Source organism: Kitasatospora sp. NPDC001119 (assembly GCF_053598475.1).
Genome location: NZ_JBSFKI010000021.1, coordinates 1 through 115,343, shown reverse-complemented (window position 1 = coordinate 115,343; position 115,343 = coordinate 1). Strand labels below are relative to the sequence as shown.

Here is a 115,343-nt window from a genome sequence, read left to right as displayed (position 1 = left end):
GCAGACGCTGTCGGCCGCGGCCCGGCTGTTCAGGCGGGAGCCCTTGACCGGCTGGCTGAGGGCGACGGTGCCCTGCGCCCAGCCGTTGTAGAAGCCGAGGCTGATCCCGGACGGGGCCGGGCTGCCGTCGACGTTGAGGCAGAGCACGGGCAGCGAGACGGACGGCGCGGTGTCGCCGTTGTAGGCGTTGCTCGGGCTGCCGCCGGGGCCGCCGACCTGGACGGTGCCGTCGGGGCCGTTGGAGACGACGGACCAGGTCATCCCGAGGTGGGTGGCCGGCCCGGTGGTGGCGGAGGCCGGGGCGGCGGTGAGCGGGATCAGGGCGGCGGCGGCGACGGCGGTCGCGGTGGCGACGGCCTTCTTCAGACGGTTCATCGACTGCTCCTGGGTTCGGGGTCCTCACTGGGCGACCGGCTCGTTTCGGCCGGTGCACAAGAAACTTCTCAACCGAACGCACACAACTGGCATGATCTGATCATCAGTTCGTCACGACTCGCGCCCGTCCTCCACGGCGGCCGGTCCGGTCCGGCCCCGCGGGCCCCAGGGAGGGACGTTGGAGTTCAGGATCCTCGGCTCGCTGGAGGTGTGGACCGGCGACGGCCGACGCATCCCCTCCGAAGGCTCCCGGCAGGAGCGGCTGCTCGCCACCCTGCTGCTCAACGCGGACTCCTCCGTACCGGTCGCCCGCCTGGTGGACACCGTCTGGGACGAGCGGCCGCCGGCCACCGCCACCCGCCAGGTCCGCAACCTCGCCGGGGTGCTGCGGCGCCGCTTCGCCGAGGCCGACCCGGACGCGCCGCCCGTCCTGCTCACCGACGGCCGCGGCTACCGCATCACGCTCACCGGCCACCGCCTGGACGCCCGTGACTTCACCGACCGGCTCGCCCTCGCCCGCGCCGAAGCCGCCGCCGGGCGGGCCCCGGAGGCCGTCGACGGGCTCCGCTCCGCACTCGCCCTGTGGCGCGGACCGGCCCTCGACGGACTCGCCGTGGACGCGGACGCCCCGGGCGCCGTCGCCCTGGACGAACTGCGGCTGACCGCCTGGGAGGAGTGCCTCGACCTGGAACTCGCACTCGGCCGGCACCGAACGGCCGTCCCCGAACTCACCGCGCTGGTCGCCGACCACCCGCTGCGGGAACGGTTCACCGGACAGCTGATGCGCGCCCTGCACGGCTCCGGACGCACCCCCGAGGGGCTCGCCGCCTACCGCCGGTTCGCGGAACGGCTGGCCGACGAACTCGGGCTCGACCCCGGTCCCGAGCTGCGGGCGCTGCACCTGGAGCTGCTGGCCACCGAACCGGTGCCCGCCGCCCCGGCCCGGGCCGATGAACCACCCGCGCCGGCGCCACCCGCGCAGGTGCAGGCGCCGCCCGCCCAACTCCCGCCCGCCCTGGCCACCTTCGTCGGACGCGACACCGAACTGCGGGCCCTGGACGCGCTGCTCACCGACCCGGCGGACCAGGGGGCCGGGCCGGCCGCCGCCGCGTGCGCGGTCTGCGCCGTCTCCGGACCGGCCGGGGTCGGCAAGACCACCCTCGCCGTCGACTGGGCCCACCGGGTCCGCGACCGCTTCCCGGACGGCCAGCTCTACGCCGACCTGCACGGCTACTCCGTCGACGCGCCGCTCGCCCCGCGCACCGTCCTGGCCCGCTTCCTGCGCGCCCTCGGCGTGCCCGGCGACCGGATCCCCGCGGCGGCGGACGAGGCGGCCGCGCTCTACCGCTCCCGGCTGGCCGACCGGCGGCTGCTCGTGATCCTCGACAACGCCCGCGACGCCGAGCAGGTCCGCCCGCTGCTGCCCGGCGCCCCGGGCTGCCGCACGGTGGTCACCAGCCGCACCCGGCTCGACGGACTGACCGTCCGCAACGGCGCCCGGCCGCTGGTGCTCGACGTCCTGCCCGCCCGCCAGGCCCTCGAACTGCTGGCCCGCATGGTCGGCGAGCACCGCACCCGCGCCGAGCCGCGCGCCGCCGCCGAACTCGCCGACGCCTGCGGCCGGCTGCCCCTCGCCCTGGCCGTCACCGCCAGCCGCCTGGCCGCCAGCCCGGACCGCAGCCTCACCGACCACGCCGCCGAACTCCTCGACACGGAGCACCGGTTGAGCGCCCTCCAGATCGAGGGCGACGACACCTCGGCGGTCCGCGCCGCCTTCGACCTCTCCTACCGCTCACTGCCCGGCGAGGCCCGCGACCTGCTCCGGCTGCTCGCCCTCGTCCCGGCCGTCGGCATCGGCGCCGACGCGGCCGCCGCCCTGGCCGGCGCCCCGCCCGCCGCCGTCCGGCCCGTCCTCGACCGGCTGGCCGCCGCCCACCTGCTCACCCCCGAGGACCGCGACCGCTACCGGCTCAACGACCTCCTGCGCCTCTACGCCGCCGAACGCTGCTCCGTGGAGACCAGCGCCGCCGAACGCCGCGCCGCCCTGGTCCGCCTCGGCTCCTGGTACCTCCACCGCGGCCACTCCCCCGCCTTCCTCCCCACCCACCCCGCCGCCGACCACCCGGCCCGCCTGTACGGCCTCCACCTCGACGAGTGGGTCGAGGTGGACCGCCTGGCCGCCGCGGCCGCCGCAGCAGCCGACCCCCCGCCGGGCGGCTAGAGCCAGCCGCGGCGGGCGGTCTTGAGGCCGGCTTCGAAGCGGCTGGCCGCGTCGAGGCGTTCCATCAGGACGGCCATCTGGCGGCGGACGGTGCGTACCGAGACGCCGAGGCGTTTGGCCGCCGCGTCGTCCGTGAGGCCGGTGGACAGCAGGCGCAGGAGTTCGCGCTCGCCGGTGGTCAGGGTCAGCGGCGGCGCGCCGTCGGGGTCGTCGGTGATCGGGACGGCGGTCTCCCAGGTCTGTTCGAACAGGGCGACCAGGGAGGCGACGATGCCCGGCTCCCGGGTGCACAGGGCGCCGGCCCGGGTGTTCTCCGGGTCGATCGGCAGCACGGCGGTGCTGCGGTCGAAGACCAGCATCCGGGGTGGCAGCACCGGTGCGGTGCGCACCTCGCCGCCGAGGCCGGACATCCAGCGGGCGTAGTCGAGGGTCTCCGGGGCGTCGTGGATGCTCTCCTGGTAGATGGTGCGCAGGCTGACGCCGCGTCGCAGGGCGTCCTCGTCGAGCGGCCGGGAGGCGGCCAGGCTGGCCGCGGACTGGGCGCCGCCGGGCATCACCGCCAGGACCTCGGTGGTCAGCCGGGCGGTCAGCACCTCCAGCTTGTCCTGGATGGCGTCGAGGCCGAGCAGCCGTTCGTGGTCGCCCACCGGGGTGTCGGTCCGCACCTTGGCGTACTCCCCCAGGGCCCGCGCGACGGCGGCCTTGGAGGCGGCCAACTCCTGCTGCCGACGGGCGAGTTCCTCCTCCTGGCGGCGCAGCAGGATCTCCAGGCCGCGCTCCGGGCTGACCGGCCGCAGGGTGCCGGGCCGCTCGCGGGAGGTCCGCAGCAGGGTGAGGTCGGCGAGCCGGTCGAGGGCCGCGCGCACGGCGGCCTCGGGGAGGCCGAGCCGGTCGCAGAGTTCCGCGACCCCGCCTTCCGGGTCGGCGAGCATTCCTCGGTAGACGGCTTCCGCGGTGGCGTCCAACCCCAGCAGTTCCAGCACTTCTCGACCCCTGATCCCCGTGGACGATTCCGTATGCCCGGTCGGCCCGGGCCGATCTTTCCCCCGGCCGGAACCCCTCGCAAGGGCATGATCCGGTCAACGGCCCCCGCCGCTGCCGCCCTTCGCGGTTTTGCAGCATGCTGCCTGTCCTGTTCCTGCCCGCCGAATTCCCTTCCCGTGGCGGCCCGCGGACCGGGAGGATTCGCCGTGCGCGCATTCCCCGAATTCCCCGGACACCCAGAACTGCGTTATCCCCCAACGAAGTTCCCGCACAGAACAGGAATCCGCCGTGGCCGTCCGTCCACTCGCCGCCGTCCTCCTGACCCTCGCCCTCGCCGGCTCCGCCGCACCGGCCTTCGCCGCCGGTACGACCGCCACCGACGCCCCGTCCGCCACCCAGGGGCCGGGTGGCGGGATCGGCTGGGACAACCCCTCCGCCCGGTCGATCGGCTGGGACGCCCCGCCCGCCGACGACGCCGTCACGCAGGCCTGACCTGCGGTGTTCGCAGTCCAGCTGACCGTGCCGACCGGTGCCGCTGCCCCCTCGGGAGAGGCGGCGGCCGCGGAGGCCCAGGCCGCGCTGTGGGCGTGCGCCGCCCCGGACGACGGCCTGGAGCACGTGCGCGCCCGCGCCGTGCCCGAGGGCGTCGGCCTGGTGCTCTACGTCCGCGCCGCCGACGAGGCGGCGGCCCGGTCGAGGGCGCGGAACCTGCTGGCCAGGGCCCTGCCGGCGGCCGTCCGGCTCCCGTCCGGCCGCCGCTGAAGAACGCGCCGGGACGCGCCGGGACGCGCTGAAACGCACCGAGCCCCGCTGCGGCCCGCGCCGTACCCGAGGGCGTCGGCCACCCGCCGTCGCGCCCGGGCGCTTTCCCGCCTTCCAAGCAGCTTTCGACCGGTTCCTCCCGCCCGGGAGATTGGCCGGTTCTTTGCTGTCGCTTTACCCCGTCATGGCTGACGCACCATCAGCACGTCGGCCGTCCCCCCGTTTTCCGACCACCTTTCCTTCCCGTACGGACCAGTCGAGGAGTTCCATGTCACGCCCCACGGGCGGATCACCGCGGCAGCGGGCCGAAGCCGGCTCGCCGCCCCCCTCCGCACCTCGCCGCGGCAACGGCGTACTGCGCCACACCGCCGTCGCCCTGGCGGTGGTGCTCTCGGTCGAGGCCGCCGCCGTCATCATGACGACCGGTCAGGCCGTCGCCGTCACCACGGAGCAGTCCCCGAAGCCCGCCAAGGCCCTGGGCCCGGCCGAGGCCAAGGACATCGCGACCGCCCACCTCAAGGCCCGGTTGGAGAACCGCCGGATCGAGGTGGTGGACGAGCGCACCGAGTCGACCACCAGCTGGATCAACCCGGACGGCACCACCACGCTGGACCTCGCCTCCGGCCCGGTCCGCTACAAGGACAAGTCCGGCAGGCTCCAGCCGATCGACGTCGACCTGGCGCGGCAGTCGGACGGCAGTGTCAAGGCCAAGGGGCACCCGCTCAACCTCTCGCTGGCCGGCGCCACCCCGCCCGCCGCCGCGTCGGCGTTCAAGGCCGCCGGTGCCCCGGCCGGCGCCCAGCAGGCCCCGGCCACGCCGCTGGTCTCGCTGGACAACGGCAACGGCACCGCGATGTCGCTCTCCTGGCGCGGCGCCCTGCCCGCTCCCACCGTGGACGGCGCCAGGGCCCGGTACGCGGACGCGCTCACCGCCACCGACCTGGTCATCGAGTCCACCCGGACCGGCTTCGAGCAGTTCCTGGAGCTCAAGGACCGCTCGGCGGTGGCCGCCAACGGCAGCGTGACGCTCACCCTGGACGCGGCCGGCCTCCAGGCCCGGCAGAACCCGGACGACTCGGTCTCCTTCCTCGACCCGAAGACCGGCGAGGAGAAGGGCCAACTGCCCGCCCCGGTGATGTGGGACGCGCAGGTCGACGAGCGCAGCGGCGACCACACCCGCACCGCTCCGGTCGCGCTGAAGGTCGTCCAGAACGGGAACGCGATCGACCTGACGCTGACCCCGGACGCCGCGTTCCTGAACGACCCGAAGACGAAGTACCCGGTGACCATCGACCCGGCGGTCAACATCGGCGTCGGCTTCGACACCTTCGTCCAGCAGGGCTACGCCACCGACGTCTCCTCGCAGACCGAGCTGAAGCTGGGCAACAACGGCTCCGGCCAGGTGGCGCGTTCGTTCCTGCAGTTCCCGATGGCGAAGATCAGCGGGAAGCAGATCACCGGCGGCAAGCTCAACCTGTGGAACTTCCACAGCTGGTCCTGCACCGCGAAGAGCTGGGAGGTCTGGGACACCGGCACGGCCACCACGGCCACCCGCTGGACGGCCCAGCCCGGCTGGAACAAGAAGTGGGCGACGTCCACCGCGACCAAGGGCTACTCCAGCTCCTGCAACGACGGCTGGGTGAACCAGGACATCACCGCGCTGGTCAAGGCCTGGGCCGCCAACGGCAACACCAACAACACCCTGGGCATCCGGGCCACCGACGAGTCCGACCCGTACGGCTGGAAGAAGTTCAACTCCGGCAACGCGACGTCCAACACGCCGTACCTGTCGGTCACGTACAACACCCCGCCGGGCGTCTCCACGCTGGTCTCCCCGGCCGACGCCGCGCTGACCAACGACGCCACGCCGACGCTGTCCGCCAAGGCGACCGACCCCGACGGCGGCAACATCGCCCTGGACTTCGAGGTCTGGGCGTCCAACGGCACGGCCGCGCTGCAGTCCGGGCGCACCGCCATGGCGGCCTCCGGCTCGACGTTCACCTGGGCCCCGGGCACCAAGCTGGCGCCGGGCGCCTACAAGTGGCGCTCGCGCTCCTGGGACGGCACCGCCAACAGCGCCTGGTCGGGCTTCCGCTCCTTCACCGTGGACACCACGGCGCCGGGCGCGACCAGCGTCTCCTCCGGGGACTTCCCGGCCGGCCAGTGGGCGGGCACCCCGGACGCCAACGGCAGCTACAGCGGCACCTTCACCTTCACCCCGCCGACCAGCGACGTGAAGGACATCCAGTACCGGCTGGACGGCGGGGCCTGGGTCACCGCGGCCACCACCGGCGCCCCGGTCAGCGCCAAGCTCACCTTCAAGGCGGGCTCCCACACCGTCACCGCGCACACCCGGGACGCCGCGGGCAACATCTCCGCCGACAGGACGTACGCCTTCTACGCCGGCAAGGGCTCCGCCCTGGTCGCGCCGGGAGCGGGCGAGCGCCCGGCCCGCCGCACCTCGCTGCAGGCCGAGGGCAACAGCACCTACACCGGGGTGCGCTACCAGTACCGGCGCGGTGAGACGGACGCCTGGAAGGACGTCCCGGTCGCCAACGTCGCCACCACCGACGGCAAGCCGGTGACGGCCTGGCCGTTCACCGCCCCCGGCGGCAAGCCGGCCGCGCTGACCTGGAACATCACCGACACCCTGGCCGAGAACGGCCCGGTCGACGTCCGCGCGGTGTTCACCGACGGCACCGCCACCGACGCCACCGAGCCGAACACCGTCACGGTGGACCGCAACGCGGGCACCGCGCCGGAGACCAAGGTCGGCCCGGGCGAGGTGAACACCCTCACCGGTGACCTCACCCTCTCCGAGAGCGACGCCGAGGCCTTCGGCCTGCACGCCGAGCGCTCCTTCTCCTCCCGCCGGCCCGCCAACGGCTCGGCCCAGGAGGGCCAGGCGGCGATCTTCGGCCCGCAGTGGAGCTCCGGCACCACCGCCGAGCTCACCGACGCCGCCTACTCCTACGTCCGCCAGACCTCGGCGACCTCCCTCTCGGTGGTCTCCGCGGACGGCTCCGAGACCGGCTTCACCGCCACCGGCGCCGGCGGCTGGAAGCCCGAGCCCGGTGCCGAGAACCTCACCCTGACCGGTGCGCTCACCGGCTCCTTCACCCTGAAGGACACCGACGGCACCACCGTCACCTTCGCCAAGGTCGACCCGGCCGCCACCACCTGGCAGGCCTCCGGCTCCTCGCTGCCCAGCGACAACTCCACCACCTCGGTGGTCTCGGAGAAGGTCGTCTCCGGCGGCAAGACCCTGGCCCGCCCGAAGTACGTGGTCGCGCCGTCCTCGGCGACCGCCTCCGCCGACTGCGCCGCCGTGCCGTCCACGGCCGGCTGCCGGGTGCTGGAGTACGTCTACGCCGACACCACCACCGCCACCGCGTCCGCCCTGGGCGACACGGCCGGCCAGGTGAAGCAGATCCGCCTGTGGTCCACCGACCCCGGCGCCGCCACCGCCACCCCCGTCGCCGTCTCGCAGTACGCGTACGACGCCCAGGGCCGGCTGCGCGAGGTCTGGGACCCGCGGATCAGCCCGGCGCTGAAGACCGCGTACGGCTACGACGCGGCCGGCCGGGTCACCACCGTGACCGAGCCCGGCGAGCTGCCGTGGACCCTGGAGTACGGCAAGGCCGGCAACGCCGCCACCGCCGGCGACGGCATGCTGCTCGCCGCCTCCCGGCCCACCCTCAAGCAGGGCAGCAAGGACGTCACCGACGGCACCGCCACCACCTCGGTCGTCTACGACGTCCCGCTGAGCGGCGCCAACGCGCCGTACCCGCTGGCGCCGTCCGACGTCGCGGCCTGGGGCCAGAGCGACGCCCCGACCGACGCCACCGCCGTCCTGCCGCCCGACGCCGTCCCGGCCACCCACGACGGCAAGGCGCTCGGCACCGCCGGCTACAACCGCGCCTCGGTGACGTACACCAACGCCTCCGGCCGCGAGGTCAACACCGCCACCCCCGGCGGCGGCATCACCACCACCGAGTACAACGCCTACGGCAGCCCGGTGCGGACCCTCTCCGCGGAGAACCGCGTCCTCGCCCTGGCCACCACCGGCAACGACCTGAACAAGCTGCGCGCCCTCGGCATCGCCGGCCGCTCGACGGCCGACCGCGCCCAGGTGCTCTCCTCGACCTCGGTCCACTCGGCCGACGGCAAGCGCCTGCTGGAGCAGTACGACCCGCTGCAGCTGGTCACCCTGGAGCACGGCGTGGCCGCCTCCGGCAGCTCCCCGGCGCTCGCCGCCGGCGACGAGGTCCCGGCCCGCGCCCACACCGTCAACGGCTACGACGAGGGCCGCCCGGCGAACGCCGCGGTCAGCGACATGACCACCTCGGTGACGGTCGGCGCCCGGATCGACGGCTACGCCGCCGACGCCGACACGCGGACCACCGCCACCGGCTACGACTGGGCCCAGGGCCTGCCCACCTCGGCTGTCCAGGACCCGGCCGGCCTGAAGATCACCACCAGCACCGGCTACGACGCCAGCGGCCGGGTGACCTCGCAGAGCCGCCCGAACTCCACCGGCTCCGACGCGGCCACCACCGTCACCACCTACTACACCGGCACCGGGACCGGCGCCTGCGCCGGCCACCCCGAGTGGGCCGACCTGGTCTGCTCGATCGCCCCGGCCGCGCAGATCGCCGGCGGCGGCGCCAACCCGCCGCAGCTGCCGACGAAGACCTTCCAGTACGACCGCTGGGGCAACGTCACGGTCCAGACCGAGACCGCCAACGGCGTCACCCGCACCACCACCCGCGGCTACGACACGGCCGGGCGCGCCGTGAAGACCTCGATCAGCGGCGGCACCGGCACCGCGGTCGCCGACACGGTGTTCGGCTACGACCCCGCCAACGGCGAGCTGACCACCACCAGCAACGGCAAGGCCACCGTCACCCAGGGCTACGACCGGCTCGGCCGCCAGGTCTCCTACGACGACGGCGCCGGCAACGTCACCACCACCGAGTACGACAAGCTCGACCGCCCGGTGAAGAAGTCCGACTCGGTGCCGTCCACCGTGACCTACGGCTACGACACCGCCAAGGACCCGCGCGGCCTGCCCACCTCCCTGACCGACTCGGTGGCCGGCACCTTCACCGCCTCCTACGACGTCGAGGGCCGGCTGGTCTCCCAGACCATGCCCGGCGGCAACACCCTGACCAGCAGCTACGACAGCCAGGGCGTCCAGACCGGCAAGACCTACACCAACCAGGCGGGCACCGTCCTGCTGGCCGACACCGCCGACTTCACCGTCCACGGACAGCAGGCCGGCCGTACCCAGAGCGACGGCAACAGCACCACCAGCGGCTACACCTACGACGCCACCGGCCGCCTCACCAAGGCCGCCGACAGCACCGGCCTGGCCTGCTCCACCCGGACCTACGCGTTCGACAGGAGCAGCAACCGGACCAACCGCACCAGCGTCACCGACGACTGCGACCCGGCCACCGCGGACACCGTCACCCAGGCCGAGACCCACGGCTACGACACCGCCGACCGCCTCACCAACGCCGGCTACGTGTACGACGCCTTCGGCCGCACTACCGCCCTGCCCAAGGGCACCCAGGTCGGCTACCACACCAACGACCTGGTCCGCACCGAGACCCTCGGCGACACCCGCAAGACCTGGGACCTGGACGCCGCCGGCCGCCTGGCGCTCTCCACCACGGAGACCAAGGGCACCGACGGCACCTGGACCGTCACCGCGCAGGACACCAAGCACTTCGACGGCGGCACCGACAGCCCGACCTGGTCCAAGGACGCGGCCGGCAAGCTGACCCGCAACGTCCTGGACCTGACCGGCCGGCTCACGGCCGCCACCGGCACCGACGGCGGCGCGGTCCTGCTGCTGACCAACCTGCACGGCGACGTGTCCGTCCAGATGTCCCCCGACGGCACCGAGGACCTCGCGGTCTACCACTACGACGAGTACGGCAACGTCGTCGACGCCACCGGCTCGGCCGCGTACGGCTGGCTCGGCGGGGCGCAGCGCGAGGCCGACAGCGTCTCCGGCCTCACCCTGATGGGCGTGCGCCTGTACGACCCGACCACCGGCCGATTCCTGCAGACCGACCCGGTCCTGGAGGGCTCGCCGAACGCCTACGGCTACCCGGTCGACCCGATCACCATGGACGACCTGACGGGCATGTCCTGGAAGAAGAAGTGGGTCGCCAACTTCAGCCGGGCCGAGGGCAACACCATCGGCGGTCTGCTGGTCGTCTCCAGCAAGATCTCCAAGGGCATCTCCGGGATCCTGAAGAAGCTCCCGCACATCGCCGCCCGGGCCGCCGGCTGGGTCCTGTGGGCGCTGTCCTACCTGATGAAGAGCATCGGCAAGAAGTTCCTCAAGGCCGCCAACAAGCGGGGCAGCCACGGGGTCCGGTTCACCTTCGGCATCTGGCACTCCAGCCACTGGTACGTGCCGGACTACCCGACCTACCGGGTGGACCCGCGCTACTGAGAGCGGGGACGGCACCCGAGAGGGGGGACGGCACCACGCTGACGCTCCACTGACGCAAGGCAGGATGCACGACAGGTGAGGCCGGGCCCGGGGGTGCTCCCCCGGGCCCGGCCGCTTGCGCGCGCCGATGATCATCCCGGCGTAGGCTCTCGGCTGATCACAGGGGCACAGGAGAGGGAGACATGGGCCAGAAGATCATCCGGTTCTCGGACCTGACCGGCAAGCACGCGGAGAGCGACGCGGACCTGGTGCGGGTGGTGGTGCTCCGGCACCCCGACCTGACGGACGGTCCGGTCGAGATCGACGCGCTGGCCGGGGAGTTGGGCGGCGTGCGGGAGCTGGCGCTCGACCTGGTCACCGTCGAGCTGCACCACCCGGACCGGGCGGAGCCGCAGACGGTGGTGATGGAGGCGGCGACCTTCGACCGGCTGGCCTCGGCCGCGCCGATGGCCGAGGTGCTGCGCGGCGCCCGCCCGGCCGCCCGGACGGCCGCGCGCGAGGCGGCGCCCACCGCCGTGCGGGAGGCCGCGACCACCACCGTGCGCGGGGCGGCGCCCGCCGCCGGCCGGGAGCGGGTCGACCACGCCGGCCTGGAGCACGCCGGACGGCCGCACCAGGGCCGCACCACCGAGGCGGAGAAGCAGGTCGTCCAGGAGCACCTGGAGGAGATCAACGAGCGGCTCGCCGCCGAGGGCGTGCGCACGATCGACCCGGCGAACGTCGAGCACGTCACCCAGTACCGGCTGGACACCCTGGCCCGGGAGACCGGTGTGATGTTCGGCTGAGCCACCCGGGTCGCGCCGCCCGGCACTCCGGTTGCGCCGCCCGCCGGGGGGAGCTCGGCGGGGGCGGCCCGGCCCGTCGGCCGGAACGCCCCCCGGAACGCCGTACCGTCCCGGAACGCCCTACCGCCCCGGGCCGCGCTGCCGCCGGGCGGGTGACCGCCGAGCAGGTGAACCGCCGCGACCGGCCCTCGTGTCGCCGACCGGTGCGCCGGGGCGATCGGCTGGACTGCCCGCTATGCGACTTCCATTCCGGACCGGGCGGATCGCCTCGGTCCTGGCGCTGGTGGCCGGCTCGCTGCTGAGCAGCAGCGTGCTGGCCCCACCGGCCCAGGCCGCGATCTCCTTCACCAAGAGCGTCGACAAGGCGACCGTCTCCCCGGGGGAGAACGTCACCTACACGCTGCGCTACACCTGCTCCATCACCGAGTGCACGGGCGGGAACATCCTCGACACCCTGCCGTCGAACATGCAGTTCCTCGGCTGGACGCCGGACCCGTCCTCGGTCGACGTGGCCGCCTCCACCGTGCCCGCCGCGGGCGCGATGGGCGGCACGATGGACATCAGGCTGAAGGACCTCAGTCCGGGCACCACCGCCACCATCACGGTGACGATGAAGTACCCGAACTTCACCACCCCGAACGGCGCCACCTCGACCAACTCGGCCACCATGTCGGCCACCGGCGAGACCTCGCAGACCGCCACCGCGAACACCACGGCCCAGGTACAGCCGCAGTACACGGTGACCAAGGGCATCCAGACCTCCAGCAGCGACAACCGCACCGTCACCTACCAGTTCACCCCCTGCGCCACCGACAACGTGCCCAACGTCGACCTGGACAGCAGCCGGCTGCTGGACACCCTGCCGCCCGGCGCGGTGGTGGACACCGGCCGCTCGCCGGGCTGGACGCAGGTGCCGCCCGGCCCGAACACCTGGGGCTACGACATCGGCCCGTTCGTCTCCGGCAACGGGCGCGGCGGCTGCCGCAACCCGGGCGTCCTGGTGGTCAACTACCCGGCGGCCTCCTTCCCGGACGGGACCACCTCCGAGAACACCGTCGACCTGCTCGGCGCGCCGCTCACCGAGGCCGAACGGCAGCTGGACACCTCGTCCGTCACCACCAACACGTTCCAACCCCCGGTGACCGGCGTGGTGGTGACCGCCAGCAAGGTCTGGCGCGACACCACCACCAACGGCGACCTCAACTCCTTCAGCCTGTCCGCCACCAACACCGCGGGCCCGGCCACCAGCCTCACCATCACCGACCCCGGGGCCGGCAGCACCGACGGCGTCTACAACTGGATCTTCCCGCAGTCCCTCCAGCTGGAGCCGTGGAACCCCACCAGCATCCAACTGACCCTGCAGTACCGCCTCAACGGCGACCCCACCTGGCACACCTTCACCCCGGGCACGCCGTTCAACGGCTCCACCGCACGGCGGCTCACCTTCGCCCAGGGCGCGGGCGACCCGGCCAACGACGTGCTCGGCATCCCCGCCGGGCAGTGGCTGGACGGCCTCAAGCTCACCTGGAACGGCCCGATCCCCACCGGCTGGAGCCCCGGCAACGCGGTGCAGCTGGTCACCCAGGTCGCCACCCCCGGCCACGACGGGCGCCCCGCCCCCGAGCCGCTGACCAACTGCGTGGACACCAGCGCCACCGACGGCACCACCACCGCCAACGCCAACGCCTGCGCCCGGACCACCATCACCCAGGCCACCAACCTCGGCGCCGCCAAGACCACCGTGGCCGGCGAGCTGTCCGCCCCCGGCGGCAAGGCCACCTTCCAGGTCATCCCGTACAACCGCAGCGCCCACGACCTGGACCGCCCGCTCGTCCTGTACGACCTGCTGCCCGCCGGCGTCGTCTACATCGACGGCTCGGCCCGGCCCGACCCCGACTACCCCGACGCCAAGGCCCCCTCGTCGATCACCGTGACCCCGGGCCCGGACGGGCGCCAGCTCGTCAAGATGGAATGGCCGGCCGGCGCCCCCGACTCGACGTACCTGCACGACGCCATGGCCTACCGGATGCTCTTCGACGTCCAGGTCGCCGACAGCATCCGCTCCGGCACGCTGACCAACGACGTCTACGTCACCGTCGACCAGCCCACCCACCCGGTCGCCTGCATGTACTCCGGCTCCGACAGCGGCAGCACCCCCGACGTACTCGACCTCAACGGCAACGGCGACACCACCGAGCTGATGTGCCACGCCTCCTCGCAGATCCAGGTCGACGTGCCGGCGGTGCTGCGCTCCTACAAGGAGGTCAAGGGGGACCTCGACGCCGACTACATGACCATCGGCACCGCCACCCCCGGCGGCCAGACGTCCTGGCGGATGACCGTCCGCAACGACTCCCCGGACCCGGTCACCGACTTCATCGCCTACGACAAGCTCCCCACCCCCGGCGACAACTACGTGCTCACCCAGGACGCCCCGCGCGGCAGCGCCTGGACCCCGTCGCTCAGCCAGCCGATCACCAGCAACGACCCGACCGTGGTGATCGAGTACGCCACCGACCCCAACCCCTGCGTGAACCCGCTGCTGGTCGACCGCACCGGCTGCAACAGCGCCGCGGTCTGGAGCACCACCTTCCCCGGGCCGGGAACGGCCACCTGGTTCCGCCTCAGCCGCCCCGGCGCCCTGGCCTCCGGCGAGTCCTTCACCCTGACCTGGCCGATGGTCGCCTCCTACGACGCGCCGGAGGGCGAGTACGCCTGGAACAGCTTCGCGTACACCGCCACCGACGCCTCCGGCCGCCAGCTGCTGCCGGCCGAGCCCGCCAAGGTCGGCGTCGCGGTCAAGCGCGTCGCCCCCTCCAACAACGCGCTGGGCGACTTCGTCTGGCACGACCGGGACGGCTCCGGGATCCAGAAGCCCGGTGACGAGGGCATCCCCGGGGTCACCGTGCACCTGCTGGACGGCAACGGGCAGCCCGTACGGGACAAGGACGGCAAGCCGGTCACCACGGTGACCGACGCCACCGGGCACTACCTGTTCGACAACCTGCCGGACGGCAGCTACGCGGTGCAGTTCGACCTGACCACCCTGCCCAAGGGCGCCACCGTCACCAAGCAGCACGCCGGCACCGACCCGAGCAAGGACTCGGACGGCGACCCGACCACCGGCATCACCCAGACCGTCACCCTCAGCGGCGGGCAGCGCGACCTCGACCTCGACCTGGGCGTGATCCTCCAGACCAGCTCGCCGTCGCCCTCGCCCTCGCCGAGCCCGTCGCCGTCCCCCTCCCCGTCGCCGAGCCCGAGTCCGTCGCCGTCCCCGTCCAACTCCCCGTCCCCGTCCCCGTCGCCGTCACCGACGTCCTCGCCGAGCGCGACGGCCACCGCGACCCCCACCCACTCCCACACCCCGAGCGCGTCGGAGAGCGGCGAGCTGCCGCACACCGGCGGCTCCTCCTCCGACACCCTGGTCGCGGCGCTCGGAGCCATCGCCCTCCTCGGCGGCGGCGTCCTCTGCTTCGTCGCCTACCGCCGCCCGGGCCGCCACAGCTGACGCCCGCCTGACACCGACCTGACGCCAGTGGCGCCGCCCCACCCGGGGCGGCGCCACTGGCGCGTTCGGGGCCGGGGCTCCTAGTCCAGCTGGGACAGCACGTCGGTGATCAGCCTGGTGGCGAAGTCCTCGCCGTTGCCCGAGATCCGGTTGATGTACTCCGCGAGCAGGACCACCATGGCCTCCAACGGGTTCATCTCCTCCTTCGTCCACGGTCCGTACTGGGCGCGCCAGAGGTTGGGGCTCAGGCCCGTACCGGCGGCGATGAGCAGGCCGGCCATGATGGGGATGACCTCGGGGCTGAAGGTCCTCGGCATCATCCGCATGGTGGCCACCAGGCTGGGGACCGCGTGCTCGATCACGTCCTCCTCCTGCTTCTCGAAGGCCGTGCGCAGCCAGTTCATGTACATGTAGACGAGCGTGCAGGCGCCTTCCACCAGCGCCTCGGCCTCGCCGGGGCCGAAGGACCCGGTGAGCTGGTCGACCAGCCGCTGGTGCTCGGGGTCCGTCCCGGACTTGCCGTCGTAGATGGACTTGAGCCGGGAGTCGATCACCATGAGCGCCGCGCTCACATCGCCGACGGGAGCGTACTTGGGGTCGCAGGACGACACGGGACTCCTCCTAGAGCGGCCACGGCCGGTACGGCCGGTCGGTTCGTAGGGTAGGCGAGCGATCGGACCGGGTCCGACGGCTCCGGCCGCAGGCACCCCGCGATGCCGGGTACGGAGGGCCGGGGCGGACCGGCCGGGGCGGTCCGGTGGTGGTGGGACGGGCCTTCCCGTCACCCGGCGGCGGCGGCTCACACGTCAGGGCGAGGTACCGGAAGCCGGGTTGACCGCGGCGGGCGGCGGGCGGCCGGCCCCTGCTCCGGGCCGGCCGCCCTGCCTCCCGTCAGACGGCCGACGCGGCGGACCGGGCGTTGCGGCGGCGGACGTAGACGGTGGCCAGGACACCGGCGAGCACCGCCCCGCCGCTCATCCCCGCGACGGACGGGTTGATCATCGGCACGGCGGCGGCGGGCTCGGCGCCGCCGCACCGGGCGTGCCCGATGACCAGGTTGGCGCCGTTCAGCGACGGCAGCAGGGTGAGGTGGACGGCGTTGACGGTGAGGACGCCGTTGGCGTCGGTGGTCTGCTCGTTGAGGACGATCGAACCGACCAGCGGGATGCTGACCCTGGTGTTGGCGGGGGCGTTGGCCTGGAGGTTGGTCGGGATGCCGGCGACGCTGATCGACCCGCCCGCGATCAGGCCGCTGCCGGTGGCCCCGGCGGGGGTGGCGGTGCAGGTCGAGTCGACGCCGGTCAGGGAGACCGAGGCGACACCGAGGTCGAGCCCGAGCCTGTCGACCGTCGCAGAGGCCGAGGCGGTGCCGTCGACCGGGTTCCCGGCGGTGTTCGCGGTGAGCACGGAGGTGGTGGCGACCGGCCCGACGGTGAGGCCGACCAGGGTCCGGGTGCCGCCGGACGGGTACGTCGACTCGGGCGACGGCGCGACGGCGACCATCCCGCCCAACGCCTCCGTGGAGACGACGTAGGCGTCGGCCGCCGGGGCGGGCAGCGCGGCGTACGCCGGGGACGCCACGGACAGGGCGCCGACGGCGAGGGCGGTTCCGGCGAGGACACGGTTGCGGGTACGAGTGCGCACGGGTGGGCCTTTCGGACGGGGGCACGGCGGACGGAGGTGTCCGCCGTACGGAGGGGGCAGGAAGGGGGGGTGCGTCGACTCCGCCGACCGGCCGCGGTGTTCGGTGCGGCCGCGGCCTCACCGGCCGGGGAGAAGTCTCGGCCGCTCAGGCGGTGGCGATCTCCTGGGCGGCGGGCGCGGGGGCCTGACCCGGCGGCGGCTCGGCCGTACGGGCCGTCTTCTGCCAGGAGCCCTTGCCCCGCACGATCCGCCAGAAGGCGCGGACCGCGACGAGGTAGGTGGTCGCGGCGTAGACCGCGAGCGCCAGGCCGTAGCCGAGCGCGGCCCGGCGGCTGATCCCCGGTTCGCCGCGGCGCCGGTACAGCGGCCCCCAGAGGGCGAACTCGGCGACCCCGACGACCAGGTAGAGCGCGATCAGCACGGCGCCGCCCTGGCGGAGGAAGGCGAGCACGAACTCGGGGTAGAAGACCGCGTTGTAGCCGAAGGCGGCGATCGGCACCGCGTAGACCACCAGGCCGACGACCTGGAGCCAGGGCTGGACCATGAAGTAGAGGACTTCCAGGAAGCCCGCCGTGGTGAACTCCCGGGAGCTCCAGACCCGGCGCAGGTACGGCGCGCACTGCATCGAGCCCTGCGCCCAGCGGACCCGCTGGGTGATCAACTGCCTTACGTTCCACAGGGCTTCCTGGTCCACCCAGGCGGTCGTGGTGTAGCCGTTGCGCCAGCCGGCCAGCATCATCCGCAGCCCGAGCTCGAAGTCCTCCAGCAGCGCCCGACCCCACGGCCCGCCGCTGCCGCCCCGGTCGATCGAGCGCAGCGCGCTGAGCCGGTTGGCCTGGCCGTTGCCGCCCACGTTGACGGTCCGGGTGAGCCGGCGGGTGATCTGGATGGCGGAGATCGGCCCGCGGAACTCGATGTCCTGGAGCCGGGCCAGCAGCCGGGCGAAGCGGTTGGCCAGGCGCCCCCGGTGGGGCAGCGGCACGGCCACGTCGCGGTTGGACATCCGGACCTCGACCTGGACGGCGCCGATGGCCGGGTCACCGAAGCAGGACGCTCCGGCGAAGGTGTCCAGCATGCCCGGGGAGGGCCGCCCGTCGGCGTCCAGGACGATCAGGACGACCCGGTCGGCGTCGGCGCCCTCCGGCAGCCGGGCTTCGAGCGCCCGGTAGGCGGCGTTCAGGGCGTCGCCCTTGCCGGTGCGCGCCCGCGGCAGCCGCCGGTCCACCAGGTGGACGGGCCGTCCCTCGGCCGCCCGGGCCCGTACCGCCTCGGCGGTCCGGTCCTCGCAGTGGTCGTCGACGACCCAGACCCGCGCCCGGGGGAAGTGCTCGGCGAGGTAGTCCAGGGTGGTGCCGATCACGGCCTCCTCGTCCCGGCAGGGTATGAGGAAGTGCCAGTCGAACCGGTCCGGGTCGCCCGGGGCGTCCGGGCGGACCCGCAGGAAGTTGCGCACGATCACCGTGACGTAGGCGAGGAAGCCGATCCCCAGCACGAAGGAGAGGGAGACGGACAGGTCGAGCAGGGTCACGGCGCATCGGCCTCCGCGTCGCGGGTGGACGTTCGGGTGATCAGGAGGAGGAAGAGCAGCAGCGCGATCAGGCCGGCGGCCATCATCAGCACCGAGCCGAACAGGACGTGCGTCCAGCCGAACCCCTCGTCGCCGTACCGGTACTGCATGGCGACGATCAGCGTCAGCCGGCCCAGGTTGGCGGCGAGGACCAGCGCGGCCGCCAGGACGAAACCCAGCAGGACCCGGGCTGGCCCGCGGGTGCCGAACAGCAGCAGGACTCCGGCCAGCAGGGCCAGCGGGGCGATCAGCAGCGCGCTGCCGCACCCGGTGGTGAGGGCGATCCCGCGCCCGAACCCGCTCGCGTCGCCGGCGTACAGCACCGGCGCGTCGGGGGCGGCGAGCAGCAGGGTCCGCAGGCCGAGCCCGTGCGAGACCACCCACCGCGCACCGGCCAACTCCTGGAACCGGTAGGCGCGTTCACCGGCGACCAGGGCCCCGCCCAGGCCCAGCAGCAGCGGTCCGGCCACCCCGGCGAGCACCCGGCCCGACAGCGGGGCGCGGCCGGGCCGCGACAGCGGCGGGCGGGCCGGCCCCGGTGGCCGGGCGGGTTGTGGGTACACGTCTGCGGTCACGGGGACACCCCTTGGGAGGAAGGCGGGTTGGCGGCGGGCGGCGCAGTGCGGTCCGGCGGGCTAGCGGCCGTCGCGCTTCCGGTCGGTCCGCTCAGCCCGGTCGGTCCGGTCAGTCCGATCGGCCCGCTCAGCCCGGTCGGCGGCCAGTCGGCTGCGCCGCAGCAGTGCGACTCCCACCAGCACCAGGGCGGTGCCGGCCGCGGCCGCGAAGCCGAGGCCGGGCGAGCCGGTCGAGGCCAGTACGCCGCCGCCGGCCGCCGTCGGGGGGAGTCCGCCGCCTATGGGTCCGTACATGGTGGTTCCTCTCGTGAGGTCGGGTCGTGATGTCCGAGTCATCCCGATCTTTGCGATCTGGAGCCGTATGTTGCTGGGCCGATCGGATGATCGGATAGGTGCGCCGCGCCCATTCGGGTGGAAATCACCCGTTTGCCGCAACCGGCCGCGCGGGGGCATCGGCGAACCGGTATCCGTGGGCGAGACCGGCCGCCAAGTGGGCCCGGTACGGCGGGTCTTGATGCACCGGCACACGAACCACCGCCGGGCCCGTTCCGCTCCCGAGGCGGCCTCGGGTGGACCCCGGACGGCCTCCTGTCGGCCAAGTGGGTGACATTGTTCCCACCTATGGATCTTTCTGACGAATCCCCCCATATCGTCTGCTGATACTTCACCACCCCACCCCCTCGCCCCCTTCGGAGCGCCATGTCCTCGACCGACGTCGCCCTGGTCCTCGGAACCCGACCGGAGATCGTCAAACTCGCCGGAGTGGCCCGCCTCCTCGGCCCGCGGGCCCGCATCGTCTGGAGCGGCCAGCACTGGGACCCGGCCCTCACCACCACGTTCTTCGCCCAGTACGGCCTCCCCCGCCCGCACCACCTGCTGAAGGGCGTCGGCGGCGAACCGCGCGGACGCCAAATAGGCCGGATGGTCAGCGCGTTGAGCGACCACCTCGCGGCCCGCCCGCCGGCCGCCGTCCTCGTCCAGGGCGACACCAACACCGCCGCCGCCGGCGCCCTCGCGGCGCACTGCGCGGGCATACCCGTCGTCCACGTCGAAGCCGGACTGCGCTCCTTCGACCCCGGCATGCCCGAGGAGGCCAACCGCCGCCTGATCGCCCCGCTCGCCGACCTGCACTGCGCGCCCACCGCGACGGCGGCGGCGCACCTGCTGCGCGAGGGGATCGAAGCCGACCGGGTGGTGATCACCGGCAACACCGTCGTCGAGGCGACCCTGGCGACCCTGCCCGCCGACGCCGAGGCCCACCGCATCGTCGCCGAACACGCCGTCACCCCCGGCGGCTACGTGCTCGCCACCATCCACCGCCCCGAGAACACCGACGACGCCGCGCGGCTCGCCCAGATCCTCGACCAGCTCGCCGCCCTGGACCTGCCGGTCCTGCTGCCGCTGCACCCCCGGACCAGGGCCGCCGTCGAGGCCTTCGGCCTGCGCGGCCCGGTCGCACGGCTGCGCCGGATCGAACCGCTGGACCACGCCGGGTTCCTCGCCCTGGCCCGGCACTGCCGGCTGCTGGTGTCGGACTCCGGCGGGGTCCAGGAGGAGTGCACGGTGCTCAAGCGCCCGCTCGTGGTGGTGCGCAACTCCACCGAGCGCCCCGAGGCCGTCCGGGCCGGCTTCGCCCGGCTCGCCCGCCCGGGCCACGAACTCGCCCGCGCCCTGCGGGAGTTGCTCGCCGACGAGGCCGTCGGTGAACGGCTGGCGCAGCTCCCCTCGCCCTACGGCGACGGGCGGGCGAGCGCCGAGATCGTCGCCGCCGTCCGCAGCCGCTACCTCGCCCCCGAGCCGCGCACCGAACAGCACACCGACCAGCGCCCGGAGCCCGACCGCACACCGGTCGCGGCCGCCGCCACCGGCGTCGGCGGACACCGCTGAGCGAGGGCGAACAGCCGCCGCCTCCAGGACCCGCCCGCAAACTGCCAGGCACGAAGGTGGCGGGTCGGACCCGTCGACCCCGCCCACCCCGGCTGGCAGGGTCGGAAGCAGCCCGCAACCGGCGGGATCGACCGCACCCGGGGGGCTCCCATGACGACGACATCCGACGGCCGGCCGGCCACCGGAGCGGGCGCGTCCAGGTGCCGGCCGCGGACCGCGGGCTGAGGCGGGCACCATGGACGACCGCTACGAGCGCCACTGCTTCGCCGACCCGCTGTTCTACGACGACCCCGCCCGCGCCGAGCACGCCGACGACCGCTTCGCCGCCGCCACCGCCCCGCTGCCGCCGGGCTGGGAGCGCCACGAGCACGGCCCCTGGATCAGCCTGCGGCCGCCGCACGCCCGACTCCCCGAGCAGGGCTGGAAGGTGCACGTCTCGGCCACCCCGGACGAGGCGGAGCAGGTCGTCGAGCAGGTCCTGGCGTACTGCCTGGAGCACGGGCTGACCTGGAAGTTCCTGCGCGGCCGGGCCACCGTGCTCGCCCTGAACAGCAAGTACGCCGACCGCCGCGCCAGCGGCAAGCTGATCACGCTCTACCCGGAGGACGACACCCGGCTGGCCCGGGTGCTGGACGACCTGTCCACCCTGCTGAAGGGCGTCCCCGGCCCCTACGTCCTGAGCGACCTGCGCTACCGGGAGGGCCCGCTCTACCTGCGCTACGGCTCCTTCGTCGAACGCCACTGCACCGACGAGCGGGGCCGGCGCGTCCCGGCGATGCGCGGCCCGGACGGCGCACTGGTGCCCGACACCCGGGGCACCGTCTTCACCGTGCCGGACTGGGCGCCGGTGCCGGAGCTCGTCTCCGCCCAGCTCGCCGCCGACGCCGCGCGTGAGGCCGAGGCCCCGGCCGACTTCCCGTTCGAGGTCGTCAAGGCGCTGCACTTCTCCAACGGCGGCGGGATCTACCTGGCCACCGACCGGCGCGACGGCCGCCAGGTGGTGCTGCGCGAGGCCCGCCCGCACGCCGGGCTCGACTACGCCGGCCGGGACGCGGTGCAGCGGCTGCTGAGCGAGCGCCGGGTGCTGGAGGCGCTGGCCGGGGTGGACTTCGTGCCCGCCCTGTACGAGTACCGGCAGGTCTGGGAGCACCACTACCTGGTCGAGGAGTACATCGAGGGGGAGCGGCTGGAGGACGTCTTCACCCGCACCTGCCCGCTCACCCACCCCGACCCGGACGAGGCCGAGCTGGCCGCGTACACCGACTGGGCGCTCGACGTGCTCGACCAGGTCGGCGGCATGCTGGCGGCGCTGCACGAGCGCGGGCTGGTCTTCGGCGACCTGCACCCCAACAACGTGATGGTCCGGCCGGACGGGCGCTGCGCGCTGGTCGACTTCGAGATCGCCTTCCCCGCCGACGACCCCGCCGCTCCCCCGCTGGGCGCGCCCGGCTTCGTCTCGCCGAAGGCCCGGCGCGGAACCGCCGTGGACGCGTACGCGCTGGCCGCGCTGCGGCTCTACCTCTTCCTCCCGCTGAACATCCAGCTCGGGCTGGACTCGGGCAAGGCCGAGCTGGCCGGCCGGGAGATCTCCCGCCGCTACCCCGTGCCCGCCGGGTTCGGGGCCGGGGTGGCCGAGGCGCTGCACCGGGCGGCCGGCGGGAAGCTGCCGGCGGGCGCCACCGAACGCGCTCCGGGGACCGCCGACGGCGCCGCGGGGCCGGCTCGTCCGGCCTGGCCCCAGGAGCCCTCGGCGGACACCGAGGCCTGGCACCCGGTGCTGGACTCGCTGGCCGCGGGCATCCTGGCGATGGCCACCCCGGACCGGACGGACCGCCTCTTCCCCGGCGACGTCGAACAGTTCGGCCCGGGCCACGGCGGCCTGGGACTGTCCTACGGCGCGGCCGGCGTCCTGTACGCGCTCCGGGCCTGCGGCCGCCCCGCCCCGCCCGAGCACACCGACTGGCTGGTGGCCCGCGCGAACGCCGCGGCCGACCTGCCGCCCGGCCTGTACGACGGGCTGACCGGCATCGCCTGGACGCTGGCCCGGCTCGGGGCGACCCGGGAGGCCGACGCGCTGGTCGAGCGGCTGCTCGCCACCGAGGCCCCGGCCGATCCGGGGCTCGGCTCCGGACGGGCCGGCATCGCGCTCGGCCTGCTCGACCTGGCCGACGTGCTCGGCCGCGAGCGGCTCGCCGAACGGGCCCTGGCCCTCGGCCACGAGCTGGCCCGGGACGAACCCGCACCCCGGCTGCGCGGCCTGCTGGACGGCTGGAGCGGGCAGGCCGCACTGTTCCTGCGGCTGTACGGGCACACCGGCGAGCGGCGCTGGCTGACGGCGGCCGAGGCGGCGCTCGGCCGCGAACTGGACGAGGCGGACGTCACCGACGGGATGCTCTTCCTGGTCGAGGACCGCCATCGCCGCAAGCTCCCGTACCTGGCCGCGGGCGGCGTGGGCACCGCCCGGCTGATCTCCGAGCTGGCGCGGCACAGCGGGGCGGACCGACCCGACGGCGCGGGCCGGCTGCCCGGCCGGTTCGCCCAGGCGACCGCCGCCGCCGACCGCGCCTGCCTCCCCGACCTGATCGCGGCGGCCGGCCTGTTCGAGGGCCGGGCCGGCCTGGTACTGCACCTGCTGCGCGGCGGACGCCGGGCCGAGGCCGACCGCCACCTGCGGCTGCTGGAGTGGCACGTGATGAACCATCGCGGCCACCTCGCCTTCCCGGGCCGGCGCTCGATGCGCCTGTCGGCGGACCTGGCCACCGGCGCCGCCGGAGTCCTGGTCGCGCTGCACGAGGCCGTCCTCGGCCCGGTGCCGCTGCCCGGCATCACCGACTTCCCCGGTCCTGAGGCTTCGCGGCCCTGAGGCTTCGAGGCCCCTGGGACCCGGGGGACCACCACGGCCGCCACCCGGTGGCCGACACCACCACGGAAAGGAACGACCATGACCCAGATCCTGGCCCTCCAGGGGCTCCAGAGCGAGACCGGCACCGGCGCCGTCGAGCCCAACAGCCACTGGAGCAGCTTCGCCCACTACCGCGCCGAGGCGCCCGTCGCCGAGGAGGCCGGTCTCTGATGTCGACGATCCTCTCCCTCCAGGCGCTCGAGGCCGCCCAGGACGACGCGGCCGTCCCGTTCAGCCACTGGAGCACCGACCTGCACCTGCCGTTCGGCGCCCCGGTCGAGGCGGCGGAGTAATCCTCCGACCGACGACGCGCAGGCCCGCCGGGACCACCCGGCGGGCCTCCGTCCGTCGTACCCGGGCCCTCGTCGGCCGTGCCCGGACCTCCGTCCGCCGTCCCCGGCCGGGTGGGGCCGGCCTCAGCAGGGCCCGGTGGCGTCCGCCGGGACGGTGAGCCCGGCCCGCTCGGCCAACGCCCCGGCCTGGAACCGGCTCTGCGCACCCAGACGCGCCAGCAGCTCGGCGATGTGGCGCCGGCAGGTGCGGGTCGACATGCCCAGCCGCCGGGCGATCGTGTCGTCCTTCTCCCCGGCGGCGAGCAGCACCGCGATCACGTCCTCGACCTCGCGGGACACCGTACGGGCAGCCCTCGGCGCGGTGTCGTACGGGACCGCCTGGCTCCACTCGTGCTCGAAGAGCCCGACGAAGTACGCCACCAGGGACGGCTCCCGGACCAGCAGCGCCGCTCCGGTGGCGAGCCGGGCCGGCACGAAGGCCGTGGTCCGGTCCACCACGACCAGCCGGGCCGGCACCTCGGCGCGGGTCCGGACCTCCGCCCCCGCGGCGATGACCAGCTCCGCGTAGGAACGGGTGGGCGGGTCGAACCGGGCCGGGTGCTGGTACAGGCTCCGCAGCCGGACGCCCCGCCCCAGCGCGGCCAGGTCCCGGGGCAGCGCCTCCGTCAGGTCCGCCTGCGGGTGCCCGCCGCCCGGCTGGACGGTCAGCACCTCCTCCTTGGCGGCGCCCACCACGGAGCCGAGCGCCGAACCGGCCGCGTGGGCGTCCTCCAGCAGGCGGACCGAGCCGTCCACGCCGCCGCCCTGCGCCCGGTACACCGGCTCCAGCGAGGCCACCTCGGCGCGCAGCCCGGCCAGCGCGGCCTGACGGCGGCCCAGCTCGGCCTCCGCGATGCGCAGCCGCGCCTCCTCCCGTCCGGTCAGCCGGGCGGCGGCCGCCTCCGGGCCGACCGCCGCGAAGCAGCCCGGCCCGGCTCCCGGCCGCCGCACCAGCAGGCACAGCGCCGCCAGCCGGTCGACGGCCGCCCGGCAGCGCGCCTCGCCGAGCCCGAGGTCGGCGGAGATCCGCGCCAGGTCGGCGGGCTCGACCCGCCGGTGCCGCACCGCCCACTCGTAGACCAGCCGCGTCTCGCGATCGAGCAGGGCCTCCCGCCCCGACGACCGGACCGCGTCCGTTTTCACCGGATTCATCCACCCCTCCTCAGTCGGCCAACAACTTCCTGGCCCCCTCGCCCCCTGGCGGCCGCCGCGACCGTTGACGACGATCGAACAACCGTTTCCGGGGCCGACCGACCGCCGGACGCGACCGTCGACCGTCGGCCGCCACCAGCTGTCAAGAGGGCTGTCATGAGAGAACGTGGAACCGTCCACATCGCGTTCACCCCACGCGCACCAGGAGCCCCACTGGGCTCCGTCCCGACCCCCACCACCCCCGCCGCCGGGCCGGGCGACGGCACCGTCGCCTTCTACGCCTGGGCCGTCCGCCAGGACCGGCCCGCACCGGTCCGGCCCGTGACCGGGCAGTCGTGGCGGGCCGAGCAGTCGTGGACGGCCGCGCAGGCGGTCCACGGGCGGCCGGAGACCGGCGCACCCGCCGTACGGCCGGAGGAGGTGCCGCCGGACCACGGCGCCGTACACGCGATCGTCGGCGACCGGCTGCTGCGGGCCCGCCGGGAGGTCGTCCTCTGCTGCCCCGGCGGCGACCCGACGGCGGCGGCGCTGGCCGACCTGGTCGTGGCCGAACTGCCGCGCACCGACCCCGCGCTGCGGGTCCGGATCGTCCACCAGCACCCCGCGCGCTTCCACCTGCCCACCCAGCGCCAGGCCCGGGCCGCGGAACGGGCCGGCGCCGAGGTGCGGACCACCGGGGAGAGCTGCGGCCCGCTGCTGGTCGTCGACCGGGAGAGCGCCTTCCTGCCGGAGCGGGGACGGACCGACGGGCTCGTCCTGGTGGACCAGCCGTCGGTGGTGGCCCACCTGGCCGACTCCTTCGAGACGCTCTGGCACCAGGGCGAGGCCTTCCGCAGCGGCCCGGCCGTCGCCCGCGCCGTCTCGGACGAGCTCCGGACGACGATCCTGCGGCTGCTCGCCGACGGCCTGAAGGACGAGGTCATCGCCCGCCGGCTCGGGCTCTCGCTGCGCAACTGCCGACGGCACATCGCCGGCCTCTACAGCTCCCTGGGCGCGGACAGCCGCTTCCAGGCGGGCGTGCTGGCGGAGCGTCACGGCCTCACCGGGACGGCGGCGGCCGCCGCCGTCGCCACCGGAGGCCGCTGACGGCCGGCCCGGGTACGACGGCGACACGCCCGGCGTCACACCGCCGTCACGTTCACCACGGATACTCGGACGGGCCCACCGCCCGCGCCCCGTACGACGGAGGACCCGCCTGTGACCGCCGGCCCCGACCGCCCCACGTTCCTGCTGGTCCACGGCGCCTGGCACGGCGCCTGGTGCTGGGACCCCCTGCGCGCCGCCCTCGCCTCCGACGGCTGGCACTCCCACGCCGTGGACCTGCCCAGCTCCGCCGCCCACCCCGACGGCGCCCGGTCGGCGGGCCTGCTGGAGGACGCCGCCGTGATCCGCGACCACCTGCGGCGGATCGACGGCCCGGTGGTGACGGTCGCCCACTCCTACGGCGGCGCCCCCGCCACCGAGGCCGTCGCGGGCGCCGCCAACGTGGTGCGGGCGGTGTACGTCTCCGCCTTCCAACTGGACGTGGGCGAGAGCGCGTTCTCCTTCCTGGGGATTCCCTCACCGGAGGACGACACGGGCCACACCCCGCCGGACGTCGCCCACGCCCGCCAGGAGTACTACGCCGACGTGCCCGCCGACGTCGCCGACCGCGCGGTGGCCCGACTGAGCCCGCAGAGCGTCCGGTCCTTCACCGAGCCGGTGACCACGGCGGGCTGGCGCACGGTGCCCTCCAGCTACGTCGTCTGCGACCAGGACCAGGCCCTCGACCTGTCCCAGCAGCACCGGCTCGCGGCCCGCGCCGACACCGTCCACCGGCTGCCGAGCAGCCACTCCCCGTTCCTGTCCATGCCCGGGGAGCTCGCCGCCCTGCTGGCGCGGATCGCCGACTCCGACGCACCCTCGGCCTGACGTCAATCCCCTTGTCAGCAAGGGGTGTTGGCGGACATGCCAGGGTGGTCCGGCGCGTGCCGGACCACCCTGCCACGGCCCTCGCCGCGCCGGTCAGCCGGCCTCGGTGCGCGGCTCCAGCCGGGTACCCGTCCGGAGGGTGATCGACATCAGGTCGCTGGGGGCGTCGAGTTCCAACCGGTGCCAGCGGCCCCGGGGCACGATCGCGGCGGTGCCCGCCGTCAGCCGTACCACCGACTCGGCCTCGCCGGGCTCACCGGGCTCGACCGGGCGGAGGAAGAGCCGGACGCCGCCGGCCAGGCAGCAGACCGCCTCCTCGGCCTCGGGGTGCATCTCCCAGTGGTCGGCGTGGACCTCGGTGTCGCTCTCCACGTGGAAGGTCGCGATCTGCCAGGCCCCGGCGTCGCCGCCGGTCATCCGCCGCCCGGTGGCCCGGACGTCGCCGTCGGGGTGGATGTGCAGGGCCGAGGAGAACAGGTCCACGGCCTCGATCGGCGTGGTCGTCATGAGCGGGTTCCTTCCAGTCGGTTCTCGGCGCGGTTCCGTGCGGAGCTTTCTGCGGGGCTCTCCGCTACGAGGGTGAGCGGGTCGGGGAGGCCCGGCGCCTCCGGCCGCCGCCGGGGCAGCACGGCGACCGCCACCACCGCGGCGAGGACGAAGAGCCCGGCGGTGACGGCCAGTCCGGTGGCGTAGCCGTCGTTGAGGGCGGCCGGGTCGGTGGCGCCGCCGGTGCGGTGCGCGGCGACGGTGGCCAGGGCGGCCAGGCCGACGCAGCCGCCGAGCTGGCGCGAGCTGTTGAGCAGGCCGGAGGCCATCCCGGCCTCGCGGGCGGCCACACCGGTGGTCCCGGCGGCGGCGACCGGGGCCAGGACCAGTCCGGTGCCGACGCTGGTGACCAGCGACGGGCCGAGGACGTCGGTGAGGAAGCCGCCGTCCGGGCTGATCAGCGCGAACCAGGCCAGGCCCGCGGCGGCCAGCACGGCCCCGGGCACCAGGGCGGCCCGCGGAGTGCGGCGCGCGACGACGCGGGTGGCGAGCACGGTGCCCGCGACCAGTCCGGCCGAGAAGGGCAGGAAGGCGAGGCCGGTGGCGGCGGCGCCCAGGCCCAGGACCTGCTGGAGGTAGAGCGAGACGAAGTAGAAGGCGGTGAACTGCCCGGCGGCGGCCAGGAACACCAGCACGTTGGCACCGGCCACCCAGCGGTTGCGCAGCAGGCCGAGGCGGAGCAGCGGCGCGGCGGTCCTGGCCTCGGTGACGGCGAAGGCGGCCAACAGGGCGCCGGCGGCGGCGAGCGTCCCCAGGGTGGCCGGGGAGCCCCACCCCCGGACGTCGGTGCGGACCACGCCGAACACCAGCAGCCCGATGCCGGCGGTCGCGAGGACGGCGCCGAGCACGTCCGGCCGCTCCCGCCGTACGGGCTTCACGGGCTCTCCGGGCCGCGCCTCGGCGGGCAGCAGGGCGAGCGCCGTCGCCACGACGGGCAGGTTGACCAGCATGACCCAGCGCCAGCTCGCGTACTCGGTCAGCAGCCCGCCCGCCAGCACCCCCAGGGCGCCGCCGGCGGCGTTCGTCGCGCTCCACACGCCGAGCGCGCGCACCCGCCCGGGCCCTTCGGTGAACGTGGTGGTGAGCATCGCGAGCGCGGCCGGGGCGGCCGCCGCGGCGCCCACGCCCTGCCCGGCGCGGGCGGCGACCAGCTGCCAGGGCTCCTGGGCCAGCCCGCCGCCGAGCGAGCAGAGGCCGAAGACGGCCAGGCCGAGCAGGAGCAGCCGGCGCCGTCCGTACAGGTCGCTCGCGCGGCCGCCGAGCAGCAGGAGCCCGCCGAAGGTGAGCGCGTAGACGTGCACGACCCAGGAGAGGTCGAGCGGGGCGAATCCCAGGTCGGTCCGGATCGCGGGCAGGGCGACGTTGACCACCGACATGTCCAGGGCGAAGACGAACTGGGCGACGGCCACCGCCGCCAGCACCCGGCCGGGGCGTCCCCGTGAGTTTTTGTACATGTATAGAAAGTAACCCTGGGCGATCCCCACTGTCGAGTCCCGGGTGATGATGGGGGCATGCAGCAGCCCTCCACCCCGCCGCCCGCCACCCCCCAGTCGGCCGGAGCGCGGCCCGCCGCGGCGCAGCCCGCCGCGCGGCGCAAGGCCACCGGTCGGCCTCCCCGGATCTCCCGGGAGGAGGTCGTCACGGCGGCCCGCCGGATCGTGGACGAGGAGGGCGTCGAGCGGCTGACCATGCGCCGCCTGGCCGCCGAGGTCGGCAGCACGCCGATGGCGCTCTACCACCACGTCCGCGACAAGGAGGAGCTGCTCGTCCTGCTGCTGGACGACTACGCCGCGCGGACACTGCGACCGACCTCGCTCCCGGCCGAGCCGCGCGCACGGGTCGTCGCCGCGGCGGCCGCCATCCACGAGGCGCTCGCCGCCTGCCCGTGGATCGTGGAGGTGCTGACCGGGGACAGCCTGATGTCCGCCCACTCGCTCTGGTTCGTCGAGCAGATCGTCGACGGCCTGGTGGCCTGCGGCCTGTCCCCGGAACGGGCCGTCCAGGGCTACCGCGCCATCTGGTACTACACGGCCGGCGAGATCATGGTCCGCACGTCGACGGCCCGCCGACAGCCCGCCGACGACCGCCCGACCCACCGTCAGCAGGTCTTCGCCGACCTCGACCCGGAGCAACTCCCCCGCCTGGCCGGGCTCGCGGACCGCTGGGCGCCGCTCACCGCCCAGGACACCTACCGGGACGGCCTCGACGCCCTGGTGGACGGCCTGCTCGCGGCCCGCTGAGCGGCCGCTACCCGGTTACCCCCTGACCGGCGCCCCGGCTACTTCCCGACCAGGACCCGGCCCAGGATGCCGCTGACCACGCGGGGCGCCAGCCGCCGGGCGGTCCAGATCGCATGGGTGCCACGCCCGGGGAAGGCCCACAGTCGCCCCCGCGCGAGGGCGCGGTCCATCGAGTCCAGCACCTCCTCCGGGCTCAACCCCCGGCGCTGACCGATCAGTTCGGGGGTGTCCGTCCGAAGGCGCGCCAGCATCGGCGTCTCCACCGCGGGCGGGCAGACGCACACGACCTGGATCCGGTCCTTCCGGTGCTCGGCCGCGACGGTCTCGGCGAGGAAGTGGACCGCCGCCTTGGCCGCACCGTACGCCCCGCCCATCGGCGCCGGGACCCAGCCGGCGATGGACCCGAAGAGCACGACCTGACCCCCGCCCCGCGCCGCCATCACCGGCACCACCGCCCGGACCGTACGGAGCGTGCCGCCGTACACGACGTCCGTCAGGCGCAGGGTGTCCGCCGGGTCCCGATCGAGCAGCCGACCCATCACGCCGACGGCCGCGCAGTGCACCAGCCGACGGGGCGGGCCCAGTTCGCGGCCGACGTCACGGACCACGGCGGAGACCGCCGCGTAGTCCGTGACGTCGCAGACGTACGGGCGCACCCCCGGGGCCTGCTCCACCAACGCGTCCAGACCGGCCGCGTCGACGTCGACCGCCGCGACAGCCCAGCCCGCCCGGGCCAGCCGCAGCGCCGCCGCCCGGCCGATCCCGCTCGCGGCACCGGTGACGATCGCCACCTCACCCGGTACGGACGTCATCTGCCACGCTCCCACGGCTGCGAGAAGTACCGGACACGCCCCCGGCGCCGGAGGCCCAGCCTCCCGCACCGGCCATGCCTACCCAGCCGAGGGCACCCCGACTCTCACCCGGCCGGACGACCTCCGACCTCAGCCGTTGACGTCAGCCGTTGACCTCGGCAGTCGACCCCGGCCATCGACCTCAACCGTTGCCGAAGAATCCGAGCGCCCCCGCCCCGCACACCCCGCCGACCCCCATGAACACCGGGGTCAGCACCTTGATCTCCACCCAGCTGCCGGCCCGGAACCGCATGCCCTTCGGCGGCCCGATCGGGTACCAGCGCCGGCGCCCGATCGGGATCGGCCACAGCACCGGGCAGCCCGAGACGGTCAGCGCGTCGCCCAGGCAGTGCACCAGCGCGCCGAGCGCGATCGGCAGCCCGATCCAGAGGTACTGCTGCCCGGGCTCCTCGAACAGCCACTGCGAGCCGTTGCCGGGCTTGTCGAGGACCTCCGCGAGCATCCACGCGCTGGTCGCCCCCAGCAGCCACACCAGGACGTCGCTGGAGACCCGGGCGTGCCGCCACAGCAGCCCCTCGATCGCCAGCACCATGTGCACGAACAGCACCACCAGCACGCCCCAGCGGCCGCCGTACACGGCCACCGCCGCCGCGCCCGCCCCGCACAGCACCGCCCAGAGCCAGGTGTGCGTCAGCGTCCGGTGGCCGCCCGAGCGCCGCGGGTCGCCCTTGCCGCGGGTGGCCTTGTACACCGCGTACGAGAGGTTGTCGATCACCTCGCAGAGCGCCCGGGACACCGGCCCGAACGCCCTGGATATCGTCGCCGCCTTGTGGTCCAGGTCGGGCGCCAGGGCCGCGCCCGCACAGATCAGCGCCCCCGCGAGCAGGACCGGCCAGGGCATCGGCTCCCCCATCCCGGCCGCCGCCGCGCCCACCCCCAGCCAAGCGGCCGCACCCGACAGCGAATGCGCCGGTCCCATCATGTCCGTACACCACCGATCCTCGTCAGTTCCGTCCTCACCGCGAGGACCTGAGTTCACGGCAGCCTATCCGTCCAAGATCACCGGGCCCGCGCCCGTCCCGTGCGCCCCCGCCCCGGCGCGAGCCCTCCAGCCCGCGCCGGTCAGGCCAGGGCCTTCTCCAGCGCGGCGAGGTAACTGCGCATCAGGTGGTCGCGGATGCCCTCGCCGTCCGGGGAGAACGCCGCGGCACCCAGGCCCTTGGCCCGGTCGGTCAGCGCGGAGACCAGCGGGACCTTCTCCTGGACGCGGCCCGCGGAGTCGATGTGGCGCAGCGCCTCGACGTGGGTGAAGGCGGGCTCCGGGGGCAGCTCGGGGACGATGTCGTTGCCGTGCACGAAGCGGTAGGTGCGCCCGCGCAGGCCCTTGTCGTACGCGGCGGCGAGCAGCCGGTCGCAGGTCCGGGGCTGGCCGTAGGTGTAGACGCCGTCGGCCGCCAGGCTCGGCTCCTCCAGGTCGAGCCGGGCGGCGGCGAGCATGGCGAGGGCGCCGCCGAGGCTGTGGCCGGTGAACCACACGGTCTGGTCGCCGGTCCGCAGGTCGGAGAGGGCCTTGGCGACGTCCGGGTAGACGGATTCGAGGGCCTCGGCGAAGCCGTAGTGGACGTAGCCCGTCCGGGCGGGGCCCGGCCAGGGCGGGGTGGTGGAGTCGGTGAGCCAGTCGCGGATCTGCGCGGGCTCGGTGCCGCGGAACGCGGTGACGATCATGTTGTCGCCGGCCATGGTGTAGGCCTGGGTGTCCTGCAGCGGGAACGGCGGGGTGAAGCGCGTCTGGTGGTGGCGCACGGTGTCGAAGCCCCAGGCGCGGGCCTGCTCCTCGATCGCGGCCTCGTCCTGGTAGGCGAGTTCGGCGGCCTTGGCCAGCCAGTACGCGTGCGGGAGGCTGTAGCCGGTGGCGTGCTGGTCGAAGTCGGTGGGGACGGCCATGGGGGCGACTCCTGTCGGGTCGACGGAAGGGACGGCGGGCCTGTCCCAGGGCCCGGCCGGCGCCCTCCACCGGGCGCGCACCGTAACGCCCTGGCGACCACGGGTGACGCTACCGCCCGCGCGGTTCGTGGGCGACCGGGCACACCGCCACCCGCCTTCCCTCCCCGGGCGCCCACCAGCGGTGACGCCCTCCCGTCCGACCCCCGTCAGCTCGCGGGCCGGGCGGCCCCGGCCAGGGTGGTGTCCAGCCAGTCGAAGGCCACCTGGTGGAGGCGGAACATGGCGCCCATGTGGCAGTGCTCGCCCGCGCCCTCGGCCTCGGGCAGGGTGACGAGCGTGTGCGGGCAGGTCAGCGCGGCCTGGACCTGCTGGGGCTGGCCGCGGAAGAACTGGTCGTTCTCGGCGTCCAGGACGAGGGTGGGGCAGTCGATGAGCCGGGCGACGCCGTCGAGGGTGTAGTCGGCGGTACGGCGGATGTAGTCCGCCACCGACGCGGCGCCGAACGTCCACACCCCGTTGCGCAGTGCCCAGCGCACCTGGGTGCTCACCTGCATGAACAGGCCCATGACGGGCTCCACGAGGTCGTCCCGGCCGGCCTCGATCCACTCGCGCAGGAACGGCGGCAGGAACCGGTCGTGGGCCTCCCGGTAGTTGTAGACGCCGTCGTCCAACACCAGGGCGGCCAGGCGGTGTTCGTGGGCGGCGGCGCGGGCGGCCAGGTAGCCGCCGAGGCTGTACCCGAACAGCACCAGCCCGTCGGCGGCGATCTCGGGGCGGGTCAGCGCGTAGTCGACCACCGGGGTCACCACGGCCTCCCAGTCCGGCCGGAAGACCAGCTGCTGCTCGCGCAGCACCGCGCCCTGGCCCGGCCCGTCGTAGGCGAGGACGTTGTAGCCGCGGCGCAACACGGCCGCGGCGACGGCGAAGTACGCCTCCTCCAGCGTCGAGTCGAAGCCGCTGGTGAACAGGACGGTTGGGCGCCGGGCGCCGGAGTCGTCGACGAGGAACAGGTAGCCGGGCAGGTGCGTGCCCTCGTAGGGAATGGCCACGGCCTCGACGGGGGTGTCCATCAGGGCCGCCGCGGCGGCGAAGGTCTCCCGGGAGAGGGCGGACAGGCCCTTGGCCTCGGGGTCGTTCGCGGGGTCGTCGCGGCGGTAGAACTCGGCGGTGCGGTAGTAGTTCGACGCGCGCAGCAGGGCCTCGCGGGCGCTGACCCGGTGCCCGGCCGCCAGGGCACGGCTGCCGATGCCGTGGACGCGCTCCGCGGTGGCCTTCCACTCGCGCAGCCAGGCCTCCTCGTCACCCTCGCCGATGTTCCGGGCGGTGGCCACGACCTCGCCCAGGTCGGCGCCGCCGTAGTCGGCGAATCCGGCCGCCCGGAGCGTCTCGAAGGAGAAGGACTCGTCCTCGAAGAGGAATCGCATGGTGCACTCCCGGGGTCTTGGCGAGACGAAACCGTTCCGTCTCGCCTATGACGCTAGCCCCCACCCAGTCGAGACGCAAGCGTTCCGCCTGATGTAGGTTCGGGGCATGCCCAGCACCCCCGCGCCCCGGCCGGCCCGCGCGACCACCGACACCTCCGCGGCCCCCGACGCCGCCACGCCCCCCGCACGCCGGACGCCCGGCGGGCCGGTGCTCCAGGACTCCGTGACCGAGGCGATCGCGGCCGCCTTCTTCGAGGAACTGGCGGCCGTCGGCTACGCCCGGCTCTCCCTGGAGACGGTCGCCAAGCGGGCCGGTGCGGGCAAGGCCGCCATCTACCGCCGCTGGCCGTCCAAGCTCGACATGACCGTCGCCCTGATCCGCGCCGTGGCCGTGGACGCCTCCGAGATCAAGGACACCGGCACCCTGCGCGGCGACGTCCTCGCCTTCCTCACCGCGACCGCGGACGCGCTGCGCCACCCGCTCCCGGCGAAGATCATCCCCGACCTGCTCGCCGAAGCCGTCCGCACCCCCGAACTCGCACAGGTACTGCTGACCGCCGTCCGCGACCCCCGCCGCAGCAAGGCCACCGACCTACTGGAACGAGCGGTCGACCGCGGCGAACTCCCCGCCGACCTCGACCGCGAACTCGCCCTCGACCTCCTCGCCGGCCCGCTGTACTGGCGCCTCGCCGTCGTCCACACAGCAACCGCCCCCGACTACCTCGACCGCCTCACCGACAAGCTCCTCGCCGCCTTCGCCGCCTGACGGCCGATACACCGTCGAGGCGCTCGCACACCAGACCCGCTCCGGCCCCCGAACCACCAGCGGCCATGGCGGCCCCCCTGCCCCCACGACCCGCCACAGCCGCCGTCAGCCCGTCTCCGCCCGCCGCGCGATCCGTTCCCGCGCCGCGACCGCCCGCGCATCCTCGTACCCGTCCAGCAGTGCGAGCGCCTCCGTCCGGTGCCGCCGGGCGGCCTCCGGCTCCTCCGCAGACACCGTCGCCGCCAGGGCGTCGAGGGCGAGCGCCTCGTGCCAGCGGTCGCCGAGTTCGTGGTGGGCGGTGGCGGCCCGGCGGAGGAAGGCGGCGGCCTCGGCGTGACGACCGAGGCCGCGGTAGGTCTCGCCCGCGCCGTACCAGGCGAGGGCCTCGCGGCTGCGGTCGCCGAGGCGGCGGTGGAGGACGGCGGCGCGCTGGTAGGAGTCGAGGGCGTCGGCGGATTGGCCGTCGGCCCGCTGGGCGTCGCCGAGGGTGAGGAGCCAGAAGCCCTCCAGGCGGTGGTCACGGAGGTTCAGGGCGATGTCGAGTGCCGCGTGCGCCGAGGCGAGTGCGCCGGCCTGGTCGCCGCCCTCGCGTCGGATGTCGCTCAGCAGGCGCAGGGCGTTTCCCTCTCCCCGCTGGTTCTTCAGCGCGCGGTGGGCGGCCAGCGCCTGACCGACGGCGGCCGCGGCCTCGGGGAGGCGTCCGGCGCGGTAGTGGGTGCTGGCGAGGTTGGCGAGCGAGGTGGCCTCCCACTGGGCCTCGCCCAACGGCCGGAAGGCGGCGAGGGCCTGCTCGAAGTACTGTGCGGCGCCGTCCAGTTGCCGGCCGTGCAGGTGGACGAGTCCCAGCAGGTTGAGCGAGTGCGCCTCGTCGAGCACGTCGCCGCGTTCGCGCCAGAGCGCCAGGGCTCTGCGGTGGCACTCCAGGCTGTCGCCGAGGGAATTGACCCGGGTGTGCCCCATGCCGAGGTCGGTGAGCAGCAGGGCGCGGGCCGCGGTGTCGTCCAGGCGTTCGGCGGCCGCCAGTCCGAGCCGGCCCGCCGGGAGCCAGTCCGCCCCGGGGGCGGAGGGTGCCTGGGCGTTCCAGAGGACGGCGGCCAGCTGCCAGGTCCGCCGGTCCTCGCCCGCGGCGGAGGCGGCGTGGACGGTCTGGAGGAGGTTGACACGTTCGCGCTCGGCCCAGTCCACGGCGGCGTTGTAGTCGGCGAAGGCCGCCGGCCGGACTCCGTCGGACACCGGGTCGAGCGGTAGCCGGGCCTCGGCCGGCCGCAGCCACCGCTGGGCGGCGTCGGCGGTGTGCAGGTACCAGTCGAGCACCCGGCGCAGGGCCGACTGGCGCTGTGCGGGGGTCTCTTCGTGCTGGGCCTGGTCGGTGGCGTAGGCGCGCAGGAGGTCGTGGAACTGGTAGCGGTCGGGCGCGCTCTGCTCGACGAGGTGGGCGCCGACGAGGGAGTCGAGGAGTTGCCGGGTCCGGCTGGGGGTGAGGTGGGCGAGGGCGGCCGCGGCGTGGAGCCCGAAGTCGGGGCCGGGGTGGAGGCCGAGGAGCCGGAACAGGCGGGCGACCGGGTCGGGCAGGGCCCGGTAGGACCAGGCGAAGACCGTACGGACGGCGTCGGCGTCCTCGTCGTCGCCCACGCTGAGGGCGTCCCAGAGCGCGGACTCGTCACGGAGGTCGTTGATCAGGTCGTCCAGACCCATGTGCGGCAGGCTGGCGGCGCGTTCGGCCGCGATGCGCAGGGCCAGCGGTAGTTGGGCACAGAGACGGGCGAGTTCGGTGAGCTTCGCCGGGTCGTCCTCGGACCGGTGCCCGGCCGTGACGGCCCGCAGCAGGGCGACGGCCTCGGCCTCGGGCAGGGTCCGCAGGGTGAGCCGGCGGGCGCCGTCGCGTACGGCGAGGCCGGACAGCCGGCTGCGGCTGGTGACCACGACGAGGCTTCCGGCACTGCCGGGCAGGAGCGGCCGGACCTGCTGCGCACTGGCGGCGTTGTCGAGGACCACCAGGACGCGGCGCTCGGCGAGGAGCGAGCGGTAGAGGGCGGCCGCCGCGTCGGGATCGGGCGGGACGGCCTGAACGGCGACGCCGAGGGAGGTCAGGAAGCGGTGGAGGGCCTCCTGGGCGGTGACGGGCCGACCCGGATCGTAGCCGCGGAGGTTGACGTACAACTGGCCGTCGGGGAAGCGGTGCCGGGCCTGGTGGGCCCAGTGCAAGGCGAGCGAGGTCTTCCCCGCGCCGGCGGTTCCGGCGATGACGACGACGGCAGCGGCGGCGTCGGGGTTCGGGTGATCGCCCGCCAAGGCGTCGTTCAACTGCTGGAGTTCGACCGTACGGTTGACGAAGCCGCGTACGTCTGCGGGTAGTTGGCGCGGAGTCGGGGTGCTGTTCGGCCGGTCGGGTCCGCCGTGGAAGTGGATGCCTCCGCTGACGTCCCTGGCCTGGACCACGTCCTGGGCGGAGGACCCGGACACGGTGGAGCGCGTGCTTCCGGGGTCGCCGGTGGACCCGACGTGCTCGTCTGCCACTGCGCTCCGTTTCCTATGCGGGTGGGAGGAGGTGTGCGGCTTCACGTTCGAAGTACGCCAGAACGTCCTCGCCCACCCGGTGGAGATCCGCGAGATATCCCTCCCACCGGAGGACGAGATCGGGATCGGTGTGCCTGATCGCACCGGCCGGAATTCCCGCCTCCGAATACCGCACCTGATAGAGCGTACGGCCGCCGAGAACGACGATTTCCGGCAGCTGTCCGAATTCCTCGGAATCGGCCAGTTCCACGGCGTCGACCATACGGACGCGCTCCCCGCATTCGGCTCGGATCCGCAGCGAGTGCAGCTGCCAGCGCAGGTAGTCCGTCCACGGCCGCTCGACCACCCGCACCCGGTGGAAGAAGGACCGCCGCGCCGCGTCCTCCCGCCCGATCGCGAGCAGCGCCGGGCGCCGGTCCTCCAGAAGTCGCAGCGCCTCGCCCCAGTCGCCGCGCCGGGCGGCCTCCCAGCTCGGACTGCCCTGCTCCTCGAAGTACTGGCGTCGCTCCAACTTCCACGAGTCCCGGCCGCGGATCAGCGCGTCCCGCTCGCGGAAGTCACGCTTGTAGTCGTCCCGGGCGAGGAGCTCGCCCCATTCGGGCCGCAGCTCGGGGGCGTTCCGATCAGGCATCCGGGATGTCCGCCTTCACCGTGCTCACCATGAGGCCGGGGATGACGACGAGCCGCTCACCCGGGCCCAGGACGACGCCTTCGGGGAGCCGCCCGCGGTAGTCCTCCGTGAGGTCGCGACCGATGACGGCGACATCGCCGTTCGAGAGCTGCCAGATGTCCGGGCATTCGTCCTTTCCGTCGGACGATTCCAGTTCTTTGGCGGATTTCCCGAGGCGTTTCTGCAACGAAGCGGAAGGGTCGGCTTCCCATCGGCGAGCCATGCCTGCCCCCCATTGGTATTGCTCTCGGCGCGGAACCATGGTTGCCGCATCTTACACCTGACGGGGAGCCAGGAGAATGTTCAGTACATTCGCCATGTACTCCTAAATGATCACCATCGCGGGCACATCGGTCCCCTGTGCGACAGAGACTCCGGGCACGTGGGCGTCGCACGCCACCTCAGGGCGTGCGCGTCCCGTCGAGGTAGGCGAGGACGGCGAGGACGCGGCGGTTGTCGTCGTCGGAGGCGCCGAGGTTGAGCTTGGCGAAGATGTTGGAGGTGTGCTTGCTGACGGCGCCCTCGCTGAAGTGCAGCCGTTGGGCGATGGCGGCGTTGGAGCGGCCTTCGGCCATCATGGCGAGGACGTCGCGTTCGCGCGGGGTGAGGAGGGCGAGGGGCTGGTCGTCGGCGTTGCGGGCGAGGAGGCGGGAGATGACCTGGGGGTCCATCACGGTGCCGCCGGCGGCGACGGTGTGGACGGCGTCGACGAACTGGTCGGCCTTGGAGACGCGGTCCTTGAGGAGGTAGCCGACGCCACCGGTGCCGTCGGCGATCAGCTCCCGGGCGTAGAGCTGTTCGACGTGCTGGGAGAGCACGAGGACCGGCAGGCCGGGCCGTACGCGGCGGGCGGCGAGCGCGACCTGGAGGCCCTCGTCGGTGTACGTGGGGGGCAGGCGGACGTCGACCACCGCGATGTCGGGGCGGTGTTCGGCGATGGCGGCGGCCAGTTCGGGGCCGCTCTCCACCGCTGCGACGATCTCGTGCCCGTGGGCACTGAGCAGCAGGGAGAGGCCGTCCCTCAGCAGGACGAGGTCCTCGGCGAGGACAACACGCACGGTAGCTCCATGATCAGCCTGGTCGGACCCCCCGGGGGGCTGGTCAGCGTGAGCGTACCGTCGAACGCGGCCAGTCTGCGCCGGATGCCCCGCAGGCCGCTGCCCCCGTCGGGGTCGGCGCCGCCGCGGCCGTCGTCGGTGACTTCGGCGCGGAGCAGTCCGGCGGCGTGGGTGAGGTGCACGGTGGCGTGCCGGGCTTCGCCGTGCTTGACGGCGTTGGTGAGCGCCTCGCTGACGGCGAAGTAGACCGCCGACTCCACCGGCGCCTCGGCCCGTCCGGGCAGTTCGGCCCGGACCTCGACCTTCAGCGGGACGTCCAGCGCCAGCGCCCGTACGCCTTCGACGAGGCCGCGTTCGGCGAGCACCGGCGGGTGGATGCCGCGGACCAGGTCGCGCAGTTCCTGGAGCGCCTGGGTGACGTTCTCCTGGGCGTCCGTCGCCACCTGCTTCGCCTGGCCCGGGTCGCGGTCGACCAGTGCCGCGACCGCGCCGAGGCGCAGGCTCACCGCGACCAGTCGGGCCTGCGCGCCGTCGTGCAGGTCCCGTTCGATCCGGCGCAGTTCGGCGGCCTGGGCCTCGGTGGCGTCCAGCCGGATCTCGGTGAGCTGCTCGACCCGCCGGGCGAGCCGGGAGCGTTCGGTGGGGCCGAGCAGGGCGCGGGTCCACCGGCCGTGCAGGCGCAGCGCGGGCCGGGCGAGGGCGAGTCCGGCGGCGATCGACACCGGGCCGAGGAGGCCGAGGAGCAGCGCGACCGGGCCGCCGAACGGCAGGTCGTACGGCAACGGCGCCTGGACCACCCCGTACAGGCCGGCGCCGACCAGCAGCACGGGCAGGGCCGCGATGCCGCCGCCGACCAGCGGGTCGGCGAGCACCCAGAGGACGTCGCGCCAGGTCGCCGGGTCGGTCCAGAGCCAGCGGACGTCGAGGGACATGCCGGCGAACCAGCGGTTCCGGTGGTAGTCGTGGCCGGTCCAGTACCAGCCGTGGAGGGTGCGTTCCAGGGCCGGGCGCGGCCGGTACGGCGGCGGTACGGGCACCTGCGACCAGTGGCCGGCCGCCCACCGGGCGGCTCCGGCGGCGGAGCGGACCATCCGGGTGGCGGTCGGGAAGAACGGGAAGATCCCGAGGCAGCCCCAGATGACGAACGACAGCAGGAAGACCGTCGTCAGCCCCACCCCGACCGGTATCAGCAGCGTGAAGGCGGCGAGCCGCCCGAGCGCCCGTACGGCGGCGCGCAGCTCGCGCGCGGCGCCGCGACCCGGTTCGGCGGTGTCCGGCTCACGGGCGGCTGGGGTCTGCGGGCTGCTCACGGGGCCTCCGGTCGGATTCGGTCGTACGGGCCGTTCATGATCGCAGCCGTCCGCTCGCACGTCCCCCCGGGCACCACCCCCCGCTGACCGCGAGTCAGCCGGCACGCCCCCAGCACGAACCCGACCGCCACCGGTAGGTACCGGGCCAGGAACCAGCTCCGATTGGCCGGCGCGAAGACCGACCTCCCACCGCCACCGCGCCCCGAACCGCTTGCGCAACCCCGACAGCCGCAACACCGGAGTCCCTGCCCCGCGCGCACCGTTCCGTACACCTCGCCCTCCCCGCATCACCACGCCCGCCCGCAACCTCGGACGGCACGCGCTCAACGCTAGGGACGGCGGCGCGACGGCAGAATCCACCTGCACCCCGCCTGGGGGTGGGGCTGGACCCACCCCGCCCCCAGCCCGCCGCCGACGCCGACGACCACCCGGCGGCGAAACGCGCTTGGCCTGATCGAGGAAAGCGCGACTGCGTCGAAGCTCGCGGCCGCCGACAGCTCTGAGCACAGTTTCGACGTGTGGTCCCTCAGCGGGATCTCGCCTCGCCCCCCGAGGGAGCTCCGTCAGGGATGGTCCGGGTCGGTGACGAACTCACGGTCCTCGTCAGCGAGGTCGACCGGCAGCGCCGCCGCCTCCTGCTCTCCCCGGCAGGCCTCGAACACGGGAGCCGGTGACTCAGACCCAGGGTGCCCCGCCCCGCCCGTCCGCCCACAGGGCGAGCGCCCGCTGGTCGACGGCGCGGATGCCGACCTGGGCGCAGAACGCGGCGGCGGCCTTGGTGAAGGAGCTGGTCGTCACCACGGCGGCCAGGTCGCAGTGGTGCACGTCGCGGTAGGTGCCGTTGACCTTCTGGACGTCCTGGGAGCCGACGAAAGTCCTCGGCCCGTACCGCTTGGCCTGGATGAGGATCCGCTGCCCGGCGGGGGTGGTGGCGAGGACGTCCGCCGCGAGGTCGCCGGCCCCGCCGACCACCTTCACCTTCGTGCAGCCGTCCCGGCGGCACAGGTCCGCCAGCGCGTGCTCGAAGGCCTTCGGGGTCATCGCCAGGAACGGCCCGATGTGCCGCAGTCGGGCGGTCCGCGCGTCCAGTTCCCGCTGCCGGGCCCGCGCCCGCGAGCGCAGCACGGCGGCGCCCGCTCCCGCGCCGACGATGAGGAACGCGGCGACCAGCAGCAGGTGTTGGGCCAGCCACTGGACCACCAGCGTGCCCAGCACGACCGCGACCAGCGCGGCCGCCCCCAGCAGCGGCGTGTTCTGCTTCAACCGGCGGGCGACGGTCGACCGACGCCGCCGAACAGGCCTACGGGCCACGACACTCCCCCTCACGCCACGGTGTCCGGACGAGCCTAGGAGCAGCCGTCCCCGTACGCCCGCGATCCGGACGAACTCCTGCGCCTGGGCGGCCGAGTTGACCGGATTTCGGCATCGGCGGCCGAACCGTCCCCTTCAGTGGCCGCCCCCGTGCCTGCGGGGAGGACGCCCTCCGACCTGCACCGCACAACAGCCTTTGCCATTTCTTGACTATGCTGCGGTGCCGAGGCCGCCGGGTCGGGCGGCGTCATGGGACGTGCCCGTCGCGCGGTCGTGCCATTCCTCCAGTGGCGATGGACCGCTGCGGTCCGGGCTCCCCGGGTGTCGCAGTACAGAACACCGAACTCCCGGAAGGCTCCCCACCATGACCGCTCTCTCCTGGCTGTCGCGGGCTGCGACGACCGTGCTGCTGATCCTGGAGACGGTGGCGGTGGTGATGTTCTTCTGCATCGCGGTCCCGTTGTTCTACAACGGGACCGGGTTCGAGGACGAGGTGGCGCCGAAGCCGCAGTGGGTGCCGTATGTGATGGGGGCCGCCGGGTTCGCGATGGCCGGGATCAACGCGTTGGCGGTGCGCGGGGTCTGGCGCCCGCGGCCCGGCTGGAGGCTCCTGGCGGCGACGGCCGGGGTGCAGGTGCTGCTGCTGGCGTTCACCGCGCTGTCGGGCGAGTACCTGTTCGGGATCTTCGCGGCGGCGGCGCTGCCCGCGCTGGGCTCGGTGGCCGCGTTCGCGCACTGGAGCGACCTCCGCCGAGCCGACGCGCGGGCCGACGCGCGGGCCGACGCGATGACCGACGCGGGCTGACGGGGCCGACGCGGGCCGACGGAAGCCGCACGGGCCGACGGAGCCGGCTCAACCCGCCCCGCCCCTCCCCCGCGCGCGTTCCTCGACGTACTCCTTGAACCGCCTCAGATCCCCCTTCACCCGCCGGTCGACCTCGCCCCGGACGTCGGCGGCCTGCTCCCCCGGGCCCGCGGGCCGGAGGTCGACGGCGAGGGTGACCCGGGTGTGGCCCGGGTCGAGCCGCCGGAAGGTCACCACCTCCTTCCGCTCGGCCTCGCCGTCCATGCCCCGCCAGGCGATCAGCTCCTCCGGTTCCTGGTCGACGATCTCGGTGTCGAACTCGCGGGTGATGCCGTCGATGCTGGTCTGCCAGTGGTTGTGGCGGCTGTCGAGCCGGCTCACCGAGTCGACGCCCTCCATGAAGCGCGGGAACTCCTCGGCGAGCGTCCACTGGTTGTAGGCGGCGTGCAGGGGGACGGCCACGTCCACGGATTCCTTCACCATGCTCATGACGACCTCCTCGTACGGCGCGGCCGGGGCCTTCCCGCCCGTCTGCGCGCGCCCGTCTGCACGCCTTCCGCCCCCCTTCCTGTACGCCTGCCCGTCCGGCATCGGCGCAACCGTCCGGCACCGGCGCAACCGTCCCGCGCCCGCGCTACGAGCCGCTCCGCTCGCCGGGCGCGGTGCGCGGCCGGTCGCCGTCGGCGAGGTGCCGGGCCACCGTGGCGAGGTCGGTGCCCAGTCGCTGGGCGGCTCCGACCAGCAGGCTCAGCGCTGCGTGCGGGGTGACGTCGAACCGCTCGGCGGTGAGGCCGATGGCCAGGCCGGTGGCGTGCCGGCGGTCGAGGAGGTCGGCCACGGCCCGGGACAGCGCGAAGCGGTCGAGGGCGGCCGACGCTTGGAGGGCGAGCACCTCCACCAGCCCGAGGGCCGGTGTGCCGGGGTCGACCGGGGTGCGCAGGTAGGCGCTGAACACGGTGCAGCCGTGCGGGTGGGTGCGCAGGTGCGCGCCGGCCACGGCCCGTACGCCGCAGCGCCGGGCGCGGTCGGCGAACCGGTCCGGCCGGCCGGGGTCGAGCCGGACGACGATCTGGCCCTCGCCCTGGCGGCGGAGCCGGGGCAGCGGGCCGCCGTCCGCCCCGCTCTGGGCGCGTTCGAGGGCGAGCAGGTAGGACGGGGTCGCCGCGAAGGTCTCGACCGAGCCGTCGTCGTGCCAGGTGCTCACGGCGGCGCCCACGCAGTCCGGGACGGTGACCCTGGTCAGCTGCACCACGTCGTGCAGGCTGGGCAGGGGCGCGGCCCGTACCCGCTCGCGGGCCGCGAGGTCGCCGAGTTCGGCGAGGAGCGCCGCCCGGGCCCGGTCGGTCGCCGGGGCTCCGGCCGCCGCCCCGCCGCCGTCGGCCGGGCCCTGACGGGCCAGCAGCATGCGGGCCCGGGCGACCGCGCGGACGGCGTCGGCCTCGCCCGTGTAGATGCCGATCGTGTAGCAGACGTCGCGCAACCGCTGCCGGGCCTCCGGCGAGCTCGACGGGGACAGGGCCTCGTACTCCGCGACCAGTCGGCCGAGGGCAGCGACATCCACCATGGGCATGAGCACCTCCGTGTGTTTACGGAAAGTATGCGCCGATCACGCAGCGAAACCGCACCCCGGGTCCCCACCCCGCACGTCGGCCCGCCCCACCGCCTCAGCCGCCGCCCTCGCGCCCGCCGCCGGAACCGCTCCCGGGCCCGCCGTCAAGCCCGCCCCCGGAAGCGACGGCCTCGGGCTCCCCGCCGCCCCACCCGGGCGCGTCCCGGTCCTCCAGTTCCTCGCGCAGCCAGGCCAGGGTGGCGCTGAGCAGCCGGGAGACGTGCATCTGGGAGACGCCGATCCGGTCCGCTATCCGGGACTGGGTGCACCCGTCCCAGAAACGCAGCTTGAGGACGGTCTGCTCACGCTCGGGCAACCGGGCCAGCAGCGGGCGGACGGCGGTGCGGAAGTCGGCGAGTTCGATGCCGGGGTCGCAGCCGCCGAGCCGGTCGAGCAGGGCGCTGCCGGTCTCGTCGGTGTCCTGGTCGCGCAGCGCGTCCAGGGAGCTGGGGCGGTAGACCCGGCCCGCCAGCAGCCCCTCGGTGGCCTGTTCGACGGTGAGGTGCAGGTCCTCGGCGATCTCCTCGGGCCGCGGCAGCCGGCCGAGCTCCTGCTCCAGGCGGTCGGAGTCGCGGGCGACGGACAGGTACAGCTCCTGCATGCTGCGCGGGACGCGCACCGGCCAGGAGGTGTCGCGGAAGAACCGCTTGATCTCGCCGGTGATGGTGGGGATCGCGTAGGTGACGAACTCGACGCCGCGCCGCGGGTCGTAGCCGTCGACGGCCTTGATCAGGCCGATCGTGCCGACCTGGAGGATGTCCTCCATGTCCTCGGCCCGGTGGCGGAAGCGGGCGGCGATGAAGCGCACCAGCGGCATGTTGAGCTCGATGATCGTGCCGCGGACGTAGCTGTAGGCGCGGGTCTCCCGGACCAGCCCGGCCAGCCGCTCGAACAGCGCATCGCTCAGCTCCCGCGCCTCGGACTTCCCCATGCGGCGGAGTTCGGCCGCCGTGGGCCGTCGCGGGAGGTCGGGCGGCAGGCCCGAGGGGGCCGCTTCCCAGCCGGCTGTTTCCAGGTGGACGGACACGTGATCGCTCCTGGGCGCCGGGGTGAGCGCCCGGCGCCACGTACGGCCCGCACCTCGTGCGGCGTGTCACGGACTTCTCCCCCGGGACCCGTGCCCGGCCACTGCGGGCGCGGCCCCGGTGGCACCGGCCCCGGCGGCACCGCCCGAGGTGCTGGAGCAGCCGGAATCGCACGGCCGCTGTACGACTGGTCTACCCCGGGATCCGGCTCCGAACGCACGTTCCAGGAGCTTTCCTGCGCCGCCGCCGCCGGCGCCCGGCAGCGCTCAGTGATCGAGCGGACGAGGCCGGCCCGGCCACCCCGGCCACCCGGGCTGCTGGGGCCACCCCGGCCATCCGGCCGGCTCCGGCCGTCGCGGCCGGACGTACTCGACCAGCTGCATCATCCCGAGGTCCTCGTGCTGCAGCTGGTGGCAGTGCAGGACGGTGCGGCCGGTGAAGTCCTCGTACTTGACCAGGAGGGTGACGGTGTCGCCCGGCTTGCCGCCGGTCAGGTCGACGGTGTCCTGCCACACCGGCGGGTCGAGCCGTTCCCCGTTGCGGTGGGTGACGAGGACGTGGTTGGTGTGCAGGTGGAAGGGGTGGTGGAAGATCGGCATGGTCTCGTCGGTGTGGATGGTCCACCGTTCGACGGTGCCGAGTTCCAGGGTGTGGTTGACGTACTCGGGGTCGAACAGGCCGTAGGCGGGGTCGCGGGTGAGGTCGCCGCCGGGGTCGGCCGCGGGGGTCGGGTGGCTGCCGAGGACGCGGTAGGCGTTGGGGAACGGCTGGGCGAAGACCTTCGGGTCGACGTGGAAGACCACCCTGCGGTCGCCGCCGGGGTTGGCGATGTCCTTCTCGTCGAGGAACGGCATGCCCTGCGGCAGCGAGGTCGGCAGCTCCATGGGCGGCTGGACGGCCTCCCCCGCCACCTCGACCGTCATCAGCGGGACGGGCACGCCCTTGGCCCGCAGTTCGTACGTCCCGGCCTCGCCGCCCCGGACCAGCACGTCGGCGCGGTTGCCCACGCCCAGCGGGACCACCTCGGCGGCGACCGGCGCGGGGAAGGTCACGCCGTCCATGGCGATCTGGTGCAGCGTCAACTTCTGTTCTCCATCGGTGACCTGGAGCGAGAGGGCGGTGAACGCGGTCGCCGCGACCAGGCGCCAGCGCTGGACCTCGCCGGGGCGCAGCACGAGGACGGGGTTGACCTCGCCGTTGACGGTGAAGGTGGGCGGGACGGCGGCCAGGGCGTCGCCGGAGGTGAAGTCGGGGACCCTGCCGCCCTTGAGCCGGAGTTCGTTGATGCAGACGACCAGGTCGGCGGCGGCCTTGATCTGCGGCACCTCGTCGACGTCGCCCTCGATGACGATGACCCCGGCCATCCCTCCGGCGATCTGTTCGGTGGTGGCCCCGTGCGCGTGCGGGTGGTACCAGTACGTCCCGGCCGGATGGCCGGCCGGGATCTGGACGGTGGTCAGGTACCGCGGCTCCGGGGCTCCGGCCGCGGCCTCGTCGGCGGTGCGCGGCGGGAACGCGCGCAGGATGTTGTCGGCGCGCCCGGACGGCGAGACGTGCAGGCCGTGGGTGTGCAGGTTGAAGGTGTTCACGCGGTGCGGCCGGTTGTGGCCGCCGTGGTGCGCCGGGCCTGACATCCCGGGCATCCCGGACATCCCGGCTGGGCCGGCCGGCTCGACCGGGTTCGGCGGCAGCCCGTTGACCTGGGTCAGCCACAGCACGTCCCCGGCGCGCGCCCGCAGGGTCGGCCCGGGGATGGTCCCGTTGTAGGTGCGCGTGGTGACCGTCCCGTAGCCCGGGACGGAGAGCGTCGTGAACCGTACGTCGAGCGTCTGCTCGAGCACCGCCGCCGGCCCGCCGTGGGCCGACCGGGCGCGCCGGACGACGGGCTGCGGGAAGGCGGCGGCCGCCGCCGCGGGCCGGGCGAGGATCCCGCCGGAGCCGGCCGCGAGGGCGGCTCCGGGGACGGCCTTGAGCACCGATCGGCGACTGATTCCGACATTTTCTCCCATAACCGGGCAATGTAAGTCGGGTCCGGTACGGCAACGGTCAGGCACACCGCGCGCCGGCCGGGGGTTGGGCCTTCCGTACCACGCTACGAACGTTCCGGGTGGGTCAGGTTGGCCCCGGTGCGGGGGTCGAAGACGTGGATGCGCGCCGTGTCCACCCGCAGGTCCAGCGGGCCGCCCTCGGCGGCCCGGGTGGCGGGGTTCAGCCGGGCGACCACCCGGTGCTCCCGCATGCCGGTGTCGGCCCGGCCCGAGTCGGCGGCGAGTTCGGCCAGCTCGGTCAGTTCGGCGAGTTCCGCCAGTCCGGCGAGGCCGCCGGGGCCCCGGGCCGCCGCCGGGCCGCCCTCCTCCGCGAAGTGGACGTAGACGTCCGAGCCGACCGACTCCCGGACCTCGACGGTCACGGTGACGGTGACCCCTCCGGCGTGCCCCTCGACCAGGGCGGCGTCCTCGAAGTCCTCGGGGCGGATGCCGACGACCAGTTCGCGCGGCGCGTCCGCGCCCTCCAGGGCGCGCCGGGTGCGGTCGTCCAGCGGCAGGTCGCCCAGCGAGGTGCGCAGGGCGCCGTGCTCCAGCGCGGCGCCGAGGAAGTTCATGCCGGGCGAGCCGATGAACCCGGCGACGAAGAGGTTCACCGGCTCGTCGTACAGTTGCTGCGGCGAGCCGACCTGCTGGACGACGCCGGAGCGCATCACCACCACCCGGTCGCCGAGCGTCATCGCCTCGACCTGGTCGTGGGTGACGTAGACGGTGGTGGTGCCCAGGCGGCGCTGGAGGGCGGCGATCTGGGTGCGCATCTGCACCCGGAGCTTGGCGTCCAGGTTGGACAGCGGCTCGTCCATCAGGAAGACCTTGGGGTCGCGGACGATCGCCCGGCCCATCGCGACCCGCTGGCGCTGCCCGCCGGAGAGGTGGGCGGGCTTGCGGTCGAGGTGCCGGGTGAGGTCCAGGACGCGGGCGGCCTCCTCGACCTTGGCGGCGATGGTCGCCTTGTCGACCTTGGCCAGGCGCAGCGCGAAGCCCATGTTGTCGCGCACGCTCATGTGCGGGTAGAGGGCGTAGCTCTGGAACACCATCGCGATGTCGCGGTCCTTGGGCGCGCGGTCGTTGACCACCTCCCCGGCGATCCGCAGGGTGCCCTCGGTGATGTCCTCCAGCCCGGCGATCATGTTGAGCGTGGTGGACTTGCCGCAGCCGGAGGGGCCGACCAGGATCACGAACTCGCCGTCGGCGATGGTGAGGTCGACGTGGCGCACGGCGAGGGCGCCGTCGGGGTAGCGCTTGGTGATGCCGTCGAGGACGATCTCGGCCACGGTCCGCCTTCCTGGCCCGCCGGGTGGGGCGGGCTCTTCCTGGGAAACCCATCCTGGGAAAACTCGATGTCGGGCTCAGCCCTTGACGGCGCCGGCGGTGAGCCCGGCGACGATGCGGCGCTGGAACAGCAGCACGAAGACCACGATCGGGATCGTGATGATCACCGCGGCCGCCGCGATCGAGCCGGTCGGCTGCTCGAACTGGGAGCTCCCGGTGAAGAAGGCGATCGCGGCCGGGACCGTCCGGGCCGAGGTGGTGGAGGTCAGCGAGATCGCGAACAGGAAGTCGTTCCAGCAGAAGATGAAGACCAGGATGCCGGTGGTGAACACCCCCGGCGCCGCCAGCGGCGCGATGACCAGCCGGAACGCCTGCCACGGCGTGGCGCCGTCCACCTTGGCCGCCTTCTCCAGGTCCCAGGGGATCTCCCGGAAGAACGCCGAGAGCGTGTAGATCGCCAGCGGCAGCGAGAAGGTCATGTACGGGATGATCAGCCCGGGCCAGGTGTCGAACAGGCCCAGCGCCCGCTCGATGCCGAACAGCGGCGAGACGAGCGAGATCGGCGGGAACATCGCGATCAGCAGGGACACCCCGATCAGCAGCCGCTTGCCGGGGAAGCGCAGCCGGGCGACCGCGTACGCGGCCATGGTGCCGAGCGCGACGGCGACGGTGGTGGCGATCAGCGCGATGCCGATCGAGTTGACCAGGGCGCGGGTGAACTCCGAGGTCTGGAAGATGCCGCGGTAGTTGGCCAGGGTCCACCGGCGGGGCACGAAGGCGCCGTCGGAGAGGGTGCTCGGGTCCTTGAAGGACAGCGCCACGATCCACCACACCGGGAAGAGCGCGTAGAGCACGACCACCAGGTTGGCGATGCCCCAGCCGGTCAGGGCCCGGGCGGGCCGGCCGCTCATCGCCGCTCCGGTTCCGCGCCAGGCGTGGCCGCGCCGAACAGCTTGACGAAGACCAGCGCGATGAGCGCCACGCAGACGAAGATCAGCACCGAGATCGCCGAGCCGATGCCCAGGTTGAGCGCGGTGAAGAGGTTGTCGTAGCCGAGGATCGACACCGAGCCGGTGCCGTTGGAGCCGCTGGTCAGCACGTAGATGTTGTCGAAGATCCGGAAGGCGTCCAGGGTGCGGAAGAGCAGCGCGACCAGGATCGCGGGCTTCATCAGCGGCAGGATCACCAGCCGCAGCCGCTGCCCGGAGCTCGCGCCGTCCACCATCGCCGCCCGGACCGTCTCGTCCGGGACGAGGGCCAGGCCCGCGAGCAGCAGCAGCGCCATGAACGGGGTGGTCTTCCACACCTCCGCGAGGATGATCAGACCGACGGCCGGCCACTGCTCCGTCAGCGGGGCGCTGCCCTCCGGCAGCAGGGCGGCCAGGTAGCCGGTGCCCGGGGTCCACGCGTACTGCCAGGAGTAGGCCGCGACGACGGTGACGATCCCGTACGGCACCAGCACCGCGGTGCGCACCGTCCCGCGCCCGAAGACCGTACGGTGCATCACCAGGGCGAGCGCCAGGCCGAGCACCAGCTCGACGGCCACCGACACGGCGGTGATCAGCACCGTGACGCCGAGCGCCTGCCACCAGAACGGCGAGGTCAGCACCGCGCCGTAGTTGGCGAGCCCGACCCAGTGCGCCTGGGCCGGGAAGCGCAGGTCGTAGCGCTGAAGGGACAGGTAGACGGCGTAGCCGATCGGGTAAGCGGTCACGGCGAGCATCACGACCACGGCGGGGGCGCACAGCAGCAGGCCCAGCCGGCTCTCCTGGCGGGCGCCGCGCGAGGGCCCGGCCGGTCCCTGGCCGGCCGCGGCCTCAGCGGGCGGTGGCCCGGGAACGGGCGGTGTCACGGAATCAGCCCCTTCGAACCGAGGGCGTCCCGGATCTGCCCGCGGAGGTCGGCCACGTCCTTCTCCGGGTGGATGCCGGCGGGCGGGGAGAGGGTGTGCGAGATCGCGATGGAGACGTTCTGGTAGGCCGGGGTCTGCGGCCGCACGCTGGCGGAGTCGAGGGCGGCCAGCACGTCGGCGGCGAACGGGTAGCTGGCGGTCAGCTCGGCCGTCTCGTACAGGCTCCGCAGCGAGGGCGGGAGGCCGCCCTTCAGCGCGTTGGTGAGCTGGTTGTCGCGGTCGCGCAGGCAGAGGGTGGCCTCGGCGGCAAGGTCGGGGTGCCGGCTGTAGGCGCCCACCGCGAGGTCGATCCCGCCGATGGTGACGCTGGCGGGGCGGTCGGCGCTCACCGCGGGGTACGGCGCCCAGCGGAAGTGCGGGAACAGCTCCGGCCGGTTGGCCTTCATCGAGGGGTAGACGAAGGGGTAGTTGAGTTCGAAGGCGGCCGTGCCGGACTCCATCGCGAGCCGGTTCTGGTCCTCCATCTGGTTCGACAGCGAGGGGTCGGCGGCCACCGAGGCCGCCAGGTCGCGCATCACCCCGGCGGCCGTGACGGCGGGCGTCCCGAGCGAGGGCCCCTGGGCGTCGGGGGTGAGGATCGAGCCGCCCGCGCTGGTGACCAGCGTGTTGAACCAGACCGTCAGCCCCTCGTACTGGGCGCCCTGGATCTCCACGAGGTGCGGCTTGCCCTCGCGGTCCAGCTCCCGGGCCTGGGAGAGCATCTCCGCCCAGGTGGCGGGCGGGGTCGGCACCAGGTCGTCGCGGTACCAGAGCAGCTGGGTGTTGGAGTTGTACGGCACGGCGTACAGCCGGTCCTGCCAGGTCGCGGTCCGCACCGCCGCGTCGAGGGTGTCGGCGGTGGCCCGCTCGCGCATCGCCCCGGTCCACTCGCGGATCCAGCCGGCCTCGGCGAACTCGGCGGGCCAGGTGACGTCCAGGCCGAGGACGTCCACGCCGGTGTCGTGCGCCGCCATCCGGCGCACCAGCTGCTGGCGCTGGCCGTCGGCGCCGCGCGGCAGCTTGTTGTAGCGGATCGTGTAGCGGCCGCCGGACTGCTGCCCGCAGCGGTCGGCGGCCTGCTGGAGGGCACCCGAGTCGTCCGGGAAGTTGTACCAGTTCAGGGTGACCGGGCCGCCGCTCCCACCGTCCCCGCAGCCCACCAGGGCGGCGGCGAGCACGGCCAGTCCGGCGGCGGCGCCCGCCCACCGCGAGCGGAACGTGGGGACCCTCGGCATCGTTCTCCCGGGCTGAAAGGACCGGCTGGGGCGGAGCGCTCGGAACGGCGCGACCGGCACGCGGCGGTTCGGCCGACCCTAGCCCGGCGCCCCCGCCCGGCCCGGGCGTGCCGCGCCGCCGCCCGGCCGACCAGCCGGACGGCGGAACCGGGCCCGTCCCGTCACCCACCGCGACCGGCGACGGCTCCGGGAGGCGCCGGTCCGGGCCGGCGCGGATACTGGCCGCACCGAGACCTCCGGGGGCTGGGGCCGCACCGGAACCGAGGAGCACGCCGTGACCGGACCCGTCGTCGTCGGATTCGACGGCTCACCCGAGAGCCTGGCCGCCGCCGCCTGGGCCGCCCACGAGGCGCAGCGCCGCGGCCTGCGCCTGGACGTCCTCCAGGCCTGGCCCCGGCCGAAGCAGATCGCCCCCGGGAGCAGGCCCGGCGACCACTCCGCACTGGCTCAACTCGCCGAGCGCGAGCGCGAGTTGCGCACCCTCGCGCCGGAGGTCGAGGTCACCGCCGGCTCCGTGGCCGGCGATCCCGTCGAGGCCTTGGAGGCCGCCGCGCACGGGGCCGCCCTGCTGGTGCTCGGCTCGCGCGGGCTGGGCACCCTGCGCGGCTTCCTGGTCGGCTCGGTGAGCCAGGAGGTGCTGCGCCGGGCGGACTGCCCGGTGGTGCTGATCCGGGCCGGCGGGGACGAACCGGACGGCGCGGTGACGGTCGGCCTCGACCTGGCGCACCCGGCGGACGAGGTGCTGGCCTTCGCGTTCGAGGCCGCCGCGCTCCGTTCGGCGCCGCTGCGCGTGGTGCACGTCTGGTCCCCGCCGGCCGGCAGCGAGTACATGTCCTACGGGGCGATCGGCGGGCTGGAGGGTGAGGTCTCGGCCGTCGAGCACGACGGCCTCGCCCGGGCCCTGGAGCCCTGGCAGGCCCGGCACCCCGAGGTGACGGTGAGCACCGACCTGATCCGCGGCAAGGCCGCCGTCGAGCTGGTGGACGCCGCCGCGACGGCCCGGCTGCTGGTCGTCGGCCGCCGCATCCGGCGGATGCCGCTGCGCCACCACCACCTCGGCCCGGTGGCGCACGCCGCGATCCACCACGTGCACTGCCCGGTCGCCGTCGTCCCGTACGGCTGACCGCGGTCCTCCCGTACGGCTGACGGCAGCCGGGTACGGCCGACCGGGTGGCCGGGCGCGCTACAGTCCGGTCCATGAGTGAGTCCACCGCCCCGCCGTTCGGGAACTTCGCCACCGCCGTACCGGCCCTGGAGCTCGGCGCGGAGCTCGCCGCGCCCGTCGCCGACGCGCTGAAGAACTGGGACGCGCCCGGAGCGGCCGCCTCGGTGCTCTACGTGGACAGCGACCCGGAGCAGGCGGACACCGCCGTGTTCTGCGCGGCCTACGACGTGCCGCCGGAGTTCTCCGCGAACTGCGTGGTGGTCGCCGCCAAGCGCGCCGGGGAGGTGACCCTGGCCGGGTGCCTGGCCCTGGCCACCACCCGGGTGGACGTCAACAGGGCGGTGCGCACCCAGCTGGGGGCGCGCAAGGCGTCCTTCGCGCCGATGGACACCGCGGTCGAGCTGACCGGCATGGAGTACGGCGGCATCACCCCCGTCGGCCTGCCCGGCGGCTGGCCGCTGCTGATCGACGAGGCGGTGGCCGCGGCCCCGTACGTCCTGGTCGGCAGCGGCCGGCGCCGGGGCAAGCTCATCCTGCCCGGCTGGGCCCTGGCGGAGCTGCCGGGCGCCCTGGTGCTGCCGGGCCTGGCCGGCTGACTGGCTGACCGGCCCGCCGGCGTCAGCGCACCCGGGGGGCGAGGCCGACCGGGCAGACCACCGGGGTGCCGTGCACCGGGTCGGTGAGGATCACGCTCTCCACCCCGTACAGCTCGCGCACCAGCTCCGGGGTGACGATGTCGCGCGGCGCGCCCTGGGCGGCCACCCGGCCGTCGCGCATGGCCACCATGTGGTCGGCGTAGCGGCAGGCGGTGGTCAGGTCGTGCAGGACGAGGACGACGGTGCGGCCGCGCTCGGCCGTCAGGCCGCGCACCATCTCCAGCACCTCCAGCGCGTGGCCCATGTCCAGCGCCGAGGTCGGCTCGTCCAGCATCAGGATGTCGGTGTCCTGGGCGACGGCCATGGCGATCCAGGCGCGCTGGCGCTGGCCGCCGGAGAGGGTGTCCAGCGGGCGGTCGGCCAGCTCGTGCAGGTCGGCGGCGGCGAGCGCGTGCTCGACCGCCTCGGCGTCGGCGGCGGACCACTGCCGCAGCAGGCCCTGGTGCGGCTGGCGGCCGTAGCGGACCAGGTCGCGGACGGTCAGCCCGTCCGGGGCGGTGGCGGACTGCGGCAGCAGGCCGATGATCCGGGCGATGGCGCGGGTGGACAGCGAGGTCAGCGGCTTGCCGTCGAGCAGCACGGCGCCGGAGCGCGGGGCGATGGTCCGGGCGAGGCCGCCGAGCAGGGTGGACTTGCCGCAGCCGTTCGGGCCGACGATGACGGTGACCTGCCGCTGCGGCAGTTCGAGGTCGAGCTCGCGCACCACGATGGTGCGGTCGTGGCCGAGGCTGAGCGCGCTGGTCGCCAGCCGGGGCGCTCCGTCGGCGGCCGTCACGGTCCCGGAGGATTCAGCGGTCGCGGGGCGGGCGGTCATGCGGTCCTCCGGGGACGGGTGGTGAGCAGCAGCCAGAGCAGGTACGGGCCGCCCACGACGGCGGTGACCAGGCCGGCCGGCACCTCCAGCGGCGACAGGAGGGTGCGGCCGATCAGGTCGGCGAGCAGGGTGAAGGCGGCTCCGGCGACGGCCGAGGTGAGCACCGGCACACAGCGCGGTCCGGCGATCCGGCGGGCGGCCTCGGGCGCGGCGAGCGCGATCATGCCGAGCGGTCCGGCGACGGCCACCGCCAGGCCCGCGCAGACCACCGAGACCAGCAGGACGCCGACCCGCAGGCCGCGCACCCGGACGCCCAGCCCGGTGGCGACGGCGTCGGAGAAGCGCAGCAGCGACAGCCGGCGGCCGAGCAGCACGGCGGCGGGCAGGCAGGCCAGCAGGCCGAGTTCGAGGTAGCCGACGGCGTCGGCGTCACGGCTGTTGAGGGTGCCGACCGTCCAGGCGTAGGCGGCGTTGGCGGAGTCGATGGCGGCGCGGGAGAGCATCAGGTTGGTCACCGCGCCGAAGACCGCGCCGATGCCGAGGCCGACGACCAGGAAGCGGTAGCCGTTGCGGCCGGCCCCGCCGCCGAGGGCGAAGGCGAGCGAGGCGGCGGTGGCGGCGCCCGCCAGGGCGGCGGCGGAGGGCAGCAGCTGGGTGGCGACGCCGGTGACGGAGGCGACCGCGAAGGCGGTGGCGCCCTCGTTGAAGCCGACGGTGTCCGGGGTGGCCAGCCTGTTCTGGGCGAGGGTCTGCATCAGGCAGCCGGCGACGCCGAGGGCCGCGCCGACGGCCAGTGCGGCCTCGACGCGGGGCAGCCGCAGCTTCTCCACCAGCAGCACGTCGCGCGCGGTGCCGTCGCCGAAGGCCGCGCGCAGGGCGGTCACCGGGTCGAGGTTCGTCTCGCCGACGGCCAGGCAGACGGCGGTCACCGCGACCACGGCGAGCAGCAGGACGGTGCAGCCGAGCAGCGGCCGGACCGGGACGAGCACCGAGCGGCCGCCCAGGGCGAGCAGCCGGGTGCCGGGCGGCACGGGCGGCGCCGGCCGCCGGGTCGCGGCCGAGGGGCCGTCGGGTTCCACGGCGTTCTCTGCGTCGTTCTCTGCGGTGGTCTTCACAGGGGCCTTCACAGGGGCCTTCACAGCGCGGGCATTCGGTGCGAGCGGACGACGGCGACCAGCACGGGGGCGCCGCACAGGGCGGTCATCACGCCGAGCGGCATCTCGTACGGGCGGGCGACCAGCCGGGAGGCCACGTCGGCGAGCAGCACGACGGCCGGCCCGAGCAGGGCGGAGACGACGAGCAGCCGGCGCAGGTCCGGGCCGACCAGGGCCCGGGCGGCGAAGGGCACCACCAGGCCGACGAAGGAGACCGGTCCGGCGATCGCGGTGGCGGCGCCGACCAGCAGGGCGACGGCGGTCACCGCGAGGGCGCGGGCCCGGCGGGGCTTGTGGCCGAGGCCGGTGGCGACGTCGTCGCCGAGGCTGAGCGCGGTCAGCGCCGGGCCGGAGAGCAGCGCCAGCACCAGGCCGAGCAGCAGGACCGGCAGTACCGCGAGCAGTTGGTCGGTGCCGCGGCCGGCGACCGAGCCGATGGTCCAGAACCGGATCTCGTCGGCGGCCCGGGCGTCGGAGAGCAGCAGCACGGAGGAGCCGGCGTTCATCAGCCCGCTCAGCGCCGCGCCGGCGAGCACCAGCCGGACGGGGTCGTCGCCGGTGCCGCGCAGCCGGGCCGCGCCGAGTGCCAGCAGGCAGCCGGCGCCGGCGCCCAGTACGGCGACGTACGGGCCGACGCTGGCGGCGCTGGCGCCGAGCACGATCGCGATCACGACGGCGAAGGAGGCGCCGGTGCTGACCCCGAGCAGGCCGGGCTCGGCCAGCGGGTTGCGGGCGGCGGCCTGGAGGACGGTGCCGGCCACGCCGAGCGCGAGCCCCACCGCGAGGGCCACCGCGGTGCGCGGGGCGCGCAGGTGGAACACGGTGAACCGGGAGTCGGAGTCGCCGTCACCGAGCAGGGTGGAGAGCGCCCGTGACGGTCCCACGTCGCCCGCGCCGAGCAGCAGGCTCGCCAGTACGGCGAGCAGCAGTATCGCGCCGGCGGGCAGCAGTCCGCGCAGCAGGAGTGATCGGAATGTCACACCGGGCCTCCCCGTCAGGGCCTTACGTATGGTTAGGCTAACCTCAGAAAAACGGTTCGCCCGTAAACTACCATTTCTCGGAGAACACCCATGCTTGGCACCCGCTTTACCAAGACCCTGCTCGGCGCGGCCGTGGTCGGCGCCCTCTCCCTGGGCCTGACCGCGTGCGGCTCCTCGGGGTCCGGCGGGTCCGCGGGTGACTCCGGCTCCTCGTCCACCGCCGCCGCGAATGGCGGCAAGCGCAGCATCGACACCGCCTTCGGCGCCGTGGAGGTCCCGGCCGAGGCCAAGCGGGTCATCGCCCTCGGCGACACCTCGCTGGACACCGCCCTCGCGCTCGGCGTCACCCCGGTGGGCACCAGCTCCAGCCGCGGCGGCACCACCGCCCCCGCCTACCTGAAGGCCGACAGCATCCCGCTGGTCGCCACGGTCAAGGAGCCCAACCTCGAGGCGATCCTGAAGGCCACCCCGGACCTCATCCTGGCCTCCTCCGGCATCGAGAAGTCCCAGTACGACAAGCTCTCGGCGGTCGCCCCGACCATCGTCCCCAAGGCCGGCGACTGGCGCGAGGTGCTCGCCGTGTACGGCGACGCGCTCGGCCACAAGGCCGACCTGGCCGCCAAGCTGGATGCCCTGGACAAGCGCGCCGCCAAGGCCGGCGAGGGCAAGAGCGGCAGCGCCGTGGTGATGCGCTGGATGCCCAACGGGCCGATCGTGATGAACACCACCAACATGCCCGGCGACCTGCTGAAGAAGGCCGGCGCCGGCACCATGCCGATCGCCGACGGCCTGGGCGCCCAGCCCCACTCGGACCCGCTGTCCCTGGAGAACCTCAACAAGGCCGACGCCGACCGGGTGTTCGTCGCCACCCTGAACGCCGAGGGCGAGAAGGCCCTGGAGACCGCCCGCAAGCAGGAGGCCTTCACCCGCCTCAAGGCCGTCGGCACCAACCAGCTCATGGGCGTCGACGGCCAGGTGTGGAGCAGCAGCTCCGGCCCGATCGCGGCGGAGAAGGTCGTCGAGGACATCGAGAAGGCCTTCGGCGCGAAGTAACCGCGCCCGCCGGGGAATTCCCCCCCCCGGAGTTCTGAAGGGCCGTCACCGGAGCGGATCCGGTGACGGCCCTTCCGCCGCGGGCTCGGCACCGCCGAACGGGTCGGCAGGGGCGGCTCAGCCCAGCAGCTTCGCCACCACCCGGTCGAGCACGCGGATGTCCTCCGGCGGCAGCGCGAGCAGCGCGTCCGGCGGGGTGCTGAGGATCCCGGTGGCGATCGCGGCCTTCGCCTCGCCCTCCTCGGTGAGGTGGACCAGCTTGGAGCGCCGGTCGACCGGGTTGGTGATGCGCTCGGCGAGGCCGCGCCGCACCAGGTCGTCCACGATGACGCTGGTGTACGGCGGGTCCGCGCCCAGCCGCTCGGCCAGCTCCCGCAGGGTGATCGGGCCGGCGACGAGCCGGCGCAGCGCCCTGACCCGGCTGAAGCTCATGCCGAGGGCTTCGGCGACGCTCTTGCGGCGGTCGTAGCGTTCCAGCACGAGGGCGTTCATCCCCTGCCAGACCCGGGCCGCCGCTCCGGCCTCGCTCCCGCTCCCCTCCGGGTGCCCGCCGCTGTCCAGGCGCTCCATCAGGCGTCCACCATCCCCTTCGTCCGCTCGGCTTCCTCGGCCGCCTCCTCGGCGGCGAGCCGCTGCGCCGCGCGTTCGGCCGTCGCCCGGGCCCAGCGGCCGGAAGTGAGCGTACCGGCGCTGCGATCAATCTCGCTCGCATCGACGCCCACCTCACCGAAACACCACGAGCCCGCACCCGCACCAGCCACTTCGCAGTACTCGGCCCCGCCGAGCTGATGCTCAGCGGGGCCGAGTAACGCCACCCCGAATTAACCAACAGCGTCAGTCCCTCCCGGCGGGGCGCGGCCGTTCGGGCCCGTGGTCAGGCCTTCTTCACCACGCTGGACTTGAGCTGCATCGCACCGAAACCCTCGACGCGGCAGTCGATGTCGTGCCCGTCGACGCCGTCCACCAGGCGGATGTTGCGCACCTTGGTGCCGGCCTTGATGCCGGAGACGCTGCCCTTGACCTTGAGCGCCTTGACCACCGTCACGGTGTCGCCGTCGCTCAGCACGTTGCCGACGGCGTCCTTGATCACGCGCTCGCCGGCCGGCGCTCCGGCCTCGTCGGCCCCGCCGGGCACCCACTCGTGGCCGCACTCGGGGCAGACCATGAGGGCGTTCATCTCATAGGTGTACTCGCTGGAGCACTGCGGACACGGGGGAAGGTTGTCGCTCATGGGATCAGGATATCCAGGCCGTACGGATCCGGTCCGCGCGGCGAACGGCGAGGTCAGCGGGGGTTGCGCGCGGAGCGGCCGACAGCGGCGCGGACCGCCCGGCCGCCTGCGTTCCGCAGCCTCAGCCCGCGGTGAGCGCGAGCCGGATCCAGCGCTCGGACTCCGCGACCGCCGCCCCCACGTCGAAGGCCTCCGGCGCGGCCGCGGCCTGCACCACCAGCCCCTTGAGCAGCCCGACGAAGGCCGGCGCGAAGGCCACCGGGTCCACACCGGGACGCACCTCCCCGTCCCGCTGCCCCTGCCCGACCACCTCGGCCGTCCACGCCCGGGTCCGGGCGTCCAGCTCCGCCACCGCGCCGGTCAGCTCCGAGGCCCCGGCGAGCGCCTCGGCCCCCAGCACCACGAAGGCCCGGCCCAGGTCGGTCGGGTTGCGGACGCCCTCCAGGCAGCCGCGCGCGAACCCGCACAGCTCGTCGGCGGCCCCCGCCCCGCTGCGCGCCGGTGCGGCCGACGCCATCGCCTCGGCCAGCGCCGCCTCCTGCAGTCGCGCCAGCAGCGCGGCCTTGGAGCCGAAGTAGTGGGTGGCCAGGCCCCGACTGAAGCCCGCCTCCTCGCCCACCCTGGCCAGCGTGACCCCGGTGCTGCCGTGCTCGGCGATCAGCCGGGCGGCGGCGGCGATCAGCGCGGACTCGGCCCGGGCGCGCCGCTCGGCCTGGGTGCGGCGCGCCGGCGCCTCCCGGAGCGCCCCCGCCCCACCGGTTCGGTCCTCATCGTGCGTAGACATGCCACCATGCTAGTGTGAACTTGCTTGTTGAATAACAAGTAACTTCCGGAGCGGCGGGCACTCCCCCGACCCGCCGCCCCCGTGAGAAGGGAAGTCCCGATGACCGCCACGATGCTCGCCGGCCGGCTCGACGTCGCGAAGGGCGCCTTCGCCGTGGAGGAGGTCCCCGTCCCGGCCCCCGGCCCGGGCGAGGTGCTGATCAAGGTGGAGGCCGCCGGCGTCTGCCTCTCCGACGTCCACCTGATCGAGGGCATGCTCAAGCCGCTCTACCTCAAGGGCGACAAGGTCACCCTCGGCCACGAGGTCGCGGGCACCGTGCACACCCTCGGCGAGGGCGTGACCGGTACGGCCGTCGGCGACCGGGTGCTGCTGCAGGCCGGCGAGACCCGCGACGGCGTCGTGCACACCCGCGGCGTGGACTACGACGGCGGCTGGGCCGAGTACGCCCTCGCCACCGCCACCACCCTGGTGCCGATACCGGACGAACTCCCCTTCGAGCAGGCCTGCTTCATCCCCGACGCGGTCTCCACCCCCTGGGCCGCGATCACCGCCACCGGCGCCGTACGCCCGGCCGAGGCGGTCGGCGTCTGGGGCGTCGGCGGCCTCGGCGCCCACGGCGTGCAGCTGCTGCGGGCGATCGGCGCCTTCCCGATCGTCGCCGTCGACCCGCTGCCGGCCGCCCGCGAGCGCGCCCTGGCCTTCGGCGCCGACGCCGCCCTCGACCCGGCCGACCCGGGCTTCGCCGGGCTGCTGCGCGAGGCCACCGGCGGCCGCCCGCTGTCCGTCGCCTTCGACTTCGCCGGGGTCGCCCCGGTGCGCGAGCAGGCCATGGCCACCCTCGGCGAGCACGGCCGCCTGGTACTGGTCGGCCTCACCAACAAGCCGCTGACCGTCACCAACGGCACCCTGGTCAGCTACCTGCGCCAGCAGATCCGCGGCCACTACGGCTCCGAGGGCCAGGACGTCGTCGACCTGGTCAACCTGGTCCGCGGCGGCCGGCTGGAGTTCTCCCGCTCGGTGAGCGGCACCTTCCCGCTGGCCGAGGCGGCCCGTGCGGTCGAGGCGCTGGAGCACAAGGAGGGCGACCCGATCCGCCTGGTGCTCAAGCCCTGACCCGACGCGCCACCGACCCGGCGCCGCACCTCCGGACTGAGCCCGGCAGGTGCGGCGCCGTTCCTTCCCGACCGACCCGCGGACGGCCAACTCCGCTCCCCCGTACGGGAAATGGCATGCACGCCACTAGCCAACCGGCCAGTAGCACCCCTACCGTCGACTCTTCCGTGAGACTTCGACGGAGGAGTCCGCCTTGCGGTCACGCCAACACCAACGCCCCCGCCCCCGCTCCCTCCGACTCCCGGCCACCGCCCTCGCCTCGGCCCTGCTCGTCACCGCCGCCCTCACCACCACCCCCACCGCCGCCGCGCCGGCCCCCGCGACCGCCGCCGCCAACGACTACTGCGGCGGCCACTGCGCCGACATCCTGCCGCCCGGCGAGAACGGCAACGCCACCCTCGCCGACATCCTGCTCAACCGGGCCTTCGGCACCCGCCCCGCGCACACCGACGACCAGCTCGGCCCCTACGCCTCCCTCGCCTCCGGCTACCCCGGCCTGACCGAGGCCAAGCTGCGCGACTTCTTCAACGACGCCTCCTTCGGCGTCCCCGCCGACCAGGTGGCCAGCACCACCAGCCCGCGCCCGGACGTCGCCATCGTGCGCGACAAGGCCACCGGCGTCCCGCACATCACCGGCACCACCCGCTACGGCACCGAGTTCGGCGCGGGCTACGCCGCCGCCCAGGACCGGCTCTGGGTGATGGACCTCTTCCGGCACGTCGGCCGCGGCCAGCTGTCCGGCTTCGCGGGCGGCGCCGCCGCCAACCGCCAGCTGGAGCAGACCTTCTGGCAGGCCGCCCCGTACACCGAGGCCGAGCTCCAGCAGCAGATCGACACCATCGCCGCCCGCGGCGGCCGGGCCACCCAGGCCCTCGCCGACGCCAACGCCTACCTCGACGGCGTCAACCAGTACGCCAAGGAGTCCTACAACGCCCGCACCTTCCCGGGCGAGTACGACCTCACCGGGCACATCGACCCGATCACCAACGCCGGCTCGATCGAACCGTTCAAGCTGACCGACCTGGTCGCCCTCGCCTCCGTGGTCGGCGCCCTGTTCGGCTCCGGCGGCGGTGGTGAACTGGCCTCCGCCCAGGTCAAGTCGGCCGCCGAGGCCCGGTACGGCAAGGACGCCGGGGACGCGGTCTGGGCGTCGCTGCGCGAGGCGGACGACCCGGAGGCCGTCCAGACCCTGCACGACGGGCAGAGCTTCCCGTACGCCACCGTCCCCGACCACCCGCAGGGCGAGGCGCTGCCCGACCCCGGCTCGGTGGTGCCCGAGCGGGTCGTGTACGACGCCACCGGCTCCGCCGACTCCGCCACCACCGCGGCGAACGGCGTCCTGCCCGGCAACCTGCTCACCGCCCGGCACGGCATGTCCAACGCCCTGCTGGTCTCCGGCGCCCGCACCGACGACGGCCACCCGGTGGCCGTGTTCGGCCCGCAGACCGGCTACTTCGCCCCGCAACTGCTGATGCTGGAGGAGATCCAGGGCCCCGGGATCAGCGCACGCGGCGCCGCCTTCGCCGGCCTGAGCTTCTACGTGCAGCTCGGCCGCGGCCAGGACTACGCCTGGAGCGCCACCTCGGCCGGGCAGGACATCACCGACACCTATGCCGTCCCGCTCTGCACCACCGACGGCTCCCCGGTCACCACCGCCGCCAACTCCTATAGCTGGCACGGCCAGTGCCTGCCCTTCGACCGGCTGGAACGCAAGAACGCCTGGAACCCGACCACCGCCGACTCCACCCCGGCCGGGTCCTACACCCTGGTGATGAACCGCTCCCGGTACGGCCTGGTCACCGCCCGCGGCACGGTCGGCGGCGCACCCGTCGCCTTCACCTCGCTGCGCTCCACCTACCGGCACGAGGCCGAATCCATCATCGGCTTCCAGGAGTTGAACGACCCCGGCGCGGTGCACGACGCTGCGGGGTTCCAGCAGGCGGCGCAGGACATCAACTACACCTTCAACTGGTTCTACGCCGACTCGCGCGACATCGCGTACTACAACTCCGGCAGCAACCCGGTCCGCGCCCCCGGCGTCGACCCCGGGCTCCCCGTGAAGGCCCAACCCGCCTACGAATGGGCCGACTTCGACCCCGTCGCCAACACCGCCCGGTACACCCCGGCGGCCGAGCACCCGCAGTCCGTCAACCAGGACTACTACATCTCCTGGAACAACAAGCAGGCGAACGGCTACACCTCGGCCGGCTTCGGCAACGGCTCGGTGCACCGCGGCAACCTGCTGGACGACCGGGTCAAGTCCCTGCTCGGGAACGGCGGCAAGGTGAGCCGGGTCTCGCTCACCCAGGCCATGGAGGGCGCCGCCCTGGCCGACCTGCGAGCCGAGGACGTGCTGCCCGACCTGATCCGCGTGCTGCGCAGCGCGCCCGTCACCGACCAGGCCACCCTCACCGCCCTGCAGCAGTTGGAGGCCTGGCTCGCCAACGGAGGGCAGCGGAAGGAGACTTCACCGGGCAGCCACGGCTACGCGGACGCCACCGCGATCCGGGTGATGGACGCCTGGTGGCCGCTGGTCGCCGAGGGCGTCATGCGGCCGGGCCTCGGCGACCCGCTGTTCGGCGCGCTGACCGGCGCCCTCCAGATCAACGAGTCCCCCTCGGGCGGGCAGACCGGCCCCGGCGGCGGCCCGGTGAGCGCCAACGAGGCCATCCCGCACAAGGGTTCGGCCTTCCAGTACGGCTGGTGGAGCTACCTGGACAAGGACCTGCGCGCCGTCCTCGGCGACCGGGTGGCCGGCCCGCTGGCCCGGCCGTTCTGCGGCGGCGGCGACCTCGCGGCCTGCCGCGCCGTCCTGCTGACCACCCTGAAGCAGGCCGCCGCCCGGACGCCGGCCCAGGTCTACCCGGGCGACGCGGACTGCGCGGCCGGCGACCAGTGGTGCGCCGACACGATCATCCAGCGCCCGCTGGGCGGCGTGACGGACGCCAAGACCACCTGGCAGAACCGCCCGACCTACCAGCAGGTGGTGCAGTTCCCGAGCCACCGCTGAGCGACACCGCCGGTGCCCCCGGCCGGGGGCACCGGCGGCCGGTCACCTGGACCGCGCCGCGGTCTCGTCCTCGTCGCCCCGCAGGTTGCCGGCCTCGCTCCGCAGCCGCCTGCCCGCGACCGTGTACGTCCTGGCCGTGTCCCGGTTCGTCACCCGGCCGCCGACCGCGCCCGCCAGCTCCCCGATGCTCTCCACCAGCCCGGCGAGCGCACCCAGCAGCGCCGCCTCCTCCTTCTCCGGGACCCTCTCGCGGGCGCTGTCCCGCGCCTTCGGCAGCGCGTTCTCCCGCACCTGCCGCTCCGCCTCGCCGACCGCGTCGACCATCGCCCGTATCCCGCTGTCCAATCCGGCCCCCTCGTCTCCCCGTTCCTCCGGCGTACCCCGCGAGCCTTCCCACCCCGTGCCCCACTTAGGCCCAGCCCGACGCGCGACCCGCGGGAACTGCCCCTAGCGTGGTCCGGGGACCGCCCGACCAGCCCCGGGCCGAGACCCGGGACCCGCACCAGGAGGCATGCCGACCATGACCGCCAACCTCTCCGAGCTCACCGGCGACTACGTCCTCGACCCCACCCACACCCGGATCGGCTTCGTCGCCCGCCACGCCATGGTGACCAAGGTCCGGGGCGCTTTCCACCAGTTCGAGGGCACCGCCCACCTGGACGGCGCCGACCCGTCCCGTTCCTCCGGCCAGGTGGTGATCAAGGCCGAGAGCATCGACACCGGCGTGGAGCAGCGCGACCAGCACCTGCGCACCAACGACTTCCTGGACGCCCCCACGTTCCCCGACATCACCTTCCGCTCCACCGCGGTCGAGGCGCGCTCCGACAGCGACTTCCGGGTCACCGGCGACCTCACCATCAAGGACACCACCCGCCCGGTCACCATCGACTTCGAGTACACCGGCAACGCCGTCGACCCGTACGGCAACCTCCGGGTGGGCCTGGAGGGCTCGGTCACCATCAGCCGCAAGGAGTACGGCGTCACCTGGAACGCGGCGCTGGAGGGCGGCGGCGTCCTGGTCGGCGACAAGGTCGTCCTGGAGTTCGACATCTCCGCGGTCCGCCAGAGCGCCTGATCCGGACCCGCCCCGCCCGGAACGCCCGGAACAGCCGGAACCGGTCCCCCACGAACGGGTTCGCGCCGCGGCCCGCCGAACCGCCGGACCGCGGGGCGGCCGCCCGGCTAGTCTCCTGGCATGCCAACAGAAGACTCCCTCGCGACCGGCCAGCGCTCCCTCGGCGACCCCGCCCTCGACTACCCGCTCTGGCCCCCGCTCACCGCCGGCTGCCCGCGCACCAGCACCGAGGACGTCTCCTACCCCGTCGAGGTCGACTACGCCTACGACAAGGCCGACCCGGCGGGCCTGTTCGCCCCCGCCCCGGTGCGCGGCGGCCTGGAGCGCTGGGCCCCGCTGCTGCCACCGCTGCTCGCGCCGGGCCTGGGCGAGGGCGCCACCCCGCTGGTGGAGGTCTCGCCCGGGGTGTACGTCAAGGACGAGTCCCGCAACCCCACCTGGAGCCACAAGGACCGGCTGAACCGCTGCACCACCAGCGCCGCCGTGGGCGCCGGCGCGCCGGGCCTCGCGGTCGCCTCCTCCGGCAACCACGGCGCCTCGGCCGCCGCCTACGCCGCCCGCGCCGGGCTGCCCTGCGTGGTGTTCACCGGCCCGGACACGCCGCCGAACGTCGACGCCTTCCTCAACGCCTACGGCGCGGTGGTGCTCCCGGTACCGTGGGAGGCCCGCTGGCCGCTGCTGCGCCAGGTGGTGGACCGGCTGGGCCTGCACCCGGTCAGCAACCTGACCACCACTCACACCGGGCACGCGTACGGCCCCGAGGGCTACAAGACCGTCGCGTACGAGATCTTCCAGGACGTCGGCCTGCCGAGCGCGGTGTTCGTCCCGACCGGCTACGGCGAGCTGCTGTTCGGCGTCTGGAAGGGATTCGTCGAACTGCACCGGCTGGGCCTGACCGCCGGGGTGCCGCGCATCCACTCCTGTGAGACGGCCGCCTCCGGTCCGCTCGCCCGGGCGATCGCCGACGGCCTGCCCGCCACCCATGTGACGGTCGGCCCGAGCGACGCCTATTCGATCACCTCCCCGGTCAGCGGCTACCGGGGCGTGCTCGCGGTCCGCTCCAGCGGCGGCCGGGCGCTGACCCTGGACGACGGCCAACTCGCCGACGCCCAGCGGGAGCTGGCCCGGGCGGGGCTGTGGACGGAGCTGTCCGCGGCGGCCGGTCTGGCCGGGCTGCGCAGCCTCGGCGAGCCGGACCTCTCCGGCGGCCCGGTGGTCTGCGTGTCGACCTCCAGCGGCTTCAAGGACAAGGGCGTCGGCACCCGCAGGACCGAGCCGGTCGCCCCCGACTGGGACGCGGTCGAGCGCCGCCTGCGGGCGGCCGGCATCACCGGCTGAACGCACGGTGCTTCACCGCCGCGAGGCGTGCTGTTCGCCTGCCCGTCCCTGCTCGTAAGGTCGCCGTAGGGTCGGTGTTCGCCGAGCGCCAGCAGGCTTGCACCCTCCGTCAACTCCCGCCTCCTGCCGAAGGGTAGCCACCGTGTCGCGTTCCCTCCGCCGCCTGCTGCCGCTCGCCGTCGCCGTCGCGGCGGTGCCCGTGCTCGCCCTGCCCGCCCTCCCGGCGGGCGCCGCCTCGTACGGCACCCCGACGATCACCTTCTCGGCCGGGTACCTGTCCGGCGCCGTCGGCGCCACCGGCGACCCGACCGTGACGGTGACGGTCGCCCAGTCCGGCGCCGCGGCCTCGGCGCTGACCGTCGCCGCCTCGGCGACCACCCGCAGCGCCGTCGCCCGCACCGGCGACGTGACGGTGAGCGGCACCGGCGGCGCCCGCACCCTGGCGGTCGCCGCCCAGGGCGTCGGCTACGCCGACCTCACCATCAAGGTCACCGGCCTCGGCGGCAAGAGCGCCACCCGCACCCTGCACTACGCCGCCTCCCCCGCCGTCCAGTCCTCGGCGACCAGCCGCTACCTGACCGGCTCCAGCGACGCCTCGGCGGCCGTGGACGCGGGCGGCGGCTTCATCGTGGTCGGCGACGACGAGTCCAACACCCTGCGCCTGTACGACCGCAACAACTCCGGTGCGCCGGTCCGCACCTGGGACTTCAACTCGGCCCTCGGCGTCTCCAAGGAGATCGACATCGAGGCCGCCACCCGGGTCGGCAACACCATCTACTGGACCGGCTCGCTCGGCAACAACAAGGACGGCGTGGTCAAGCCCGACCGGCACACCGTCTTCGCCACCACCGTCACCGGTTCCGGCGCCGACACCCAGCTGTCCCTGGCCGGCTCGTACCACGGCCTGCGCGACGACCTGATCTCCTGGGACGACGCCCACGGCAAGCGCTACGGCTTCGCGGCCGGTGCCGCCGACGGCCAGGCGCCCAAGCAGATCGACGGCTTCAACGTCGAGGGCCTGGAGTTCGCCCCCGGCAGCACCAGCACCGCCTACATCGGCTTCCGCGCGCCGCTCACGCCGGCCGTCACCGGCGGCCGGGCGCTGCTCGTCCCGGTCACCAACCTCCCGTCCCTGGTGAACGGTTCGGCCGCGCACGCGACCTTCGGCGATCCGGTCGAGCTGGACCTCGGCGGGCTGTCCGTCCGCGACATCCGCCGCAACGACCTCGGCCAGTACCTGATCGTGGCCGGCTCCTGGTCCGCCGAGGACAACTCCGCCCCGTACGCGCTCTACCGCTGGAACGGGCAGCCCGGTTCCAAGCCGACCAAGCTGATCGACCTGCCGACCAGCGACTACGGCGCCTGGGAGGCCGTCACGGACGTCCCGGACCTGGACGCCCCCGGCGCCCGCGCCCAGCTGATCACCGACGACGGCTCCGCCGACCTCTACAACGACGGCACCGCCGCCAAGGACCTCACCCACCCCGAGTGGAAGAAGTCCCGCAGCACCTGGTTCACCCTGGGCTGACCGCGCGCCAGGGCCCTTCGGCACATCCGCCGAAGGGCCCTGCCGCACATCCGTCCGCTCAGAGCTCGACCAGCACCTTCCCCCGGTTCGCCGAACGGTCCAGGTAGAGGCCGCGGTAGGCCGCCGGGATGCTGTCGAACCCCCGGTGCAGCGTCTCCTGGTACGCCAGCTCCCCGCTACGGACCAGTGCGCCAAGGTCCCGCCGCAGCGCGGCCCAGTTCTCCTCGGTGAACCACTCCAGCGAGAAGATGCCGCGGATCGTGGTGCGCGGGAACATGATCATCGGCAGCAGCCGCGGCCCCGCCCAGTCCCCGCCGACCTGGCTCCCCCACTGCCAGCAGACGGCCACCCGGCTCTCCACCGCGAGCATCCCGAAGACCACGTCGGTGAGCGCCCCGCCGAGGCTGTCGAAGTACCGGTCGATGCCCTCCGGCGCCAGCTCGGCCAACTCCTTCCGCAGCCGCTCCGGCGCGTCGCCGTCGCGGTACAGCAGCACCCCCTCGAAGCCCAGCTCCCACAGCCGCTCCGCCTTCTCCGGCGAGGCCGTGGTGCCGATCACCCGGGCGCCCCGGTGCCTGGCCAGCTGCCCGACCAGCGAGCCGACCGCCCCGGAGGCCCCGCTGACCAGCACCGTCGACCCGGGGCGCACGTCGAGGAACTTCTCCACCGTCCCCCAGGCCGTCATCCCGGGCCCGCCCAGGATGCCGAGCGCGGTGGTCAGCGGCAGGTCATCGCCGTAGTCGGCGGGGTCCAGCCGGCGGAAGGCCGGGAAGACCATCGGGAAGGTCCCGGTCTGCCAGAAGCTCGGCGCGCCGGTGCTGACCAGGTGGCTGCGCCAGCCGCCGAAGCCCTGCACCAGGTCGCCGACGCCGAAGCGCGCGGCGGGCCCGGCCTCCACCACCTCCATGATCGAGTCCGCGCCCATGTGGTCGCCGATCGGCGTGTCCAGCGCGATGCCCTGGAGGTACGGGTCGACCGAGACGTACCGGGTGCGCAGCAGCATCTCGTCCGCCGCGAGCCGGACGTCCACCTCCTCCACGACCTTCCGGTACATCCGCTCGACGTCCGGCACGCCGTCCACGTGCTCCCGCACGACCCACTTCTCGATCCTCACGAGGTGACTCCAAACTGGCGGTCGGCGGGGCCGACCGGTTCGATGAGCAGGGTGGGCGGCGGTGCGCTGTCGTCCACCTCGGCCCTGAAGGGCCTGCCGTCGTCCCGGCAGATGAACTGGACGACGTGCCGGCCGGCCGCCGCCGCCCGGATCAGCCCGCCGGTCGTCGCCCAGACCCCGGAGAGGTAGAAGTTCGCGAGGCCGGGCAGCCCCGGGCCGTTGCGCTTGACCTCCTCCTCCAGGGTCTCGCCGCTCTCCACGAAGGGCTGCCAGCCCAGCACCGTCCCGTTGTAGTTCCCGGTGTAGCGGACCTGGGTGAGGGGGGTGGAGACGTCCTTGACCGCCACCGCGTCCCGCAGCCCGGGGTGGTGGCCGTCCAGGTACTCGACGATGGTGTCGCGCACCCGGCGCTTCGCCCGCTGGTACTCCCGCCCCCGGCCGACCGGCAGGGTGTGAAGTTCCTCGCCGCGCCGCACCCGGGGCTCCTGCTCCGGCCCGGTGCTCAGCTCCCGCCAGGGCGCGATGTCGCAGAAGTAGCTGGCGTACACCACGGTGGTGTCGGCGGGCGACAGCTCCGGGTAGTGGCGGCTGCGGAACTGGACGTTGATGCTCGGATGCCGGATGCCGGTGAGCCGCTCGGCGACCTCGTCCTCCAGCAGGTAGGTGGTGCAGGGGTCCCCGGCCGGGAAGGGCCGGCGCAGGCCGAGGAAGACGGTCACGTAGCCGGGGAAGACCATGCCCGGCTCGGTGATGGTCTGGGTGTACAGCCGGCGGTAGGTGTCGCTCAGGTAGCGGCCCTTGAGCAGGTCCATCATGGTCGTCCGCCCGTCGCAGGCGGCCACCACGATGTCCGCCCGCACCTCCTGGCCGTCGCTCAGCCGCACCCCCACCGCCCGGTCGTCCTCGATCAGGATCCCGGTCACCTTGGTGTTGTACGTGATCTCGCCGCCCAGCCGCCGGTAGCGCTGCTCGATCGAGGTGGCCAGCCCCAGCGAGCCGCCCTCCGGCACCCCGGCCGACTGCCCGGCGTGGCAGGCGAGTTGGAAGTAGTTGGGCAGCACCGGGAAGTTGGGGTGCTTCTCGTACAGGATGAAGTTGAACGCCTCGCGCAGCAGCGGGCTGCGGAACTTCGCCGAGTAGTCGCTCATCAGCACCGTGATCGAGCGCCGGATCACGTTGAAGTACGGCAGGAAGGAGGCCAGCATCCGCGTCCGCTCCCACCGCCCCATCAGCCCGACCGGCTTGAGGAAGGGGTAACGGGCCAGCGCCAGGCGGAACTTGCGCAGCCCGCCGCAGAACTGCCGGATCTGCCGGGCGTCCTCCGGGGCCAGCTCCAGCAGGTGGGCCTCCAGCCGGTCCGGGTCGGAGTAGAAGTAGACCGCCCGGCCGTCCCGGGTGCGCACCACGTTGAAGACGTCGAAGTTGCGCATCCGCTTGCCCTGCAGCGCGCCGAGTTCGAGCCAGATCTGGTGCATCTCGTTGCCCGGACCGCTGCCCAGCAGCCAGCTGATGCAGCAGTCGAAGGTGAACTCGCCGCGGTCCCAACCGGTGCAGCAGCCGCCGGGGATCTCGTGCATCTCCAGGATCCGGGTGCGGTAGCCGTTCATCTGCGCGAAGCAGCCGGTGGAGAGCCCGCCGAGCCCGCCGCCGATGATGACCATGCTCTGCCGGCCGCCGCTGGTTGTCCCGCTCACTCCGCCGCACCCACTTCCGCCACGCCTGCCTCCGGCACTCCCACGTCCGGCGCTCCCACGGTGGCGCGGTCGAGTTGCGGCAGGCGGCCCCACTTGCCCGCGTGCCAGGGTTCCCGGTTGTCGCTGGGCCAGGCCCGGAACGGCCGGCCGAGCTCCCGGCAGAGGTACTGCGCGGCGAACCGTCCGCTGGTGGCGGCCCGGATCAGCCCGCCGAGCGCCGTCCACTGGCCCGCCATGGAGAAGCCGCTCAGCCCGGGCAGCCGCATCCGGTCCTTGTTGACCAGCCGGTTGGCGGCGTCCTCGGCCTCGGAGAAGGCCTGCCAGGCGAGGATGCTGCCGTAGGTGTTGCCGGTGAACCGCTCGGTGGTCACCGGCGAGGCGACGTCCACGAGTTCGATCCGCCCGCCGAGCCCGGGGTACGTCCGCTCCAGGAACTCCCGGACGAACGAGGCGACTTCCTGCTTGCGCGCCCGGTAGGCCCGGCGGTCGCCGGTCCGCAGGTCCTTCCAGGAGCGGTAGTCGCTGAAGTAGGTGCAGTGCAGCACCGACTTGCCGGGCGGCGCGAAGCCGTCCGCGTAGGAGGAGCGCAGCTGCACCACCAGGCTGCGCTGGAGCGAGCCGGGCAGCCGCTCGCCGTCCTCGGGCGTCAGCAGGTAGGTGGTGCTGTGCGGCTCGCCCTCGGGCAGCGGTCCGTCGATGCCGACGAAGGCGGAGACCACGGCCGGGTACAGGTTGCCCGGCTTGTCGAGCAGTTCGCCGTACAGCTTCTCGGTGGCGGGGCTGGAGTAGCGGCCCTCCAGCAGCCGTTCGAGCACCGTCGGGCCGTCGCAGGCGGCCACCACGTGGTCGGCGAAGTGCCGGGTGCCGTCCTTGAGTTCCACCCCGATCGCGCGCCCGTCCTCGATCAGGACGCGCTCGACCCGGCAGCGGTAGCCGATCACCCCGCCGAGCGAGGTGTAGCGCTCCTCCACCGAGCGGGCCAGTCCGAGCGAACCGCCCTGCGGGAAGCCCGCGTTGCCGTTGTGGGCGGCCGCCAGGGTGTAGAGGTATGGCAGCAACGGGAAGCCCTCGGGCTCCTGGAGGAACATGTTGGGGAAGGCCCGCCGCAGCAGCGGGTCCTGGAAGCGCTCGGCGAAGCCGCTCATCGGGGTGGTCGCGGTGCGCCAGAACAGCCGGAACGCGGGCAGGACGGCGCGCAGGGTGCGCAGCCGTTCCGCCGTGGTGCGCAGCGGCGGCGGGGTGAGCTCCCAGGGCAGCTCCATCGCGGCGTAGCGGCGCAGGTCGCGGCAGAAGGCCCGGATCGGCTTGGCGTCGCCGGGTGCGAGGGCCAGCAGGTGGGCCTCGAGCCGGTCCGGGTCGCCGTAGAAGGTGACGGCCCGGCCGTGTTCGTCGACCACCCGGTTGAAGGTGTCGAAGCGGGTCACCGACTTGCCGTCCAGGGCGCCGAGTTCGCTCCAGACCTGGTGTGCGCCGGTGCCCTCGGCGGTGCCGATCAGCCAGTCGATGCAGTAGTCGAACAGGTAGCCGTGCCGGGACCACGCGGTGCAGCAGCCGCCGGGCAGCACGTGCTTCTCGAAGATCCGGGTCTCCAGGCCGCTCATCTGGGCGTAGCAGCCGGTGGCGAGGCCGGCCAGGCCGGCCCCGATCACGATCACCCGGGGCGGGCCGCCGGCGGCCCGCTCCCTGCCGGACCAGTCCGGCCCGCGGTCAGCCGCGGCCATCGGCGGTGCCCCCGGCCAGGATGGCGCCCGCCAGTTCGGCGTTTCGGGCGGCGAAGTCCCCGTCGAGCATCTCGGCGTGGGCGCCGTGCCCGACGTACACCGCGGTGCCCGTGGTGGAGGCGCCGTGCCAGGAGCCCGGTTCGCCGCCCACGTGCACGGAGAGCCGGTCGCGCTCGCAGACCACGTCCAGCTGGGCCCTGACCGTTCCGGTGTTGGGCGTCCGGCTGCTGAACTCCAGGTAGTCCCTGGCCTGTTCGAGGGTCTCCTGGGCGACGATCCGCGAGCCGGTGTGGCGGTGCAGGTGCTCGTGGAGTTCGCGTTCGAAGACGGCAAGGTGCTCCTCGCCGAGGTCGAAGGCCTCGGTGACCCGGTAGGCGTCCACCATCAGCACCGAGGCCACCGTGCGTCCGCGCCGCTCCAGCTCCTTGGCCACCTCGAAGGCGAGGTTGCCGCCGAGCGAGTAGCCGAGCAGGACGTACGGCCCGGCGGCGTGCAGCTCCTCGACCAGGTTCGCGTAGCGGGCGGTCTTGTCGTCGCCGGTCAGGTAGTTGAAGGAGGCGATCCGGTGTTCCGGCAGGTGTGCGGCGAGCTGCCGGTAGACCAGCCCGTGGCCGCCGGCCGGCGGGAAGCAGAAGACCGTGTGCTCCTCGGGCGCCCCGGCGTTGAACCAGAGGTAGGGCTCGCCGCCGGCCACCTCGCCGGTGATGATCTGCTCGACGGTGCGGGCCATGCCGTGCAGGGTGGTGACCTTGAACAGCAGGCCGACCGGGATGCTGATGTTGAACTCGCTCTGGAGGTGGTGGATCAGCTCGATGAGCCGGATCGAGCTGCCGCCGAGTTCGAAGAAGTCGTGTTGGAGGCCGACTTCGTCCAGGCCGAGCAGGTTCCGCCAGTGCTCGGCGACGCTGGTCTCGTAGAGCGTGACGGGCGGTTCGTGCTGGGCCCCGGCGGTGTCGGCCTTGGGCTCGGGCAGGGCCGCGAGGTCGACCTTGCCGTTCGGGGTGAGCGGCAGGGCGGGCAGCTCGGTGAGGTAGGAGGGGATCATCACGGTGGGCAGGTGCTCGGCCAGGTGGCGGCGCAGTTCGCGGCGGTCCAGCACGGTGCCCTCGGCGGGCACCACGTAGGCGGCGAGGACGGCCTCGCCCCGGGCGTCCTGGCGGACGGCCACGCAGGCCTGGGCGAGTTCCGGGCGGGCGGTGAGGTGGGCCTCGATCTCGCCCAGCTCGATCCGGTGGCCGCGGACCTTGACCTGGTTGTCGATCCGGCCGAGCAGGTGCACCGTGCCCGCGGCGTCCCAGTGGCCGAGGTCGCCGGTGCGGTAGAGCCGCGCGGGCGTGCCGTCGAGGTCCAGGGTGACGAAGCGCCGGGCGGTCTGCTCCGGGTCGTTGGGGTAGCCGGCCGCGACGCCCGCGCCGCCGATCCACAGTTCGCCGGGCACGCCGACCGGGACGGGCTCCCCGTACGGGTCCAGGACGTACACGGCGCTGTTCGGGAACGGGCGGCCGATCGGCACCATCCGGCCGGGTTCCAGCCGGTCGGTGGCGCCCTCGTAGTAGGTGCTGTCGACGCTGGCCTCGGTCAGCCCGTAGGAGTTGACCAGCCGGGTCCGCGGGCCGCACAGGGCGCGCACCCGCTGGTGCTCGGCGGCCTTCCAGGAGTCGGAGCCGACGATCAGCAGCCGCAGGAAGTCCAGTGGCAGGCCCTCGCGCTCGCAGTGGGCCAGCAGCGCGCGGGCCACGGCGGGCACGAACTCGCCGCCGTCCACGGCCTCCTCGCGCATCACCCGGTACAGCCGGGCGGTGTCGAAGAGCAGCTCGCGGTCGACCAGGACGAGGGTGCCGCCGGTGCTGAGCGCCCGGGCGAGGTCGCCGGAGAAGACGTCGAAGGCGGTGCCGGCCATCTGGAGGTGCACCCGGACCTCGGTGTCCAGCCGGTACTCGGCGCGCCAGCCGGCGGTGACGGCGGCCAGGTTGCGGTGGTCGACCCGGACCCCCTTCGGACGGCCGGTGGAGCCCGAGGTGTGGATCAGGTAGGCGGCCCGGTCCGGGTCGGCGGCGGGCAGCGGTACGGCGCCCCCCAGCACGGGCCGGTCCAGCTCCTCCAGGGTGACCGGTGTGGCGGGCAGGTCGGCCGGGAGCGGGCGCCGCTGGTCGACCACCACCAGCGCCGCTCCGGCGTCCGTGACCTGGTGGGCGAGCCGGTCGGCCGGGTGCCCGGGGTCGAGCGGCAGGTAGGCGGCGCCGGCCCGCCAGATCGCCAGCAGGGTGCTGATCAGCTCGGGCGACTTGTCCAGGCAGACCGCGACCACCGAGCCCTCGCCGACGCCGAGTTCGCGCAGCCGTACGGCGGTGCGCTGGGACTGCCGGTCCAGTTCGCCGTAGGTCAGCCGGCGGACGCCGTCCCGGCCGGGCGCGACCACCGCGACCGCCTCCGGCCGCTCGGCGGCGGCCTTGGCGATCAGCTCCGGCACCGGGGTGTCGTGCTCGATCCGGCGCTCGGCGCCGCTGAAGCCGGTGAGGATCTCCCGCCGTTCGGCCTCGCCCAGCATCCGCAGCCGCCCGACCGGCTCGCCCTCGGCGGCGCGGGTCATGGCGTCCAGCAGGTTGCGGTAGTGCGCGGCCAGCCGCTGGACGGTGGCGGGCTCGAAGAGGTCGGAGTTGTACTTGAAGACGCAGTGGAAGCAGCCGTCCGCGCGGTCCTCGTAGGCGGACAGCGTGAGGTCGAACTGGCCTTCCTCCTCCGGGAGTTCGATGTACTCCAGGCGGTAGCCGAAGCGCTCCACGGCGACCTTGTGGGTGAGCAGGATGAACATCGCCTGGAACACCGCGGAGCGGCTCGGGTCGTGCTGGAGCCCCAACTGCTCGACCAGCAGCGGGAAGGGGTACTCCTGGTTGTCCAGCCCGCCGAGCACGCTCTCCCGCACCCGGGCCAGCAGGTCGGCCACGGTCGGCTCCCCGGCCAGGCTCACGTGCAGCGGCAGCGGGTTGACGAAGTAGCCGTAGACCGAGGCGAACTCCTCCTGGGTGCGGCCGGTGACCGGGCTGCCGACCACGATGTCCGGCTGCCCGGACCAGCGGTGCAGCAGCAGGTAATAGGCACTGAGCAGCACCATGAACGGGGTGGCGCCGTTGGCACGGGCCAACTCGTGTACCCGGGCGGTGAGTTCGGCGTCCAGCTGGAAGAACTCGGAGGCGCCGTTGTGGGTCTGCACGGCCGGGCGCGGCTTGTCGGTGGGCAGCGCCAGCACCGGCATCTCGGCCGGCAGGTGGCCGCGCCAGTAGTCGAGCATCCGCCGGGCCTCGGGGCCGGCCAGGAAGCGGTTCTGGCGGTTGAGGAAGTCCAGGTAGCGGGCGGGCACCGGGGGCAGCTCCGGGGTACGGCCCTGGCGCAGCGCCTCGTAGACCTCGAACAGCTCCTCGATGAAGGTGAAGGTGGAGATCGCGTCCGAGACGATGTGGTGGACGGCCTTCATCAGCACCCAGCGGTCCGGCCCGCGCCGGAACAGCCGCAGCCGGACCAGCGGGTCCTCGGCGAGGTCGTACGGCCGCCGGTACTCGCGGACGATCAGGTCGTGGATCTCCTCCCACGGCCGGCCCTCGACGTCGAACAGCCCGGTGTCGGCCTCGACCTCCTCCCGGATGCGCTGGACCGGGCGGCCCTCCTCGGCGGTGAAGGCGGCGCGCAGCTCGGGGTGCCGGGCGACCAGGAACCGGAAGGCCCCGAACATCAGCTCCGGGTCGAGCTCCGCGCGGACCTCCACGGCGCCGCCGATGTTGTACGCGAAGCCGTCCGGGTGCAGCAGGCGCAGGAACCAGAGCGCCTGCTGGTTGTGGGTGAGCGGGAAGCGGGACTCGTCGGCGTACAGCTCCACCTCGGCCTCGGCCGGGCCGCCGGCGGCGGCGAGCCGCTCGGCCAGGCCCTCGGTGAGCAGGTCGACCAGGTCGCCGAGGCTGCCGTTGCTGAGCAGGGCCACCACCGGCAGGGCGACGCCCAGTTCGCCGTGCACCCGGGCGCGCAGCTCCATGGCGAGCAGCGAGTCCAGGCCGTGCGCGCCGAGTCTCGTGTCGGCGTCGATCCGTTCGGCGGCGATCCGCAGCACGGCCGCGGCGGCGGCGGTCAGCCGGTCTGCCACCAGCTCCCGGCGGGCCTGCGGGTCGGCCGCGCGGTAGGCGTCCAGGAAGCCGCCGGTCTCGGCCGGGGCCTGCTCGGCGGCGCTCGCCGCGAGGTCGGCGACCAGCGGCGGCGGCGCCGGGTACCAGGCGAGGAAGGTCGGCCAGTCGACCACGGTGGCGACCAGCAGCTGGGCGCGGTCCTGGCCGAGGACGCGCTCCAGGACGGCCGTTCCGGCGTCCGGCGGCAGCGAGCTCATGCCGCGGGCGTCGCGGTAGTGGGCGACCAGGCCCAGCTCCTCGATCATGCCGGTGGCCCACGGGCCCCAGTCCAGGCTGAGCCCGGGCAGCCCCTCGGCCCTGCGGTGGTGGGCCAGGGCGTCCAGGAAGGCGTTGCCGGCCGCGTAGTTGGTCTGTCCGGCGGTGGTGAGCAGCGAGGCCACGGAGGCGAACAGCACGAAGTGGTCGAGCGGTTCGTCGCTCAGCAGCCGGTGCAGCAGGTGGCCGCCGACCACCTTGGGGCCGTAGCCGGCGTCGAAGGCCGGACGGTCCATCTGGGCCAGCAGGGTGTCCTTGACCTGCCCGGCGAGGTGGAACACGCCCCGGATCGGCGGAAGTTGGCGCTGCCGGTAGTCGGCGAGCCAGCCCGCGAGGGCGGCCTCGTCGGTGACGTCGACCGGGGCGAGCAGCGGTTCGGCGCCGAGCGCCTGGAGTTCGCGCAGGAAGGCGATCCGCTCGCCGACGGGGGTGTCCGGGTCGGTGTACGCCCACTCCGAGCGCTCCGGCAGGGCGGTGCGGCCGACCAGGATCAGCCGCCGGGCGCCGCGCCGTACGAGGGTGCGGCAGAGCAGTCGGCCGAGCGCGCCGAAGGCGCCGGTGACCAGGTAGCTGCCGTCGGGGCGGAGGACCGGCGGCAGCGGGCGGGTGAGGCCCTCGGCCTGCCGCAGCCGGCTGGTGAGCCGGACGCCGGCCCGCAGGGCGATCTCCTGCTCGTCCCGGGCCGCGAGTTCGGCGAGCAGCGCCTCGGCCTGCTCGGCGGCGTCGACGGCCGGGTCGAGGTCGATCAGGGTGCCGCGCTGGGCGACCAGCTCCTGCTGCCACAGCACCCGGCCGATGCCCCAGGCGGGGGCGCCGAGCGGTTCGACCCGGTCGCCGGGGGCGGCGGGCTGGGTGCCCCGGGTGACGATGTGCAGCCGGCCGTCCGGGCGGGCGGCGGGCAGGGCCTGGGCGAGGGTGATCAGGGAGTAGGCGCCGAGGGTCGCGAGCGGGCCGAGCCGGTCGGCGGCGGTGGCGGCCAGCGCGGGCTGGTCGAGGTTCCAGAGGTGGACGACGGTGCCGAAGGCTGGGTCGAGGTCGGCGAGCAGCCGCCGGACGTCCTCGGCGGAGTCGGGCCGGACGGTCGAGTGCCCCTCGCCGTGCCGGTACTCGTCTCCGGGCCGGACCAGGTGGCAGCGGGTGCCGCGCCCGGCGGCCAGGGCCGCCAGGCGGTCGCCGAGGCCGCCCTCGTCGGCGAAGAGCAGCAGGTCGCCGGGGGTCTCGTCGAGGGGCGCCTCGGCGGCGGCCACCCAGTCGACCTCGGTGAGCCAGCCGTCGATGGTGGACAGCCCGACGGAGGCCGGGGCCTGGGCGACGTCGGCGACCCGGAAGCCGGTGACCCGGCCGACCGGGGTGCCGTCCTCGGTGTAGAGCGCGAGGTCGCCGACGAGCTCCTCGCCGCTGTCCCGGGTGACGGTGGCGTGCACCCAGAGCGGGCGGTCGCCGATCGCGTCGAGCCGGACCTCCGCGATCGAGACGGGGAGCCGAACGCTGCCGCCCTCGGGCACCGCCAGCCGGGTGGTGAGCAGGGTCTGGAAGCAGCCGTCCAGCAGCACCGGGTGGAGGTGGTGGTCGGCCGCGTCCGGGCCGAGCTGGGTGGTCGGCCGGATCCGGGCCAGCGCCTCGCCGGGGCCCGCCCACACCTCGGCGATGGCCTGGAAGGCGGGGCCGTAGTCGTAGCCGCGTTCGGCCAGCTGCCGGTAGCAGTCCGGGCCGTCCAGGTGCCGCCCCCGGGCGCGCAGGGCGTCCAGGTCCGGTGCGGGGCCGTAGGAGCGGCGCTGGCCGGTGCGGACCCGGCCGCCCGCGTGCACGGTCGGCTCGCCGCCGGCCGGGGTGGAGGCGATGGTGAAGCGGGCGTCCTCCGGCGCGTAGCCGAGCTGGACGGGGACGGGCTCGGTCTCGGAGAGGAACAGCGCCCGGTTCAGCTCGATCTCGGCCAGCGTCACCTCGGTGCCGCCGGTCAGGGTGCGGACGGCCTGGGCGGCCATCTCCAGGTACCCGGCGGCCGGGAAGACCACCTGGCCCTCGATCCGGTGGTCGGTCAGGTAGGGCAGCCGCTCGGGGTCGAGGGTGCCGGTCCAGCCGGGCTGGGCACTCGCGGTGCGGCGGCCGAGCAGCGGGTGGTCGAGCCGCCCGAGCCGGACCTGCTCGACCGGCTTGGGCTCCACCCAGTACCGGTCGCGCCGCCACGGGTAGGCCGGCAGCGGCACCGGGCGGCCGGCCGGGTGCAGCGCGTCCCAGCTCAACTCGACGCCGAGGGTGTGCAGTTCGGCGAGGCTGCGGGCGAGGCGCTCGGGCTCGTCCTGCTGCCGGCGGATCGACGGCAGGGTGTGCGCCTGCTCCGCGCACTCGCGGATCGCGTGGCCGAGCACCGGGTGCGGGCCGAGCTCCAGGAACAGTCCGTGCCCGTCCTCGGCCATCCGCTCGACGGCGGCCCGGAAGCGCACCGGGTTGCGGACGTTCTGCCACCAGTACTCGCCGTCCAGCTCCGGCCCGCGGGCGAGCCCCTCGCGGGCGGTGAGGTAGAGCGGCAGCCGGGCCGCCTGGGGCTTGATGGCGGCGAGCGCGGCCACCAGCTCGCCGCGGATCGGGTCCATCCGCACGCTGTGGTACGGGACTTCGACGTCCAGCAGGCGGGCGAAGACGCCCTGCTGGCGCAGCTCCTCGGCCAGTTCGCCGAGGGCCTCGGCGTCCCCGGCCAGGGTCACCGCGGAGGGGCTGTTGACCGCGCCGAGCGAGATCTGGGAGCGGTACGGGCGGATCCGGCGCTCCGCCTCGGCCTCCGGCAGGCCGACCGCGAGCATGGTGCCGGTGCCGGCCAGGCGCTGCTGGAGCCGGCTGCGGGCGAGCACCACCCGGACGGCGTCGGCCAGGTCGTAGACCCCGGCCTCGTGGAAGGCGGCGACCTCGCCGGTGCTGTGGCCGACCACCGCGTCGGGGCGCAGGCCGTGGCTCCGCCAGAGCGCCGAAAGCCCCACCTGGACGGCGAAGTTGGCGGGCTGGGCCAGCCAGGTCTCGGCCATCCGGGAGTCCGCCTCGTCGCGGTCCAGCTCGGTCAGCAGCGACCAGCCGGCCTGCGCGCGGATCTCCCGGTCGACGGCCCGCACGGCCTCCCGGTAGACCGGCTCGTGCTCGTACAGCCCCCGGCCCATGCCCCACCACTGCGGGCCCATGCCGGTGAACACCCAGGCCAGCCGGCGCTGCCGGCGTTCCCGGGCGTGGCCCTGGACCACCCGCGGGTGCTCCTCGCCGCGCTCGTACGCGGCCAGCGCCTCGTCCAGGTCCTCCCGGGTGGAGTAGACCACTCCGAGCCGCTCGGGCAGGTGCTGGCGGCGGTGCGCCAGGGTGTGGCCGAGGTCGGCGAGAGACGACCCGCCGGCGAGCTCCTGCCGGACGGCGGCGGCCAGTTCGGGCAGCCCGGCGGCGTCCTTGGTGCTCAGCGGCAGCACCGTGCGGGCCGGCTCGGCCACCGGTGCGGCGGGCCCGGGCCGCGGCGGCTCCTCCAGCAGGACGTGGGCGTTGGTGCCGCCGAAGCCGAAGGAGTTGACGCCGGCCCGGGCCGGGCCCCGGTGCTCGGGCCAGTCCACCGGGGCGGTCGGGATCTCGAACGGCAGCGCGTCGAGGTCGATGCCGGGGTTGGGCCGCTCCAGGTTGAGGTGCGGCGGGATGCGGCGGTGCTTGATCGCGAGCGCGGTCTTGATCAGCCCGGCGACGCCGGCCGCCGCCTCGGTGTGCCCGATGTTGGTCTTGACCGAGCCGACGTAGCAGCGGTCCCCGGCGCGGCGTCCGACGCCGAGCACCCGGCCGAGGGCGGCGGCCTCGATCGGGTCGCCGACCGGGGTGGAGGTGCCGTGCGCCTCGACGTACTGGAGGCTGCCGGGCAGCACCCCGGCCTCGGCGCAGACCCGCTCGATCAGGGTGACCTGGGCGTCCGCGCTGGGGACGGTGATGCCGTTGGTGCGGCCGTCCTGGTTGACGCCGGTGCCGAGGATGACGGCGTGCACCGGGTCCCCGTCCCGCAGCGCGTCGGAGAGCCGCTTGAGCACGACCACGCCGACGCCCTCGGCCCGGACGTAGCCGTCCGCGGAGGCGTCGAAGGCGCGCGAGCGGCCGTCCGCGGAGAGGAAGCCGCCCTTGGTCTCGGCGATCGTGTACTGCGGCGCCATGTGCAGCAACGCACCGCCGGCCAGGGCGAGTTCGGTCTCGCCGCGGAGCAGGCTCTGGCAGGCGAGGTGGACCGCGACCAGCGAGGAGCTGCACGCGGTGTCGATCGAGACGCTCGGCCCGCGGAAGTCGAAGCAGTGCGAGATCCGGTTGGACACCATCGTCATCATGGTGCCGGTGGCGGTGTGCGCCGCGATGGTGGCGAAGTCGAGGTCGGCGAACTGGAGGATCTTCCAGTCGAGGGTGAAGGCGCCCATGTAGACGCCGACCTCCCGGCCGGCCAGCTCGCCGGGGCGCAGGCCGCCGTCCTCCAGGGCCTCCCAGCTGACCTCCAGGAGCTTGCGCTGCTGCGGGTCCATGTGTTCGGCCTCGCGCGGGCTGATCCCGAAGAAGTCCGGGTCGAAGGTGTCGAAGCCGTCGATGTAGCCGCCCCGGCCGCCGATCAGCCGCCCCGGCTTGGCCCGGTCCCTGCTGCCCAGGGTGCCGGTGTCGTAGCGGTCGGCGGGCGTCTCGGTGAGACAGTCCCGGCCCTCGATCAGGTTGCGCCAGTAGGACCGGTGGTCGTTGGCGTGTCCCGGCAGGCGGCAGCCGATACCGGTGATCGCGATGCGTTCGCGGGGCACGGCGAAGGGCGAGGAGGTCATGATCCAATCCGGGGTGGTGATGGCGTGGCGCCGGGGACACGGGCAGGTGGGAGCGGCCGCTCGGGCCGGGTGTCAGACGGACTGCTCGGTGGTCTTCGCCCGGCGCCAGGGGTGCAGCAGGGTGGCGCCGAGTTCGCCGGTGGCGGGGAACGCGGCCGGGTTGGTGAGGCCGACGGCCTTCGGCACTCGGCCGGGCCGCCAGGTGAAGCTCCCGAACACGTGGTCCCAGAGCGAGAGGTCGGAGGCGTAGTGGCCGGCTTCGGCGAGGTCGGTGCTGTGGTGCAGGCGGTGGAGTTCCGGCCCGGCCAGGACGTGGCCGAGCGGACCGATGCGGACTTCGATGTTGGCGTGGACGAAATACCCCTGAGCCAGGACGAATATTCCGACCACGAACACTGAATCCGCCGAGAATCCGATCAGCGCCAGCGACAGTTGCACCACGGACTGCGCGACGAACACGTCCAGGAAATGATTCACGCCGTTGTTCGCGACGTTCACCTTGTCCGGGACGTGGTGCACCCCGTGCAGCCGCCAGAGCCACCTGTTGCGGTGGGACCAGCGGTGCACGAGGTAGTCGCCGAGCGAACCGACCAGCAGCGCGAGTGGGATCTCCACCGCGAACGGCAGCGCCGGGTGGGCCGGGCCGAGCACCTGCACCAGCGTCGCCACCAGCCCCTGGGCCAGTGCGCCGCCGACCATGCTCAGCGCGAAGTAGACGCTGTACCAGCCGAGTTCACGTCGGCTCGGATGCCAGTCGGTCCGGTACGGGATCACCCGCTCCAGGACCGCCAGGTAGACGAGGACGGCGATCAGGAAGAGCGGGGAGACCCGGTCCGGCCCCCAGCGGAAGTGCAGGGTCGCGACGGCTGTGCACAGCACACCCAGGAGCAGCAGCGGATGGGCGAGCCGGCGGGCAATGGCTGACAGCACGCGCCCCCCGTTCTTCGCGGACTAACGACTGGAAACGTCAGAGACTCTAGCGGGCGACGCGCGCCGTGACAGTCATTCGACGTGTTAACTCCATGAATGACCCGATCGGCGGACTATACGCGCACGAAGTTGACGTCTGTGCGGCGCGAAGGGGGCGCATTGTCGAGAAGAAGCGGGACTTGACGGTGTGCGACAACAGTCGTGCAGATCTTCGAGCGCTGATGTGCGCCCCTTCTGCGCCGCCCCGCGCGGCTACCGATCCGGCCAAATCCCACGGCCGGCGCCCCGGCTCCCGGAGCGCCCCCGGATCAGGAGCGGGCCGGCTCCGCCCATCGGTGTGCGGCACGGGGCGCGTGCGCCGCGAGACGGTCGCGCAGACCGCGCAGCTCGTACTCGACCAGCGCGGGCAGCGCGGTCGCGCCGGTCGCCTCCAGGGCGGGGCCGAGCAGGTCGACGGCCGTGGCCGGGTCGTGCGCGCAGACGTGGCAGTCGGCCGCGCGGACGATGAAGAGCAGACGGCTGGAGGGCAGTTGGTCCGGGCCGAGCAGGCCGAGGGCGGTCTCGGTGGCGTCCAGCGCCCGGCGGGCCAGCCGGGGGTCGTCGGTGGCGGCGGCGAGGTCGCGCAGCGCGGCGGCCGCGGCGGACTCGACCCGCATCCGCATCGAGGCGATGGAGAGCCAGGGCACGTCGACCTCGTCCTCCGCGCCGATGTGGTCCAGGTGCGACCGGGCCAGGTCGATCTGCCGGACGGTCGCCCGCACGTCGCCGGTGAGCGCGTGCGCCCGGGCCCGGCTGATCCGGCCCATCGCACCGGCCCAGTGCCGGTCCGGGGCGGCCCGTTCGATCTCGCGGGCGTAGCCGAGGGCGGCGACCGGGTCGCCGTCCAGCCGGGCCAGGATGCTCATGTCGCTGAGCGTGCCGACCTGGGTGGCCCGGTCCGCGGCCAGCCCGGCCCAGGTGAGGGCGCGGTCGTAGCAGGCCATCGCGGTGGCGTTGCGGCCGTCCTGCATCCGCAGCGCGCCGGCCGCGTGGGCGTGCTCGGCGGCCAGCCGGACCAGCGGGCCGCGCTGCCCGGCGGGGGCGGTGGCGAGCCTGGCGAGCACCGCGCGCAGGGTGCGCTCGACGGCCGCGACCAGGACCGGGCGGTCGCCGGTCTCGCCGGAGCGCAGGCGGGCGGCGAGCAGCCCGGTCAGGGCGTGTGCGGTGACGGCGTCCAGCGGGCGGGCGGCGGCCGGGTCGGCGAGCGCCTCGGCAGAGCAGAACTCGGCGTGCAGGGCGGCGAGTTCCCCGGGCTCGGGGACGGCGCAGCCCTCGGCGCCGTGCAGCGGACAGAGCAGCCCGTAGTCCGGCAGTCGCGGTGGAGCGGGCGCCGGGGGCGGGGCGGGCGGGCCGGACGGTGCGCCGCCCGGCAGCGGGGGCCGGAGCAGGGCGGGCGAGATGGCGTCCGGGTCGCACAGTTCGGCGTTCTCGGCGCGCTGACAGGCGGCGCTCAACTCCCCTGCGGCGCCGAGGAGGTCGTCGATCCGGTCGGCGACCCTGGGGGTGACCCGGCGGGCGCCGTGCTCGATCTTGCTGACCGCGGTGTGGTCGTAGCCGATCCCGGCGCCGAGCTGCGCCTGGGTGAGGCCCGCCCGGCGCCGCCAGTGCCGCAGCCGGGCGCCGAACTCCCGCCAGGCGTCCTGCCCCCGGCCGGTCGGCGGTGCCGGCACCGCCGCCGCAGGGGCCACACGGTTCCGCTGCACGGCTGCCTCCCCGGGCGCGTCGTCCCCGGCCGGCCGCCGGGCCTGTCGACGATTCCAGTGATTCCGACGACTCGGATCAGGAGGACGGTACTCGATGGCCACCCGCCTCGTACATGAGGTGGTCTCAACCACTTGAAGAAAAGCCCAGCTTGACGCAAAGCCGGACCGACGGGCTTGACGGAATTTGCCAACCCCTTGCCCCGCGCGCACCGGGCATTGACCTGGGCATGACGTCGTGTGAGGGTTCGGGCACCCGAGCGCGGACGGCCCGCACGGCCGTCCCCCTGATACGGCCCCGCGGTGTGCCACCAGCCCCTGCCGTCCGCGGTCGAGGACCCCCACATGCGAGGAGCCTCGATGCAACGCAGAGTCACCGCAGGCAGGTTGCTGACCACGGCGACCACCCTGACCGTGCTGGCCGGCATGATCGCCGCCGCCGCGGGCCCGGCCACCGCCGCGCCCACCCCCTCTCCCTCCTCGGCGCCGCCGAGCGCCCTGGCCGCCGCCGTCAACGCCGCCGACGCGGCCGCGAACGCCGGGCTGGACGCGCTGGCCAAGGGCCCGGGCGAGACCTACGAGCGCAAGACCGTCACCCCCTGGCTCGGCGGCCTCTACTCCGTCTCCTACGAGCGCAGCTACCACGGCCTGCCGGTGGTCGGCGGCGACGCGGTCGTCCTCGCCGACTCCCAGGGCAAGGTCCGCGCCCTGCAGTCCGCCGCCACCGGCCCCGTCGGCGGCTCGACCACCCCGCAGGTCAGCGCGGCGGACGCGGAGAAGACCGCCCGGACGAAACTGGCCACCGTGGACTCGGTGGACTCCCCCCGCCTGGTCGTCCGGGTCAAGGACGGCACCGGCCGCCTGGCCTGGGAGACCGTCCTCAAGGGCCGCACCGCGTCGGCGCCCAGCACGCTGCACGTCTTCGTGGACGCGGCCACCGGCGAGGTGCTCGACAGCTACGACGACGTGCGCGCCGGAACGATCAACAGCAAGTGGAACGGCCCCGCCCCGGTCACCATCAGCACCACGAGCTCGGGCGGCTCGTACTCGCTGCGCGACCCGAACCGGCCCGGCCTGTCGTGTTCCGACTACAGCACCGGCCAGGTCTTCTCCAAGTCCAGCGACTCCTGGGGCAACGGCAGCCCGTCGACCAAGGAGACCGGCTGCGGCGACGCGATGTTCGCGGCCCAGAAGGAATGGGACATGCTCCGCGACTGGCTCGGTCGCAACGGGCACAACGGGAACGGCGGCAGCTGGCCGGTCAAGGTCGGCCTCAACGACGTCAACGCCTACTGGGACGGCAGCACGATATCCATCGGCCACAGCCAGGCCAACGAGTGGATCGCGGCGATCGACGTGGTCGGCCACGAGTTCGGCCACGGCATCGACCAGTACACCCCGGGCGGCGCCAACAACGAGTCCGGCCTGGGCGAGGCCACCGGCGACATCATGGGCGCGCTGACCGAGTCGTACGCCAACGAGCCCGCCCCGTACGACTCCCCGGACTACACCGTCGGCGAGATGATCAACCTGGTCGGCCAGGGGCCGATCCGCAACATGTACAACCCCTCGCTCGTCAACAACGACCCGAACTGCTACTCGGCGTCGATCCCGCAGACCGAGGAGCACGCGGCGGCCGGCCCGCTGAACCACTGGTTCTACCTGCTGGCCGAGGGCTCCAACCCGGGCGGCGGCAAGCCCACCAGCCCCACCTGCAACAACTCCTCCGTCACCGGCATCGGCATCAAGGACGCCGGCCGGGTCTTCTACGGCGGCATGCTCCTCAAGACCAGCGGCATGACCTACAAGCGCTACCGCACCGCCACCCTGACCGCCGCCAAGAGCCTCGACGCCACCTGCGCCTTCTTCAACCGCACCAAGGCCGCCTGGGACGCCGTCAGTGTCCCCGCCCAGAGCGGCGACCCGACCTGCACGCCGTCCGGCACCAGCGACTTCTCGCTGTCGCTCGGCCCGGCGTCCGGCTCCGTCCAGCCCGGCGCCTCGACCTCGTCGACGGTGAGCACCGCCGTCACCTCCGGCACCGCGCAGACCGTCGGCCTCACCGCCTCCGGCCTCCCGGCGGGCGTCACCGCGAGCTTCAACCCCTCGTCGGTGCAGGCCGGTTCCTCCTCCACCCTGACCCTGTCCGCCTCCGCGGCGGCCGTGGCCGGGACCTACCAGATCACCGTCACCGGCACCGCCGGCGCCACCACCCACACCGCCCAGTACGGCCTGACGGTCGGCGGCGGGGGCAACCCCGGCGGGCCCGCGCCCGACATCGACGTCGCCAAGGTCCAGGCCCACCTGTCCCAGCTGAACACCATCGCCAACCAGAACGGCGGCCACCGCCGGGCGGGCAGCGCCGGGCACAGCCAGTCGATCGCGTACATCAAGGCCAAGCTGCAGGCGGCCGGCTACAACGTCACCGAGCAGACCTGCACCTCCTGCAGCTACCAGTCCAACAACCTGATCGCCGACTGGCCCGGCGGCCCGTCCGACCAGGTCACCATGTTCGGCGCCCACCTGGACAGCGTCTCGGCCGGCCCCGGCATCAACGACAACGGCTCCGGCTCGGCCGTCCTGCTGGAGAACGCGCTCGTGCTCGCCCAGCAGAACCCCAGCCTGACCCGGCACGTCCGGTTCGGCTGGTGGACCGGTGAGGAGCAGGGCCTCCAGGGCTCGCAGTCCTACGTCGGCCAGCTGAGCTCCGCCCAGCGCTCCGCGATCAAGGCGTACTACAACTTCGACATGGTCGGCTCGCCCAACGCCGGCTACTTCATCAACAACATCAACTCCGCGGCGTCGGCCCCGATGAAGGCCTACTGGGACTCGCTGAACCTCAAGCCGGAGGAGAACGTCGAGGGCCAGGGCCGCTCGGACGACTACTCCTTCCAGCAGGCCGGCATCCCGACCTCGGGCTACGCGGCCGGCGCCGACGCCACCAAGACCTCGGCGCAGGCGGCCAAGTGGGGTGGCACGGCGGGCCGTTCCTACGACTCCTGCTACCACTCGTCCTGCGACACCACCAGCAACGTCGACGCGACGGTGCTGAACCGCAACGCCGACGGCGTGGCGTACACCATCTGGAAGACCTCGGTCGGCGGCACCGCGCCCGCCAACGACTTCTCCCTCTCGGTGAACCCGACCACCGCCACCGTCAAGCCCGGTGACACCACCACCGCGACGGTCGCCACCTCGACCACCTCCGGCTCGGCCCAGACGGTCAACCTGACCGCCTCGGGCGCCCCGGCCGGCGTGACCGTCTCCTTCAACCCGTCCTCGGTGCAGTCCGGCGGCTCGGCGACGCTCACCGTCGCCACCGCCGCCTCGACCGCCACCGGCACCTACACCATCACCCTGACCGGGACCGGCTCGGCCACCCACAGCACCAGCTTCTCCCTGGTGGTGGGCAACGACTCGCCGAACCCGGGTGGCACCTGGACGCCCGGCACCACCTACCAGGCGGGCGACGTGGTGACCTACAACGGGGTCAGCTACCGCTGCCTCCAGGGCCACACCGCCCAGGTCGGCTGGGAGCCGCCGATCGTCCCGGCGCTCTGGCAGGCCGTGTGACCGGGGCGCGCTGACGCCCGGTGAAGCCGCTGCGCCGCGGTCCGTCGAGGGGGACGGACCGCGGCGCAGCCGTGCGCGGGGCGGGGGTGCGCGGAGCCCGCGCGGCGGCCTCAGCCGGGGTGGAAGGCGACCCGGACGGTGGCGTCGAACGGGAGGATCAGCCCGTTGCCGGTCTCCCAGGTCCAGGTCCGCGGGACCAGGAACATCCGGCCGCCGGAGAGGGCCAGCAGCCGCAGCCCCTCGTAGCGGTAGCGGAAGCGCGCGCCCTGGTCCACGTCCGGCAGCGCCGTCTCCCGTACCCCGGGCCACCCCAGGTGGAGGCGTTCGGGGGTGTCCAGGACGACCGCCGGGCGCCGGTAGAGGTGGTGGGCGAGGTCCTCGGCGTCGGCCGTCCCCTTCTGCTGGGCGTAGTCGCCGACCGCCCAGTACGAGCAGAGCACGATGAGCGCCACGCTGACACCCAGCGCCGCCCGCTCCCCGGTCAGCGGGTACGGTGCGCCGGTGCCGCGCACGTACATCATCCGGGCCAGGACCGCGAGCAGCAGCGCGCCGCCGATCAGCAGCGGGGTGCCCAGCGGGCCGGCGTCGAACACCTCGAAGCCGGCCAGGAAACCGAGCAGCAGCAGTGGGACGACCAGTGCGGCGACCGCCCAACAGGCCCGGCGCACCGTCCGGGCGCCGGCCCCGCCCTTCCCGGCCGCCCTGGTCGCGAGGTGGTAGCCCAGCGCGCCGACCAGCGCCCCGCACAGGGCGACCCCGGCCGGGAGGTAGAGCGCGGGGGAACTGCGGATCAGCAGGTCCTGGGTGGCGAAGCCGATCGTGCCGGCGTCGATGCCGAAGAAGGCGTAGAGCGAACTGGTGTAGGCGTAGCCGAAGAAGAAGAGCAGTGCGGTGAGGAGGGTGGTCGGGGCGATCCAGGTGGCGAGCCTGGTGAGCCAGTCGGCCCAGGAGCGCGGCTGCGGCTGCCGCTGCCCGTCCGGGGGTTCCTCCTCGGCAGGTCTCAGGGGGTGCTCCCGGCGCCGCTGGACGGGCTCGACCCGTAACTCGGGGTCGCGCCGTTGCCGGTGGTCGCCCCGTCGTCGGGGCTGACGACGACCACCGAGCCCGCGGCCTCGATCCGCTTGGAGGAGTCGTCGGCCGTCACCGTGAGGCAGATGGTCCGGTCCTTGGTCCCGGGCTTCCACTGCGGGAGCCGGAAGTCGACCAGCTCGGTCTTGCCGTCGGTCACCCGCACCTGCTGCGAGGCGGGGGTGGCGTACGACGTGCTGCCGCACTCGGCGACCTTGCTGATCACGGCCGTGAAACTGGTCTTCGACGGGAAGGACAGGGTGATCCGGGCCCTGTTGTCGATGCCCTGGACGCTCGCCGAGGGCTCGCCGGCGGTTCGGAACCCGCCCTGGTCCCCCTCGTCCTTGGTCCGCTGGTCGTCCGGCAGGCCCGAGCCGCTGCTCTGGCCGTTCCGGGTGGCGCCGGCCGACCCGGATCCGCCACCGCCGCCGCAGGCCGCGAGGACCGGGACGAGCAGGGCGGCCGCCAGCCACCGGCCCGCGCCGGCAGGCCTTCCCGTTCGGATCCCGCCGCCTCCGAAGTGCCGGGTCCCGGGCATGCGTTCTCCCATCCGTGCGGCGTGCAGGGGCCGGTCGGCCCCGCCGCACCGTACCCGTGCGGGTACGGCCGATCGGGCCGCCGCGCCGCCTCCGGCCGGGTCGGCCAGCCGTTCGGCGCAGCCCGGACGGGCGGCGCGCTGGCATAGAGTCGGACCGCAACCGACGAACCGTCAGCAGAGCGGAAGGACACGACCTGTGAGCACCGAGACCCGTCCGGTACCGGAGCTGGCCGCGGAGGTCGTCGAGCGGTGGCGGGCCGAGGAGGCCGAGCTCGTCGACCTGCTGGCCCGGACCCAGCGCGGTGTCGGCGGCGTCGCCGCCTTCCGGCTCGGCCCGACACCGACCGTCCTGGTCACCGACCCTGCCGCCGTGCAGCACGTCCTGGGCCACCACCCGGACCGGTACGTCAAGCGCTCGCACCGCGCCCGGATGCTGGTCGGGGACGGCGTGCTGTCCGCCACCGGCGACCCCTGGAAGCGGCAACGGCGGGTGCTGCAGGCGCAGTTCACCGGCACCGGGATGCGCCGCTACGAGCGGCGGATCGCCGAGGCGGCGCGCCGCACCGCCGAGCGCTGGGAGGGCTACCGGCGCAACGGGGAGGCCTTCGACGTCGGCGAGGAGATGCGCGGCTTCGCCCTGGACACCGTCTGGCGGGCGCTCACCGGGCTGCCGCTGGACGACCGGACGGACCGTGAACTCCGCTCGGTGGAACGGGTGGTGGCCGCGATGCCGACCCTGCCGACCAACGCGGCGGACGCCCGGGACGCGGTCGCCGAGGACCTCGCCCGGATCGACGCGGTGGCACACGCGGCGATCGACGCGGCGCGCTCGGCCGGCCCGACCGAGGAGCCCGGCGTGCTCCGGGTGCTGCTCGACGCGGGCGAGCAGGACCCCGGGTACACCGACCGGTTGATCCGCGACGAGCTGGTCACCCTGCTCGTCGCCGGCCACGAGACCACGGCCACCACGCTCACCTGGCTCTTCCTGCTGCTCGACCGCCACCCCGAGGCCCGGAGGGCCGATCCGCAGGCGCTGGTGAGCGAGACGCTGCGGCTCTACCCCTCCGCCTGGCTGCTCCCCCGACACGCCGTCGAGGACGACGTCATCGCCGGGCACCGCATCGCCGCCGGGACGGACGTGCTGGTCTGCCCGTACCTCACCCACCGCGACCCGGCGCTCTGGCCGGACCCGGAACGCTTCGACCCCGCCCGCTTCGCCCACGGCGCGGACCGCCCCGGGCAGCTCGGTGCCTACTTCCCGTTCGGCCTCGGCGCCCGCGCCTGCCTGGGCACCCGGTTCGCGCTGCGCGAGACCACGGCACTGCTGGAACTCCTGCTGCCGATGGGGCCGTTGACGTTCCGCTCGCGGCCGACGGGGGCGGCGTACAGCATCACCGTACGGCCGGACGGGCCGACGCCGGCGGTGCTGGGCTGAGGCCTTCCTGCGGTGTGGCGCCGCCCGACCGCGGGTGCTCCGACCGCGGGCCGTCCGGCCGGGCGGGCAGGAAGCCGTCGGAGAGCTCCTCGCCGGCCAGGGCGGCGTCGACCCGGGCACTGATGTGGGCCCGGGTGGTCGGGCAGTCGAGCGGGCGGTCCCGACTGCACAGCAGCATGTGGGTGAGGACGGCCGCGGCGTGCTCCAGCCGGCGGGCGCGCTCGAGCATCCCGTCCCGCTGGGCGTGCAGCAGCGCCGTGCGGTCGGCCGCCCGCTCGCTGGCCAGGACGGCGGCGGTCCCGCTGACCGGGATCATCCCGTCCACGTGCCAGAGCTGGACCAGGGCGAGGCGCTCCAGCGACTCCCGGTCGTAGTAGCGGACCCGGCCGCGGCGGGCGGCGGGGGCGATCAGGCCGCACTCCTCGTAGTAGCGCAGGGCGGGCACCGAGAGGCCGAAGGCCGCCGAGACCTCGGTGATCGAGTGGAGCTCCGCCATCCGCCGCCGCCTCCTTCGGGGTTGCGCCCAGGCCGAGTTGGGCTCGGCCGGGTGCGCCGGGACCGGGTTGCGCTCAAGCACGCTTGAGCGAGAACGCTTAGGCAAGCCTAACCTCTCATCGAAGCGAAGGGCTTGCTCCCCATGCCACTCACCGACCCGACGGCCACCACCGCGTCGGCCACTGCGACCACCACCGCACCCGCACCCGCCCGCACCCCACGGGCCGCCGGGGCCCTGCTCGTCCTCGGTTTCGTCCTGCTAAGCCTCAACACCCGGGTCGCGTTCGGGCAGATCGGGCCGCTCGCGCCGGTCGCCGGCTGGGGCCCGGGCACCGTGACCCTGCTCGCGCTGCTGCCGCCGCTGTGCATGGGCCTGTTCGCCCCGCTCGGCGCCCTGGCCCGGCGGCGGCTCGGCGAGGAGCGCGGGCTGTTCTGGGCGAGCGTGCTGCTGCTGGCCGGGGCGGTGCTGCGGACGGCGGGCCTGCCCGGGCTGTACGCGGGCACGGTGCTGGTGGGCGTCGCGGTGGCGGTGGTGAACGTGCTGATCCCGGTGTTCGTCCGGGCCCGCTTCGCGCCCCGGCGGATCGGCACCATGACGGGCGTCTACGCGCTGTCCATGGGCGCCGGTTCGGCGGTCGTCGCCGCGCTGGTCGCGCCGGTCGCGGGCGCCTGGTCCTGGCAGGCCGCGATCGCGATCGCCGTCGTCCCGGCGGCCCTGGCGGCGGCCGGCCTGGCGCCGCAGCTGCGGGTCGCGCGGACGCCGGCCGGGCCCGTCGCACCGGCCGGGCGCCGCCGGGTCGGGCGGACGGCGCTCGCCTGGAGCCTGACGGCCTTCTTCGGCGTCCAGACCCTGGTCTTCTACGCGACGCTGGCCTGGCTGCCCACCGTCCTGGTCGACGCGGGCCTGAGCCGGACCACCGCCGGCACCGACCAGGCCGTGCTGATCCTCGGCCTCGCCGTCGGCGGCTTCCTCGCCCCGACCCTGGCCGCCGCCCGGAGCGACCAGCGGCCGCACATCCTGGGCGTGGCGGCCGTCTGCGTCCTCGGCCTGCTCGGCCTGGTGCTCGCCCCGGCCGGCGGGGCGCCGCTCTGGGCCGCCGTCCTGGGCATCGGCATGGGCGGCGGACAGGCGCTCGCCGCCGTCCTGTTCGCCCGTCGGGGCACCGACCCGGACCACGTCGCCGCGCTCTCCACCATGGCCCAGACCTGGGGCTACCTGCTCGCCGCCACCGGCCCCGCGCTCGCCTCCGCGCTCCACACCGCGAGCGGGTCCTGGGCGGCGCCGCTGCTCGCGATGGCCGGCCTGGTGGCCGTCGGCTGCGTCCTCGGGCTGCGGGCGGGCCGCGCTGTCACAAAGCCGCGCCGCGATCCGTCGGACCGGTGAGCGGGTGGCCGCACGGTCCACCCGGTCGAGCGGTCACCCGCTCATCCGCTCATCCGCGAGAAGAGGAACACCACGATGAACGCCCGTCCGATCACCGCCGAGGTCCCGCTGCGCCCGCGCATGGCCCAGGACCCGGTGCAGCTCGTCCCCGAGCTCGCCGAGGTCTCGGCCGCACTGTTCAAGGCCACCGGCAACCGGTCCGTCCCCCGCAGCACCATCAGCCTGGTCCAGCTGCGGGCCGGCCAGATCGCCGGCAGCACCTACCTGACCGTCCTGCACACCGGCTTCCTGCGCAGGGCCGGCGAGTCGGAGGAGCGGATCGCCTCGGTGGCCGGCTGGCCGGACTCCCCCTGGTTCACCGCCCCGGAGCGCGCCGCGCTCGCCCTGGTCGAGGCCGTCCTCCAGCCCAACCCGCACGGCGAGCGGGTGTCGGACGCGCTGTACGCCGAGGTCGCCGGGCACTACGACGACACGGCGCTGACCACGCTCATGCTCGCCATCGGCCAGGTCAACTTCTTCACCGCCATCGCCCTGGTCGCCAAGCCCGTCCCCGGCCGGTCCTTCACCGACCCCTGGGCCTGAGCGACCCCTACGGCCCGCCCGGCCGATCGCCGGGCGGGCCGTCCCGCTGTCGACCGATCACCCGTCCCGGCATAGGCTGGTCCGCGCCCGAACGGACCTTCGTCCGGTCATCGGGCCGGCGGGCCGACATGCCGGAGGGGGCGTGCCCGCCACCACGGAGGATCGCAGGGGGGACGGAAGCATGTTCGAGGAGCACAGGGACAACCGGCACGACGGGCACGCCGGGCACGGCGGGCGCGAGCAGCACGGCCGACTCGCCGACGTCGAGATCGAGTACGACCAGTACGACGATCTGGACGACCTCGACGGGCACGACGGGCATGACGGGCACGACGACGGGGCCCCGCGCAGCTCGACCACGCGCCGGGTCGTGATGGTCGCCGCCGGCGGGGTGTTCGCCGCCCTGCTGGCGGTCGGCGGCTACGGCGCCTACAACGTGCTGAACGCCGTGACGGACAACGGCCCGGCCGGTAGCGGCCACCAGGGCGCCGGCACCGTGGCGAAGGCCCCGCAGGAGCCGCCGACCGCCGAGCAGGCCGAGTCGGCGGCCAAGGAGTTCCTGGCGGCCTGGAGCCGCGGCGACATCCCGGCCGCCGCCGGCCTGACGGACCGGCCGGAGACCGCCCGCGCCGCACTGGCCACGTTCCACGAGCAGGTGGGCGCCCGCTCGCTCGCCCTGACCGGGACGGGCCCCGCGAAGGCCGAAGGCCCGAGCGAGCCGGCCCTCGGCTTCCGGGTGAAGGCGGAGTTCGAGGGCACCCCGGACGCCTGGGAGTACGACAGCGTGCTGAGCGTCCTCCGGTCCCAGGACGGGCGGCCCGTGGTGCGCTGGAAGCCGTCCGTGATCCACCCCCAGCTCACCCCGGGCCGGACCATCGGGGTGCAGGAGACGCCCAACCCGGTGTCCAAGCCCACCGACCGCAAGGGCCGGCCACTCGACACCTTCCCGTCGCTGCGCGCCGTCCTCCCCCAGATCGCCCCGCCGGACGGCGCGGCCGCCACCACCGGACGGGCCGTGGTGCTCTCGGGCGGCGGCGAGGCGGAGCGGCTGTTCGTGCTGACGCCGCCGAGCGCCCCGGTGGTCAAGCTGACCCTGGACGCCGACCTCCAGCAGGTGGCCGAGGACGCCGTCAAGCAGCAGGCGGCGAACGGCAATCCGGCCTCGCTGGTGGCCGTCCAGCCGAGCACCGGCCACATCCTGGCGATCGCCAACGCCCCGCAGGGCGGCTTCAACCGCGCGCTCGCGGGCGGCCAGGCGCCCGGCTCGACGATGAAGGTGATCACCTCGGCCGCGCTGCTGGAGGCGGGCGTGCGCCCGGACACCGTGGTGCCGTGCAAGGAGACCACCTACTCCCCGCGCGCCTGGCACAACGACGAGAGCGGCGACTTCCCGTCCTACACGCTCGCGGACGACTTCTCCCGCTCCTGCAACACCGGCTTCATCGACAAGGGCCTGGAGAAGCTCCAGCCCGGCACCCTCGGCACGGTGGCCCGCGACCAGTTCGGCCTCGGCCTGGAGTGGCACATCGGCGTCCCGAGCCGGGACGCCACCATCCCGACGCCCGGGAACAAGGACGAGGCCGCGGCCGCGTACATCGGCCAGGGCCGGATCCAGGTCAACTCGCTGGTGATGGCCTCGGTCGCCGCCACCGTGCAGAACGGGACGTTCCGCCAGCCCGTGCTGCGCGAGGACGCCAAGCGCGTGACGGCGCCGAGCAGGCTCCCCGCCGACGTCGCCCGGGACCTGCGCGCCATGATGGCCAAGACCGCCACCCAGGGCACCGCCCGTACCCCGATGGCCAGCCTGTCCGGCCAGATCGGCGCCAAGACCGGCACCGTCGAGGCCGGCAGTCAGGCCACCAACAGCTGGTTCATCGCCTACCGCGGCGACCTCGCCGTCGCCGCCGAGGTCGAAGGCGGCGGGCACGGCTTCAGCGCGGCGGGCGTGGCCGCGGCCCAGGTGCTGAAGGCGGGCGGCGGAAAGGGCTGAGGCCCGGTCCGGCGCGCACCGCCCGCGCGCCGCTACCGCACCGCCCGCGCACCGCTACCGCACCGCACCGCACCGCCCCGTCCCGCCCGCGGACGCGCCTCGGCGCGTGCGCGGGCGGGGTGTCACAGAGCGGGCAGCGGGGCGTTCAGGCGGGAGCGGGACCTCAGGCGGGGCCCTCGCCGTGGATCAGGCGGAGGTTCGGCATACCGGGGAACGGCGGGGTGTGCTCCGCCTCCCGCTCGGCGTTCAGGTCGGCCAGCATCCGGACGCCCCTCGCCCGGAACTCGGCCTTGCGCTCCTCGTCGGCCTCCTCCTCGCCCGGGTAGAGGACGATGTGGACGGCCCCCTCCTCGCCGTCCCAGGTGTAGCTGCGGTACGGCGGGATCTCGATCCCGTCGATCGTCTCGATCCCGTCGACGATCTCGTATCCGTCGATCGTCATGATCTCGTCGGTCTTCTCGGGTCCGTCGGCCTTCTCGGGTTCGTCCGTCGCTTCGGGCTCGTCCCTCATGGGGAACCTCCGGTGGTTGTCCTCGGCTGGTCTGCCGCCGTGGACAACGATTCAGGAGCAAGAAGGGCCCGGTGACTCACCGTAGTTCCTCCCTTCCGGTACGAACGCCCCCGTCCGGCAGGGGTGTTCAGCTGCCCGTGATGCGGAAGACCGGGTAGCCGGGGGCGACCCGGAGCAGGTCCTCGGCCGGGGCGTCCGGGCCGATCCCCTCGAAGAACGGGGCGACCTGCCAGTTCCAGCGGCGCAGGTAGGCGCGGAGCACCTCGGGCTTGTCGGCGTCCGGGAGTTCGGTGGCACCGAAGGCCTCGGTGCGGCGGCCGACCCGGAGTTCGCCGGTGCCGGCCGCCCGGAGGTTGCGGACCCACTGGGTGTGGCCGCGCGGTGCGACCAGGTAGCGCTCGCCCTCGTGGGTGAGGATGTTGACGGGGGTGGTGCGCCACTCGCCGCTCGTGCGGCCGCGGACGGCCAGCACCCGGGAGCCCCAGAGGCTGACCCCGGCCTTGGCGAAGGCGGCGACCATGCCGTTGAGCAGCTTGCCGGCGGCGATGCCCAGGCGGGTGGTGGGCGCCTGGAGGCGGGTGGTGGAGCTGGGCAGGTGCTCGGCGCGGGACATCGCGACTCCTCGGTTCCGTGAATACCGCTTCTCTTCGAGAGCACTGCTCTCGCTTCGGCGCCTTCAGTATGGCACCGGCGGATGAAAGAAACAAGAGCAGTGCTCTCGCTTGTGTGCGGCGCTCCGAAATGTGGCAGTCTGTCCCCATGCCAGCGATCCGGACCGCCCGCGAACGGGCCCGCGAGGAACTCACCCGCGAGATCAAGCAGGAGGCCCGCCGCCAACTCGCCTCGGTGGGCGCCCAGCAGCTGTCGCTGCGCGCCGTCGCCCGCGAGCTGGGCATGGCCTCCTCCGCGCTGTACCGCTACTTCGCCAGCCGCGACGAGCTGCTGACCGCGCTGATCATCGACGCCTACAACGAACTCGGCGCGGCCGCGGAGGGCGCCCTCGCCGCCGCCGGGGCGGCCGCGCCGCGCGAGCGCTGGCGGGCGCTGTGGACGGCCACCCGAGACTGGGCCCGGGCCAACCCGCACGAGTTCTCGCTGCTCTACGGCACCCCGGTGCCGGGCTACGCGGCGCCCCGCACCACCGTCCAACCCGCCACCCGGCTGCCGTTCGCCCTGATCGGCGTGGTCCGCGACGCCAGGCTCCGGCCCACCCAGCCCGTCCCGCCGCCGCGCGGCGCGCTGGCCGGGCAACTGACCAGGATCGTCACGGAGTTCGGCCTCGACCTGCCGCCGCACGTCCTCGCCCGGACCATCGGCGCCTGGGTGCAGCTGGTCGGCCTGATCGGCTTCGAGCTCCACGGCCAGCTGGTCGGCTCGTTGGACCCCGCGGACGACTTCTTCGCCTGGACCACCGAGCAGACCGCCGACGCGATAGGGCTCTGACCCGGGCCCCGCGAAGCGGCGCGGCCGGGCGGCCCGACCGGACGCGGCTCAGCAGGCCCGATCAGCAGGCCCGATCAGCGGGCCCGATCAGCGGGCCGGCTCAACCGGTCGGCCGCACCCGGCCCGCGCGGGTCTCCAGGTACCGGCGCTCCGCGAGGCTCGCGGTGGCCCGGGCGGCGCGCCGGTAGTGCTCGTACGCCCCCGCCGTGTCGCCGGTCCGCTCCAGCAGGTGCGCCCGGACGGAGAGCAGCCGGTGGTGGCCGGCCATCCGGGCGTCCGCGTCCAGCGCGGCGAGGAGCGCCAGGCCGGCCTCCGGGCCCTCGGTCTCGGCGAGGGCGATCGCCCGGTTGAGGGTGACCATCGGGTTGGGTGCGATCCGTTCCAGGATCAGGTACAGGGCGTGCACCTGCCGCCAGTCGGTGTCCTCGGCGCGGGCCGCGTCGGCATGGGTGGCGGCGATCGCGGCCTGGAGCCGGTACGGGCCGAGCTCCGGCCCGGCCAGCGCCGCCTTGACCAGGGCCGTTCCCTCCCCGATCAGGTCGCGGTCCCACCGGGTGCGGTCCTGTTCGGCCAGCGGGACCAGGTCGCCGGTGGCCGTCGTCCGGGTCGCGCGGCGGGCGTGGGTCAGCAGCATCAGCGCCAGCAGCCCGGCGACCTCGCCGTCCTCGGGCAGCTGCGCGCGCACCGCCCGGGTCAGCCGGATCGCCTCGCGGGCGAGGTCGAGGCGGTGCAACTCGCCGCCGGAGGTGGCGGTGTAGCCCTCGTTGAAGATCAGGTAGAGCACGTGCAGGACCACCCGCAGCCGCTCCTCGCGCTCCTCCGCCGACAGCGCCCGCCCGGGCTGCTCGAACGAGCCGCCGGCGGCCCTGATCCGCTGCTTGGCCCGGCTGATCCGGGCCGCCATCGTCGCCTCCGGCACCAGGAACGCGCGGGCGATCTCGGCCGTGGTCAGTCCGCCGACCGCCCGCAGCGTCAGGGCGGTCCGGGACGCCGCGGTCAGCGCCGGGTGGCAGCACAGGAACAGCAGGAGCAACGTGTCGTCGGTGTCCGGCACCTCCTCCGGGACCACCTCGGCGGCCGCCGTCGCCCACTCCCGCTCGCGCCGCGCGCGGTCGCCGCGCAGCTGGTCGATCAGCCGCCGCGAGGCGACCGTCACCAGCCAGCCGCGCGGGTTGTCCGGCACCCCCTCGGACGGCCACTGCACGGTGGCGGCGAGGACGGCCTCCTGCACCGCGTCCTCGCACCCCTCGAAGCGGCCGTACCGTCGTACCAACGCGCCGAGGACCTGCGGCGTGAGCCCACGCAGCAGGTCCTCGAAGTCCGGTTCCGTCATGCCTCCAAGTGTCCGTCGGAGAACATCACCTGCCGCACCTCGACGCCCAGCCCCTCGATCGCGGCGTCCGGGATGCGGCCGGCCAGTTCGACCGCGCGCTCCTTGTCCTCGCAGTCGACCAGGTAGAAGCCGCCCAGGAACTCCTTGGCCTCCAGGAACGGTCCGTCGGTCACCACCGGCTGCCCGTTGCGGACGGTCACCACGGCGGCCTGCGACGGATCGACCAGCGCCTGGGTGAGGACCAGCTCGCCGGACTCCCTGAGCTCCTCGATGAACCGGCCGTGCCCGGCGCCGATCGCCCCCTTCTCCTCGTCGGTCAGCGCGTCCAGCACGGCCGGGTTCAGGTGCAGGCTGATCAGGAACTTCATCTCGTCCTCCTCGGGTTCGCGGGCCCCGGCGGGGCCGCCCTCGACCGGTGGTCGGAGCGGGCGACGCCGTCTTGACGTCCCCCGGCGGACAAATCTCCCACGAATCCCCTCGCACCTCCCGCGCCCCACGGCTCACCGGCCGCTCACGGGCGGCGGGCGCAGCCGGACGGCCGCCGGGGGGCCAACTTCCGTACGGCAGCCGTCCACTCAACGTGCCGCCGGTCCTTGATAGCGTCGGCCGTGACGCCGCGTCACCAAGGCGTCGCACCACCGACGAAACGAGAGAGCGTCTCACATGGCCCCCAGGACGATCCGCCGAGCCGTCATCCCCGCCGCCGGGCTCGGCTCCCGCCTCCTGCCGCTGACCAAGGCCACGCCGAAGGAGATGCTGCCGGTCGGCGACAAGCCGGTGATCGAGCACACCGTGCGCGAGCTGGTCGAGAGCGGCATCACCGACATCACCATCGTCGTGAACGGCGACAAGGGGCTGATCCAGGAGCACTTCCGCCCCAATCCCGTCCTGGTCGAGCAGCTGCGCCGGGACGGCAAGGAGGCCTTCGCGGCGGCGGTCGAGGAGGTCGGCGAGCTGTCCCGCAAGGGTCACATCAGCTACCTCTACCAGCACGGCCCGTACGGCAACGGCACCCCGGTGCTCAACGCCGCCCGCCACTTCGGGGACGAGCCCTGCCTGGTGCTCTGGCCCGACGACGTCTTCGTGGCGGAGGTCCCCCGCGCGCAGCAGCTGATCAGGGCGTACGAGCAGACCAACGCGCCGGTGCTCGCGCTGATGCCGATGGCGCCCGAGGACTCCTACCGGTACGGCGTGCCGGTGGTGAAGGAGGACCTCGGCGGCGGCTCGCTGCGGATCAGCGGCCTGGTCGAGAAGCCGAAGCCGGCCGACGCGCCCTCCTCGTACGCGGCGATCGGCGGCTACGTCATCACCCCGGGCATCGTCGACGAGCTGCGCGAACTGACCCTCCGCTGGCACGAGAAGCCCGAGGACGAGGTCTACCTGACCGACGCCATCAACGCCTACGCGGCCCGGCGCGCGGTCTACGGGCAGGTCATCGCCGGCACCTGGTACGACACCGGCAACCCCGCCGCCTACCTGCGCGCCCAGTTCGCGGCCGCGCTCGCCAACCCGGAGTACGGGCCCGAGCTGCGCCGGCTCGCCGCGGAGCTCTCCCCCGCCTTGTAGGACGTCCCGCCCGGACGGCCCGTGGCGGGACGGGCCGTGGCGGGACGGGCCGTCGGAACGGCGACGCAGGCGGCCGGTCGGCTGGTCGGTCGGCCGAGGCGCGGTCGGTCAGTACGCGGGCAGGTCGAAGTCGAGGGCCGCCCGGAAGGCCTCCTCCAGCTCCGGACCGGGCCCTTCGAGGTTCGCGATGCTGTCGACCCGGGCCCGCCGGTCGCCGGTCAGTTCGAGGATCGCCTGGTTGGCGGCCACGTGGTCGCGCAGCCGCCGCTCGTAGGCGGGGTAGGCCGCGCGGTGGTCGCCGTCGGCCGCGTGCAGCTCGCCCGCCAGGACGTAGGCGGCGGTCAGGGCCACGCTGGTGCCCTGACCGGTGAACGGGGAGCAGCAGTAGCCCGCGTCGCCGAGCAGCACGACCCGGTCCTTGGACCAGCGCTCCATCCGGATCTGGGCGACGACGTCGTAGTGGAAGGCGTCGGTCTCCTCCAGCGCCCGGAGGAAGCGCGGCACCTCCCAGCGCGCGTGGGCGGAGCGCTCGGCCACCAGCCGCCGCTGCCGGGCGGGGTCGCGCGGGAGCATCCGGTCGAGCGGCTCCTCGGTGTCGAGGCCGACGAAGACCCGCAGTTCGCTGTTGTCGCGGACGGTCATCGCCATGCAGAACCAGTTCTGGTCGTCGCCGAGCCGGTGGACGACCTCCCAGCGGTCCAGGCCCAGGTGGTTGGGCACGCTCCAGCCGGCGAGGTAGGTGCCGATGGGGTGCAGGTAGTGCGCTTCGGGGCCGAAGACGAGGCGGCGGGTGTTCGAGTGCAAGCCGTCGGCGCCGACCACCAGGTCGAAGGCCTGCTCGGTGCCGCCGCGGAACCGGACCTCGACGCCCTCCCGGTGCTGCACCAGGGTGTCGATCGAGTCGCCGAAGCGGTACTCGACGCCGGGCCCGGCGGTTCCGGTGCCCCCGACGCCCGCGTCCGCCGAGGCGATCAGCCCGGCGAGTTCGTCGCGCAGGATCTCCACGTCCGGGCCGTCGACGGGCCCGCCGGTGGCCGTCCACTCGGTGGTGCGGCGCAGCTCGCGGCCGTCCGCGTCGACCACGGACATCCCGCGCAGGCCGGTTCGACGGGCCCGGATCTCCTCCAGCAGCCCCATCCGCTCGACCACCGTCAGGGCGGTGCCGCGGACGTCCACGGCCTGCCCGCCGCCGCGCAGCGAGGGGGCCCGCTCCACGACGGTGACCCGGAAGCCGTACCGGTTCAGCCAGTACGCGAGGGCGGTGCCGGCGATCCCGGCGCCGGAGACCAGAACGGAGGTGGTGCGCGGGCCGGAGCCCGGCCAAGTGCTGTTCGACATGGTGTTCCTCCCATGGATTGCTCTGCCTCAACACCACTGTGCGGCCTGCCACTTGCAGGACGCGGACACCGCGCTGTCACCGTCGGCGGGACACCGGCACGGCGCTGACAGCACGGCGCCGGGGACCCTGGTTCCGGGCGCCACCGGCCACTCTCTAGGGTCGACCCCATGCCGAGAACCACACCCCCGCGCCCGCTCGACGTCGAGGCGCTCTTCCCCGAACTGGCGCACCACCGGGGGACCACCACCCGGCTCCATCCGCGCCCCGGACGGCCGGACGTCTCGGCGAGCTCCGTCGGCGGCCCGCTGCTGTGGCCCGCGGACGAGCCCTGGCCGGTCTGCACCGACCCCCACCCGCACGCCCGCGGTCGGCGCCCGGCGGACGTCCACCGTTCCCGGGAGGTCCTGGCCGCCGCCTGGAACCGCGAGCAGGACCCCGGGCCGACGGACGCGGAACGGCAGCTGCTCAAGGAGCTCGACCGCCGCCACCGCGTCGAAGGACCGGCCGCGGACGGCCCGTTGCCGCTGGTCGGCCTCGCCCAGTTCTACCGGCGGGACGTCCCCGACCTGCCGCCCGGGCCGGACGGCTGCGACCTGCTCCAGGTCTTCTGGTGCCCCTTCGACGCCCACGGCCCGGGCCGCTGGGAGATGCTGCTCGACCTGCGCTGGCGCCGTTCGTGGGAGGTCGCCGAGGTGCTGGCCCAGCCCCCGCGCCCGGAGGTCGTCGGGTTCGACGGGTACCTGCCCGAGCCGTGCGTGCTGCATCCCGAGCAGGTGCCCACCTACCCGTTCGCCGGCCTCCTCCCGGAGGACCTGTGCGCCCGCGTCCGCGCCTGGGAGGAGGCCCGGGAGGCGGCGGCCGAGGAGCACGGGGAGGACGACCCGCCGCTCTACCAGTACGACCTGTCCATCCCGCCCGGCTGGCGCGTCGGCGGCTTCGCCTCCTGGCACAGCACCGACCCGGCACCGATGGACTGCCACGACTGCGCGACCCCGATGCGGCTGCTGCTGACCGTCGACAGCTCGGAGTGGGACGGCGGCAGCGGCAGTTGGCGGCCGCTGGAGGACGAGGCCTCAGCGGACGGCCACGGCGTCGTCATGCCGACCGAGGTCACCGTCGGCCGCTGGGGCCTGCTCAACGTCTTCGCCTGCCCCGCCGACCCCGGCCACCCGCACCGCTGGAGCATCCAGTAGCCGGGGCCGCCGCCCCGCCCGCGGCAGGGTGACGTCCGCGGCGCGTCGCCCGGTGACTGCGGACGGAGCGTCCGTCGCCCGCCGTCACCGGGTTCCGGACGGTGTGTCATGAATTCGCAACAGCCCTCCCACCAGGCGCGATACGAATTGCCCGGGCACCGGAGGGCCCGTAGGGTGCTCGAACGCCGTCGCGTGGACGGCTCGGGGGACGCACGAGGGGTGAACCATGGCGCAGGGGTCGGGGTACGCGATCCAGGCCGGCGGGGCCGAGGGGCAGGCGAAGGCGCTGGACAAGGCGTCCGGGGACGAGGGGACGATCGGAACGGCGATCAGCGACCCGGTCTGCTACGGCGCGGACGTGTTCGGGGGCGAGGACGTCGACCCGGCGTACCGCAACTTCAGCAGCGCCTGGCAGGCGGAGACCGCGACGATCAAGAGCGCGCTGAGCGAGCTGGCCGGCAAGGTGCGGGGCTCCTCGAACGGCTACCAGTCGGCCGACGGCAGCGTGGTGAAGGACCTCGCGTCCGCCTCGCGCAGCGGCGACTACCGGCCCTTCGGCTGAGGCGGGGCCGGCGCGCGCCGGACACCGGAGCGGACGGCGGCTGACGAGCTGACGTCCGCAAGCCGATGAGCAGCCGTCGAGCGGCCGATGGGCAGCCGACGGAGGACCGCCGGGCAGCGGCGGGGAACGACACCACGGGCAACGGGTACAGGGGGCGAACGGGCCGTCATGGCAGGCGAATCCACCACGCAGCGCTGCAAGGCGCTGACCGACCGGCTGAAGGACGTCCGCGGGGCGGACAACAAGAACGATCTGATCTCCGCGATCAAGGGCGCGCTGGCGGTCCACGCGCCGGTCGGGGACCCGGGCACCATCGAGGCCACCGGCAACCGCTACAAGACCGCGGCCGCCGACTCGACCCAGCTCCACCAGGAGGTCCTGGCGGTCGCCACCTCCGGGCTGCCGGACGTCTGGACCGGTTCGACGGGCGCGAAGGCCGCCGAGGTGGTGGCCGCCGCCGCCCGCGCCGTCGACCAGCAGACCACCGCGCTCTACAACGGCGGGACGGCCCTGCTCGGCCTCGCGGACGCGCTGCGCTCCGCCCAGGGCCAGGACGGCGCCGCACGCTCCGCGCTCCAGCAGGTGCTGAGCGAACTGGGCGGCGAGCAGGGCTGGTTCGACGAGTGGTTCGAGGACGACGAGGACGAGGCGGCGCGCAAGAAGGCGCAGCAGGCCGCCGTGCCCCAGGTCGACGCGATGCTGAGCGCCGCCAAACACGCCGACGAGGCGGCCCGGGCGGCGGCCCGCGACCTGAACAAGCTGGCCTCCGAGGCCCGGGCGGGGAAGATGAAGACCAACGCCGTCACAGCCGCCGACAAGCTGGTGCTGGCCGAGACCTCCGGTCCGGACGGCCCGACCGAGCTGAACGAGCTGCTGACCGCCAACGACATGAAGCGGTCCGGCGAGTACCTGGACAAGATGAACGACAAGGACCGGGCGGACTTCGAGAAGCTGCTCGCCGACTCCAAGTCCCCGCAGGAGCGCGCCTATCTGATGAAGGCGCTGGCGGCCGGCCACTCCATGGACGAGATCCGCGCCTTCCAGGGCAAGATCCACGGCAAGGACCCGGAGTGGCTCCGGACGCACCTGACGCCCGTCTACACCGAGGACGGGGACACCAGCAGCGGCGGGCAGCAGGACAACGGCTCCAACCGGAACACCGACCAGGTGACCTTCGACGGCGCCAACTGGAAGCAGGCGGACACCGAGGGCACCTGCGTCGCCTCCTCCACCGTAACCGCCCGGGCGATGGTCGACCCGCTCTACGCGCTGGACCTGACCGGCGGCCCGTCCGGCCAGGAGGACGACCCGGCGGCCTTCCAGCAGCGGCTGCTGGCCGAGCAGCACCGGGTGCACCAGGAGGGCGACGGCGGCGCGAACTGGGACGGCATGGGGGCGGACGGCAAGGAGAAGGTGCTGGAGAAGGAGGTCAGCCCGCACACCGGCGCCGACTTCGACTACAAGCCGATGCCGGACAGCAACGCCCGGCGCGAGCTGCTGCCGGACATCGAGAAGGCGGTCGCCGACGGCAAGCCGGTGCCGGTCGGGGTCGAGGGCTACGACAAGGACGGCAAGCGGTCGGGCCACGCGATGATGATCGTCGGCCAGGAGGGCAACATGCTGCAGATCTACAACCCGTGGGGCACCACCACCTGGGTCAGCGAGGACGACTTCGTCAACGGCCGGATGGCCGGGGCCTCGGACGACCGGCTGCCCACCGCCTACGCCGTCCACCTGCCGAAGTGACCGGCGTGGCAAGGGTGTTCACGGCGGCGTCGGCGCGGAGGCCGACCCGCGGGCCGCTGCGGGCGATGGCGCTGGCGGCCGTCCTGGCGGCCGGGCTGACGGCCTGCGGGCAGGACGCGCCGTCCGGTCCGGACCGCGGCCGGGTGCTCGGCGCGGAGGAGCGCTCGGTCAGCCTCGCCGTCGGCGAGCGCTTCACGATCGCCGTCCGGGACAACTCCTCGGTCGGCGACCGCTGGAGCGTCGCGGCCCCGCAGCCGGACGCCGCGGTCGCGGCCCTGGTCGCGGAGAAGCTCGACCTCCCGGCGGAGTCGAAGACCTCGGACGGCGTCGGCGGCACCCGCTTCTACACCTTCGAGGCCAAGGGCCGCGGGACCACCGCCGTCACCCTCCTCAACTGCTTCCGCAGCTACTGCAACCTCCCCGCACCCAGCGAAGAGAACAGGAACATGGTCGTGCGCAACACCTACCCGGTGACGGTCCGATGAGCCCCGACGACCGCTTCCGCCCCAGGACCGACGAGGAGCTGCGGCAGCTCGACGTGTCCGCCATGCTCCGCTACGGCCTGGCCTTCGCCGGTCCGCACCGGGCCGCGCTGTTCGGCGAGGGCGCCGTCGCGGCGGCGCTGGCCGCCGACGCGCTGGGGGTGCTCCCCCGGTCGCTCGCCTTCCTCGCCGAGGTGGTGCGCAGCGGCGGCGCCCGCTACGCGGCGGACCTCACCGAGCCGCTGCCCGGGGCGGAGCCGGCCCGGCTCGCCCGCGACTGGCTGGGCTCGGCGGCCACCACCGTCACCAGCGTCGACGGCGACCAGCTGCTCGCCCGGTGGCTGGACGCCGTCGCGGAGATCCTCGGCATGCGCCGGGACGTCCGGGGGACCTGACGGGGGCCAGGCGGGCCCGGAGGGAGGACCTGACGGGGGCCTGGCCGGGGATCCGGCCGGGTGCCCGGCGGCGCGTTACTGCTTGACAGGGTGCGTCATACTGTAACGCGCTGGTACGCCCGCGGAACCCGACCCCGTCGGACCCGTCGGGCCCTCCCCCCGCAGCTCGGAGCACCGCATGCACCCCTTCCTCGACCATCCCGGGCCGCTCGCCTTCGCCCACCGGGGCGGTGACCTCGGGCGCCCCGAGAACTCGCTCGCCGCCTTCGAGGCCGCCGTCGCGCTCGGGTACCGCTACCTGGAGACGGACGTGCACGCGACCGCCGACGGTGTGCTGGTCGCCTTCCACGACACGCACCTCGACCGGGTCACCGACCGCGCCGGGGCGGTGGCGGAGCTGCCCTGGGAGAGCGTCAGGCGGGCCCGGATCGGCGGGACCGAGCCGGTGCCGCTGCTGGAGGACCTGCTCGGCGCGTTCCCCGGGGCCCGCTTCAACATCGACGTCAAGGCGGCGCCGGCCGTCGGGCCACTGGTCGAGGCGATCCGCCGGACCGACGCCTGGGACCGGGTCTGCGTCGGCGGCTTCTCCGACAGCCGGCTGGCCGCCGTCCGCGCCGCCGCCGGACCCCGGCTGGCGACCTCGCTCGGCCCGCGCGAGGTGGCCCGGCTGCGGCTGCGCTCGCTGGCCGAATCGTTCCTGCCCGGGCGGGCCTCCACACGGTCCGGAGCGCCGTCCGAAGCCCCGTCCGGGGCGCCGTTCGCCGGGCTGTGCGCGCAGGTGCCGGAGCGTCACCGGGGCGTCCGGGTGGTCGACCGGGCCTTCGTCCGCACCGCCCACCGGCTCGGCCTCCAGGTGCACGTCTGGACTGTGGACGATCCCACACGGATCAGGGCTCTCCTGGACCTGGGTGTGGATGGCATCATGGCCGATCGCATCGACGTCCTGCGGGACGTCCTCGGCGAGCGCGGCTGCTGGACGGACGGCAGTACCGGCTCCAGCACGGTGATGGGAACCCCATGAGCACCACGAACTCGGCGACGCACCTGCCGGACGACCCACCGACCGCCCCCGACGCCGACCCGGCCGCCGCCGACACCGACGCACGCTCCCTGCGCCGGATGCAGTTCGGCTGGTACATCAACGACTGGGCCAACGCCGCCTTCTCGGCCACCGTCCTGACGGTGTTCCTCGGCCCGTACCTGACCACCGTCGCCAAGGACGCCGCCGACGCGGCCGGCAACGTCCACCCGCTCGGCCTGACGATCCGAGCAGGATCGTTCTTCCCGTACACGGTCTCCTTCTCCGTGCTGCTCTCGGTCGCGGTGATGCTGCTGACCGGCACCGTCGCCGACCGCACCGGGCGGCACAAGGAGCTGATGTGCGGCTTCGCGTACGTCGGCTCGCTCGCCACGATGGGGATGTTCTTCCTCGGCGGCGACCGCTACCTGCTCGGCGGCGGGCTGCTGGTGGTCGCCAACATCGCGTACGCGGTCTCGGTCGCGCTGTCCTACGCCTACCTGCCCGGCCTCGCCTCCCCCGACGAGCGCGACAAGGTCTCCTCCAAGGGCTGGGCCTACGGCTACGCGGGCGGCGGACTGCTGCTGATCGCCAACCTGGCGCTGTTCCAGGGCCACGACGCGTTCGGCCTGGACTCCGGCACCGCCGTACGGATCTGCCTCGCCTCGGCCGGCCTGTGGTGGGCGCTGTTCACCATCGTCCCGATGCTGCGGCTGCCCTCCCGGGCCGGCGTGGCCCCCGCCGCCCCCACCGCCCCCACGGAAACCACGGCCACCGCGCCCGGCAAGCCCGGAAAACCCGGCAAGCCCGCCACCGGCAGCCTGCGCGAACTCGGCCGCACCCTGCGCCGGATGCGCGAGCACCCGCTCACCCTGCTCTACCTCGCGGCCTTCCTCTGCTACAACGACGGCATCCAGACCGTCGTCTCCCAGGCCTCGCTCTACGGCAGCGAGGAACTCGGCATGGAGCAGACCTCGCTGGTCACCGCCGTGCTGCTGGTCCAGGTCGTGGCGATCGGCGGCGCCCTGCTGCTAGGCCGGATCGCCCACCGGTACGGCGCCAAGCGGACCATCCTCGGCTCCCTGGTCGGCTGGGTCGTCACCCTGGCCCTCGGCTACTTCATGCCCGCCCACCAGCCCGCCTGGTTCTACGCCCTGGCCTGCATGATCGGCCTGGTGCTCGGCGGCAGCCAGGCGCTCTCCCGCTCCCTCTTCTCCCACCTCATACCGCCGGGCCGGGAGGCCGAGTACTTCAGCTTCTACAAGGTCAGCGACCGCGGCACCAGCTGGATGGGCCCGCTCGTCTTCGGCCTCGCCTACCAGCTCACCGGCAGCTACCGCTCGGCGATCATCTCGCTGCTGGTCTTCTTCGTCATCGGCTTCGCCGTCCTGCTCAAGGTCCCGGTCCGCCGCGCCATCGAGGCCGTCGGCAACCCGGTCCCCGAGCGCCTCTGACCGCTCGCACGACGGACCGGGCCCGGCCGCTCCCCCGCTCGGGCGGGAGGGCGACCGGGCCCGGTTCGTGAACGGCCCGCGGACGCTTCGTCAGCCGGTGACCATGGTCTTGCCGGGGAGCGTGCTCCAGCCGCTCCACCCGCTCTTCCCCGGCTGGTACGAGGCGTGGTTGAAGACACCGTTCTGGCCGGTGGCGAAGAGGTCCAGGGTGCCGGCCGCCGCGTTGAACGTCGCGGTCGGGAAGCGGCCGGTGGTGAACCGCCAGTCCCCGACGTTGGTCCACTCGCTCCACGGCTTGCCGTCGGGCTGCCACTCGGCGCGGGCGAGGACACCGTTGCCGTCGACCGCGAACAGCGCGAAGCCGCCGGTGGCGGGGTCGAAGACGGCGGTCGGCGAGCCCGCGAACTGACGGCTGCGGACCTCGGACCAGCCGCTCCACTTCGTCATGCTCGGGGTGTAGTAGGAGTGCGCGACGACACCGCTGGTCCGGGTGGCGAAGACCTCCGCGACCTTGGTGACCGGGTTGTAGACGGACGTGGGGCTGCCGGTGAACCTCACGTTGTCGTCCTGGGCGTACCAGGGGTTCCAGTCCTGGCCCGGCAGCCAGTAGCTCTGCTTCAGCACGCCGTCGGTGTTGACCGCGAACAGCTCGATGGCACCGGTGGCGGGGTTGTACAGGGCGCTCGGGCTGCCCGTGAACTCCTTGTTGGCCTTGATGTCGTACCAGCCGCTCCACCCCGTCATGCCGACGGTGTAGTAGGAGTGCGCGACGGCCCCGTTGGTCTGGGTGGCGAAGACCTCCGCGGTCTTCGTCGCCGGGTTGTAGACGGCGGTGGGGCTGCCGGTGAACCTCTTGTCGGTGGGCTGGTAGTACCACTCGATCCAGCCCTTGCCGTCCGGCAGCCAGTAGGTCTGGCTGAGCACGCCGTCGGTGCCGATGGCGAACAGCTCGATGGCACCGGTGGCGGGGTTGAACACGGCCGTGGGGACGCTCGCGAACTGCCAGTCGCCGCCGACCCGCGTCCAGTCGCTCCAGGTCGTGCCGTCCGCACTGGAGGAGGACACCACGTGGCGGTCGCTGTCGACGGCGAAGACCGTGGTGGTCTTCCGGACCGGGTCGTAGACCGAGCTGCGGGCGGCCGGGTTGGCGGTGACGGTGTCCCACCAGCCGTCGCGGACCTGGTTGATCCACGCGCCGAGGTCGTCGACCCGGGTGCTGTACGCGCCGGTACGGGTCTCGCCGGCGGGCACGCCCAGGCAGCCGCCCTGCCACGAGCGGGAGGCGACGGCGACCAGCTCGGCCTTGCCGTTGACCTCGCGGACGGCGGGGGCACCGGTGTCGCCCTTGCAGACCGCCGCGCCGCCCGTCCCCGTGATGCCGACGCCGGTCGCGCTCACCGTGTCGAGGCTGAACGCGCCGGAGTGGAGCCGGTTCGGGAGCCACTCGGTCTTGGTGCGCCCGTACCCGGGCACCCGCAGGGTCTGGCCGGCGGTCGGGGCGGTGGTGGCGACCGCGAGCGGGGCGACGCCGGTGACGGGGACGGCCAGGCGGGCCAGGACCAGGTCGCGGTCCTGACGCGGCGCCAGCTCCACCACGTCCGTCACGACACCGGCGCCCGTGGCCAGGTCGGTGCGCCCGACGGTGGCGGTGGTCTTCCACTTCGGCGCACCGGCGGCCAGCGCCTGCGGCTGCGCCGGGTCGTCGGAGAAGCACGAGGCGGCCGTGGCCACCCAGTAGCGGTCCACCAGCGCGCCGGTGCAGACGCGCACGTTGTCGCCGATCGCCAGGCGGACGGTGTAGGCGTAGGAGCCGTCGGCGGGCGCGTCGCCGACCACGGCGCCGGCCGGGACGATGCTGCACAGCGTGCCGGCGGCAGCGGCAGCGGCGAGTACGCCGGCCCGCCGGGAGCGGACCTGGGACTTGCGGGGCATGAGGGATCTCCAGGGAGCGTTCGCGGATCGTTCGGATCGTTCGGGGAGGGCGGCACCCCGCGGGTGCGCGGGGTGCCGGTGGCGCCTTCGACCGGTGGCCGCAGCGGGGCCGCTGCGGGTCAGGGCCGGGTCAGGGGGCGGAGGGGCCGCCGTGGAAGCGGACCCAGAGCGGGCCGCCCTGGCCCTGCGGGTCGAGGGACCAGAGCGTGCTGTTGACATCCCTGACGTAGGTGACCAGGTGCTTGCTGACCGGGTCGACGACGGTCTGCGGGACGGCGTCGGCGGCCAGCGCGGTGCCCGACGGGGTGAGCGGGAGCTCGGTCCACTTCCCGGTGGCGAAGTCCAGCGCGTTCAGCCGGTTGTTCGGCCCGTTGACGTACACCACGGTCCGGTTGCCGGCCGTGTCGGCGATCGCGACCGGGTCGGTGGCGGCCATCACGCCCCAGTGGCGCCAGCCCGGGCCGTACGGGTCGACGGACCACAGGTGGTTGGCGGCGTCGCGGACGAAGGTGGTGAAGTGCCCGGTGGCCGGGTCGACCACGGTCGAGGGGACCGCGTCGGGGGCCAGGGCCGGCGGGATGAACTCGACCCGGCCGGCGCCCCGGCGGTCGATGGAGTTCAGCCGGTTGTTCGGCCCGTTGACGTACACCACGATGTGGCCGTCGTTCGGGTTGATCACCGGCACCGGGTCGGTGGCGGCCAGCCCGCCGAAGTCGTACCAGCCCTCGCCCTGCGGGTCGACGGACCACAGGTGGTTGGCGGTGTCGCGGACGAAGGTGACCAGGTGGCCGGTGGCCGGGTCGACGACCGTGCGCGGCACGGCGTCGGGGGCCAGCACCGTCCCGGCGGGGGTGGGGACGAACTCGGTCCACTTGCCGGTGGTGCGGTCGTAGGACCAGAGCTTGTTGTCCGGCCCGTTGACGTACACGATCACGTGGTTGTCGGCCGGGTTGGCGATCGCGGTCGGGCGGGCGGCCGCGTAGCCGCCCAGGTCGGTCCAGCCCTCGTTCTGCGGGTCGACCGACCACAGGTGGTTCTTGCTGTCCTGGACGAAGGTCAGCGGGTGCCCGGTGGCCGGGTCGACGACGGTGAACGGCGAGCCGGTGACCTTCGTCCCCGACGGGGTCGAGTGGCGGACGTTGGTGATCCACACGCCGAGGTCGTCGACCCGGGTCGCGTACGCGCCGGTGCGGGTCTCGGCGGCCGGGGTGCCCAGGCAGCCGCCCTGCCAGGAGCGGGAGGCGACGGCCACCAGCTCGGCCTTGCCGTTCGTCTCACGGATGGCGGGGGCGCCGGTGTCGCCCTTGCAGACCGCCGCACCGCCCGTCCCCGTGATGCCGACGCCCGTCGCGCTCACCGTGTCGAGCGAGAACGCGCCGGTGTGCGGCTTGGCCGGCACCCACTCGTCCTTCGTCCGGCCGAAACCGGGAACACGCAGCGACTGCCCGGCCGTCGGCGCCGAGGTGCCCACCTCCAGCGGCGTCACACCGTCGACCGGCACGGCCAGACGGGCCATCACCAGGTCGCGGTCGGCGCGCGGCACCAGCTCGACCACCTGGGCCGACTTGGCACCGACGGTGGCGGTGGTGTTCCACTTCGGCTTGCCGGCCGCCAGCGCCTGCGGCTGCGCCGGGTCGTCGGAGAAGCAGGAGGCGGCGGTGAGCACCCAGTACTGGTCGATCAGCGCGCCGGTGCAGCCGCGCAGGCTGTCGCCGATGACGATCCGCGCGGTGGTGGCGGAGGTGGTGTCGGCCGCGGCGCCGCCGGAGACGGCGCCGGCCGGGGCGAAGGTGGTCAGCGCGCCGGCGGCAGCGGCCGCGACGGCTGCCAGCACACCCGCCCGCCGCGGGCGGAGCTGGGACTTGCGGGACATGGGGACTCCCCTTCGGGTCGGTGGGTGGGAGCCCGCGGGGGCGGTCGGTCTCGCGCCGACGGCCCCCGCGGGGCACGGGTACGGGCCCCGGGTCAGCCGGTGGTGGCGGCGATGCCCTGGATGGCGCTGCTGGCGACCTCGTAGAAGGTGGTCCAGCTGCCGTCGGCCTTCTTGTCGGCGGTCCAGATCTTGGCGTCGGTGCCGATCGCGAACAGGCGAATGGTGTCGCCGATGGTGGTGGCGGCGACCTGCTTGACACCGAGGACGTCGGGCACCTTCTCGAAGGTGGTCCAGGGGCCGTTGCCGGTGCTGTCGGTGGTCCAGATCTGGCTGTCGGCACCGACCGCGAACAGGCGCACGGTGTTGCCGATGGTGGTGGCGGCGATGTGCTGGATGCCGCTGCTGGGGATCGCCTCGAAGGTGCTCCACGTGCCGGCGGTGTAGTCGCCGGTGCTGGTCCAGATCCGGCCGTCGCCACCGATCGCGAACAGGCGCACGGTGTTGCCGACGACGGTGGCGGTCACCTGCTTGATGGCGCTGCTGGGCAGCGGCGAGAACGCGCTCCAGGTGCCCGCGGCGTAGTCGCCGTCCGCACCGTAGATGCGCTCGTCGCCGCCGATGGCGAACAGGCGCACCTTGTCGCCCATGGCGACGGCGGTCACCTGCCGGATGCCGCTGTTGCCCGGCACGACCTCGAACGGCGACCAGGCGCCGGAGGCGTCCCTGGTGGTGGTCCGGATCCGCTGGTCGCTGCCGATGCCGAACAGGCGCACCTTGTCGCCCATCGTGACGGCGCTGACCTGCCGGACGCCGCCGCTGTTCGGCACGGCCTCGAAGGTGCCCCACACGTTCGTGGTGTACGCGCCCTCGTTGGCCCAGATCTGGCTGTCGCCGCCGATCGCGAACAGCCGGCTGGCCGGACGGGAGACCCGCACCTGGTTCACCCAGCCGGCGAGGTCGTCGACCCGGGAGCTGAACGCGCCGGTCCGGGTCTCGGTGGCCGGGGTGCCCAGGCAACCGCCCTGCCACGAGCGGGAGGCCACGGCCACCAGCTCGGCCTTGCCGTTGACCTCGCGGATCGCCGGGGCACCGGTGTCACCCTTGCAGATCGCCGCGCCACCGGTACCGGTGATGCCGATCGCGGTCGCGCTCACGGTGTCGAGGGTGAACGCGCCGGTGTGGAGCTTGGACGGCACCCACTCGTCCTTGGTCCGGCCGAAACCGGCGACGCGCAGGCTCTGCCCGGCGGTCGGGGCGGCGGTGGCGACCGCGAGCGGGGCGATGCCGTCCACGGGCGTGGCGAGACGGGCCATGACGAGGTCACGGTCGGCGCGCGGCACCAGCTCGGCCACCTCGGCCGACTTGGCGCCGAGCGTGACGGTGGTCTTCCACTTCGGCTTGCCGGCCGCCAGGGCCTGCGGCTGCGCCGGGTCGTCGGAGAAGCAGGAGGCGGCGGTGAGCACCCAGCTGCGGTCGACCAGCGCGCCGGTGCAGGCGCGCAGGTTGTCGCCGATCGTCAGACGGGCGGTAGAGGTGTAGGTGTTGTCGGCAGCCTCGGGGCCGACCACGGCACCCGCCGGAGAGACGGCGCTCAGCGTGCCGGCGGCGGCGGCCGCGACCAGCACACCCGCCCGACGGGAACGGAACTGGGACTTACGGGACATCAGGAATTCCCCCCTGAGGAGTGACGAGAAGGTGGCGCCCCGCCGGACCGGCGACCGGACGGCGGCCGGTCCGGCGGGACGCGGTGCGGTGCGGGTCGGGGTCAGCCGGTGGTGGCGGCCGTGATCGCCCTGACGCCGGTGGCGCCGCCGGGGACCTCGCCCCACGGGGTCCACCGGCCGGCGTTGTAGTCGGCGTCGCGGTTGTAGACCTTGTCGTCCTCGTTGATGGCGACGATGTGGATGACGTTGCCCTCGGCGCTGCTGGTGATCGCCTTCAGGTGGTTGTCGCTGATCTTGGTCCAGACGGGGTCCCAGCGGCCGAGGTCGAAGTTGCCGTTGGTGCTGAATAGCGAGCCGTCGGAGCCGATGATCTGCAGGTCGACGATGTTGCCGCGGGCGGCGGCGGTGATGCCCTTGACGTCGGCCGCACCGCCCGGGACCTCGGCCCACGGGGTCCAGCTGCCGTCGGGCCGGTTGTCGCGGGTGTAGACCTTGCCGTCCTCGTTGATGACGAAGACGTGGCCGACGCCGTCGGCGGTGGTCGCGCTGGTGATCGCCTTCAGGTTGTTGACGCTGACCAGCTCCCAGGAGCCGACCCACCGGCCGGCGGTGTAGTCGCCCCGGGTGCTGTACAGGGAGCCGTCGACGCCGATGATCTGCAGGCCGACGGTGTTGCCGCGGGCGGACGCGGTGATGCCCTTGACCCCGACCGCACCGCCCGGGACCTCGGCCCACGGGGTCCAGTAGCCACCGACCTTGCCGTCACGCGTGTAGACCTTGCCGTCCGAACCGACGACGAAGACGTGCACGGTGTCGCCGATCGCCACCGAGTCCACGGCGGAGAGGGCACCGCTCGGGACGGGCGACCACTTGCCGAGCCAGCTGCCGGCCTTGTAGTCGGCCACGGTGTCCCACAGCTTGGTGTCCGACCCGATGACCTGCACGTGCAGGCCGGCCGTCACCTCCGTCGTACGGAAACGCACCTCCTGCACCCAGCCGCCGATGTCGTCGACGCGGGAGCTGAACGCGCCGGTACGGGTCTCGGTGGCCGGGGTGCCCAGGCAACCGCCCTGCCAGGAGCGGGAGGCCACGGCGACCAGCTCGGCCTTGCCGTTGACCTCGCGGATGGCGGGGGCGCCGGTGTCGCCCTTGCAGATCGCGGCGCCGCCGGTGCCGGTGGTGCCGATGCCCGTCGCGCTCACGGTGTCGAGGGTGAACGTGCCGGCGTGGAGCTTGTTCGGCACCCACTCGTCCTTCGTCCGGCCGAAACCGGGAACGCGCAGGCTCTGCCCGGCCGTCGGGGCAGCGGTCGCCAGCGGCAGCGGGGCTATCCCGTCCACGGGCGTGGCGAGACGGGCCATGACGAGGTCACGGTCGGCGCGCGGCACCAGCTCGGCCACCTCGGCCGACTTGCCGCCGACCGTCACGGTCGTCTTCCACTTCGGCGCACCGGCGGCCAGGGCCTGCGGCTGCGCCGGGTCGTCGGAGAAGCAGGACGCGGCGGTGAGCACCCAGTAGCGGTCCACCAGCGCGCCGGTGCAGGCCCGCAGGTTGTCGCCGACCACCAGACGGGTGGTGGCGGTGTAGGTGTCGTTGGCGGCCGCGTCGCCGACCACGGCGCCCGCCGGAGAGACGGTGCTCAGCGTGCCGGCGGCGGCGGCCGCGACCAGCACACCCGCCCGCAGGTTGCGGGTCGAGGAGTTGCGAGGCATAGGGGGATTCCCGGAGGTGAGAGGTGGGAGGTGGATGCGGGCGGTGGCCGTCAGCCGGTGACGGTCAGCTCGAGGAGGCTGGTCGCGTTGCCGTTGCTGCCCTTGCCGACCGGCTGGAAGCCGTCCTTGGGGACCTCGAGGGTCTGCTGGGTGGTGCCGTCGGT

Annotated in this window: 90 protein-coding genes (1 of these 90 running past the window's edge); 37 read left to right on the top strand and 53 right to left on the bottom strand. The window is 74.1% G+C overall.

Translation table 11 applies throughout. From position 1 onward, the window contains the following. A protein-coding gene (locus ACWDD9_RS25505) for a hypothetical protein (RefSeq protein WP_053112534.1) crosses the window boundary here: on the bottom strand, positions 1-375 show its 5' portion. 168 nt of this gene lie to the left of the window's left edge; 375 of the gene's 543 nt are visible here — the first part of the coding sequence; the start codon lies at positions 373-375; the stop codon falls past the left edge of the window. Between the two features lie 178 nt (positions 376-553). On the opposite strand from ACWDD9_RS25505, the gene ACWDD9_RS25500 reads away from it, so the two are divergent. Next, positions 554-2,596, top strand: coding sequence for a BTAD domain-containing putative transcriptional regulator (locus tag ACWDD9_RS25500; protein WP_449812748.1), 2,043 nt, complete (start codon positions 554-556; stop codon positions 2,594-2,596). On the opposite strand, the gene ACWDD9_RS25495 is transcribed toward ACWDD9_RS25500, so the two are convergent. Beyond that, entirely contained in the window at positions 2,593-3,579 is a 987-nt protein-coding gene (locus tag ACWDD9_RS25495; RefSeq protein WP_117486809.1) for a LuxR C-terminal-related transcriptional regulator, read from the bottom strand. The genes ACWDD9_RS25500 and ACWDD9_RS25495 overlap by 4 nt on opposite strands. Positions 3,580-3,868: 289 nt before the next feature. Between ACWDD9_RS25495 and ACWDD9_RS25490 the strand changes: the two genes are divergently transcribed. The 5 genes from ACWDD9_RS25490 (at position 3,869) to ACWDD9_RS25470 (ending at position 15,110) form a co-directional block, all read left to right on the top strand. Further along, positions 3,869-4,072 carry a hypothetical protein gene (locus ACWDD9_RS25490; RefSeq protein ID WP_049660754.1) on the top strand — a complete coding sequence of 68 codons (204 nt, stop codon included), beginning with the start codon at positions 3,869-3,871 and terminating at the stop codon, positions 4,070-4,072. A 6-nt stretch (positions 4,073-4,078) separates the two neighbouring features. Then, the gene (locus ACWDD9_RS25485) at positions 4,079-4,342 is read left to right on the top strand and encodes a hypothetical protein (protein ID WP_449812747.1); all 264 of its coding nucleotides are present in this window, start codon (positions 4,079-4,081) and stop codon (positions 4,340-4,342) included. A gap of 268 nt (positions 4,343-4,610) precedes the next feature. Next, positions 4,611-10,814, top strand: a complete 6,204-nt coding sequence (locus ACWDD9_RS25480) for a DNRLRE domain-containing protein (protein WP_449812746.1) — start codon at positions 4,611-4,613, stop codon at positions 10,812-10,814. 182 nt (positions 10,815-10,996) lie between these two features. Continuing rightward, positions 10,997-11,599 carry a hypothetical protein gene (locus ACWDD9_RS25475; protein ID WP_449812745.1) on the top strand — a complete coding sequence of 201 codons (603 nt, stop codon included), beginning with the start codon at positions 10,997-10,999 and terminating at the stop codon, positions 11,597-11,599. Positions 11,600-11,834: 235 nt separating this feature from the next. Continuing rightward, on the top strand, positions 11,835-15,110 hold the full coding sequence (locus ACWDD9_RS25470; protein WP_449812744.1) for an SdrD B-like domain-containing protein: 3,276 nt from the start codon (positions 11,835-11,837) through the stop codon (positions 15,108-15,110). An 80-nt stretch (positions 15,111-15,190) separates the two neighbouring features. On the opposite strand, the gene ACWDD9_RS25465 is transcribed toward ACWDD9_RS25470, so the two are convergent. The 5 genes from ACWDD9_RS25465 to ACWDD9_RS25445 all read right to left on the bottom strand — a co-directional run bounded on the left by ACWDD9_RS25465 (position 15,191) and on the right by ACWDD9_RS25445 (position 19,190). After that, positions 15,191-15,667: a hypothetical protein gene (locus ACWDD9_RS25465; RefSeq protein ID WP_449812770.1), complete on the bottom strand. Its 477-nt coding sequence runs from the start codon at positions 15,665-15,667 to the stop codon at positions 15,191-15,193. 334 nt (positions 15,668-16,001) lie between these two features. Beyond that, positions 16,002-16,754 carry a choice-of-anchor P family protein gene (locus ACWDD9_RS25460; RefSeq protein WP_449812743.1) on the bottom strand — a complete coding sequence of 251 codons (753 nt, stop codon included), beginning with the start codon at positions 16,752-16,754 and terminating at the stop codon, positions 16,002-16,004. A 145-nt stretch (positions 16,755-16,899) separates the two neighbouring features. Then, positions 16,900-18,282, bottom strand: coding sequence for a glycosyltransferase (locus tag ACWDD9_RS25455; RefSeq protein ID WP_449812742.1), 1,383 nt, complete (start codon positions 18,280-18,282; stop codon positions 16,900-16,902). Then, on the bottom strand, positions 18,279-18,896 hold the full coding sequence (locus tag ACWDD9_RS25450) for an archaeosortase/exosortase family protein (protein WP_449812741.1): 618 nt from the start codon (positions 18,894-18,896) through the stop codon (positions 18,279-18,281). Before ACWDD9_RS25450 ends, ACWDD9_RS25455 begins: the two co-directional genes overlap by 4 nt. A gap of 60 nt (positions 18,897-18,956) precedes the next feature. Then, complete coding sequence (locus ACWDD9_RS25445; protein ID WP_449812740.1) at positions 18,957-19,190, bottom strand: hypothetical protein; 234 nt, start codon at positions 19,188-19,190, stop codon at positions 18,957-18,959. A gap of 405 nt (positions 19,191-19,595) precedes the next feature. Here ACWDD9_RS25445 and wecB point away from each other — a divergent pair, with 405 nt between their 5' ends. From wecB to ACWDD9_RS25425, 4 genes are all read left to right on the top strand, one after another. Beyond that, positions 19,596-20,783: a non-hydrolyzing UDP-N-acetylglucosamine 2-epimerase gene (gene wecB / locus ACWDD9_RS25440; protein ID WP_449812739.1), complete on the top strand. Its 1,188-nt coding sequence runs from the start codon at positions 19,596-19,598 to the stop codon at positions 20,781-20,783. A gap of 235 nt (positions 20,784-21,018) precedes the next feature. Then, positions 21,019-23,646, top strand: coding sequence for a class III lanthionine synthetase LanKC (gene lanKC, locus ACWDD9_RS25435; RefSeq protein WP_449812738.1), 2,628 nt, complete (start codon positions 21,019-21,021; stop codon positions 23,644-23,646). 78 nt (positions 23,647-23,724) lie between these two features. Next, positions 23,725-23,856: a hypothetical protein gene (locus ACWDD9_RS25430; RefSeq protein WP_259316466.1), complete on the top strand. Its 132-nt coding sequence runs from the start codon at positions 23,725-23,727 to the stop codon at positions 23,854-23,856. Next, positions 23,856-23,978, top strand: a complete 123-nt coding sequence (locus tag ACWDD9_RS25425; protein ID WP_255357467.1) for a hypothetical protein — start codon at positions 23,856-23,858, stop codon at positions 23,976-23,978. Before ACWDD9_RS25430 ends, ACWDD9_RS25425 begins: the two co-directional genes overlap by 1 nt. A gap of 123 nt (positions 23,979-24,101) precedes the next feature. On the opposite strand, the gene ACWDD9_RS25420 is transcribed toward ACWDD9_RS25425, so the two are convergent. Then, on the bottom strand, positions 24,102-25,169 hold the full coding sequence (locus tag ACWDD9_RS25420) for a helix-turn-helix transcriptional regulator (RefSeq protein WP_388047173.1): 1,068 nt from the start codon (positions 25,167-25,169) through the stop codon (positions 24,102-24,104). 156 nt (positions 25,170-25,325) lie between these two features. On the opposite strand from ACWDD9_RS25420, the gene ACWDD9_RS25415 reads away from it, so the two are divergent. After that, entirely contained in the window at positions 25,326-26,255 is a 930-nt protein-coding gene (locus ACWDD9_RS25415) for a response regulator transcription factor (protein ID WP_449812737.1), read from the top strand. 111 nt (positions 26,256-26,366) lie between these two features. Then, positions 26,367-27,080, top strand: a complete 714-nt coding sequence (locus ACWDD9_RS25410) for an alpha/beta fold hydrolase (protein ID WP_449812736.1) — start codon at positions 26,367-26,369, stop codon at positions 27,078-27,080. A gap of 93 nt (positions 27,081-27,173) precedes the next feature. Here the strand turns inward: ACWDD9_RS25410 and ACWDD9_RS25405 are convergent, their stop codons facing one another. Further along, positions 27,174-27,587, bottom strand: a complete 414-nt coding sequence (locus tag ACWDD9_RS25405) for a cupin (protein ID WP_449812735.1) — start codon at positions 27,585-27,587, stop codon at positions 27,174-27,176. Then, the gene (locus ACWDD9_RS25400) at positions 27,584-29,080 is read right to left on the bottom strand and encodes an MFS transporter (protein ID WP_449812734.1); all 1,497 of its coding nucleotides are present in this window, start codon (positions 29,078-29,080) and stop codon (positions 27,584-27,586) included. Before ACWDD9_RS25400 ends, ACWDD9_RS25405 begins: the two co-directional genes overlap by 4 nt. A 57-nt stretch (positions 29,081-29,137) precedes the next feature. Between ACWDD9_RS25400 and ACWDD9_RS25395 the strand changes: the two genes are divergently transcribed. Next, on the top strand, positions 29,138-29,866 hold the full coding sequence (locus tag ACWDD9_RS25395; protein ID WP_449812733.1) for a TetR/AcrR family transcriptional regulator: 729 nt from the start codon (positions 29,138-29,140) through the stop codon (positions 29,864-29,866). Between the two features lie 38 nt (positions 29,867-29,904). Here ACWDD9_RS25395 and ACWDD9_RS25390 read toward each other — a convergent pair whose 3' ends face one another. The 4 genes from ACWDD9_RS25390 to ACWDD9_RS25375 form a co-directional block, all read right to left on the bottom strand. Continuing rightward, positions 29,905-30,678 carry an SDR family NAD(P)-dependent oxidoreductase gene (locus ACWDD9_RS25390; RefSeq protein WP_449812732.1) on the bottom strand — a complete coding sequence of 258 codons (774 nt, stop codon included), beginning with the start codon at positions 30,676-30,678 and terminating at the stop codon, positions 29,905-29,907. A gap of 181 nt (positions 30,679-30,859) precedes the next feature. Then, a complete protein-coding gene (locus ACWDD9_RS25385) occupies positions 30,860-31,660 on the bottom strand; it encodes a metal-dependent hydrolase (protein ID WP_049650939.1) in 801 nt (266 codons plus the stop codon). 140 nt (positions 31,661-31,800) lie between these two features. After that, positions 31,801-32,622 carry a lipase family protein gene (locus ACWDD9_RS25380; RefSeq protein WP_380741030.1) on the bottom strand — a complete coding sequence of 274 codons (822 nt, stop codon included), beginning with the start codon at positions 32,620-32,622 and terminating at the stop codon, positions 31,801-31,803. A gap of 206 nt (positions 32,623-32,828) precedes the next feature. Beyond that, positions 32,829-34,046 (bottom strand): alpha/beta hydrolase family protein, encoded by a 1,218-nt coding sequence (locus tag ACWDD9_RS25375; protein ID WP_449812731.1) that lies wholly within the window; start codon positions 34,044-34,046, stop codon positions 32,829-32,831. Positions 34,047-34,152: 106 nt separating this feature from the next. On the opposite strand from ACWDD9_RS25375, the gene ACWDD9_RS25370 reads away from it, so the two are divergent. After that, positions 34,153-34,812, top strand: a complete 660-nt coding sequence (locus ACWDD9_RS25370; RefSeq protein ID WP_449812730.1) for a TetR-like C-terminal domain-containing protein — start codon at positions 34,153-34,155, stop codon at positions 34,810-34,812. A 105-nt stretch (positions 34,813-34,917) separates the two neighbouring features. Here the strand turns inward: ACWDD9_RS25370 and ACWDD9_RS25365 are convergent, their stop codons facing one another. The 6 genes from ACWDD9_RS25365 to ACWDD9_RS25340 form a co-directional block, all read right to left on the bottom strand. Further along, positions 34,918-37,329: an ATP-binding protein gene (locus ACWDD9_RS25365; protein ID WP_449812729.1), complete on the bottom strand. Its 2,412-nt coding sequence runs from the start codon at positions 37,327-37,329 to the stop codon at positions 34,918-34,920. A gap of 13 nt (positions 37,330-37,342) precedes the next feature. Beyond that, positions 37,343-37,960 carry a DUF6879 family protein gene (locus tag ACWDD9_RS25360; RefSeq protein ID WP_449812728.1) on the bottom strand — a complete coding sequence of 206 codons (618 nt, stop codon included), beginning with the start codon at positions 37,958-37,960 and terminating at the stop codon, positions 37,343-37,345. After that, complete coding sequence (locus ACWDD9_RS25355; protein WP_449812727.1) at positions 37,953-38,222, bottom strand: hypothetical protein; 270 nt, start codon at positions 38,220-38,222, stop codon at positions 37,953-37,955. The genes ACWDD9_RS25360 and ACWDD9_RS25355 overlap by 8 nt, the downstream gene beginning before the upstream one ends. 178 nt (positions 38,223-38,400) lie before the next feature. Further along, positions 38,401-39,057, bottom strand: coding sequence for a LuxR C-terminal-related transcriptional regulator (locus ACWDD9_RS25350; protein WP_387972519.1), 657 nt, complete (start codon positions 39,055-39,057; stop codon positions 38,401-38,403). Continuing rightward, positions 39,021-40,367, bottom strand: coding sequence for a histidine kinase (locus ACWDD9_RS25345; RefSeq protein WP_449812726.1), 1,347 nt, complete (start codon positions 40,365-40,367; stop codon positions 39,021-39,023). Before ACWDD9_RS25345 ends, ACWDD9_RS25350 begins: the two co-directional genes overlap by 37 nt. 675 nt (positions 40,368-41,042) lie before the next feature. Next, a complete protein-coding gene (locus ACWDD9_RS25340; RefSeq protein WP_053112029.1) occupies positions 41,043-41,630 on the bottom strand; it encodes a restriction endonuclease in 588 nt (195 codons plus the stop codon). Between the two features lie 412 nt (positions 41,631-42,042). Here ACWDD9_RS25340 and ACWDD9_RS25335 point away from each other — a divergent pair, with 412 nt between their 5' ends. Continuing rightward, entirely contained in the window at positions 42,043-42,483 is a 441-nt protein-coding gene (locus tag ACWDD9_RS25335) for a hypothetical protein (protein ID WP_449812725.1), read from the top strand. Between the two features lie 48 nt (positions 42,484-42,531). Here ACWDD9_RS25335 and ACWDD9_RS25330 read toward each other — a convergent pair whose 3' ends face one another. From ACWDD9_RS25330 to ACWDD9_RS25295, 8 genes are all read right to left on the bottom strand, one after another. Beyond that, a complete protein-coding gene (locus tag ACWDD9_RS25330; RefSeq protein ID WP_449812724.1) occupies positions 42,532-42,972 on the bottom strand; it encodes an SRPBCC family protein in 441 nt (146 codons plus the stop codon). Between the two features lie 145 nt (positions 42,973-43,117). Then, entirely contained in the window at positions 43,118-44,047 is a 930-nt protein-coding gene (locus tag ACWDD9_RS25325) for a DUF5133 domain-containing protein (protein ID WP_449812723.1), read from the bottom strand. Positions 44,048-44,147: 100 nt separating this feature from the next. After that, a complete protein-coding gene (locus ACWDD9_RS25320) occupies positions 44,148-45,119 on the bottom strand; it encodes a SigB/SigF/SigG family RNA polymerase sigma factor (protein WP_449812722.1) in 972 nt (323 codons plus the stop codon). A 264-nt stretch (positions 45,120-45,383) separates the two neighbouring features. Next, positions 45,384-47,126, bottom strand: coding sequence for a multicopper oxidase family protein (locus ACWDD9_RS25315; RefSeq protein WP_449812721.1), 1,743 nt, complete (start codon positions 47,124-47,126; stop codon positions 45,384-45,386). Between the two features lie 83 nt (positions 47,127-47,209). Then, positions 47,210-48,436 (bottom strand): ABC transporter ATP-binding protein, encoded by a 1,227-nt coding sequence (locus tag ACWDD9_RS25310; RefSeq protein WP_449812720.1) that lies wholly within the window; start codon positions 48,434-48,436, stop codon positions 47,210-47,212. A 75-nt stretch (positions 48,437-48,511) separates the two neighbouring features. After that, complete coding sequence (locus tag ACWDD9_RS25305; RefSeq protein ID WP_375875480.1) at positions 48,512-49,345, bottom strand: carbohydrate ABC transporter permease; 834 nt, start codon at positions 49,343-49,345, stop codon at positions 48,512-48,514. Continuing rightward, positions 49,342-50,286: a carbohydrate ABC transporter permease gene (locus ACWDD9_RS25300; RefSeq protein WP_449812719.1), complete on the bottom strand. Its 945-nt coding sequence runs from the start codon at positions 50,284-50,286 to the stop codon at positions 49,342-49,344. Before ACWDD9_RS25300 ends, ACWDD9_RS25305 begins: the two co-directional genes overlap by 4 nt. Continuing rightward, positions 50,283-51,560 (bottom strand): ABC transporter substrate-binding protein, encoded by a 1,278-nt coding sequence (locus tag ACWDD9_RS25295; RefSeq protein WP_449812718.1) that lies wholly within the window; start codon positions 51,558-51,560, stop codon positions 50,283-50,285. The genes ACWDD9_RS25300 and ACWDD9_RS25295 overlap by 4 nt, the downstream gene beginning before the upstream one ends. Before the next feature lie 274 nt (positions 51,561-51,834). Between ACWDD9_RS25295 and ACWDD9_RS25290 the strand changes: the two genes are divergently transcribed. Together ACWDD9_RS25290 and ACWDD9_RS25285 are read left to right on the top strand one after the other, a co-directional pair. Beyond that, positions 51,835-52,683 (top strand): universal stress protein, encoded by an 849-nt coding sequence (locus ACWDD9_RS25290; protein ID WP_449812717.1) that lies wholly within the window; start codon positions 51,835-51,837, stop codon positions 52,681-52,683. Between the two features lie 74 nt (positions 52,684-52,757). Continuing rightward, complete coding sequence (locus ACWDD9_RS25285; RefSeq protein ID WP_387972543.1) at positions 52,758-53,321, top strand: YbaK/EbsC family protein; 564 nt, start codon at positions 52,758-52,760, stop codon at positions 53,319-53,321. 22 nt (positions 53,322-53,343) lie between these two features. On the opposite strand, the gene ACWDD9_RS25280 is transcribed toward ACWDD9_RS25285, so the two are convergent. Genes ACWDD9_RS25280 through ACWDD9_RS25270 form a run of 3 tightly spaced genes read right to left on the bottom strand, consistent with a single transcriptional unit; the run spans position 53,344 to position 56,329 of the window. Then, positions 53,344-54,195: an ABC transporter ATP-binding protein gene (locus tag ACWDD9_RS25280; protein ID WP_375875484.1), complete on the bottom strand. Its 852-nt coding sequence runs from the start codon at positions 54,193-54,195 to the stop codon at positions 53,344-53,346. Further along, complete coding sequence (locus ACWDD9_RS25275) at positions 54,192-55,310, bottom strand: FecCD family ABC transporter permease (protein WP_199823156.1); 1,119 nt, start codon at positions 55,308-55,310, stop codon at positions 54,192-54,194. The genes ACWDD9_RS25280 and ACWDD9_RS25275 overlap by 4 nt, the downstream gene beginning before the upstream one ends. Positions 55,311-55,330: 20 nt before the next feature. Then, on the bottom strand, positions 55,331-56,329 hold the full coding sequence (locus ACWDD9_RS25270; RefSeq protein ID WP_079272857.1) for a FecCD family ABC transporter permease: 999 nt from the start codon (positions 56,327-56,329) through the stop codon (positions 55,331-55,333). Between the two features lie 90 nt (positions 56,330-56,419). Between ACWDD9_RS25270 and ACWDD9_RS25265 the strand changes: the two genes are divergently transcribed. Then, positions 56,420-57,382 carry an ABC transporter substrate-binding protein gene (locus ACWDD9_RS25265; protein WP_449812716.1) on the top strand — a complete coding sequence of 321 codons (963 nt, stop codon included), beginning with the start codon at positions 56,420-56,422 and terminating at the stop codon, positions 57,380-57,382. 117 nt (positions 57,383-57,499) lie between these two features. On the opposite strand, the gene ACWDD9_RS25260 is transcribed toward ACWDD9_RS25265, so the two are convergent. The 4 genes from ACWDD9_RS25260 to ACWDD9_RS25245 all read right to left on the bottom strand — a co-directional run bounded on the left by ACWDD9_RS25260 (position 57,500) and on the right by ACWDD9_RS25245 (position 59,397). Continuing rightward, positions 57,500-57,952, bottom strand: coding sequence for a MarR family winged helix-turn-helix transcriptional regulator (locus ACWDD9_RS25260; protein WP_117486839.1), 453 nt, complete (start codon positions 57,950-57,952; stop codon positions 57,500-57,502). Continuing rightward, the gene (locus tag ACWDD9_RS25255) at positions 57,952-58,104 is read right to left on the bottom strand and encodes a hypothetical protein (protein ID WP_158077791.1); all 153 of its coding nucleotides are present in this window, start codon (positions 58,102-58,104) and stop codon (positions 57,952-57,954) included. Before ACWDD9_RS25255 ends, ACWDD9_RS25260 begins: the two co-directional genes overlap by 1 nt. Positions 58,105-58,256: 152 nt before the next feature. Next, on the bottom strand, positions 58,257-58,613 hold the full coding sequence (locus tag ACWDD9_RS25250; protein WP_117486841.1) for a zinc ribbon domain-containing protein YjdM: 357 nt from the start codon (positions 58,611-58,613) through the stop codon (positions 58,257-58,259). A gap of 121 nt (positions 58,614-58,734) precedes the next feature. After that, the gene (locus tag ACWDD9_RS25245; RefSeq protein ID WP_074005950.1) at positions 58,735-59,397 is read right to left on the bottom strand and encodes a TetR/AcrR family transcriptional regulator; all 663 of its coding nucleotides are present in this window, start codon (positions 59,395-59,397) and stop codon (positions 58,735-58,737) included. A 99-nt stretch (positions 59,398-59,496) separates the two neighbouring features. Between ACWDD9_RS25245 and ACWDD9_RS25240 the strand changes: the two genes are divergently transcribed. Together ACWDD9_RS25240 and ACWDD9_RS25235 are read left to right on the top strand one after the other, a co-directional pair. Beyond that, positions 59,497-60,510, top strand: a complete 1,014-nt coding sequence (locus tag ACWDD9_RS25240; RefSeq protein ID WP_074005951.1) for a zinc-binding dehydrogenase — start codon at positions 59,497-59,499, stop codon at positions 60,508-60,510. 193 nt (positions 60,511-60,703) lie between these two features. Continuing rightward, positions 60,704-63,520 carry a penicillin acylase family protein gene (locus ACWDD9_RS25235; RefSeq protein ID WP_449812715.1) on the top strand — a complete coding sequence of 939 codons (2,817 nt, stop codon included), beginning with the start codon at positions 60,704-60,706 and terminating at the stop codon, positions 63,518-63,520. A gap of 42 nt (positions 63,521-63,562) precedes the next feature. On the opposite strand, the gene ACWDD9_RS25230 is transcribed toward ACWDD9_RS25235, so the two are convergent. After that, a complete protein-coding gene (locus ACWDD9_RS25230) occupies positions 63,563-63,865 on the bottom strand; it encodes a hypothetical protein (protein WP_049650907.1) in 303 nt (100 codons plus the stop codon). 175 nt (positions 63,866-64,040) lie between these two features. Between ACWDD9_RS25230 and ACWDD9_RS25225 the strand changes: the two genes are divergently transcribed. From ACWDD9_RS25225 to ACWDD9_RS25215, 3 genes are all read left to right on the top strand, one after another. Further along, positions 64,041-64,595 (top strand): YceI family protein, encoded by a 555-nt coding sequence (locus tag ACWDD9_RS25225; protein WP_074005987.1) that lies wholly within the window; start codon positions 64,041-64,043, stop codon positions 64,593-64,595. A 120-nt stretch (positions 64,596-64,715) separates the two neighbouring features. After that, positions 64,716-65,933, top strand: a complete 1,218-nt coding sequence (locus ACWDD9_RS25220; protein WP_449812714.1) for a threonine synthase — start codon at positions 64,716-64,718, stop codon at positions 65,931-65,933. A gap of 142 nt (positions 65,934-66,075) precedes the next feature. Then, the gene (locus tag ACWDD9_RS25215; RefSeq protein WP_449812713.1) at positions 66,076-67,461 is read left to right on the top strand and encodes a hypothetical protein; all 1,386 of its coding nucleotides are present in this window, start codon (positions 66,076-66,078) and stop codon (positions 67,459-67,461) included. A 58-nt stretch (positions 67,462-67,519) separates the two neighbouring features. On the opposite strand, the gene ACWDD9_RS25210 is transcribed toward ACWDD9_RS25215, so the two are convergent. From ACWDD9_RS25210 to ACWDD9_RS25185, 6 genes are all read right to left on the bottom strand, one after another. Further along, positions 67,520-68,575, bottom strand: a complete 1,056-nt coding sequence (locus ACWDD9_RS25210; RefSeq protein WP_074005954.1) for an MDR family NADP-dependent oxidoreductase — start codon at positions 68,573-68,575, stop codon at positions 67,520-67,522. Continuing rightward, the gene (locus tag ACWDD9_RS25205; protein ID WP_449812769.1) at positions 68,572-70,236 is read right to left on the bottom strand and encodes a phytoene desaturase family protein; all 1,665 of its coding nucleotides are present in this window, start codon (positions 70,234-70,236) and stop codon (positions 68,572-68,574) included. The genes ACWDD9_RS25210 and ACWDD9_RS25205 overlap by 4 nt, the downstream gene beginning before the upstream one ends. A 29-nt stretch (positions 70,237-70,265) precedes the next feature. After that, complete coding sequence (locus ACWDD9_RS25200; protein WP_449812712.1) at positions 70,266-71,990, bottom strand: phytoene desaturase family protein; 1,725 nt, start codon at positions 71,988-71,990, stop codon at positions 70,266-70,268. After that, complete coding sequence (locus ACWDD9_RS25195; protein ID WP_449812711.1) at positions 71,977-81,222, bottom strand: non-ribosomal peptide synthetase/type I polyketide synthase; 9,246 nt, start codon at positions 81,220-81,222, stop codon at positions 71,977-71,979. The genes ACWDD9_RS25200 and ACWDD9_RS25195 overlap by 14 nt, the downstream gene beginning before the upstream one ends. Before the next feature lie 72 nt (positions 81,223-81,294). Next, entirely contained in the window at positions 81,295-82,152 is an 858-nt protein-coding gene (locus ACWDD9_RS25190) for a sterol desaturase family protein (protein ID WP_449812710.1), read from the bottom strand. A 308-nt stretch (positions 82,153-82,460) separates the two neighbouring features. After that, positions 82,461-83,894, bottom strand: a complete 1,434-nt coding sequence (locus ACWDD9_RS25185) for a helix-turn-helix domain-containing protein (RefSeq protein WP_375875494.1) — start codon at positions 83,892-83,894, stop codon at positions 82,461-82,463. A gap of 357 nt (positions 83,895-84,251) precedes the next feature. On the opposite strand from ACWDD9_RS25185, the gene ACWDD9_RS25180 reads away from it, so the two are divergent. Beyond that, positions 84,252-87,464, top strand: a complete 3,213-nt coding sequence (locus tag ACWDD9_RS25180) for a M28 family peptidase (RefSeq protein ID WP_449812709.1) — start codon at positions 84,252-84,254, stop codon at positions 87,462-87,464. A 110-nt stretch (positions 87,465-87,574) separates the two neighbouring features. On the opposite strand, the gene ACWDD9_RS25175 is transcribed toward ACWDD9_RS25180, so the two are convergent. Then, complete coding sequence (locus ACWDD9_RS25175; protein WP_449812708.1) at positions 87,575-88,648, bottom strand: hypothetical protein; 1,074 nt, start codon at positions 88,646-88,648, stop codon at positions 87,575-87,577. A gap of 618 nt (positions 88,649-89,266) precedes the next feature. Here ACWDD9_RS25175 and ACWDD9_RS25170 point away from each other — a divergent pair. After that, the gene (locus ACWDD9_RS25170; RefSeq protein WP_449812707.1) at positions 89,267-90,505 is read left to right on the top strand and encodes a cytochrome P450; all 1,239 of its coding nucleotides are present in this window, start codon (positions 89,267-89,269) and stop codon (positions 90,503-90,505) included. Here the strand turns inward: ACWDD9_RS25170 and ACWDD9_RS25165 are convergent. Continuing rightward, on the bottom strand, positions 90,462-91,001 hold the full coding sequence (locus ACWDD9_RS25165) for a MerR family transcriptional regulator (RefSeq protein ID WP_449812706.1): 540 nt from the start codon (positions 90,999-91,001) through the stop codon (positions 90,462-90,464). The two genes, ACWDD9_RS25170 and ACWDD9_RS25165, sit on opposite strands and share 44 nt — an antisense overlap. A 141-nt stretch (positions 91,002-91,142) precedes the next feature. Between ACWDD9_RS25165 and ACWDD9_RS25160 the strand changes: the two genes are divergently transcribed. From ACWDD9_RS25160 to ACWDD9_RS25150, 3 genes are all read left to right on the top strand, one after another. Continuing rightward, the gene (locus tag ACWDD9_RS25160; protein ID WP_449812705.1) at positions 91,143-92,384 is read left to right on the top strand and encodes an MFS transporter; all 1,242 of its coding nucleotides are present in this window, start codon (positions 91,143-91,145) and stop codon (positions 92,382-92,384) included. A gap of 75 nt (positions 92,385-92,459) precedes the next feature. After that, positions 92,460-92,966, top strand: coding sequence for a carboxymuconolactone decarboxylase family protein (locus ACWDD9_RS25155; RefSeq protein ID WP_117486856.1), 507 nt, complete (start codon positions 92,460-92,462; stop codon positions 92,964-92,966). Positions 92,967-93,147: 181 nt separating this feature from the next. Beyond that, positions 93,148-94,956, top strand: coding sequence for a penicillin-binding transpeptidase domain-containing protein (locus ACWDD9_RS25150; RefSeq protein ID WP_449812704.1), 1,809 nt, complete (start codon positions 93,148-93,150; stop codon positions 94,954-94,956). 163 nt (positions 94,957-95,119) lie between these two features. Here the strand turns inward: ACWDD9_RS25150 and ACWDD9_RS25145 are convergent, their stop codons facing one another. Continuing rightward, positions 95,120-95,467, bottom strand: coding sequence for a hypothetical protein (locus tag ACWDD9_RS25145; protein WP_117486858.1), 348 nt, complete (start codon positions 95,465-95,467; stop codon positions 95,120-95,122). A 127-nt stretch (positions 95,468-95,594) separates the two neighbouring features. Beyond that, positions 95,595-96,080, bottom strand: coding sequence for a nitroreductase family deazaflavin-dependent oxidoreductase (locus tag ACWDD9_RS25140; protein WP_380779624.1), 486 nt, complete (start codon positions 96,078-96,080; stop codon positions 95,595-95,597). Between the two features lie 146 nt (positions 96,081-96,226). On the opposite strand from ACWDD9_RS25140, the gene ACWDD9_RS25135 reads away from it, so the two are divergent. After that, entirely contained in the window at positions 96,227-96,910 is a 684-nt protein-coding gene (locus ACWDD9_RS25135; protein WP_375877559.1) for a TetR/AcrR family transcriptional regulator, read from the top strand. Between the two features lie 100 nt (positions 96,911-97,010). Here the strand turns inward: ACWDD9_RS25135 and ACWDD9_RS25130 are convergent, their stop codons facing one another. Both ACWDD9_RS25130 and ACWDD9_RS25125 read right to left on the bottom strand, forming a co-directional pair. Further along, on the bottom strand, positions 97,011-98,243 hold the full coding sequence (locus ACWDD9_RS25130) for an RNA polymerase sigma factor (RefSeq protein ID WP_449812703.1): 1,233 nt from the start codon (positions 98,241-98,243) through the stop codon (positions 97,011-97,013). Beyond that, on the bottom strand, positions 98,240-98,611 hold the full coding sequence (locus ACWDD9_RS25125) for a YciI family protein (RefSeq protein WP_049651409.1): 372 nt from the start codon (positions 98,609-98,611) through the stop codon (positions 98,240-98,242). Before ACWDD9_RS25125 ends, ACWDD9_RS25130 begins: the two co-directional genes overlap by 4 nt. A 295-nt stretch (positions 98,612-98,906) precedes the next feature. Here ACWDD9_RS25125 and ACWDD9_RS25120 point away from each other — a divergent pair, with 295 nt between their 5' ends. Beyond that, positions 98,907-99,809: a UTP--glucose-1-phosphate uridylyltransferase gene (locus ACWDD9_RS25120; RefSeq protein WP_049651410.1), complete on the top strand. Its 903-nt coding sequence runs from the start codon at positions 98,907-98,909 to the stop codon at positions 99,807-99,809. 108 nt (positions 99,810-99,917) lie between these two features. On the opposite strand, the gene ACWDD9_RS25115 is transcribed toward ACWDD9_RS25120, so the two are convergent. After that, positions 99,918-101,147 (bottom strand): FAD-dependent monooxygenase, encoded by a 1,230-nt coding sequence (locus ACWDD9_RS25115; protein WP_449812702.1) that lies wholly within the window; start codon positions 101,145-101,147, stop codon positions 99,918-99,920. A 168-nt stretch (positions 101,148-101,315) separates the two neighbouring features. Between ACWDD9_RS25115 and ACWDD9_RS25110 the strand changes: the two genes are divergently transcribed. The 7 genes from ACWDD9_RS25110 (at position 101,316) to ACWDD9_RS25080 (ending at position 107,998) form a co-directional block, all read left to right on the top strand. Then, on the top strand, positions 101,316-102,341 hold the full coding sequence (locus tag ACWDD9_RS25110; protein WP_449812701.1) for a hypothetical protein: 1,026 nt from the start codon (positions 101,316-101,318) through the stop codon (positions 102,339-102,341). A gap of 226 nt (positions 102,342-102,567) precedes the next feature. Further along, positions 102,568-102,903, top strand: coding sequence for a hypothetical protein (locus ACWDD9_RS25105; RefSeq protein ID WP_049651413.1), 336 nt, complete (start codon positions 102,568-102,570; stop codon positions 102,901-102,903). 168 nt (positions 102,904-103,071) lie between these two features. Then, complete coding sequence (locus ACWDD9_RS25100; RefSeq protein ID WP_049651414.1) at positions 103,072-104,649, top strand: peptidoglycan-binding protein; 1,578 nt, start codon at positions 103,072-103,074, stop codon at positions 104,647-104,649. Between the two features lie 5 nt (positions 104,650-104,654). Beyond that, on the top strand, positions 104,655-105,134 hold the full coding sequence (locus ACWDD9_RS25095) for a protease inhibitor I42 family protein (RefSeq protein WP_449812700.1): 480 nt from the start codon (positions 104,655-104,657) through the stop codon (positions 105,132-105,134). Then, positions 105,131-105,526 carry a hypothetical protein gene (locus tag ACWDD9_RS25090; protein WP_449812699.1) on the top strand — a complete coding sequence of 132 codons (396 nt, stop codon included), beginning with the start codon at positions 105,131-105,133 and terminating at the stop codon, positions 105,524-105,526. Before ACWDD9_RS25095 ends, ACWDD9_RS25090 begins: the two co-directional genes overlap by 4 nt. Positions 105,527-105,704: 178 nt before the next feature. Next, entirely contained in the window at positions 105,705-106,547 is an 843-nt protein-coding gene (locus ACWDD9_RS25085; RefSeq protein WP_074005973.1) for a glycerophosphodiester phosphodiesterase, read from the top strand. A gap of 98 nt (positions 106,548-106,645) precedes the next feature. Next, a complete protein-coding gene (locus ACWDD9_RS25080; protein ID WP_449812768.1) occupies positions 106,646-107,998 on the top strand; it encodes an MFS transporter in 1,353 nt (450 codons plus the stop codon). 90 nt (positions 107,999-108,088) lie between these two features. Here the strand turns inward: ACWDD9_RS25080 and ACWDD9_RS25075 are convergent, their stop codons facing one another. The 4 genes from ACWDD9_RS25075 to ACWDD9_RS25060 form a co-directional block, all read right to left on the bottom strand. Beyond that, a complete protein-coding gene (locus tag ACWDD9_RS25075; protein WP_449812698.1) occupies positions 108,089-109,930 on the bottom strand; it encodes a trypsin-like serine protease in 1,842 nt (613 codons plus the stop codon). 130 nt (positions 109,931-110,060) lie between these two features. Next, entirely contained in the window at positions 110,061-111,803 is a 1,743-nt protein-coding gene (locus tag ACWDD9_RS25070; RefSeq protein ID WP_449812697.1) for a trypsin-like serine protease, read from the bottom strand. A gap of 92 nt (positions 111,804-111,895) precedes the next feature. Further along, positions 111,896-113,467 (bottom strand): trypsin-like serine protease, encoded by a 1,572-nt coding sequence (locus ACWDD9_RS25065; protein ID WP_449812696.1) that lies wholly within the window; start codon positions 113,465-113,467, stop codon positions 111,896-111,898. 101 nt (positions 113,468-113,568) lie between these two features. Then, entirely contained in the window at positions 113,569-115,179 is a 1,611-nt protein-coding gene (locus ACWDD9_RS25060) for a trypsin-like serine protease (protein WP_449812695.1), read from the bottom strand. Positions 115,180-115,343: the final 164 nt, after the last annotated feature.

Bases quoted from the DNA above. Each gene is read 5' to 3' on its own strand.
- ACWDD9_RS25260 (WP_117486839.1), bottom strand. From the start codon at position 57,952: ATGGAGCGCCTGGACAGCGGCGGGCACCCGGAGGGGAGCGGGAGCGAG.
- ACWDD9_RS25225 (WP_074005987.1), top strand. From the start codon at position 64,041: ATGACCGCCAACCTCTCCGAGCTCACCGGCGACTACGTCCTCGACCCC.
- wecB (WP_449812739.1), top strand. From the start codon at position 19,596: ATGTCCTCGACCGACGTCGCCCTGGTCCTCGGAACCCGACCGGAGATC.
- ACWDD9_RS25430 (WP_259316466.1), top strand. From the start codon at position 23,725: ATGACCCAGATCCTGGCCCTCCAGGGGCTCCAGAGCGAGACCGGCACC.
- ACWDD9_RS25470 (WP_449812744.1), top strand. From the start codon at position 11,835: ATGCGACTTCCATTCCGGACCGGGCGGATCGCCTCGGTCCTGGCGCTG.
- ACWDD9_RS25390 (WP_449812732.1), bottom strand. From the start codon at position 30,678: ATGACGTCCGTACCGGGTGAGGTGGCGATCGTCACCGGTGCCGCGAGC.
- ACWDD9_RS25075 (WP_449812698.1), bottom strand. From the start codon at position 109,930: ATGCCCCGCAAGTCCCAGGTCCGCTCCCGGCGGGCCGGCGTACTCGCC.
- ACWDD9_RS25405 (WP_449812735.1), bottom strand. From the start codon at position 27,587: ATGACGACCACGCCGATCGAGGCCGTGGACCTGTTCTCCTCGGCCCTG.
- ACWDD9_RS25295 (WP_449812718.1), bottom strand. From the start codon at position 51,560: ATGCCGAGGGTCCCCACGTTCCGCTCGCGGTGGGCGGGCGCCGCCGCC.
- ACWDD9_RS25205 (WP_449812769.1), bottom strand. From the start codon at position 70,236: ATGGTCATCATCGGCGGCGGGCTCGGCGGGCTCTCCACCGGCTGCTTC.
- ACWDD9_RS25420 (WP_388047173.1), bottom strand. From the start codon at position 25,169: ATGAATCCGGTGAAAACGGACGCGGTCCGGTCGTCGGGGCGGGAGGCC.
- ACWDD9_RS25180 (WP_449812709.1), top strand. From the start codon at position 84,252: ATGCAACGCAGAGTCACCGCAGGCAGGTTGCTGACCACGGCGACCACC.
- ACWDD9_RS25125 (WP_049651409.1), bottom strand. From the start codon at position 98,611: ATGAAGTTCCTGATCAGCCTGCACCTGAACCCGGCCGTGCTGGACGCG.
- ACWDD9_RS25105 (WP_049651413.1), top strand. From the start codon at position 102,568: ATGGCGCAGGGGTCGGGGTACGCGATCCAGGCCGGCGGGGCCGAGGGG.
- ACWDD9_RS25080 (WP_449812768.1), top strand. From the start codon at position 106,646: ATGCAGTTCGGCTGGTACATCAACGACTGGGCCAACGCCGCCTTCTCG.
- ACWDD9_RS25140 (WP_380779624.1), bottom strand. From the start codon at position 96,080: ATGTCCCGCGCCGAGCACCTGCCCAGCTCCACCACCCGCCTCCAGGCG.
- ACWDD9_RS25305 (WP_375875480.1), bottom strand. From the start codon at position 49,345: ATGAGCGGCCGGCCCGCCCGGGCCCTGACCGGCTGGGGCATCGCCAAC.
- ACWDD9_RS25375 (WP_449812731.1), bottom strand. From the start codon at position 34,046: ATGCGATTCCTCTTCGAGGACGAGTCCTTCTCCTTCGAGACGCTCCGG.
- ACWDD9_RS25160 (WP_449812705.1), top strand. From the start codon at position 91,143: ATGCCACTCACCGACCCGACGGCCACCACCGCGTCGGCCACTGCGACC.
- ACWDD9_RS25100 (WP_049651414.1), top strand. From the start codon at position 103,072: ATGGCAGGCGAATCCACCACGCAGCGCTGCAAGGCGCTGACCGACCGG.
- ACWDD9_RS25130 (WP_449812703.1), bottom strand. From the start codon at position 98,243: ATGACGGAACCGGACTTCGAGGACCTGCTGCGTGGGCTCACGCCGCAG.
- ACWDD9_RS25315 (WP_449812721.1), bottom strand. From the start codon at position 47,126: ATGGGAGAAAATGTCGGAATCAGTCGCCGATCGGTGCTCAAGGCCGTC.
- ACWDD9_RS25250 (WP_117486841.1), bottom strand. From the start codon at position 58,613: ATGAGCGACAACCTTCCCCCGTGTCCGCAGTGCTCCAGCGAGTACACC.
- ACWDD9_RS25110 (WP_449812701.1), top strand. From the start codon at position 101,316: ATGCCGAGAACCACACCCCCGCGCCCGCTCGACGTCGAGGCGCTCTTC.
- ACWDD9_RS25150 (WP_449812704.1), top strand. From the start codon at position 93,148: ATGTTCGAGGAGCACAGGGACAACCGGCACGACGGGCACGCCGGGCAC.
- ACWDD9_RS25195 (WP_449812711.1), bottom strand. From the start codon at position 81,222: ATGACCTCCTCGCCCTTCGCCGTGCCCCGCGAACGCATCGCGATCACC.
- ACWDD9_RS25165 (WP_449812706.1), bottom strand. From the start codon at position 91,001: ATGGCGGAGCTCCACTCGATCACCGAGGTCTCGGCGGCCTTCGGCCTC.
- ACWDD9_RS25325 (WP_449812723.1), bottom strand. From the start codon at position 44,047: ATGGTGGATGTCGCTGCCCTCGGCCGACTGGTCGCGGAGTACGAGGCC.
- ACWDD9_RS25380 (WP_380741030.1), bottom strand. From the start codon at position 32,622: ATGGCCGTCCCCACCGACTTCGACCAGCACGCCACCGGCTACAGCCTC.
- ACWDD9_RS25475 (WP_449812745.1), top strand. From the start codon at position 10,997: ATGGGCCAGAAGATCATCCGGTTCTCGGACCTGACCGGCAAGCACGCG.
- ACWDD9_RS25415 (WP_449812737.1), top strand. From the start codon at position 25,326: ATGAGAGAACGTGGAACCGTCCACATCGCGTTCACCCCACGCGCACCA.
- lanKC (WP_449812738.1), top strand. From the start codon at position 21,019: ATGGACGACCGCTACGAGCGCCACTGCTTCGCCGACCCGCTGTTCTAC.
- ACWDD9_RS25280 (WP_375875484.1), bottom strand. From the start codon at position 54,195: ATGACCGCCCGCCCCGCGACCGCTGAATCCTCCGGGACCGTGACGGCC.
- ACWDD9_RS25120 (WP_049651410.1), top strand. From the start codon at position 98,907: ATGGCCCCCAGGACGATCCGCCGAGCCGTCATCCCCGCCGCCGGGCTC.
- ACWDD9_RS25355 (WP_449812727.1), bottom strand. From the start codon at position 38,222: ATGGCTCGCCGATGGGAAGCCGACCCTTCCGCTTCGTTGCAGAAACGC.
- ACWDD9_RS25065 (WP_449812696.1), bottom strand. From the start codon at position 113,467: ATGTCCCGTAAGTCCCAGTTCCGTTCCCGTCGGGCGGGTGTGCTGGTC.
- ACWDD9_RS25445 (WP_449812740.1), bottom strand. From the start codon at position 19,190: ATGTACGGACCCATAGGCGGCGGACTCCCCCCGACGGCGGCCGGCGGC.
- ACWDD9_RS25285 (WP_387972543.1), top strand. From the start codon at position 52,758: ATGAGTGAGTCCACCGCCCCGCCGTTCGGGAACTTCGCCACCGCCGTA.
- ACWDD9_RS25265 (WP_449812716.1), top strand. From the start codon at position 56,420: ATGCTTGGCACCCGCTTTACCAAGACCCTGCTCGGCGCGGCCGTGGTC.
- ACWDD9_RS25245 (WP_074005950.1), bottom strand. From the start codon at position 59,397: ATGTCTACGCACGATGAGGACCGAACCGGTGGGGCGGGGGCGCTCCGG.
- ACWDD9_RS25060 (WP_449812695.1), bottom strand. From the start codon at position 115,179: ATGCCTCGCAACTCCTCGACCCGCAACCTGCGGGCGGGTGTGCTGGTC.
- ACWDD9_RS25360 (WP_449812728.1), bottom strand. From the start codon at position 37,960: ATGCCTGATCGGAACGCCCCCGAGCTGCGGCCCGAATGGGGCGAGCTC.
- ACWDD9_RS25330 (WP_449812724.1), bottom strand. From the start codon at position 42,972: ATGAGCATGGTGAAGGAATCCGTGGACGTGGCCGTCCCCCTGCACGCC.
- ACWDD9_RS25145 (WP_117486858.1), bottom strand. From the start codon at position 95,467: ATGAGGGACGAGCCCGAAGCGACGGACGAACCCGAGAAGGCCGACGGA.
- ACWDD9_RS25135 (WP_375877559.1), top strand. From the start codon at position 96,227: ATGCCAGCGATCCGGACCGCCCGCGAACGGGCCCGCGAGGAACTCACC.
- ACWDD9_RS25200 (WP_449812712.1), bottom strand. From the start codon at position 71,990: ATGGCCGCGGCTGACCGCGGGCCGGACTGGTCCGGCAGGGAGCGGGCC.
- ACWDD9_RS25465 (WP_449812770.1), bottom strand. From the start codon at position 15,667: ATGGTGATCGACTCCCGGCTCAAGTCCATCTACGACGGCAAGTCCGGG.
- ACWDD9_RS25155 (WP_117486856.1), top strand. From the start codon at position 92,460: ATGAACGCCCGTCCGATCACCGCCGAGGTCCCGCTGCGCCCGCGCATG.
- ACWDD9_RS25090 (WP_449812699.1), top strand. From the start codon at position 105,131: ATGAGCCCCGACGACCGCTTCCGCCCCAGGACCGACGAGGAGCTGCGG.
- ACWDD9_RS25425 (WP_255357467.1), top strand. From the start codon at position 23,856: ATGTCGACGATCCTCTCCCTCCAGGCGCTCGAGGCCGCCCAGGACGAC.
- ACWDD9_RS25085 (WP_074005973.1), top strand. From the start codon at position 105,705: ATGCACCCCTTCCTCGACCATCCCGGGCCGCTCGCCTTCGCCCACCGG.
- ACWDD9_RS25395 (WP_449812733.1), top strand. From the start codon at position 29,138: ATGCAGCAGCCCTCCACCCCGCCGCCCGCCACCCCCCAGTCGGCCGGA.
- ACWDD9_RS25220 (WP_449812714.1), top strand. From the start codon at position 64,716: ATGCCAACAGAAGACTCCCTCGCGACCGGCCAGCGCTCCCTCGGCGAC.
- ACWDD9_RS25385 (WP_049650939.1), bottom strand. From the start codon at position 31,660: ATGATGGGACCGGCGCATTCGCTGTCGGGTGCGGCCGCTTGGCTGGGG.
- ACWDD9_RS25115 (WP_449812702.1), bottom strand. From the start codon at position 101,147: ATGTCGAACAGCACTTGGCCGGGCTCCGGCCCGCGCACCACCTCCGTT.
- ACWDD9_RS25480 (WP_449812746.1), top strand. From the start codon at position 4,611: ATGTCACGCCCCACGGGCGGATCACCGCGGCAGCGGGCCGAAGCCGGC.
- ACWDD9_RS25335 (WP_449812725.1), top strand. From the start codon at position 42,043: ATGACCGCTCTCTCCTGGCTGTCGCGGGCTGCGACGACCGTGCTGCTG.
- ACWDD9_RS25070 (WP_449812697.1), bottom strand. From the start codon at position 111,803: ATGTCCCGCAAGTCCCAGCTCCGCCCGCGGCGGGCGGGTGTGCTGGCA.
- ACWDD9_RS25240 (WP_074005951.1), top strand. From the start codon at position 59,497: ATGACCGCCACGATGCTCGCCGGCCGGCTCGACGTCGCGAAGGGCGCC.
- ACWDD9_RS25370 (WP_449812730.1), top strand. From the start codon at position 34,153: ATGCCCAGCACCCCCGCGCCCCGGCCGGCCCGCGCGACCACCGACACC.
- ACWDD9_RS25400 (WP_449812734.1), bottom strand. From the start codon at position 29,080: ATGTACAAAAACTCACGGGGACGCCCCGGCCGGGTGCTGGCGGCGGTG.